Consider the following 112,598-nt stretch of genomic DNA (forward strand, 5'->3'; position numbering starts at 1 on the left):
TTCTGCCTGGTCATGCTGGGAGACGCGATCAACGAGAAGAAGAACAACGGCCAGGCCAAGGAGACGCTGGAGGTCGTGGACGTCGCCCAGCTCCTGATCACCTCGGTGAAGGGCGAGCGGGACCAGCACGGGCAGATGGGCGAGCCGGTCGGCGCCTGAGCGGTCCGTCCGGCGGGGCGTCAGAGCCGGGCCGGAACCGGCCGTCGCGGTGGAAAATCCGCGCCGGCCGGGCCCCGGCTCCGTCCCAAACCCACCTGCGAAAGTCAGAACCCGAAAACCTTTCTCCACATAACGGAGAAATCACGGTAACCTCAACGACGCGCGGCTCAATCGACGGGGAGGGGGCGCGGTGCGCGTTGTCGTTACCGATGCCGAGGTGACGATGGCCGATGTCCTCTCGCTCCGGCTCGCCATCGCCGAGCCGCTGGCCGACGGAACCCGGCTGGTCCTGCGGCAGAGAGGCGCCGGCACCGAGGCCCGGGTGGTGCTCGGCACGTCCGGCGCCGAGGTGCGCGAGGCGTCGGTCGCGGTGTCGCTCGCGCCGCTCGGCCTGTCGGCGGGCCGCTGGGACGCCTACCTCGAACATGACGAGCCCGATCCGCGCCAGGATGATCCGGGCGATCCGGGCGACGACGGGAAGCCCCCGGACGGCGAGGCGGCCCCGCGTCGTCCCTCGTGGGAACGGTCCGGGCGGCGGGTCAGGCGTACGCGGGTCCAGTGCGTGGACCCCGGTTTCTCGCTCGACCGGCTCGACGCCTACGCGCTCAGCCGGCGCACCTTCGCCTATCGCGCCTACCGTACGCGGGGCGGCCACCTCGCCATCAAGATCTCCGAGGTCGAGCCGGTGGCCGACGTCCGGGCGGTGTGGTTCCGCGAGGGCCGGTTCGAGGTCACCGGACTGCTGGCCTACACCGGCTTCGACGACGACGACTCCCACCACACCGCCCGCCTGGCCCTGCGCCGCTCGGCGGGGCCCGAGACCGCGGTGACGGCCACCGCGACCGTCAAGGGCGTGCGCTTCCACGCCGCCCTGTCGCTGGTGGACGTGCTCGCCGCGACGCCGGAGTACGAGGGGCTGTGGGAGCCGTCGCTGGAGGTCGACGGCCTGGACGTGCCGTTGCCGCTCGGCGCCCATATCGACGACGTGGACGGCAAGGGGCGCCGGGTCCAGTACCCCGACACCCGGGTGGACGGGGTGCCGGTCCGCCCGTGCTACACCTCCGACGACGAACTGCGCCTCGAGGTGGGCGGATGAAGATCTGCTTTCTCGTGCCCTCGGTGTACGGCATGCGCGGCGACACGCGGGCCGTGCTCAACCTGGCGGCGGCGCTGGCGTCCCGGCACGAGGTCGGGATCATCAGCGTCAGGCGGGTCCGCGAGAACCCGTTCTTCCCGGTGGACCGCCGGCTGTCGGTGCGCTTTCTGATCGACGCGCGGCCCGGCGTCCGGCACATCCTGCCCGGCGGGCAGATGCGCATCGAGATGGCCCTGTGGCGCGCCCTGCGGGGGATGCGCGCCGACCTGCTCGTCACGACCCGCGCGAGCCTCAGCGTCCAGGCGGCCCGGCACGTCCCGCGCGAGACCCTGCGCGTCGCGCGCGAGTGGAGCCGGCCGCCGGTCCCGGACCCGGTGCGCCGCTTCTACCCCAAGCTGGACGCCGTGGTCACCTCGACCGAGACGGCCAGGGACGACTTCGACCGCCTCTTCCAGGGCTCCGGCGGCCCGAGGCTGGAGGTCGTGCCGGACGCGCTGACGCAGGGCCCCTGGCCGCGCTCGCGCATGGACAACCGCATCGTGTCGGCGGGCGGCCGGTGGCTGGCGGGCAAGGCGTTCGACCAGCTCGTCCGCGCCTTCGCGATCGTGGCGGACAAGCGCCCTGACTGGCGGCTGCGGTTATACGGCGGCGGGCCGGAGGAGAAGCGGCTGCGCGCGCTGGTCGGCAGCCTGAACCTGCACAACAACGTGTACTTCATGGGCACGACGCCCGACCTGCCGGGCGAGTTCGCCAAGGCGTCGCTGGTCGCGGTCACCTCGCTGGCCGAGAGCCCGGGCATGACGGTGATCGAGGCGCTCGGCTGCGGTGTCCCCGTGGTCGGGTTCGAGGGGGCGCGCGGCGCGGGGGAGTTCGTCACTCCTGGCCATGACAGCGTGCTGGTGCCGAGGGGCGGGGACGAGGTCGAGGCGTTCGCGTGCGCGATGCTGGGCCTGATCGACGACGAGCGCCGGCGCATGGTGCTGTCGGCGGGGGCGCGTAAGTCGGCGGCCCGGTACGCCGCGCCGGTCGTCGCCGCGCGCTGGGAGGAACTGGCCGAGGATCTGCGCGGGCGCGGCGCGAAGGCGGCCGGGGCGCGCTGAGGCGGCGCTGAGGGGCGCGGGGGCGCTGGGCCGACCCCGGGTGCGGGACGCGCGCGCCGCTATGGTATACCCCGAACCGGTATTGTAGACGCTATGCATGGGTACAGCGGAGACAAGCAGGCTTATCTGACCAGGCTTCGTCGGATCGAGGGGCAGATCCGCGGCCTTCAGCGCATGGTCGAGGAAGACTCCTACTGCATCGACGTCCTCACGCAGGTGTCGGCGGCCACGCGCGCCCTGCAGGCCGTGGCGCTGGGGCTCCTGGAGGACCACATCGGTCACTGCGTCGCGGACGCGATCAACAACGGCGGTCCCGAGGCGGAGGCGAAGGTCAAGGAGGCCTCGGCGGCGATCGCGAGGCTAGTGCGCTCGTAGTCGTGTCCGGCCGTTTCACGGCCCGCTCGGACTAGTCACGCCGGGGGGTAAGCCGGAGGTAAGAGGCCTTTTCACAAAACCGTCCCGAACCCCCGAGGAGTCCGGGACCAGTTCTGCGACCTTCTTCAGTGACTCACCGAAGTACGCAATCCGAGCGCGTTGTCGAGCTCATCCAACGTGAGCTGTCGTTCGCTGACGGCGACGGCGCTGAGCACCTCCGCGTAGAGCGCGATCTCGTCCAACGCGACACGGTCATGGACTCTCAAGTCCAGGTTGTCGTGCCCCACCGCGTCGTCCTTCCTTTCGCAGCCCACACCCTCTTCGAGGTTACGGCCGGGTGGCTTTCGGCGACATGGCCCATCGGGACCATTCGCCTTGGCCGCCCGTGTACCCGTGGAACCATTTCCAGGATCGTAGATCACAATTCGGCCAAATCCCCAGATAGGGGGACCGGGAATGATATACGCGAGGTAAGTATGAAATGGCCTAATTTAACGTTTAGGTCACGGCGGGCCGGTCAGCTGTGGTGTATCCATTCATCTGAGGTGTCTGAGGCGTCCGGCAGCGGGTCGTCGCGCTCGCCGATCAGGCAGCTCACCGTCGCCGCGGACGAGGGGAACCCGCGCGCGGGCGGCGCCGTCCCGGTGAGCGCGCACCACGCCAGCCCCGTCGCGTACCCCGCCCCCAGCAGCGCCGCCGCCGAGGCCCGGTCGGGCGGGCGCAGGGCGTCCGGCGGCTCGCCGTCCCGGGGCCAGCAACCCCGCAGGGGATGGCCCGCGTCGGCCAGCACCGCGTAGTACGTCCGCCGCAGCTCCGGGTCCAGCAACGGGTACAGCCGCGCCGCCTCCCCGGGCGCCACCTCGTGGACGTCCGCGGCCAGCAGCGACGCCGCGACCGCCCGCGGATCGGCCCCATGGGACGCGACGAACGACAGCGCCTCCACCAGGTCGTACAGGCGATGCCGGAAGTGGTCCTCCGGCGAGGTCTCGGCCAGCACGGCGGCCCTCAGGGGGCGCGGGCAGCGCGCCAGCCAGGCGTCCCTGAGCGCCCGCGCGCCCCGGGCCCGGTGGTCCAGCCACGGACGCGCCAGCAACGGCTCCACCATCGCCAGCAGGGCCCCCGCGCGGGGAGAGAAACGCGGGTCGGGGGCCAGGACGCGGGCCGTCCCGGCCATCAGCCCGGCCAGGCGCAGCCCCTGCCCCTGGGCCCCGTGGTCCAACCGCTCGGCGTACAGGCCGGTCAGCGCCTCCAGCGGCGTCGGCGGCAGCCACCGCACCCAGTCGTCCCCGGGCAGCGGGCGCGCCAGGAACTCGCCGAACATCGACAGCAGGATCTCGTTGCCGTCGAACGCCGGGGCGTAGGCGCACCACATGATCGTGCCCCAGATCGCCGCGACCGCCGCCGTGACGTCCGCGTAGAACGTCTCGCGCAGCGGCCCCGACACCGGCGGGACGTCCTCCTTCGGCCGGCACGCCTCCACCAGCAGCTCGCGCGTCCGCTCGGTGGTCTCGCGGGTCACGTCCGGCCCCACGAACGCCTGGGTGGAGCCCCGGTCGTAGGACATGTCGGACGGGTCAGGCAGCAGTTCGTCCGGGATCGGCGGGGGCGGCTGGGGAGCGCGCGCGGCGGCCCGCACGCCCGGGTCGGCCGGGGGCGCGGACAGGTGCCACGAGCCGTCCGAGGCGTCGTGGCGGTACCAGCGGGCGTGCGCGCCGAACAGCCAGCACGCGCCGTCCTCGGTGCGCAGCAGGCGGGCGGCCATCGCCTGGCCCTGAGTGGGCGCGGGGACGTCCGCCCACCGCGGGTCCGCGACCATGGCGCGGACATCCCGCTCGATCGCCGCGAAGGGGTCCCACTGCACGGCGGCCATGCTACTGGTGACGCATATCACCGGTCCCGGCAGCGCGTCCCCGCCGGCCCCCGGCGAGGGCTCCGAGGGGTCAGGCGCCCGGCAGGGGCATGGCGGCGCGGTGGCGGGCGGCCTTGGCGATGTAGTTGTCCGCCTCGGGGTGGATGGACGGCGCGCCGGCGTCCAGCGCCGCGACGTACGGGGCGGGCAGCAGGGGCTCACTCATGTGACCGAGGATCTCATGCGGCCATGTACCGGTTTCCCCGCCTTACAGGGTGGTAGGCGCTATAAGACCGCATGAGGCCATGCGTTCGGGTTGCGGACTCCGGCAGATGGCAGGAAAGTCGTGTCCTGACGTGTCGCCACCCGATGCACGACCCCCACTCGAATCCAGACCCCCAGGGCTCAGCCATGACGAACCAGCATGAAAGCTTTCCCGACATGATGCACGAGGACCTCGGCTTCGAGGTCGTGATGCGCGGATACAGCCGCCGCCAGGTCCACGACCACATGGTCCGAACGCGCAATCAGATCCGTGACCTGGAGGAACGGCTGGCGCGGGCGATCGACCAGGCCGAGCAGGGCCGTATCGAGCTGGCGGAGGCCCGCCGCCGCCTGGCCGAAGCCCCCCAGGACTACGACGAGCTGGGCCAGCGGCTGAGCGCGATACTGAAGCTCGCCGAGGAGGAGGCCAAGTCCAAGCGCGAGGCCGCGGACGCCGACGCGGCCAAGACGCGCGAGGAGGCCAACGCCGAGTCCGAGCAGATCCTCTCGTCCGCCCAGGCCGAGGCCGAGCGCCGCGTCCACGAGGCGACCGCCGCCGCCGAGCGCCTGCTCGCCCAGGCCGGCTCGGACGCAGAGGAGACGCTGGGCACGGCCCGCGCCGAGTCGGAGGAGACGCTGCGCAACGCCCGCGCCGAGGCCGACCGCACGGTGAAGGCCGCCCAGCTGGAGGCCGAGCGCCTGGTCACCGAGGCCGACGCGCAGGCCGAGTCCACGCGCGAGGCCGCATCCGCCGAGGCCGAGGCGACGCTCAAGTCCGCGCGGGCCGAGGCCGCCGAGACGCTGTCCTCCGCCCAGCAGCGCGCCACGTCGCTGGACGACCACACCGGCCGCCGGGTGACGTTCCTCACCGACACCCACACCGAGGTCATGCGCCGCCTCAACGAGATGGGCTCGGTGCTGACCGACCTGCTCCAGCGGGAGAACGCCGCGGGCCCGCTGATCGACGAGGCCGCGGTGCTGCCGCCGCGTCCCGTCTTCACCCACGTGGACGAGCCGCGGGACGCCGCGGTGGCCGGCGAGCAAGACTCAATGCGGCAGGACTCAATGCGGCAGGACTCGGTGCGGGTCGTGCTCGGCGGCGCGGACGGCGACGCCGCGCATGGCGTGGACGACGCGGACGGTACGGACGACGGGCGGCGCGCGGAGGCCGACCGCGACGCCGAGCGGAACGCGGCCTTCGGGCCCGGCGCGGCGGTGGGCGGGCCGGCGACCGGCCTGGAGGGCGGCGCGCGCCCGGAGGGCCGCGACGAGGACGGCGAGGACCGCGAGGGTACGGTGCTTCCCGTGAGTGCCGCCGCCGCGCACGACGCCTCCGACGACCACGAGCAGTACGTCGAGTTCGAGCGGCACGACGGGGCCGGGCAGGGTCTCGCGGGCCGGCCGATCCGTCCCGACGACACCGTCGAGGTCGCCGGCGACGCCCGGCGGCAGGGGGCGAACGACGCGCACGGGGCCAACGACCACGAGGCTCCGGCGCAGGGGCACGTCCGCGGCTTCTTCGAGGCCACCGACGTCCACGTGCCGGCGTCCGGGAACCGCTCCGGCGAGGACGGCCTCTCGGCGCGCCGTCAGTAGCCCGCACCGCCCGAAGCCCGCACAGCCCGTAGCCCGCACGCCGACAGTAACCCGCGCGCCGGTGCTCGCCGGACGCGGAAACCTCCGCCCCCGATTGGGTCGGAGGTTTCCGCGCTTCCTGCCGCCGGCGTCGCGGGCGTCAGGTCTCGGGATCGGCCGGGGGCGGCGGTTCCCGCCACTCCGGCGGTTCGTTCGGGCCTTCGGCCGGAGGCAGCGGTTCCCGCTGTTCCAGCAGCCGTTCGCGCAGGCCCTTGGAATCGTCGGCGTCGACGGTCATGGCACCGCCCGCGTCCCGTTCCTCTTCGGTGAGCAGGCGGTGCCGGGTGGCCCACCAACGCCCGGCGTCGCTCCTCCAGATGGTCCAGTCGGGGAACTCCCGGGCGATTTCGGCGAGGTGCCGGTCGAACGACATCCCGTCCATCCTTCCCGCGAGGTGCGCCAGGTTTGTACCTTTCACCCTCACGGTGAGGGACATCTCTAGAGAAATCAATGTTCGGTGGGGACAGGTCAACCTAACGCTTGACGTGACTCTTGACTCATGCGTCGAAGTCGTACTGAAGTACGTACGAGGCGGCGTCAATGATCATCTTGTTGAGCTCGACCGCCGTGCCCCCCGCCGCGAAGGCCGACCGGCACACCTCGATCACGGGCGTCCCGGCGGGAAGCCGCAGCATGGCGGCCTCGTCGGGGGACGGCATGCGGGCGCGCACCTCCTCGGTGAAGTGCACGGGCGCGTGGCCGAGGTCGCCGAGGCGCGCGTAGACGCCGCCGGGGCCGGTGTCCGGCACCGTGATCGGCGTCCCCTCCACCAGGTCGGCCGGGAAGTGCGAGGCGGCGAGTTGCACGGGCCGTCCGTCCACGGAGTAGCGCCGCCGCCGCACCCACACCTCCTCGCAGCCGAGCACGCGGCCGACGTCCTCGGCGGCCGTCTCACGCGCGATGACGATGTCGTCCACCGTGAACGGGCGGCCGGTCACGTCCGAGTCCCAGATCGCCTTCCCCGTGCCCCACTGCTCGCGCGAGAGGCGGCGCGAGCCGTGGCGCCGGATCGGCCGGAAATGGCGTACGTACACACCAGACCCGCGCTTGGGCACGGCCACCCCTTCGTTGATGAGAACCGCCAGTGCCTGCCGCGCCGTCGCCCTGGCGATTCCGTACTCCGACATGAGGGCGTTCTCGCCCGGCAGCCGATCCCCATCCCGGAATTCGCCCGCGAGGATCGCCTGGCGCAGACGATCGGCGATCCGGCGATAGATCGGGGGTTCATGTGGTACCGGGGAAGATGCCATCACTCTCTATCACCCTCAGTCACCAACGCCGTCCGCGTCTTCAGAGAACTTGCCCCGCCTTGTCCACGATCGCACAGATACGGAGGTTGGTCCCGTGCTTCTTTTGTGCCAATCGTGTCTGTGTGGTGATCTCCGGGGTATTCTGGGGTCGCTATTGTGGACCGGTCCCGGCCGTCAAGGGTCGCGCGTGCCACCGCCGGGTGGCCAGGCTCGCGAGCGCGGCGCCCGCCGAATTGAGCAGAACATCGTCCACGGACGACACCCGGCCGAGGTGCAATCCATACTGCAACACCTCGACGGTGATCGACAGAAGGGCCGCGAGAAGGGCCACGCGCCACGTCCCGGCGAAGCGCGCCGACCGTACGGGCAGTAGCGCGCCGAGGGCCGCGAAGACGAGAAGGTTGCCTCCCACCTGCGCCAATACCGTCCCCGGTGGGGCCGTCGCGAGCTCGGCGAGATCGCTGAGGGGCAGCAGCGTGACGCCGGAGGCGGATCCCGGCGTCAAGATCATCCAGATCCACGGGATGGTCCCGGCGACGGCGAACACATCGGCGTACGCCGTACGGAATGGATGCGGATGGCTCCGATTGGAGCGCCAGGTGGCCAGTAAGTGTGCCGCGAGCACGGCCGCGGGGAGGGATAGAACTGTAGCTATAACGACATATCCCCAGAGGTGCCATTCGAGGCGCATGAGGGACATCTTTCCGGATAGCCACCGGCCCCGCGAAGAAATGCCCCCCGGTGCCGGACCGGGCCGAGTAATACAACCCTGCCCCCGGGGAAAGCCTTCGTCTCTCGCCGGCGCCACTTCATGACGACTACACCCTGTGCCCGTGAGGGCGGCTCGCGCGCGTATTGACAGGCGGCTCACCTGGGACGCAGTCTGTTGCGCATAGCGCGATGCGTTTCGCCATTCAGAACCCGAGGGGTAGTCGTGGTGACCTCCAGCCTGATCGCCACCCTGGCGGGCGGCCTCTACACCGACGAGTCCGTCTTCGCCCTCGAACAGGAGCGGATCTTCGAGTCGATGTGGTTCTGCGTGGCCAGGGCCGCCGACCTCGACGGTCCGGGAGCCTTCCGCACCGCGCAGGTCGGGCGCGAGAGCGTGATCATCAGCCGCGCCCGGGACGGCTCGGTGCGCGCGTTCCTCAACGTCTGCCGGCACCGCGGCGCCCGCCTGTGCACCGAGGAGTCCGGCCGGGTGCGCCGGGCCTTCACGTGCATGTACCACGCCTGGACGTACGACCTCGACGGCACGCTGATCGCCGCCCCGAACCTGGGCAAGATGCCCGACATCGACCGCACCGAGTACGGCCTGGTCACCGTGCACGTCCGCGAGTGGATCGGCTACGTCTGGGTCTGCCTCGCCGCCGACCCGCCGCCCTTCGAGCGGGACGTCCTCGGCGCCGTGACCACCCGGCTCGGCGACCTCGCCTCCATCGAGAACTACGGCATCGAGAACCTCAAGGTCGGCCGCAGGATCGTCTACGACGTCAAGGCCAACTGGAAGCTGATCGTCGAGAATTTCATGGAGTGCTACCACTGCGCGACGATCCACCCCGAGCTGACCGCGGTGCTCCCCGAGTTCGCCGAGGGGTACGCCGCGCAGTACTACGTCGGCCACGGCGCGGCCTTCGGCGACGAGATCGAAGGGTTCACGATCGACGGCTCGCCGGGCGTGAACCGCATTCCGGGCGTCAGCGACGACCAGGACCGGCGGTACTACGCGATCACCATCAGGCCGCAGGTCTTCGTCAACCTCGTCCCCGACCACGCGATCGTGCACCGCATGTTCCCGCTGGCCGCCGGCCGCACGATCGTGGAGTGCGACTGGCTGTTCCTGCCCGAGGTCGTGGACGGCGGCAGCGACCTCGGCCCGTCCGTCGAGCTGTTCCACCGGGTCAACGTGCAGGACTTCGAGGCGTGCGAGCGCTGCCAGCCCGCGATGGGCTCGCGCGCGTACGCGGCCGGGGGCGTGCTGGTGCCGAGCGAGCACCACATCGCCGACTTCCACGAGTGGGTCGCGGGCCGCCTCGGCATCGCCCGCTGACCGGCGCCGGCGGTCCGTCCCGGAATCGCCCGTTGCCTGGCTTCGGCGGGCCGCCGCGGCATCGCCGCCGGGTTCAGCCCGCGTAGCCCAGGCGGTGGCTGATGTCGGCCGCCCCGGCCATGAGGACGGGCACCAGCTCGTGCATGCGCGCCTCGGTGAAGCGGTACGCCGGTCCCGAGGCGCTCACGGCCGCCACGACCTCCCCGTCGTAGGCCCGCACCGGCGCGGCCATCGCGTTCAGGCCGATCTCGTACTCCTCCAGCGTCACGGCGTACCCCCGCGCGCGGGCCTCGTCGAGCTGCGGCAGGAGCTCGGCGGCGGTGGTGAGGGTCGCGGGCGTGAACCGGGGAAGGCCGGCGGCGGCCAGTAGTTGGTCGCGGTGCGCGTCGTCGAGGTGGGCGAGCAGCACCTTGCCGCTGGAGGTGGCGTGCAGGGGAGTGAGCTGGCCCACCCAGTTGTGCGCGGTGACGGCGGACGAGCCGCGCACCTGGTCGAGGTTCACCGCGTAGTGGGACCGGACGACGGCGATGTTGACGGTCTCGCCGACCTCCTCGGCGAGGCGGCGGCAGACGGGACGGCCCTGCTGGGTGAGGTCGAGGCGGGCGGAGACGCCGCCCGCGAGGCGGATCACGCCGAAGCTCAGCCGGTATTTCCCGCGGTCCTCGGCCTGCTCGACGAGGCTTCTCGCCTCCAGCGCGCCGAGCAGCCGGAAGGCCGTGGACTTGTGGACGCCGATCTCGGCCGCGATCTCGCTGACGCCGGCCTCCCCACGCTGGGAGAGGATCTCCAGCACGCTGATCGCCCGGTCGACCGACTGAACGCCGGCCGACGAATCGTTGCCCATAGCCCCGGACTGTAGGCGGTCGGCGATGGCCGCGTCCATTTGGGTATTCGTTACCTAATGGTTGCGTCTACCGCAACCTTGTGCGTCAATCGCTACAAAGCGAACGTCGATCTCCGTCCGCGCGAGCGCGACGACAGCGAGACGAGGGCAAGAATGTACGACTTCGTCATCGTCGGTGGTGGATCGGCCGGCTGCGTTCTGGCCAACCGACTGTCCGCCGACCCCTCCGTCCGGGTGCTGGTCCTGGAGGCAGGCCGCACGGACTTCCCCTGGGACGTCTTCATCCACATGCCCGCCGCGCTGATGTTCCCGATCGGCAGCCGGTTCTACGACTGGAAGTACGAGTCCGAGCCCGAGCCGCACATGAACGGCCGGCGCATCTACCACGCCCGCGGCAAGGTGCTCGGCGGGTCCAGCAGCATCAACGGGATGATCTTCCAGCGCGGTAACCCGCTGGACTACGAGCGCTGGGCCGCCGACCCCGGCATGGAGACCTGGGACTTCGCCCACTGCCTGCCGTACTTCCGGAAGATGGAGAACTGCACGGCCGACCCGGGTACCCCGTTCCGCGGCCACGACGGGCCGCTGGTGCTCGAACGCGGCCCGTCGTCCGGCCCGCTGTTCGACGCGTTCTTCCAGGCCGTCCAGCAAGCCGGGTACCCGCTGACCGACGACGTGAACGGCTTCCGTCAGGAGGGGTTCGCGGCGTTCGACCGGAACATCCGCCGGGGCCGCCGCCTGTCCGCCGCCCGCGCGTACCTGCACCCGGTGAAGGGCCGCCCGAACCTGGAGGTCAGGACGCGGGCGTACGTGACGAAGATCCTGTTCGAGGGGAAGCGGGCGGTCGGCGTCCAGTACGACGGCCGCACCGTACGGGCCGGCGAGGTGATCCTCTGCGGCGGGTCGATCAACACCCCGCAGCTCCTCCAGCTCTCCGGGGTCGGGAACGCCGCCGAGCTGGAGGCCGCCGGCGTCGCGCCCGTCCACGACCTTCCCGGGGTGGGGGAGAACCTGCAGGACCACCTGGAGGTGTACGTCCAGTACGGGTGCAGGCGGCCGGTGTCGATGCAGCCCGCGATGAAGTGGCGCCGGCGCCTGGACATCGGCGCGCGGTGGCTGTTCCTGCGGTCCGGACCCGGGGCGACCAACCACTTCGAGGCCGGCGGCTTCGCGCGCAGCAACGACGACGTCGCCTACCCGAACCTGATGTTCCACTTCCTGCCCCTCGCCGTGCGCTACGACGGCTCGGCGCCCGCCGGAGGGCACGGCTACCAGGTGCACATCGGCCCGATGTACTCCGACGCGCGCGGCTCGGTGAAGATCAAGGGCGCCGACCCGCGGGTCAAGCCCGCGCTGCGCTTCAACTACCTGTCCACCGAGCAGGACCGGCGTGAGTGGGTGGAGGCGGTCCGCGTCGCCCGCGCCATCCTGAACCAGCCGGCCATGGAGGACTTCAACGCGGGCGAGCTGAGCCCCGGGCCGTCCGTCCGGACCGACCAGGAGGTGCTCGACTGGGTGGCCCGCGACGGCGAGACCGCCCTGCACCCGTCCTGCACCGCCCGCATGGGCGTCGGCGACCACGACGTGCTGGACCCGGCGACGATGCGCGTCCACGGCCTGGACGGGCTGCGCGTGGTGGACGCCTCCGCCATGCGCTACATCACCAACGGCAACATCTACGCCCCGGTGATGATGCTCGCCGAGAAGTCCGCCGACCTCGTCCTCGGCAACACGCCCCTGCCCCCGGACCACACGGAGTTCTACCGCCGCTCGCCCGTCGGCACCGACTAGAGGTGGGGGCGCGGGTCGGCGGGTCTCACGAATGGGGTGGTGTCGTCGTGCGCGTTTCGGTCGGGAAGGGAAACCCGGCAAGCCTTGACGGGGCAGGCGTGAAGGTTGATTCTGTTCCTCATTAAGCATTCCGGTGCGCATTATGCAACCCGAGATGCGGTTTGGAATGGTCCTGGCAGGTCCATGTCCCGGTGGCGCGACCGGCCTTCACTCCCTCGACCCCCCGCGAGGTGACGATGACCGCGACGTCCCCGGCAGAAACCTCTCCGGCGCACGCGAGCGAACGACCGGCGATCCTCGACGTGCGCGGCCTGTGGAAGGTCTTCGGCCCGCGGGCGGCCGACGTCCCCGGCTCCCCGCTCGCCGAGTTGCCGCGCGCCGAGCTCAAGGAGCGCACCGGCTGCGTCGCCGCCGTCCGCGAGGCGTCGTTCTCGGTGCGGCGCGGCGAGGTGTTCGTCGTCATGGGCCTGTCGGGTTCGGGCAAGTCCACGCTGGTCCGCTGCCTGACCCGCCTGGTGGAGCCCACCGCGGGCGAGATCCTCCTGGACGGCGTGGACGTCCGCCAGGCGGCCGGCAAGCAGTTGCGCGAGCTGCGCCGTCACCGGTTCGCGATGGTCTTCCAGCACTTCGGCCTTCTGCCGCACCGCAGGGTGCTGGACAACATCGCCTACGGCCTGGAGATCCAGGGCGTGAAGAAGGCCCCGCGATACGCCCGCGCGACCGAGATGCTCGACCTCGTCGGCCTGACCGGGTACGCGGACTCCTACCCCGACCAGCTCTCCGGCGGCATGCAGCAGCGGGTGGGCCTGGCCCGCGCCCTCGCCGGAGACCCCGAGGTGCTGTTCTTCGACGAGCCGTTCTCTGCGCTCGACCCGCTGATCAGGCGGGACATGCAGAACGAGGTCATCCGGCTGCACCGCGAGGTCGGCAAGACGATGATCTTCATCACGCACGACCTCGGCGAGGCGCTGCGGCTCGGCGACCGCATCCTGGTCATGCGCGACGGCGCGCTCGTCCAGACCGGCACCCCGGACGAGGTGGTGGGCGCGCCCGCCGACGACTACGTGCGGGAGTTCGTCCGGGACGTCTCGCGCTCGCACGTCCTGACCCTGCGCTGGATCATGCGGCCACCCGAGCCCGGCGACGCGCTGGACGGGCCCGAGCTCGGGCCGGACGTCGTCATCAAGGAGGCCGTGCCCACCGTCCTGCGCGCAGACCGTCCCGTACGGGTCGTCGCGGGCGGCGAGCTGCTCGGCGTCGTCGGTGCCGCCGAGGTCCTGGAGGTGATCGCGGAGTGAGGCCGCGCCCCGGACCTCTCGCCGCGAGGCGGGCGTCATGGTGACGGCGACCGCGCCCGCCCGCCGTCCGATGTGGACGCGCCCGTACCTCCTCGCGGGCATCCTCGCCGCCTGGCTCGTCCTGTGGCTGGTCTTCCGGGGCCAGGCCACCCTGCCGCTCGGCGGCGCCGAGCTGACGCCCCTGCACGAGCGCATCGGCGAGGCGGCCGACGTCATCGACGACAGCAGGAACGAGAACCCGTTCTTCCTCTACTTCGTGAACTACATCCGCCTGTTCATCGACCAGTTCGTCACCTTCGTCCAGGCGCTGATCAGCACACCCTCGTTCGGCCGCCCCGTCCCGGCGGTCGGCTGGCTCGGCGTGACCGGCATCGCCACGGCCGTCGCCCTGCTGTACGGAAACCTGCGCGTCGCGCTGCTCACCGCCGCCGGGTTCGCCTCGTTCGGGCTGCTCGGCCTGTGGCGCGAGAGCATGGACACGCTGGCCCTGACGTTCGCCGCCGTCGTCCTGTCCCTGGTCATCGGCATCCCCCTCGGCGTGTGGGCCGGGCTGAGCGACCGGTTCGATCGGCTGGTGAGCCCCGTGCTCGACTTCATGCAGACCATGCCGACGTTCGTGTACCTCGCGCCGCTCACGCTCTTCTTCCTGATCGGCCCGGCCAGCGCCACCGTCGCGACGATGATCTACGCGGTCCCGCCCGCGATCCGCATCACGTCCCACGCCATCAGGGAGGTGCCCCCCGAGACCGTGGAGGCGGGCGCCTCGCTCGGCTCGACACCATGGCAACTGCTGACCAAAGTGCGGCTGCCGCTCGCCAAGCGGACCGTCATCGTCGGCGTCAACCAGACCATCATGGCCGCCCTGTCCATGGCGACGATCGCCGCGCTCATCGACGCGCCCGGCCTCGGCAAGACCGTCCTCAAGGCGCTGGAGACGCTCGACGTCGGCACGTCCTTCAACGCCGGCCTCGCCATCGTGATCATGGCGATCGTGCTCGACCGGGTGACCTCCGCCGCCGGTCGCCGCGTCGAGACCGCCCGACGCGCCGGGCGCGTCCGACGCCCGCTCTGGCGCCGCGTCCAGGTGACCGCCGTCCTCGCCGTCACCGCCGTGCTCGTGTACCTCTCCCACGTGTACGTGTGGGCGGCAGTCTTCCCGGGCGAGGCCGACCTCGGCGCCCACGTGCGCGGGGCCGCCGACGCGGCCGGCCAGTGGGCGCAGGCCAACCTGTACACCTACACCAACGCCCTGAAGAACGCCGTCACCTACGGCCTGCTGAACCCGTTCGAGGCCGTGCTGACCGGCTCGCCGTGGTGGCTCGTGCTGCTCGTCGTCACCGCGGCCGCCCTCGTGCTCACCACCGTGCGCGTCGCCGTCGTCTGCGCCGCCTGCCTGGCCCTGCTCGTCGCGCTCGGCCTCTGGCAGGACGGCATGGTGACGCTCGCCGCGACGCTCGTCGCCACCGTGCTCGTCATGGCGCTCGGCGTCGTGACCGGCGTGTGGATGGGACGGGACGGCCGCGCAGACCGGGTGATCCGTCCGATCCTCGACGCCGGGCAGACCATGCCCGCCTTCGTCTACCTCGTACCGATCCTCGGCCTGTTCGGCGCGACGCGCTTCACCGCGATCATCGCGGCCGTGGTGTACGCGGCCCCCGTGGCGATCAAACTCGTCGCCGACGGCATCCGAGGCGTGCCGGTGAGCGCCGTGGAGGCCGCCACGGCCGCCGGGTCGAGCCCATGGCAGGTCGTCTCCAAGGTGCAGCTCCCGATGGCGCGCCGGGCGGTCACCCTCGCCGCCAACCAGGGCCTGATCTACGTGCTGGCCATGGTCGTGGTCGGCGGCCTCGTGGGCGCGGGCGCGCTCGGGTACGACGTGGTGTCCGGCTTCTCCCAGCTCCAGCTCCGCGGCAAGGGCCTGGCCGCGGGCCTCGCGATCGTCGTGCTCGGCACCATGCTCGCCGCGCTCACCAAGGCCGCGGCCCGGCGCGCCGACGCCGCCGCCCACGGGCGGCACTGACACCCCCTCAGGAGGACCTGATGAAAATCTCCAGAGTCGCGCTCGCCGGAGCGGCCTGTCTTCTCGTATCCGCGTGCGCCGGGGCCAAGGTGGGCGAGACCACGGCGGCCCCGGCCGCGTCCGGCTCGGGCACGCCCCCGGCCGGGCAGGCGTGCGGCACGCTCAACCTCGCGATCAACCCCTGGGTCGGGTACGAGGCCAACGCGGCCGTGATCGCCTACGTCGCCGAGAAGCGGCTCGGCTGCGCGGTGACCAAGAAGGACCTCAAGGAGGAGGTCGCCTGGCAGGGCTTCGCCACCGGCGAGGTCGACGCGGTCGTGGAGAACTGGGGCCACGACGACCTGAAGAAGAAGTACATCGAGGACCAGAAGGTCGCCGTCGAGGCCGGCGCGACGGGCAACCAGGGCATCATCGGCTGGTACGTGCCGCCGTGGATGGCCGGGAAGTACCCCGACATCACCGACTACAAGAACCTCAACAAGTACGCCGACCTGTTCAAGACCTCGGAGTCCGGCGGCAAGGGGCAGCTGCTCGACGGCGACCCGTCCTTCGTGACCAACGACGCCGCGCTGGTGAAGAACCTGGGCCTGGACTACAAGGTGGTCTACGCCGGGAGCGAGGCGGCGCTGATCACCGGATTCCGGCAGGCCGAGGCGCAGAAGAAGCCGATGATCGGATACTTCTACGAGCCCCAGTGGTTCCTGTCCGAGGTCAAGCTGGTGAAGGTGAACCTGCCCACGTACACCGAGGGCTGCGACGCCGACGCCGCCAAGGTCGCGTGCGACTACCCGCCGTACGAGCTCGACAAGATCGTCAGTAAGAAGTTCGCCGACGCCGCCGGTCCCGCGTACCAGCTCGTCAAGAACTTCACCTGGACCAACGACGACCAGAACCTCGTCGCCAAGTACATCGCCGAGGACAAGATGACCCCCGAGGCCGCCGCCGAAAAGTGGGTCACCGCCAACCCCGACAAAGTAAAACCCTGGCTCCCGACGAACTGACCACACCCTGCCATTCCGGTGGATGGCCCGCGCTGTACCCGTAAATTGGCCTGACCTCCACGCTTTCTGCGGATACGGCGACAGGCTGAGCGTGGTAACCATGTACTTGGCTACCTAAGACTGCTGATAGGTGCACATGACTGGACACGGGTACATCCGGCGGCGGCCGTCATCGAAGAGGGTGATTCTCATTTCGTCCTGTGCGTTACTGCTGGCGGCATGCCGCCCTCCGCTAGGGGACGATCTTCCCCGGCCTGTCGGAGTCGGCCGCACGGGCGACGGTCAACTCAGATTCGTGGTTCCGTTGTGCGACGGTGAGACCATCTCCTCGTTCGAGGTGGCGGACTGGGAAACCGAACGACTCGTATGGAAGGTGTCAGAGCCCAACCGGCCAGACGAGCAGAAGGGAATGATCGTGCTGGGGGACGCGCGGGGTTTCTCGAAACAAGAGAACTCCTTGACGTCCCCCGTTCCGCCTCACCTTGACGTCGGAGTTCGACTTTCGAGCGAGCGTCCCACCGGCTCCGCATTCCTGCGGGACAAAGTGCCCGAGAATCTCGCCGACAGCACCCAGGTGGTCAACTGGATCGGAAAGGCGACTCCGCAATCAGAAGAGTCTTTCCGCCAGGAGGTCGACGCCGACTACTGCTGAGCCGGGAACGCGCATAATGCCGGTGATCGGCGACCCGATCGCCTGATCGAGCCCACTGGCCCGCCCGGACGATTCTCGGTCGTCCGGGCGGGCCAGTTCAGCGGTGATGATTCACCCTGGTCGGACGGCACGCAGACCGGCGTAGGGCGCGGCATGATCGCCTCCCTGTTACAGCACACCTCTAACGTCGGGGTTCGCGTCGAGGATCGCTTCCGCGACCTTCCAGAGGCGTGGGAGGAAGGTGAGGACGTCGGTCGCACGGCGGGTGAGGGCGGTCGGGGTTGGGATGTCGAGGTCCGTGCGGAGGGCGGCGAAGCCGGGGGTGAACGTCGCGTAGGTTTCCGGGGTGTCGTGGGCGAGGATCTTCAGGCAGCGGGCGTAGGTGGCGGCGGTCCAGAAGACGCCCTCGCGGTGGTCTCCTCGGTCGATCAGCGTCTGGCCGCCGTCCACGGCGATCGGGCGGGCCGCCGGGGTGATGTCGGAGGAGAAGGGGAACGGGGTCGCGGCGACGCGGGCGGCGGCGTCGAACGCGGCGGTCATAGCGCGCAGGTGCTCCCCGCCGCGGCGGCGGGTCATGTCCGCGCATCCGAGCAGGGCGAGAAGCTCCTCGTGGACGTCCGCGTGACCGTACTCCTCCAGCAGCGTCCGCGCGGCGAGGTAGCGCAGGCGGATCGTGGGGTTGCGCAGGCCCGCCGTGAGCAGGACGTGCGTGGTGACGCCGGTGGGGAACAGCCAGGCGGTCACCTGGTCGTGGGGCGGGTCGCCGACACGGAGGGCGCCAGGCCCGTCGGCGGTCCTCGCGCGCATGGTGCCGGGCCCCCTGGCCGTCCTCAGCGCGCCGAGCCCGTCGACGATCCTCGCGCGGGCGGCGGCGCAGCGCCGGAGCACCCACGGGCGCTCGGCGTACCGCGCGGCGCAGCGTTCGTGCAGGTCGGTGAGGCGGCCGGTGGGGTCGGCGAGGACGGTGTCCGTGCGGAAGCACCCCGCCAGGTGGTAGTCCGCCAGGACCGCCTCGGCGGAGGGGATCTCGTTCCAGGTCAGGTACGTGACCTCCAGCAGGACCCCGTCCCAGCAGAACTTCCCGAGCTTCGCCGGGGGCCGCGGGGCGGTGGTGACCACCATGACGTCAATGTCGGAGGCGGCGGGCAACTCGGCGTCCTCGGGCAGCCAGACGGACGAGCCGCTCAGGAACGCGCCGGCGAAATCCGGAGCCGTGGACGCGTGCTCCCTTACCCATCGGGCCGCCACCGCCCGTGCGTGCCGGACCTTCATCGCGGCCTGGGGAGGGTTCTGGTCATATTTCCCATCATCGCGTCCCGGCGGCGGTGCGCCTTGATCGCGCGGGGCGCGTCGTCCCTCGCCGGGCGTCAGGTTGTATGATTGACTTCCTTCCCACGCCTAAAGGCGGGGGAGTCCAACCTTCACAGGTCGGGGTTCCTGCTTCCCAGGCGACCGCACCCGGGCGGACCCGGAGTGTCTGACGTCACCTCCACAGGCGGACACGGCAAGACCTGCCGCCAGGATGTTCTTCGCCGCGTTGACGTCCCTGTCGTGCAAGGTGCGGCAGCCCGGGCACGTCCAGCGCCGGGTATCGAGGGACAGTACGGCGAGCAGATGCCCGCACGCGCTACAGGTCTTCGAGCTGGGGTACCAGCGGTCGATCACGACCAGGTGACGGCCGTGCTTGGCCGCCTTGTACTCCAGCATGCGGCGGAAGGTGCCCCATCCGGAGTCGGAGATCGCCTTGGCCAGGCTCCGGTTACGGACCATGTTCTTGACCGCGAGGTCTTCGATCACGATCACGTCGTGGTCGCGGACCAGCCGGGCGGAGGCCTTGTGCAGGAAGTCGGCGCGAGCCGCTTTCACCTTCCGGTGGGCGCGCGCCACCTTCGCCTTGGCCTTGGCCCGGTTGTTCGACCCGCGCTGTTTGCGGGCCATGCGCCGCTGGTAGCGGGCCAGGTTACGTTCCCGCTTCGCCAATACACGCGGATTGGCGATCTTCTCGCCGCCGGAGGTGACCGCGAAGTGCTTGACTCCGAGGTCCACGCCGGCCACGGCACCGGTCGCCGGGGCCTGCTCGGGGTCGTCCACGTCCACGGCGAAGGACACGTACCAGCGCCCGCACGGGTCACGGGACACGGTCACCGTGGTCGGGTCGATCGCCGCCGGGTCCACATCCGGCCAGGACCACACGAACTCCAGCGGCGCGTCCATCTTCGCCAGCGACAGCCGCCCGTCACGGTAGCGGAAACCCGACCGGGTGTACTCCGCGCTCTGCCGCCCGGTCCGGGACTTGTAACGCGGGTATCTGGCGCGTCCGGCGAAGAAGTTCGTGAACGCGACCTGCTGGTGGCGGATCGCCTGCTGCAACGGAACCGACGACACCTCGTTCAGCCACGCCGTCTGGTCGCCGGCTTTCATCGCCGTCAGGTGGGCGTTCGCCTGGACGAAGTTCGTCGTGACCCGCTCGCCGTGGTAGCGGGCGCGCCGCCAGGCCAGGGTACGGTTCCAGACGAAGCGTACGCAGCCGAACGTGCGGTTCAGCACCGCAGCTTGTCCGGGTGTCGGGTAAACCCGGCACTTGTACGCCGTCCGCATAGATCAACCTTAACAGAACGGCACGGTTCCTATACACACCGTGACCGTACCGTCCGGCTTTCCTCCCAAGGGCTAAAGCCCGAGGTCTCCAGCCTTCAGGGGAGTTTCGGTGAATGAGGCAGAAGGGCACAGCATACGGATCTGGGAGAGCGTGGCGTATGAACGCTGAGGAGCCGGAGGCGGAGGTGCTCGCCGTCACACGGCGGTCGCTGCACGCGGTCGCGGAGCTGGTCATGGCGGGGCCGCAGTACCGGACGAGCGGGACGATCCGGCTGAGGGTCGTGCCGGGGGGTTTCCGGACGGTCGCCGCGCCGGAGCTGCGGGTCGAGGGAGACGCGCTGGTGGCGGGCGGCGGCGTTCGGGTGCCGCTCGACGGGCGGACGCCCCGGGAGGTCGGCGCGGCGGCCGGGGTGGAGCCGGGCGCGCCGGAGAACCTGTACCACGACGGGTCGGGGGCGTTGGCGGACGACGTGCTGGGCGTGGATTCCACGGCCGCCGGGTATCTCACGCGGTGCCTGGTATCGGGGGATGAGGCGCTGCGCCGGCTCGCGCCCGAGGCCACGCCGGTGCTGTGGCCCGAGCACTTCGACCTGGGCATCACCGTGGACGAGATCAACTATGGGGTCTCGCTCGGCGACGGCTACCTCGGCGTGCCGTACGCCTACGTCGGCCCGTGGGAGGTGCGGACGGGCGAGTTCTGGAACGCGCCTTTCGGCGCTGCTCGTCCCTTGAGCGACCTTCATGACCTTCACGGCTTCTTCGCCGAAGGCCAGGAGCGCGCCGCCACGGACGGACGAAAATAGCGTCATGAACCAGTGGCAGGAGACGCGGGAGCGTCTGCGCGAATTCGCCCTCGGTTTCCCCGCGGCGCACGAGGAGTTCCCCTGGGGCGAGAGCGTGGTCAAGGTCAACAAGAAGATCTTCGTCTTCCTCGGTCTGGAGGAGCCGACCGAGAAGTGGGGTCCCAAGCTGTCCGTGAAGCTGGGCGAGTCGAACGGGCACGCGCTCAGCGTTCCCGGCGCGGCCCCGACCAGCCACGGCCTCGGCAGGTCCGGGTGGGTGACCGTCCCGTTCACCGATGACATGCCGGACTTCGACGTGCTGTGCGACTGGGTGGAGGAAAGCTACCGGATCGTCGCCCCCAAGCGCCTGGTCGCCGAACTGGACGCGCCGGAGGGCGGGCGATGAGCCCGGCCGCGGCAGGTGGTCGCCGCCCACGTCAGCCCGGCGTAGGCGGGTCGGTGGGCGAGGGGATCGAGGCTCTCCTGCTGACGGGAGGGCTCGGGTCGGGCAAGGCGACGGTCGCGATCGTTCAGTAGTCGGTCGCGGCGTCGATGATCCAGGTGGCCAGGTAGCGGGCGAAGGACGCTCGGACCAGGATCCAGAACTCGTCCTCCTCGCGCACCATCAGGACGACCTGGGCGCGGGCCAGCATGGTCTGGGCGCACTGGCCGGGGCCGAAGACGCTCGGGTGCAGGTCAAGGGCGCAGCCGTGGGCCAGCAGGTCCCGGGCACCGGGGCCGGCCACGCGCACGGTCGTCCGCTGAGCGGAGACGTCCGTCAGCAGGACGTTGTCAGCGGTGGTGTGCCGGCTCGGGGCGTCGTCAGCGGCGATGTTGTGCGGGCGCAGGGGGGCGAGGGGGTCTCTTGGCGCAGGGCCGAGGTCGCCGATGGCGAGCCACTCGTCGGGGCCGAGCCACAGGATGTCGGCCTCCCCGGAGTGCCGCCACGTCCCCGGTTCGATCGGCAGCCGGTCCGCCCACGCGGCCGGGAGCCGGGCGGGGTCGGCGCGTACGTTCGTCTGGCGCAGGAACGGGATCTCGCGGACATCGAGCTGCGCGTCGGACACGCTCGCGAAGCCCGCGAGGGGACTGATCCGCTTCAAATACAGGTCAGCCGTCACAGGGGGTCCCTTCGGTCATGAGCGGGTAGGCGGGGGGTGGCCGTCGCGGTGGGTTGCTTCGGGGTCGTAGAGGACGTGGTGGGTGACGGTCACCGGGATGAGGGTGTAGCCGGAGAAGACGTACAGGCGCTCGCCCAGGCGGTCCCTGCCGCCGCTGACCAGGGCGAGCGCGAAGGTGCGGCCGAGGGCGGCGCTGCGGTAGCTCGATGTCACGTGGCCGAGCATGGGGACGGGCGGCGGCGGGAGGTGGTCGAGCATGGGGACGGGCGGCGGTGGGAGGTGGTCGAGCGTCGGGACGGGCGGCGGGAGGTGGTCGGTGGATATGACCTGGCCGCCTTCGGGGAGGAGGACGTCCGGGTTCTCGGGCAGGAGGCCCACGAGGTGCCTGCGGTCCGGCCGGGCGGTGTCGGCGCGGGCGTGTGAGCGCTTGCCGACGAAGTCGGGCTTCTTCTTCGAGACGATCCAGTCCATGCCGAGGTCGGCGGGGGTGACGGTCCCGTCGGTGTCCTGGCCGATGATCGGGTACCCCTTCTCGGCGCGCAGCACGTGCATGGCCTCGGTCCCGTACGGCGTGACCGCGCCCGTCGCGAGGATGGCGTCCCACAGCGCCTGCCCGTACCACCAGCTCACGTTGATCTCGTAGGCCAGCTCGCCGGAGAAGCTGATCCGGCAGACCCTGGCCCCGATGCCCGCGACCTCGGTGTCCCTCCAGGTCATGAAGGGGAAGCTCTCGGCGTCCACGGCGAGCGAGGGCGCGAGCGCGGCGAGCACGGCGCGCGAGCCCGGCCCGGCCAGGGCGACCGTGGCCCATTGTTCGGTGACGGACGTGCAGCGGGCCCGCAGGTCAGGCCATTCCGTCTGCAGCCACTCCTCCATCCAGTCGAGGACGGCCGCTGCGTTGCCCGTCGTGGTGGTGACGAGGAAGTGGTCGGGGGCCAGGCGGATGACGGTGCCGTCGTCGAAGACCATGCCGTCTGCCCGGCACATCACGCCGTACCGGATGGAACCGACCTTCAGGGTGCTCATCATGTTGGTGTAGAGGCGGTCCAGCAGTTCGGCGGCGTCCGGCCCCCGGACGTCGATCTTGCCGAGTGTGGAGGCGTCCAGCGCGCCGGCGGCCTCACGTACGGCGCGGCACTCGCGCAGGACGGCGGCCTCCATGTCCTCAACTGGGTGCTCGCCGGGGGCCGGGTAGTACCGAGGCCGCTTCCACTGCCCGACGTTCTCGAACACGGCGCCCCGCTCGACGTGCCGGTCGTGCATCGCGGTGACGCGTACAGGGTCGTGCAGCGCGCCCCGGTCGCGCCCGGCGAGCGTGGCGAAGGACACCGGGACGTAGGGCGCGCGGAAGGTCGTGGTGCCGAGGGCTCCCACGTCCACGCCGAGCAGTCCGGCGACGACCGCGCCGGTGAGCGTGCCGGACGTCTTGCCCTGGTCGTGGGCCGTGCCGGCGGTGGTGTAGCGCTTGACGTGTTCGACGGACCGCAGCCCGGCCGAGGTGGCGCGCTGGAGGTCGGCCACGGTGACGTCCCGCTGGAGGTCGACGAAGTGGGTCGTGTAGTCGTCGTGGGGCACCAGCCAGAGCGGATACGCCCACGCTTCGCCCGACGAGTACGTCGGCCCTCCATCCGAGGAAGTAGCGGAGGCGGCGGCCATGCCGTCGGCGACGCAACCGGCCGTCGTGAACTCTCCGCGCGCCGCGCCGGCCACCTGGACGGACTGGCCGCCCTCGGGCGGGCGTCCCGGGACGAACGCGGCGATCCGCTCGTCGTATCGCAGGTCGCCCCCGGCCTGGCCGAACAGGTGGAGGACCGGGTTCCAGCCGCCGGAGACGAGCAGCAGGTCGGCCTCGATCTCGCGTGCCGGGCCTCCGGGCCGCCCGACCAGCACCGCGCGCACCTCGCCGTCGCCCCGCACGCCCGTGACCAGCAGGTCCTCCCGCGCGTCGGCGATCTCGGCGATCTCCACGCCCGCCGCGGCGAGGTCGCGGGCGGCGTCGTACGCGGCGTCGCCCGTGGTGAACACCACCGCGCGGCGGCCGGGCGGCACCCCGTACCGGTTGACGTAGGCCCGCGCGGCGGACGCCAGCATCACGCCGGGGAGGTCGTTGCCGGCGAAGGCGATCGGGCGTTCGTGGGCTCCGGTGGCCAGGATGACGCGGCCCGCGCGGATGCGCCAGACCCGTTCGCGGGTGACGGCATGCTCGCCCCGGCGTTCGACGGCCACGAGGTAGTTGTGGTCGTAGTAGCCGATCACGCTGGTCCGGGTGAGCAGCCGCGTGTCCGGGAGCCACAGGAAGGCGTCGGCCGCCGCGCGCGCCCATTCGCCGCCGGGGCGGCCCTCGACCGTCTGGCCGGTGTCCGGCAGGCTGCCGCCGATCTCGGGTCGGTCGTCGGCGAGGATGACCCGGTTCCCGGCGCGCGCGGCGTTCAGGGCCGCGGTCAGCCCGGCCGGGCCCGCCCCGACCACGAGGACGTCGCAGTGCGCGTGCGTGGCGTCGTACCGCGCGGGGTCGGCGGCGAGGGACAGCCTGCCACGGCCCGCGAGGCCGGAGGCGGCCAGCCCGTCGTACAGCGGGGTCGTGGTCGCCTGCACCATGGGCTCGGGGAACGGGTGCTCGATCTGCACGACGGCGGTCGGGTCCTCGGTCCAGGCGCCGAAGATGCCGCGCGGGCGGCCGAGCGTGACGCTGGTCCCCACGCGCCGCACGCCGTTGGCCAGCAGCGCGGCGGCGAGCGTGTCGCCCTGGCGTCCCTCGTACGGGCGTCCGTCGAAGGTGAACGACAGCACCTCGCGCTCGTCCCGGCTCATCGCGTGGTCTCCCGGGTGATGGCGTTGGTCATGGTGTCCCTGGTGACGGTGAACCAGCGGCGGCAGCCGGCGGTGTGGTTCCAGCGTTCGGCGAACGGGCCCATGGGGTTGTCGCGGAAGAACAGGTAGCGCGCCCATTCCTCGTCGGTGAGCGCGGCCGGGTCGGCGGGGTACGCGACGTGCGCCTGGCCGCCGTAGTGGAACTCGGCCTCGTCGCGCGCCCCGCACCACGGACAGGGGATCAGCAGCATGGCTCCTCCAGCGAGGCGATCTCGGCGGTGCTGTGCCTATGGCTCCGCCTCGAACAGGTCAGTGGGCGACGGCCGCCGCGCCGTGTTCGTCCACGAGCGCCCCGGTCGTGAAGCGGTCGAGGGTGAACGGCGCGTTCAGCGGGTGCGGCTCCCCGGTGGCGATCGTGTGCGCGTAGCACCAGCCGACGCCCGGCGTCGCCTTGAACCCGCCCGTCCCCCACCCGCAGTTGACGTACAGGCCGTCCACCGGGGTGAGCCCGACGATCGGCGAGGCGTCGGGGGACACGTCGACCACCCCGCCCCAGGTGCGCAGGACGTGCGCCCGCGCGAAGCAGGGGAAGAGTTCGAGCGCGGCGGCCATCTGCCGTTCGATGATGTGGAAGGCGCCGCGCCGCCGGTAGGAGTTGGCCGCGTCGATGCCCGCGCCCATGACCAGCTCGCCCTTGTGGGCCTGGCTGACGTAGACGTGCACCGCGTTGGACATGACGACGGTGGGGTGGACGGGTTCGAGCAGCTCGGAGACCAGCGCCTGGAGCGTGTGGCTCTGGACGGGCAGCCGTACGCCGGCCGTGCCCGCCACCACGGACGAGTGCCCGGCGGCGGACAGCGCGACGCGGCCGGCGGCGATGCGCCCTCGCGTGGTCTCGACCGCCCGCACCCGGCCGCCGGAGACCTCCAGGCCGGTGACCTCGCAGTGCTCGACGAAGTGGACGCCGAGCGCGGACGCGGCCCTGGCGTACCCCCAGGCGACGTAGTCGTGCTTGGCGATCCCGCCGCGCGGCTGGTAGGTGGCGCCGAGCACCGGGTAGCGGGTGCCGGGGTCGATCGAGATGATCGGGCAGACCTCTTTGACCTGCTCCGGGTCGAGCCATTCGGCGTCCACGCCGTTCAGCCGGTTGGCGTTGACGCGGCGGACGCCGTCGCGCACGTCCTGGAGGCTGTGGGCGAGGTTGAGGACGCCTCGCTGGCTGAACAGCAGGTCGTAGCCGAGTTCGTCCTCCAGCCCCTCCCACAGTTTCAGCGCGTGCTCGTAGATGCCCGCGCTCTCGTCCCACAGGTAGTTGGACCTGATGATCGTGGTGTTGCGGGCCATGTTGCCGCCGGCGAGCCAGCCCTTCTCGAGGACGGCCACGTTGGTGACGCCGTGGTTCTTCGCCAGGTAGTAGGCGGTGGCGATGCCGTGGCCGCCGCCTCCGACGATGACGACGTCGTAGGCGGCGTCGGGCTCGGGGCTGTTCCAGAGCCGGTCGCTCATCGCACGCGGGCCGTTCGTACGAGGGCCGTTCGCATGGGGCCCGGTCATGCGCGGAGCCGCTTCATGGCGGGGTCGAAGAGCGGTTCCTCGGCCACGACGGCGGGCACGCGCCGGTCGAAGTAGCCGATATGTACCGTCTGTCCGGGGACGGCCAGCCGCGCGGGCAGCCAGGCGTAGGCGATGGCCTTGCCGATGGTGTAGCCGTACGCGGCGCTGGTGACGTACCCAGCGCACGCGTCGCCGTCGAAGACCGGCTCCTTGCCCATCACCACGCCGGTGGGGTCGTCGATCGTCAGGCAGGTGAGGCGGCGGCCGACGGACGCCCGCCGCTCCTCCAGGGCGCTCTTGCCGAGGAAGTCGCCCTTGTCCATCTTCACGGCGAACCCGAGCCCGGCCTCGAACGGATCGTGCTCGTAGGTCATGTCGGTGCCGAACGCGCGGTACCCCTTCTCCAGGCGCAGGCTGGTGAACGCGCCACGCCCGCCCGCGATGATCCCGTACGGCCGCCCGGCCTCCCAGAGCGTGTCCCACAGCTTCAGACCCATGTCGGCCGTGGTGTACAGCTCCCAGCCCAGCTCGCCGATGTACGACAGCCGCAGCGCCGTGACCGGCACCGCGCCGATGTACGCCCGCTTGGCGCGGAAGTAACGGAACCCCTCGGCCGAGAAGTCGTCGCGGGTGAGCGGCGCGAGGACGTCCCGGGCGCGCGGACCCCAGACGCCGACGCAGCACGTGCCGGGGGTGATGTCCCTGATCGTCACCGACCCGTCGCGGGGACGGTGGCGGGCCAGCCAGTCGAGGTCCAGGTTGCCGTTGGCCCCCACCTGGAACAGTTCGCGGCCGAGGCGGGCGACGGTGATGTCGCTGCGGATGCCGCCGTCGGCGTCCAGGAGCAGGCAGTACGTCACCGAGCCGACCGGCCTGGCGACGTCGCCGGTCGACATACGGCCGAGGAACGCCTCGGCGCCGGGCCCGGACACCTCCAGCCGCTTCAGCGCCGTCATGTCGTACAGCGCGACGCCCTCGCGGGAGGCCAGCGCCTCGGCGCCGACGATCGGCGACCAGTACCGCGCGGCCCAGTCACCCGGCGCGGGAACGTCCAGACCCTCGGCGAGCCCGGCGTTCGCGCCGTACCACTGCGGGCGCTCCCAGCCGGACGCCTCCAGGAAACGGGCGTCCAGCTCGCGCTGCCGGACGTGGAAGGGACTGACGCGCAGCGGGCGCAGGTTCTCCGGCGGCTGGAGCGGGTGGATGATGTCGTAGACCTCGACGAAGTTCTGGCAGTCCCGCGTCAGCACGTACTCGGGGGCGAGCTGGTGCGGCTCGAAGCGGTTCACGTCGCATTCGTGCAGGTCGAAGGACGCGCAGTGCCCGTCGACCAGCCACTCGGCCATCGCCCGCGCCACGCCCGCCGAGTGCGTGACCCACACCGCCTCGGCCACCCAGAAGCCCTCGACCTCCGGGGACGGCCCGAGCAGCGGCATGTTGTCGGTGGTGAACGAGAACAGGCCGTTGATACCCTCCGCGATCTCGGCGTCCCGGGTCGCGGGGAGCAGGGCCCGGGTCTCCTTCCACGCGTCGGCGAAGTCGGCGGGGGTGAACGGCGTGACGGACGGCATCACCTCGGCGTCGCCCACGGGCAGGATGTCCTCGGGCCGGACGGGCATCGGCCGGTGGCCGTAGTAGCCGACGGCCAGCCGGTCGTACCGCTCCCGGTAGTACAGGTCGGCGTCCTGGTGGCGCAGGATCGGCCGGACCGCCTCCGCCGTCTGGCCGCGCAGCGCGGGGACGGGGCCGGTCCAGGCGAGCTGATGCGCGAGCGGGGTCAGCGGCAGAGGCGTCCCGGCCATGGCGGCGACCTTCGGTCCCCAGATGCCCGCGCAGCAGACCACGATGTCGGCGGGAATGTCTCCCTTGTCGGTGACGACGGCGGTGACGCGGCCTCCGCTCGTGCGGATGTCCAGCACCTCGTGGCGGTCCAGGACGCGCACCCCGCGCTCGCGGGCGATCGCGAGCTGGACCTCGACCGCGCGCACGGCCTTGGCGATGCCGTCCGTGGGGACGTGGAAGCCGCCGAGGACGCGGTCCGGGTCGAGCATGGAGTGAAGGGCGACCGTCTCGTCGGTGGTGAGCAGCCGCGCGTCCAGGCCACAGGCGGTGGCCCAGCCGTGCCGGCGGTGCAACTCGGTCAGCCGTTCGGGGGTGGTCGCGACCTCCAGTCCGCCGACCTGAAGGAAGCAGTCGAGGCGCGTCAGCTTCTCGACGGTGTAGCGGGCCAGCTCGGCCATCGTCTTGGACGGGTTCGTCTGGAACACCAGCCCGGGAGCGTGACTGGACGACCCGCCGGGCTTCGGGAGAGCCCCCTGGTCCACCACGGTGACGTCGTCCCAGCCTCGGGCCGACAACTCCTCGGCGAGCGCCGCGCCGACCACACCCGCTCCGATGACGACGACCCGGGGGCCTGCCATACGCCCACCTCCGTTGCGCATCATGAGTCGCGGTGCGCTTACCGCAACAAGCGTGACCGGCGGCGCTGGGGGTGTCAAGAGCGGCGTGGGCGGCAGGTGACCGTCTTCGCGGGAGGATGGTCTGGGCTTCACGGGAGGGCGATCCCTGCTTTCATCGAAGCGCGGTCTCGGCTTCGCCGGAGGGCGGGCTCGGGCGGAATCGGCTCCCAGCGGGACCGTCCCGCACTCGCTAGGATCAGGGGCAGACGCGCCTGTTTCTTATGGGGGATGGTGACCGAGCACACGCCTCCGGACGGCCGCCCGCGCAGTTCGTTCGTGGCGGCCGCGGCGGCGTTGTGCCGCCTGGGACGGTTGCGTGACGTTCCCGTCGTCCTCATGCTGGCGTGGGCCGGGTGGCTCGCCATCCCGTGGCCGCTCAGCGGCATCGCCCAGGCCCGCAGCACGTCCGACCAGGCCCTGAGTACGGGCGTCGCCCGGGGCGCGTCCGATCAAGCCGTGAGCACGGGCGTCGATCGCGGTGCGTCCGATCAGGGCCTGAGCACAGGCCTTCGGGCGAGCCCCCCGAGGAGCGGCGCCGAGGCTGCCTCACTTTGGTCGCCCGCTGACACCGCGCAGGCGTCGATCGGTGCGCGGGATCCGATCGCCTCTGAACGCGCGCGCATCGCGGCCGAGGTGCACGACGCCGCCGGGCACGGCCTCGCCGTCATCGCCATGCAGGCGGGGGTCGCCCTGCTCATGCTGGACGAGGATCCGGAGCAGGTCCGCGCGTCCCTGGAGGCGATCCGCTCGACCAGCATGCAGGCGCTCGGTCACCTCCGCTCCGCGCTCGACGGCATCGACCCCGCGACCCCGGACGAGGGCCTGGCCGGGCTCGTCGGCAGGGTGCGCGCGGCGGGGCTGCCCGTCGTCCTCGTACCGGCGGAACCGTCCGTGCCCGCACATCTCGCGGGCACGGTCCACCGCGTCGTGCGCGAGTCGCTGACCAACGTCCTGCGCCACGCGGGCCCGACCGAAGCCGTCGTGAACATCACCGGCGACGCGCGGGAGTTCGTCCTGGAGGTCACCGACCGGGGACGCGCGCTCTCCGCCTACGGAGAGGGACGCGGGCCGTCCACTCCGGCAGAGGGACGCGAACTCCCTGGGCCGGCAGAGGGAGCCGGGCTTTCCGGGCCGGTGGAGGGCCGGGGGCTGGCCGGAATGCGGGCCCAGGTGCGAGAAGTCGGCGGCACGTTCGGAGCCGGGCCTCGCGAGGGCGGCGGCTTCCGCGTCGTGGCGCGCTTCCCTCTGGAGACCGTGTGACCTCCCCTCGAAACCGCGTGACCGAGAGCCGGATGAGCGAACACGATGCCCCGCCCCGCGCGGGCGGTCCCACGACCTGGGCCGCGGCGTGACCGGCTCGCCCGGCCCGATTCGCGTGGCGCTCGCCGACGATCAGGCCGTCGTCCGCATGGGGCTCAAGGCGCTGATCGACCGCGAGCCCGACCTGGAGTTCGCCGGCGAGGCGGCCGACGGCGCCGAGGCCCTCCGGCTGCTGGCCGGCACCCGCCCCGACGTCCTCCTGCTGGACATCCGCATGTCGGGCATGGACGGCATCGAAACGCTACGGGCCATCGCCGCCGACCCCGCGCTCAACCCCACCCGGGTCATCGTCGTGACCACCTTCGAGCTCGACGAGTACGTCTTCGCCGCCCTGCGGGCCGGAGCCAGCGGGTTCGTCCTCAAGGACAGCGCCCCCGAGGAACTCGCCCACGCCATCAGGGTGGTCGCCTCGGGGGAGGCGCTGCTTTCCCCCGCCATCACGCGGAAGGTCATCGGCCGGTTCGGCCGGCACGACGTCGCCCCCGTGGAGGGGCTCGACACCCTCACCCCCAGGGAGCGTGAGATGGCCGCCTGGGTCGCCACCGGGCGGTCGAACGACGAGATCGCCAAGGAGCTCGTCATCAGCCCCGACACGGTCCGCACCCACGTCAGCCGGGCCATGGTCAAGCTGCACGCCCGCGACCGCGCACAGCTGGTCGTCTTCGCGGTGCGATCCGGGCTGACGATCCCCTGAGGAAGCCCTTGTAGGTGCGCTGCTCCACCTGCGCCTCGATCTGTTTCACCGTGTCCAGCCCCACCCCGACCATGATGATGAGGGTCGTCCCGCCGAACGGGAAGTTCTGCTGCGTCGACGGATCCCGCAGGATCACGAACGCGATGATCGGGATCAGCGACAGCGTGCCGAGGTAGATCGCTCCCGGCGCGGTGAGCCGTGACAGCACGAACCGCAGGTACTCCGCGGTGGGCCGCCCGGGACGGATGCCGGGCACGAACCCGCTGTACTGCTTCATGTTCTCGGCCACCTCCTCGGGGTTGAAGGTGATCGACACGTAGAAGTAGGTGAAAGCCGCGATGAGCAGCAGATATGCCGTTATGTACACCGGGTGGTCGCCCGAGACGAGGTAGCGCGCCAGCCATTCCGCGACCGGCCCTCTGCCGTCCAGCAACTGCGTCGCGAGCTGCGGGAGGTAGAGCAGGGACGAGGTGAAGATGACGGGGACGATCCCCGCCTGATTCACCTTCAGGGGAAGGTACGTCGAGGTCCCGCCGTACATCCTGCGCCCGACCACCCTCTTGGCGTACTGCACCGGGATCCGCCGCTGCGCCTGCTCCATGAACACCACCGCGGCCACCAGGAACACGCCCGCGACGAGCATCGCCGCGACCGCGAGCGGGCTGACGGCGAAGATGTTCGACACGTAGGAGGGGAACACGGCGATCACCTGCGTGAAGATCAGGATGGACATGCCGTTCCCGATCCCGCGTTCGGTGACCAGTTCGCCCAGCCACATGACCACGGACGTCCCCGCCACCATCGTCGCCACGATCACCACGACCGCGAGCGGGCTCTGATCGTGCAGCAGCGGGCGGGCGCAGTCGGGGAAGATCCGGCCCGCGCGGGCCAGCGACACGACCGTGGTGGCGTTCAGCACGGCCAGCGCCACCGTCAGATACCTCGTGTACTGCGTGATCTTCGCCTGCCCCTGCTGCCCCTCCTTCCTGAGCGCCTCCAGGCGCGGGATCATCGCGGTGAGCAGTTGGACCACGATGCTCGCGGTGATGTACGGCATGATCCCGAGGGCGAACACCGACAGCTTCAGCATCGCCCCGCCGCTGAACAGTTGCAGCAGGTCCTGGAAGCCGCCACGAGTACCGCTCAGGCACTCCCGCACCGCGACCACGTTCACCCCGGGCGCGGGCAGTACCTGCCCCAACCGGAACAGCACCATCACCGCCAGCGTGAAGAGCATCTTCTTCCGCAGTTCGGGCACGCGGAAGGCACGAACGAGAACGGTCAGCATGCGCCGAGTCTCGCCGCGCGGCCCCGTTGGGACATCCGCTCACCAGCGGCCTCACCATACGCAGATCCGCGTACCTCCGAGACCGGGACGGCGCCGTCTGAAAGCACTCCAGCAGCAGCAAGAGCGCGGCAGGGCCGTGTAGAGCGTGATCGATGAGGCTCAGGGCCACGGGATCGGGCACCCGCCCCAGTGGGTCGGTGCTGGTTCGCATGGTCTGGGCCAGGCCCGCGTCGTGCGCTGCCCGGTGGCGGGCATACTCGCGCAGCCGGAAGATCAGGCCATATGGCGGGACGCCAGGGCGGCGGTCAGGCTGGACTTGCCGGTCGCCGGCGGACCGAGCACGCTCACGGCCACAGGCCCCTGCCGAGCCGGTTGCCGGGTCACGAGTTCCTCACGCTTCTTCGGGCGCGTCTGCGGGAATCCGTGCCTGCGCGCCGCGGGTGCGGCATGATGCGGCGTGCCGATCCGATCTCCGTCTACATGGAGCCGATATGACCTCTCGCGCAGCCCGGCCGAACGGCCACACCCGGCGTTTCAGCATCGGTGGCGCCCAAGGCCACCTGATCACCTCTGCCCATGCGGACGGCTCGTTGGGGCACGTGGCGGTGCACTTGGGCAAGCACGGGTCCACGCTGCGCGGACTCACCGATGCCCTCTACACCATGATCAATGTGGCGCTCGATCACGGTGTTCCTCTCGTGAAGATCGTCAACGACCTGGTGGGCGTGGCGTACGAGCCGCGCGGCCTGACCAACGACCCCGACATCCGCATCGCGGCCTCGATCACCGACTACATCGGCCGCCGCCTCGCCCTGGACTACCTGCCACGCGACGAGCGCGCCGAGTTGGGCCTGCTGACCGTTGAGGAGCGGACCGCGCAGGCCGACGAGCAGAAGGCCGGTGCCGCTGTGCCCCAGCCGCGCAGCGACGCCCTGGTCACCGCGTAGCCGGCAGCCGCGCCCGGGCGAGGATCTGGCGCGCGCGCTCGCGCGGGTGGGTCCATCCATCCAGGACCTGCACCGTAATCCTGGCCGCGCGCCACTCGCCCGGGTCGGCGCCCCGGTACAGCGCCAAGTTCTGGCAGGTGGTGAAGGTGCATGACGGGTAGAGGGAGGCATCTGCGCGTAGGGGTGTGCTTGTCGTTGTCGGGCAGATATGGCCGGTTTGGCGGGCAGGCGCGGGCGGGGTTGGAGGTCTGGCGGGCCTGGGCCGGTGCGGTGGAGTTGGTGGTCGAGGACGATGAGAGTCGTCCAGACGTGCTGGAAAGCGGGCTGCTTCGGCTTGCGGAGCAGTGTGACATTCTGCTCGGGCCGTACTCGACGCAGCTCATGCGGCGGGCGGGGGATGTGGCCGCCCGTCTGGATCGGCTGATCTGGAACCACGGTGGGGCAGGCGATGATGTCGAGGCCGCCCATCCCGGCCACGTCGTCTCCGTGCCGACCCCGGCCAGCCGGTACGCCGAGCCGTTTCTCCACCACCTGGCCTCCGAGGCGGGCGGCGTGCCCCTATGGATCGCGCACGGGAAAGGGGCCTTCGGCCGGCAGGTGGCCGCCGGGGCCGAGGTGACGGCCCGTTCCCTCAGCATTCCCGCCGTCCGTGTCGCGACTGGACGGCTGTCGCCCCCGGCGGGCACGCGGCGATGGGCCCTGATGTGCGCGGGCTCTTTCGAGGAGGACGTGGAGACGGTCAGGAACGCGCTCGCGCTGGCGAATCCCCCTTCGAGGTTGTGCGCGGTGGCAGCCGGAGTACGCGAGTTCGGTCAGGTGGTCGGCGACCCTCGGGGGATCTACGGCGTGGGCCAGTGGTCCCCGGGCAGCGGAGGGAAGCCCGAGCTGGGCCCCGCCGAAGCCGACTTCGTTGCCGCATACACCGAACGGGCCGGTGTGCCGCCGGACTACCCGGCCGTCCAGGCGGCGGCCACGGCCGCCATCGCCGTCCACTGCGCACGCGCGACCGGCAGCACCTCACGCGACGCCCTGTGGTCGGCGGCCACGCGGTTGCAGACGACCACCATGTTCGGCGATTTCCGGATCGACCCGCTCACCGGAACCCAGACCGCCCACCGAACCGTACTCGTCCGGTGGGACGCGGACGGGCCGTCGCCGGTCCGATGACGACGACCCAGATGTCCGCTGCACGGTCGCGGGGAATCGGTTGCGCGGGGTTAGCCCTGAGACGCCAAGTCGGCCCCGGGGCCTTGCCCGGCGGCGCTGTTCGCGGCGGTGTGCAGATCAGGAAACCACTTCAGGTGATTTCTTACCGTTATGGGGCTTTTCCCGATCTGCTTGGCCGCCTGCGCGACGGACAGCCCGGCGGCCAGGAGCGGCGGCAGCCGAGGGTGCCAGGAGGTGTCGGGGGCCGGACCGTGCAGGCGGCGGGCGCGCCCGCGTCTGGCCCTGGCGTGGAAGGCATGGTCGGCCTGGAAGTGCTTGTTGAGGGTGGCAGGGCTCACGCCGAGCTTGCCGAGCGCCGCCTTGAAGGTCAGGCCGTCGTTCACCAAGCGGAGAAACTCCTCGTGCCATGTGGTGTCACGACGCCGCGCCATCACCGGGCACGTCCCAGCCAGATCAACTCCCACAGATCCGCCACCTGCACGTGCGGCATCCGGGCAGTCTGAACCGTCATCGGGCCGGAACCTGTCCGTTCAGCCGTCGTCAGATCGGGGCCTGTCCCTTGAACCGCACCCGCGCCGGGACCTCTTTGTTGAACGGCCGCTGGGCCGGGACCCGTCCGTTCGATGTAGCCCTGTCCACCGGCCGCGACCAGGTAGTACACCACAGGCCTGCACTCACACGTCCACCGCAGCACCCTCCGCCGGTCCTCGGCTTGAGTCGCGGCCTGCCACTGGACTTGTACGCAATCCGGCTGCGGCTCCAGCACATGAGGCCCGTGCCCGGCGCTGCCGTCCGTCGCGCTGAGCGTCACAGCACTTCACCCCGCCTCGCCCCACCGACCACCACGGCGCAGTCGCCGCACATCATCACGCCCGGCATCCAGATCACCCGCGACCCGGAGATGCCGGCCACCCTGACCTGAGCCGTGCACGCCGCAGTGGCCACCGCTCCGGGAACGGCAGACGACCAGGGCACGGCGTGCTCGGTCCTGGACGGGACGACGAACGCGACCGCGTACAACGGCCCGTCACCTCCCGTCGTGCAGGAGCCCGACAGTTCCCCCGGCCGCCCGGTGACGCGCGGGAAGTAGCCGCCCACCGAGATCCGCGCGTCCGGCCCCAATCCGTACGGGTCACGCCACCCGGCCTCGGACGCAGCGGCTTCGACGGGCTCGACGGACTCGACGGACTCCACAGACCGGACGCACTCCACAGACCGGACGGACTCGACGGGCTCGACGGCCTGGACAGGCGGGACGGACTCCACAGATCGGACCGACTCCAGAGAGTGGAGAGGCTCCCGAGAGCGGACGGATTCGACGGGCTCGCAGGCGTGCGTGCCGGAACCGCTCACGCCACCCACGCCCACGATCGCCCCAAACCCGCCATCGCCCCCAACTCGGCCTCACGCATCAGCTCGCGCAGTTCCTCGACCGAGCCCGCCTCGACCCTCAGCGGCTGCGGAGCCCGCCACGTCGCAATCGCAACGAACCGCCGACTCCCCACCCCGTACGACACGAACCACCCCGGCTCCATCTGGTCGACCTGCGAGGCCGCCGCCTTCTTGGCCGGATCCCAGCTCCGCGGCTCCACCCGCACCTGCGGCCCACCGACCCTGTGCCGCCCCGGTTCCCGCCCGCTCACGCTGCCGCTCCATGCCGGTACGGCTCAGATCGGAACGGCACGCGTTGGTAGGGCTCCGGTCGATATGGCGCGGGTTGGCAGGGCTCTCGTTGGTACGGCTCGCGCCGACTGGCCGTAGGTATGGCCGGGAAGCGGCCGCCGTCGGGCGAGGCGGCAGCCAGGACGGGCCGCACATGCCTGCCGGGCCGTGAACTGGCGGGCGACTCCGTGACCAGCGAACGTACGGGCGCGGCCGCCGGAAGGGAGGCGCACAGGCCCAGACGTCGCCGCGCGTCCAGCCGAGCGCGCGTCTGGGCGAGGGTCGGCTGCTCCCACTGGTGGTGACGGCGGTGCGGGAGGCTGGAGGCGTCGTGGGCGTACGGCGGATGTCCACACCAGCGGCACCCGAGCGGCAACGGCGGAGCATCCGCGCCCCAGCGGACGCGGATGACGCGAATGTCTCTAGTCATGGACATGGGTCAGGAGGACCTTCCCAATCAGGGGTGCCCGCCGGGCGTTCGTACCATCTCGGCGGCTTTCCGCTTCTTTGGCGGGGGCGAGGATTTCGCCTATGGCATTGCCATCATTAGGGCTGACCGGGAGTGCCTGAAGAGGTTTAATTCTGGAGAGTGACAACCCAGATACGCCCAGGAATCGGAGGCCCGCATGCCGCGTCGTGCTGAACCGGTAGACCCGGCGGCTTCCTCATGGCATCTGCTGGGCGCCACCCTGCGGCACTGGCGTGACGATATGGCCAAGCTCACTCAGCAGGAAACGGCGGCACGGGCTTTGTGCGATGGCGGTGACCTGTCCAAGTGGGAGCGTGGGCTGGCACGTCCGCAGGCGGACACCGTCGCCCGTCTCGACGCTCTCTTTGGCGCAGACGGACAACTCGTCGCACTGCATGCAAATGCTGTCGAGCTAGAACGACTACGGGCACGTACTCTCGAAAAGGAAGTCCCGGTCCGGGATGAGGAGGGCGATATGCACCGACGTACCGCAATGCGGCTAATCGCCGCTATCAGTGCCGGAGTGGCGATCCCACCCGGGACGCTCGAAGCCCTGACCTCTGGTGTGGAACGTGCCGCCGTTGATCATCAGCGCCTGGGTGTTGAAGATTGGGAAGAGATCGCTTGGGAGCACGCGCATAACTGGGTGGTCAGTTCTCCCGGCTCATTGATCGGCGCCGTGACGATGGACATTGCGGAGATCTCCCGCCTTCTCGAACGAAACCCGTCTCCGGTCATGCGCGACGGATTGCTACGCACGAGTGCCCAGCTCGGAACCATCCTCGCGGTGGAACTCGGCGACGTGGGAGAGAACAGCGGGAACTCGCTCACCATGTGGCGCATGGCCCGCCGTGCCGCCGACGCCTCCGGAGATCGCGGTCTGCGTGTCTGGGTGCGCGCGCGGGAAGCCTACTTCGGGGCCTTCGCGAACCGGCCCCTTGCGGTTGTCGACCGGCTTGCCGACGATGCCATACGGATCGCCGACGGCAAGCCCGGTGCCGGGCTCGTCAGGGCGACCAATGCGAAAGCTATGATCTCGGCCATGCTGGGTGACGCCGGTCGGACCCGTGCCGCGCTGGACGACCTCGACAAGGCGTTCGAGCTCCTGCCGGACGACGTCAACAGTGACCACACATCTCCCATCTGGGGCTACCCAGAACGTAACCATCACTGGCACCACGCATGCGTGTCGGCGCTCATCGGAGACACCCGGAAAGCATCTCAGGCGATAGAGCAGGCCCTCGCTCTTTTCCCCGCAGATCATCACGGTGACATCGCCAACGTTCACATGGCACGCGCCCTGACCCTCGTCCACGATCGAGACGTGGCGGACGGCCTTGACGATGCCCTTGTGGTAGCGCAGACCTACCCGCTCAGCGCGACCCGCCGCCGTATCGCGAACCAGATCGTCAATGCCCTGCCGGACAAGGCTCATAGCCTCCCCGCCGCCCAGGAACTACGCACCCTCACCGCGTGACCTTCCACAAGCGAAACGTCCAAGTGGCAGGGCACTGATCATTTCACCTAACGCCTGGTGGGACTTCCTCGCTGCCATCCGCTGAACGGCGTGGCTCCCCCCATCCGCGACGGAGCCACGCAATCATTTCCGCATGCCTCTCTGCTCACGTGCCTTCGCAAAGGAGCTTTTGGGAGCCCGGCTCGGCGGATAGTGCTGTGTGACATCGGCCACCCCCTGTCGGGTGCATCTGCCACGCCGGGGTTCGTGGAGGGGGAGCATCGGTGCGGATATGTATCTGCGGCATCCCCACTTCTGAAGAAGATGGAGACGCCGCAGTCACCCTGACCGGTTAGAGCCTATTTTGGCGCTTTCTTGCATAGGCGCGTTTCCCTGTCGCCGGGGGCGCACAAGGTCATGCCATGTGATATACGCAACGTGTAGAGCTGTGAGTTGCTGCGGTAATACATGACCACTCTGTCGCTAGAACCCGTCATCGAGGTTGTCCGCGCGATTTGCAAAACATACTCTGTTGCAGAGTCAGGCCCACAAACCTCGCTTACCGTCTTCACTATGGGTATGCGCTGACTGATCAGTGTCTGTCGCTGTCCTACGGGAATAATATCGCTCGGGTGATAGCGGAATGTGTAAGCGACAACGCTCAGACCGCCGCGCCCTCCTTCGAGGTCGATCTTCTCTACTGTTACGGTCCCCGGCCGGTCGAGACATACGGTGTCGGAACCGAATAGATAGGGGACGTTCTCCTTTGTATTATACAGTCCTATTCTGTCTTCTCCGGGCCCGCTTGCCAGTTTGGGCGGTGGCGACTGAGGGTTGTGGCGCGTTGAGCATGACAGAATGGAGATGCACAGTATCGATATGGTCACACATCGAAGGAGGATGCGAATGTTCACTTTTTCTCACGCAGGACGGGCATCGATGATGGAGGATTCTCTGACACTACGTCCGTTGCCGCAGATCTTGGTTCCAGGAAGACTAATGTCGAGCGTATATTTGGCATTAGCATTGAAGCCGTTTTGGGCCGATGCAGAGAAGCCTAGAATCTCCATTGCCCCGTTAACGGTCGCGCTACGGCCGTGTGACTTCTCGTAAGTGCCTTGCTCGCTATACAATATGCATTGTTTGCTGAAGTTGCGATGTGTCGCCCAGGATGTTAGGAGTATCGCATCGCCTATCGCGTATGGAACCAGCTTTCTCGTCGGATTGTTCTGGCAAGCCGACGCTTTCAGCGCTACGTGCACACCGCCAACCAGCCACTTATTGACAACACCCTTACGGGTGTCCTTGGCTTCTCCGCTCACGGTAATAGAGACTGAGCCGCTGGCGCTGTAATTTCCGCTTGCTGTACTCTTGTACCCTACGCTAATGGTGTGAGTTGATCCTAAATGCTGCTCTACGGTCGCCTTAGCGCCGAGGTAGTTATAGATTGGTGCGTAAACTTCCCCTTGGTTGTAATATTTTTTCAGTATCTTGGTCGCGTATCCGCAGTTCGGGCCAGGGTATCTTGCTGCGGCAAGCCGGCCGGCAGTTATCTCTGCGGTCGTAACTCCAGCGGATTGAATCGCATCGGCGGTAGCTTGGAACACGCTGCTCCGCGGTGCTGCCTCTACTGCCTTCGCCGCCAAGACTTCTGCTGCGCCGATCTCTGCGGAGACGGGCGGCATCACAGCGGGAGGGGGTTCGTCCTCGGAGGAAGCGGTCGGTCCTCGAGGTGCGTTGATCCACGACGCAGGATTATCGTTAGCGTCCTGAACTGTCGGGTGAGTGCCTAGATCGACTATGAGCTGAGCTGGCAGAGATGCGCCTGCTTGTTGTGCCTTAGCGCTCGACCAGGAAGGTATTACCGTCGCACCCTGGGCCGTTGCGACTACGACATTAAGTGGTTCGGTCTGATCTGCTGTGGTGCCCGCAACTATGTATACGGGATCTCCTAAGTCGCAGCCGTAGGTGACGTCTGGACCGCACAGTTCTTCACCGCCACCGACGGGTGTGGGGTATTGGGCGGGTAGTGCAGTGGTATCCCATCGTATTTCTTTTTGGTCGTCGGCGATAACGAGTTCGAGGTTGACTTCTCCGCCTGCGCCTATATATGCCGATGGCAGAGCAGTTCTGTCGACGTTGATCGAGAATCTGCCGACTGCGTTTGTGCTGGCAGCCGCCACAACCAAGGTGGGGAGGGTCCCGCCTTCGGGCGTACTCTCGATAGCTGCTGCATTGGAATGAGCTACAGCCACCACATCGGCGCCGGAGACGGCGGTGCCGTCCCGCCCGACCACGCCGCTTATCGCAGATTGCGTCGTCATGCCGATGTAGGGAAAGTTCACGGTGTCTGCCTGACTTGCCTGTGGAGGAATGATCACCCCACTTGCTAAGACCATTGCGCCGATAGTTGTGCGTAACCCTAGTTTCCTGCGCATCTCCATCTCCTTCCGTGGGTCGAATTGCAATTGGATGACATCAACTAGTAAATGTCAAGCAAGTCATCTGGAAAGTCGCAGTCCGCGTTTCTTTGGCAACTCCGCGTGATTTTTCTATCGGCATGTACGTGTTTTCCACGATGCACATCCGCAGACTCATCTGCTATCGCCGCCACGACGTAGACCAGAGGCACATGCCCTCCGAAATGCGGGCAGCGCAGGGGGCCGGTCGGTATTCGCCCGGATTGAACCCAAAGAACGATCATGGGCGTTGTGGCTCGACATGGTTTGGGTCCGTGTGTCTGAGTACGTGCTTAATGATCCGATTGTGCTCACTGTGGTGCCTGTTCGGCCGCACAAAGATCAGGAGCGGGTCTGGTGGTGTCGGAGGATGGCCTTCGCCAGGGCGGTGGGTGTGGCCCTGGTGGTGTCCAGCGTCAGGTCGTACGTGGTTACGTGGGTGTGGACGGTGCGGAGGTGGCCGCGGGCGAGGCCGGGTTCGGTGCCGCGTGCCGCCTCTCGTTGTTCGGCCACTTCCAGGGGGCAGGTCACGGCTACGAGCAGTACGTCCAGGTCGGCCAGCGCGTCCATCCATACCGGCAGCAGGTCAGGGGTCGGGAGCATTTCGTCGATGACGAGGTCGTCGCCGGCGCTGCAGCATGCGAGGCGTCTTCTCGGTGAGTACCCTGACAGGAGAGGTGACGAGGCCGGCCGCGTGCGAGCGCCGCTCGTTCGGCTGAGGCGAGCTGTCTGGCTGGCGATGAGCACCAGGATGGATGACATGAGCGCCCTCGCAACTTCGCGGCGCCTCCTCGCGCGCGATGTCCTTCGCGCGGCCGTGACGACTGGGCTCACGGTCGTGCTCGTCATGCTGGGGGCGTTCTCGCTGTCCGGGTCGGGCGACCGGGTGACCGACGTGCTCGCATCGTGGTGGCCTGTGCTCCTCCTCCTCGTGCTGCAGGGCGTCGCGCTGGTCTGGTCGACGAGGGCGCCCGCGGTCGTACTCGTGATCGTGGCCGTGACACCGTTCTGCACCGCGTTCCTCGACGTCGCACAGATCTCCACCGTGACGACGATTCCGATCATGGTGGCCGCGTACCTGGCCGGCACACGGAGCGATGGGGCACCGCTGCGAAGCGGCGTTCTCGCCGCGGCGGTCGCCGTGACCGCGAAGGCGCTCATCGGCGCCCTGCAGTCGATGCCGCCGTTGTTCGCCGTGCTCACCTCGATCGCGCAGCTTCTCCTCGTGCTCGGCGTGCCCCTGGTGATCGCGTTCGTCGTCGTCGCGCGCCGGCGCCTGGTGATCGCGCTCCGTGCCGAGAAGGAGGCGCTCGAGCGGATGCAAGAGGCCCTTCTGCAGACCGCGATCGCTCAGGAGCGCGCCGGGATCGCACGGGAGTTGCACGACATCGCCGCGCATCACATGTCAGGGATCGCGATCATGTGCGCCGCCGTCGAGCGCCAGGTCGACACCGAGCCCGATGCGGCCAAGGCCGGCCTGCGGCAGATCAGAACGCAGAGTCGGCTTGTGCTCGGTGACCTCCGGCAGGTGGTCGGCCTGCTTCGCGGGGGCGCTGAGCGCGGCGTCGAAACCCACCGGATCGACGCCGTCCGAGACCTCGTCGCCACCAGCGCGGCGGACGGTGAATCGGTGGATCTTCACGTCACGACGCGATCCAAGCACTCAGCTGTCGGAGACGATCTCGGCCCGCTCGCCCACCTCGCGGGCTACCGCATGGTGCAGGAGTCGCTCGCGAACGCCGCGCGTCACGCGCCCGGCGCCCGGCGCGAGGTGCATGTCGATGACACCGCACCGGCGTCGCTGCTGATCACCGTGGGTAACGGCCCCGCAGCGCATGCCCCCGACCCTGAACCGACCGAGGGCTTCGGCCTGCGAGGTGAAATCCCACCTGGCGCGCATGCTCCCCAAGATCGGGGTGCGCTCACGGCTCCAGGCGGTCGTGTGGGCGTATCAGAACCGCATCGTCCGGGTGCCCGACAGTGATAACCCCGCACCTGCATCGAAAGACGCAATGCCGTGATTTCGTCCTAAAGCCGCTCGTCTCGGTGAGATGCGATTTCTAGCATCGACGGCGGTGGGAGACGCCCACTGTTCGAACATGTGGAGATCGTGATGTCCGACCGCATCGGCGTAAGGCACCAGGACGCCGTATATCGGGACGCGCCCCAGTTCACCGCCGAGAGCGACCCGCGCGAGTTGCCGGCGTCCGCCCGCTCGATGCCGCGCAGACAGCAGATCACGGGTATCGCGCTGTACTGCCTCATCGCCTTCGGGCTCTGCTGGCTGGTCTGCCTACCGCTCTGGACAGGCCCTGGTCTCTCCGACCCGGCTCTCTTAACGATCTGCGGAGGGATCGCCATGTTCACGCCGGCGCTCTCCGCCATTCTGATCGTCCGTTTGGTCGAGCGTCGCTCGTGGCGTCGCAGGAAGTCGCAGATCTCGCGTCCCGACGGTCACGCTCCGGAGCGCGACACGGTGCTCGCGAGTCTCGGCTTGGGGATGAACGGCGGCTTGGTCCGACTTCTCGGCGCGCTCGCCATCGGCATTATCGCACCCGTCATCCTGCTGGTGGCGTCCCAGCTGCTCGCGGGTGTTCTCGGCACCTTCGATCTCGACCTCACCTTGCGGCAGGCCGCAGCCGATCTGGGACTCCCGGCAGGCACCTCACTTCCGCAGATCTGGCTAGCCTTCGGTGGCAAGCTGCTGACGGCGATGGTGCTCGGCGGCGCGATCAACCTGATCCTCGCTCTCGGCGAGGAGCTCGGGTGGCGCGGCTACCTCATGCCGCGGATTGAGCAGCTGTGGGGACTTCCGGCCGCCATCGTCGCCGGGGGCGTGCTGTGGGGGCTCTGGCATGCACCGTTGATTCTTCTTGGCTACAACTACCCCGATGCGGTGCCGTGGGCCGGGCAACTCGCGATGATCGCAGCATGCATCGGGGTAGGAGGCTTCCTCTACTGGCTGACCGTGCGCTTCGGCTCCCTGTGGCCGGCGGCGCTCGCCCACGGGGTGAACAACGCTACATCCGCGCTGATCATGACCTCGCTGCCGGCCCCCGGCGCGACGATCGACACCGTGAACGGCTCAGCCATGGGCTGGCCTGGATGGATCGTCTACGGCACGGTGGTCCTCGTCGGGTTCGCGCTCATCCGCCGTCGACGTCGTGCCCTCGTCACCGGTCACTGACCCCGAACCCCAGCCGGTGCTTCTCGGAGTCTTTGGATCGAGCCGCTTGACCATGCCCTGGGGGCAGGGACCAGACAACCGGGTTGTCTTGCCCGAACTCGACGTCCCGTTGAGGAAGATGACCCGTCCGGCGTGTGCGGCGTTCGGCATGCCGGCCACTGTATCCACGACGGCACTCACCTGCCTTGAGACAGGTGGCGGTACCTCCTTGCCTCTACCTCGGGATCCTTCTGGCCCCTGGAGAGGACGGCTGACGATCCGGGCGGGCAGTCGTTCAAGTGTTTCGCCCAGTAGATCCCCAGTCATATGCAAGTGGGCGTTTCTAGGTTTCTCATGCAGCCGCCGGGCCGTTGGAGAGCCTGCGGCGCCGGTCCTCTGAGGGAGGGCCGGGGAGTGAGGCCGCGATCACGCGGCGGGGAGGAACGATCATGTCGAAGATCACTATTGACGACCTGCCTTTCGAGGGTGCGGAGCTCGGCGACGCCGAGCTGGTTCAGGTGGCGGGCGGCGCGAGGCCGGAGAAGCACTGGGAGGCCAGCGCCTGGACCCTGAACGACGTGCCCTACGAGTGGTGGCTGGTCTGATCTAGCCGGCGGGCATCCGGATGCCATGGCGTGGTGGGACGCGAAAAGCGTTCCACCGCGCCGTCAGGGTGGGCTGGGTAGTGGGGTTTCGAGGCGGGGCCGAGAAGTGATAATGATCATGAGTTCGCGCGGGGACGGGGCCGCCGAGAGGGTCCTGGGGGCACTGCGCCGGCGTGGGGCCTATCTGGTGGGTTCGGACGAGCCCTCGGGCGGCGGGGCGCCGGGTTCGAAGGCCGGCGGGGCGCCGGGTTCCAAGGCCGGCGGGACGCCGGGTTCCAAGGCCGGCGGGACGCCGGTGCTGTGGTGGGACAACGGCGACTACCCCGCGCGCAGCCGGATCACCGCGTCGTTCACCGGCGGCGAGCGTCGGCTGCTCCTGGACACCGATACGGGCACCATCGACCTGTCCCAGATCACCGCGGTGTGGCGCAGCAGGCCGAGCGGCCCGCAGGCGGCCGACACCATCACCGAGCCGAGCCGGCGCGCGCACGTCAAGCTCCAGGCGGAGGTCATGCTGACGGGGTGTGGAGCCTGCTGAACGCCCGCTGGCTCCCCGGGCGCCGCGCGGACGAGCTGCGCGCCCACAACAAGATCTTCCACCTGGCCCGCGCGATCGACCTGGGCTTCTCCGTACCCGACACGACGTACACCAACGACCCCGCACACCTCGCGGACGCGTACGAGTCGGCGGCCGGGCGGCTGGTCGCCAAGCAGATCGCCTCCGACCGGTTCCAGATCGACGGCGCCCAGCACCGCGCGTACACGACCGTGGTCACCCGCCGTCACCTGACCTCCCGGCACCGGCTGCGGCACGAGCCGGTCATCCTGCAGCCGTACGTCCCGAAGGCCGTCGAACTGCGGGTGATCGTCGTGGGGGGGCGGGTGCTCGCCGCGGAGATCGACGCGTCGGCCTCCAGGGCGGCCAGGGACGACTGGCGGCACTACGACAACGACCGCGTCCGGTACAGCCCGCACGACCTGCCCGCCGAGGTGGCGCTGCGCTGCGCCCGGCTGGTCGCCGACGTCGGCCTCACCTACGCCGCCCTCGACTTCATCGTGACGCCCGGCGGCGAGTACGTCTTCCTGGAACTGAACTCCAACGGTGCGTGGGGGTTCGTCGAGCTCTGGGCAGGGCTGCCGGTCAGCGACGCGATCGCCGACCGGCTCATGGACGGAGAGAAGCCGTGACCGATTTCGCCGAGGCCCTGGAATCCGGGGCCGACCTGCTGCTCTCGCTGCCCCGCCGCCGGGCCGGCGTCGCCGCCGCACGCCGCGCGGCGGACGAGTGGGCCGCGCGGCACCCGCGGACCCGGGCGCGGCTGCTCGTCGACCAGCGCCCGGGAACGCCCGTGGTGGACTATGACCTGCTGCTCGACCATCCGGGCGGCGGCACGGTCGCGCTGACCGCTCCGCCCGAGGACGGGGTGCCCTGGCTGATCGACCACTCGACGCACTGGGCCGCCGGGTACCTGGTCAGCGTGGACGACGTGCACGTGTCGGTGCCCCAGGCGCTGACCATGCTGCGCTCGCTGTCCCGGCGGGACGCCTCGCCGTACGAGGACATCGTCGACCAGTGCCTGCTGTCCGCGGCCGCGTCCGAGGACGGCGCGCCGGTGAGCGCGGCGGAACTACAGGCGACGGCGGACGAGTTCCGCCGCGGCCGTGGCCTTCGCGACCGCGCGTCGACGCTGGCCTGGATGGCCGAGGCGGGTATGTCCGGCGAGCATTTCGAGGCGTACATCGCGGGGATCGCCCGCCGCCGCCGGTTCCGCCGTGACAAGGAGGCCGAGCTGGCGCCGGGCCATCTGGCCGCGCACCCGGGAGATTTCGCCCGCGTCAAGGCCGTCTGGGTCACCGGCGCGAACAAGACGATCGCCGACACCGTGGACGAACTGCTGACGAGCCTCGCGCCGGGCGGGCTTCTCACCGGCCCCGTGTCGGACGCGCCGCTCTCCGGCCCCGTGTCGGACGCGCCGCTCTCCGGCCCCGCCTCGTTCGGTGAGGCGGTGGTGACCGTCGCGACCCGCTGGGAGAAGGATCTGCCCGAGGCCCTGCGCGGGACGCAGCCCGGCCAGGTCGTCGGGCCGGAGAAGCTGCCCAGCGGCGGGTTCCTGACCGGCGCCGTCCTGTCCAGGACCCCCGCCGCCGGGGACCCCGAGACGCTTGACGCCGCCGGGCGCGCCGCGTTCGCCGTGTGGCTGGGGGAGCGCCGCACCGCGGCCACGGTCGAATGGCACTGGTCGTGACCGGCACCGACCACCCGCGCCCGATCCCACGGCCACGTCCCCCACAGGCGGCACCGGTCGCGGGGAGGAGCGGCGTGTACCGGGAGGAGGCGCTGCGCAGCCGGGCGGCCTCCCGCGCCGCGGCCCCGGTGCCCGTGGTGATCAGCAGCCCCTCGTTCCTCGCGTTGTGGCTGGTGGTGGCCGCCGTCGTCGCGGGCGGGGCCGTGCTGACCGCCCTGGCGCTGAGGGCGGTTTCCTGATGATGCGCCGCCCCCCGGTCCTGTTGCAGAACACCGACACCGAGTGCGGCGCCGCCTGCCTGGCCATGGTGCTCTGCCACCATGGTCACCGCACGACCCTGCACCAGGTGGCCGAACGGCTCCAGGTCGGCAGAGACGGGCTGAGCGCCAAGGCCATCGTGGACGGCGCCCGTGACCACGGCCTCAAGGCGCGGGCCTTCTCCCTCGCGCCCGAGGACCTGGCGCGCGTGCCGCTTCCCGCGGTCGCGCACTGGGAGTTCAACCACTTCGTGGTGGTCGAACGCTGGTCGCCCGACCGGGTGGACATCGTCGACCCGGCGCGGGGCCGCCGCAGGCTCACCGCGGAGGAGTTCAGCGCCGGGTTCACCGGCGTGCTGCTGGTCTTCGAGCCCGGTGAGGGATTCCGGCGCGGCACGTCCTCGATGGCGAGCGCCTGGCGCCGCGAGTTCGTCCGCACCCTGTTCCGGCGCCGGCGCGGCCTGCTCGCGCAGGTGATCGCGGCCTCGCTGCTGCTGCAACTGCTCGGGCTCGCCCTTCCGCTGTTCTCCGAGCTGCTGATCGACACCATCGTCCCGTCCCGGGCGGCCGAAGTGCTGTCCTTGCTGGGCGGGGCCGTGCTGCTGGCGGGGGCGGCGCAGTTCGTGATCGGTTACCTGAGGGCGGCGCTGCTGGTGGCGGTGCGGGCCCGGGCCGACCAGGAGCTCACCGAGAGCGTGGTCGGTCATCTGGTCGCTCTGCCGTACCGCTACTTCACCCGGCGCGGCAAGGGCGACCTGGTGACGCGCGCCGCGAGCGTCTCGACGCTGGGCGACATCCTGACCGGCCAGGTCGTGGCGGCACTGCTGGACGGGCCGCTCGCCCTGGGGTACATCGTGCTCGTCTACCTCTACGACCCCGTCTTCGGGCTGGCGCTGACCGGTCTGGCCCTCCTCCAGACGCTCCTGCTGCTGGCCACCACCAGCCGGATGGCCGCGCTCACCCAGCAGGAACTCACCGCACTGTCCGCGTCGCAGGGCAGCCTCATCCAGACGATCACCGGTATCGAGACGCTGAAGGCGTCGGGGGCCGAGCGGCGGGCGGTCGAGCAGTGGGCGGCCCACTTCGCCCGGCATCTCAACGCCGACGTGCGCACCGGCCTCACCCGGGGGCTCCTGGACTCCGCGTTGTCGGCGATCCGGGTGGTGGCCCCGCTCGGGCTGCTGTGGCTCGGCGCCTGGCGGGTACTGGACGGTCAGCTCACCGTGGGCACGCTGATCGCGCTGAACGCCATCGCCGTCGGCGCCCTGACCCCGCTCGGCTCGTTGATGACCGGCCTGCAGAGCCTGCAGCAGGCGGGCGCGCACTTCGACCGGCTGTCGGACATCCTGGCCTCCGAGCCGGAACCGAGTGACGGCATCGAGGTGCTGCGGCTGCGCGGCGCGGTGGAACTGCGGGAGGTGGGGTTCCGGCACGACCCCCGCGGTCCGTGGACGGTGAGGGACGTCTCGGTCTCCGTCCGTCCGGGGCAGAAGGTCGCCCTGGTGGGTCCCTCGGGGTCGGGCAAGAGCACGCTGGCCAGGCTGCTGCTGGCGCTGCACACCCCGGTCACGGGCGAGATCCGCTACGACGGCGTCCCGGCGTCCGAGCTCGACCTGCGCACCCTGCGCCGCCAGTTCGGCGTGGTCACCCAGGATCCCGCCCTGTTCAACGGCTCGATCAGGGAGAACATCTCGCTGAACGACCCGGGTGCCTCCTTGGACCGGGTGGTCGCCGCGGCGCGGCTCGCCGCGCTCCACGACGAGATCGTGGACATGCCGATGGGGTACGAGACCATGCTCACCGACGGCGGCGGCCTGTCCGGCGGCCAGCGGCAGCGGCTCGCCCTCGCCCGCGCCGTCCTGTCACGGCCGAAGGTGCTGCTGCTCGACGAGGCGACCAGCAACCTCGACAGCGCCACCGAGGCGGTCATCGAGGCCAACCTGAGCCGGCTCGTCCAGACCCGGATCGTCATCGCCCACCGGCTCAGCACGATCAGGGACGCCGACCTGATCCTCGTGGTCGACTCCGGCCGCATCGTCCAGCGCGGCACCCACGACGAACTGATGGCCATGGGCGGCACGTACGCCCGGCTCGTCGCCGCTCAGACCGTTCCGTCCGCGTGAGCCGCCGCGTTCGTCCCCATTGTCACCGGCTTCGAGGAGCGCCTCTGGGCGTGACCGCGGCCCCCGGCGGCGTGCGCGATGCCCGAAAGGGGGGCACAGGGGTGGGCCTTCAGTCCTTGCCGGTCGGCTTGTTCGCTCCCCGCAGCCGCCTGCGAGTCCACCGGACGGCGCGCTGGGCCACCGGGCCCGCGAGGCTGATCTCCGCGGTCGCCTTCCGCAGCGACGCCGTGGCCGACTTCGACTCGGCGACCGCCTGCTTGAGCTCCGCCGACGTGCGCTTGAGTTCGGCGCTCAGCTTGCGCAGCGTGGCCGCGTCCACCGGGGGATCGGCCGGCTTCTTCACCTCGTTGACGCGGAGCAGGTCCCGGTCGCTGAGCGGGTCGATGGTGAACCACAGTTCGGGCGTCTTCTCCAGCCACAGCCGCATGCGCTCGCGCAGCGGCCCGGGGTCGCCCCACGTCCCGTACAGCTTCTGGGTGCTGATGGCGACCGGCTCCAGCCCGAGGTTCACCACCGCCTCCCAGACCGCCATGGCGACCCCGGGCGTGTGCACGCTGCGGTAGTCGTCGAACACGACGACCCCGTCCGGCCTCAGCACCCGGCGCGCCGCCAGAATGTCGTCCTTCACGTGCACATAGAGGTGGGACGCGTCCACGTGGACGAACCTGCATGAATTCGGCGCCACATGATCGAGAATTACAGAGGTCGGCCCGTGAACGATCTTCGGAAGCCTCTCGTGGAATGTCAGGTAGTTCTGCTCGAACTTCTCCCGCGTCAACGAGGAGTACGAGCGGCTGGTCTCGGCGTTGTTCGCCTCTTCGGGGGCGTCGGACTCGAAAAGATCGCAGACGGTCAGCGTCTCACCGGCGCGCAGATGACTGCCGATCAGTATCGCGCTCTTACCGAGGTAGGTCCCGAGTTCGAGAAGATCTCCCGGGGGTTCGCCGACGGCCTTCTCCGACAGGATCCAGCTGAATAGCCGCTGGTCCGTCGCCCAGAACCAGCCGGGGATCCGGTCGAGATCCTTAGGAGTCAATGCTTCCCTAGCCGCCATTGGCGCAGCCTAACAGGGCGAACTCCCTGATCAACACGGGTACGGCTGAGCCGGTCGGCGAGCCGGTAGGGATCGCCTTCCACCTTCAGCAGTCGGTCGACGCCGCGTTGCAGGCGTAGCCGCATGGCGTTGAAGAGCGCGCCCGTGGCCAGCGCCGCGGCCGGCCCGGCGGACGGGTCCTCACCGTCCCGGCCACCGAACCAGGCGCCGAACAGCCAGGTCAGCCCGAAGTGAATCCCGCCGGTGAGCACCGTCAGCGACCCGTAGACGAGGACGCGGTTGACGACGACGTCCGCGCCGGGGAACCGGTGCCCGAGCGCCGCGGCGATGACCGCGCGCCGGTTGACGACCATCAGCGTGCCTCAGCGAAGCCGGGGCCGGCCAGCCCGCGCGGGAAGCCCCGATCCGCAGGCGCGGACCGGTGCGCGCTGGGAGGTCCCCTCCGCTGTCGGGTAGGTCCGCTTCGTTATCCCAACCGTGCCGCGCCTGGTCATCGGAGTGGAGCACGCAGATCGTCGCCGTCTTCACCCGTCCCGCAGCCGTCGAGGAGTCACCCATGTTCCTGCGTGTCGCGATCACCCTGCAGACCTTGGCCCTCTTCGCCGTGCCGATCACCACCGCACTGTTGCCGTCCACGGCCACCGGTGATCCTTGCTCGACGCGCGCAGTTCCGCCGGCCTGATCGTCCCGTCTGTCGTCGTCCGACCCGTCAGGCGAAGGCCCCGCCGGGCGACCGGCGGGGCCTTCGGTGGCCGACCTGCGGGGAGAACCCTCAGTTGAAGGGGTTGTCGTAGAACGCGGAATTAGTGTGGTACGTGCTGTTCGGGGGGTTGAAACGCACCCCGTCCACAGTGAGCGTCACGTTGTCGACGGTGCCGCCGGGCGTCACCTCGCCACCGATGAGGTAGGCCGTGTACGGGCACTGGGGGATGCTCACCGGGGTGCCGCCACCCGCGTACAACGTGGTTCGCGCGCCGCCGTTGACGGACGCGAACAGGCTGGGCCGGGTGTAGCTGGACTGCTGGCACATCGCGATCGAGTAGCGGTACTTGGCGTTGCCGTCGTCGAACGCGATCGACCCGTACGCCCCGGACAGCTTGACGCCTTGCCCCCACACCTCGATGTTCACCGTCCGGTCGGGCCCATACGTGGCATGCGCCGGGGCGACCGCCACCACGAGCGCGGCGACCGTCATCAGAGCGATCGTGAGAACCCTTGAAAAACGTGCCACCAATTTCTCAGCCTCTCTTCGGCGGATGTCACTTGGACGCGATTATTTTGGTGGGCTTTCGGGCTGTCCAGTGGCCAAATATTGAAGAAAATGTAACTTCTATGGATTCAGGATGTTTCGGGTAGAACGCGTTTCGCGACGTCCGCGAACTCCGAGAGGCGGCCCATCGGGTGGGTGGCCCCTGGTGGAGTTGCAGACACGGCTGGACACCGAGCGCGCCCAGCGCCGCGAGCTGGAGGACACCCTGGCGCGCGAACGCCGGGCGCTGGAAGACCGGGTCAGCGCCCAGGGGAAGCACATGATCCATTCGTCTACGTAACGCCTAGACATTCTCAATGTTACGGACGTAACTTGGCCTCGTGACGATCGATACGAGCAGCGGCTGGATGCTGATCAGCGTGACGACCGCAGGAGCGGCCGGGACGTTGCGCGTGCAGGTATGGAGGAAGCTGCGCTCGCTGGGCGCCCTGTACCTGCAGCAGTCGGCCTGCCTGCTGCCCATCCGGCCAGAGGTGGAGCGCGAGGTGCGCCGGCTTGCCGATCGGGTGCGCCATCACGGTGGCAGCAGCCGGGTGCTGCGCATACAGCTCACCGAACAGGCCGAGGAGGATCAGGTGATCGCGGAGTTCAACGCGGCCCGGGATGCCGAGTACGCCGAGGTGCTGGAACGCCTGCCCGCCTTCCGGGAGGAGTTGGCGCGGGAGCGCGAGCGTGGCCGGACCAGCTATGCCGAGGTGGAGGAGTCGGAAGCCGACCTTGAACGATTTCGCTCCTGGTTGGGAAAGATCGCAGCCCGGGACTACTTCGCCGCACCGACCGGCGCGGCAGCGCGGGCCGCGGTCGCGGAGTCGGCTGCGGACCTGGCCGCCTTCGAGCAGGCCGCGCTGTCGGCCGAGATGCCGGCCAGGACCGGCTCTGCGACGACCGGCGCGGAAGAAAGTGGGCGGCTGTGACCGGCTGGTGGGGATGGGACCTGTTGATCGGGGTCGCAATCGCGCTGCTGGTCGCCTGGGGCGTACTGATCGCGGCGCTGGCGATCCTCCGTCCGCGTGGCGGGTTGCTACGCGAAGCGCTGCGTCTGCTGCCCGACGTGCTGCGCCTGGTACGCCGCCTTGCCGCCGACCGCACGCTGCCGCGAGGGGTACGCGTGCGGCTCGGGCTACTGCTGATCTACCTGGCTACACCGTTCGATGTGGTGCCGGACTTCATCCCGGTCCTGGGGTACGCCGACGACGCCATCGTCGTCACCGCGGTGCTGCGTTCGGTGGTGCGCCGGTCCGGCCTGGAGGCCGTACGGCGGCATTGGCCCGGCACCGAGGACGGCTTCGCTGTGCTGTGTCGTCTCACCGGCCTGAGGTGACCTCGAAACCGCCTCACCTGCCCCGCTGCGTCGGCCAGGCGTGCGGCATCGCCCGCGGGTCCCCGTGGTTCTCCCTTGATCACCGCGGCATCGGGCACGCAACGCCGCACTGGAGATCGCGGCATAACCCCCGAAGGACTTACAAACGCGACCACTTAGCGATCTGCTGGTTGGTCGCTTGTGCTCAACCCTTGACGACTTAGGGTGATCAGCCTGTCCCCGGTGAGCCAGGGTGAGGAACGAATCCTGGATCTTCGACGGCCCCTGACCGCGCGCGGTGGCCGGCCGCAGGATGGCGATCGTCGCGTTGCATGTGTGCGGCGGCGCGTCCCCTGGTCGGCGGGTACGCGCGGTCTGTTCTGAACGGCTCTGTACCACCCTGAACTGCAACCCAAACTGCAACCCGGATGCCCGACGACCGCCACCCTTCGTGCCTGGTTGGCATCGCATCGCGGCGCACAAAGATGCATGCGTACGGTAATTGATAAACTACTGTCCGTTGTGGCATGGTGCTTGAGTCTTGATCAACTCTTCTGGGAGGCAACCATGCTTGCTCGCCGTCTGCTGGCCGCCGCCGTCATCTCCGCCGCCATGGGCGCGGTCACCCCTCTGCCTGCGCTGGCCTCTGATCACGAGCCCACCCGCACCACCCTGGTCAATACCCCGATGTGCGTCGACGTCAGCAACAACCGTGGCAACGGCACCCTGATGTACCAGTGGCAGTGCGATAGCAACAACACCAACCAGAAGTTCGTCATCGAGGACGGCCTTATCAAGGTGGAGGACACCATCGGCAAGAGCCAGGTGATGTGTCTGGACTCCTCCAACGGCCGAACCAACGGCACCCGGGTCTACCAGTGGCAGTGCGTGAGTAACGCTAATCAGCTCTGGGTCATCAAGAGAAACCTGATCATCCTCAAGTCCACCCTTAACTCAGCCAACCAGCTATGCCTGGACGCCACCAACGGCCGCGGCAACGGCACCCAGGTGTACTTGTGGCAGTGCGACCCCAACAACACCAACCAGAAGTTCGTGATCAAAGACGGCCAGATCGTGATCAAGGACACCCTGTCCTGATCTCTGGCCACACCCGGCACCTTCCCGATCTACCGCAGGGCATCAGCGGCAGGCAGGACAGCAACCCGGTTACCCGGTGGGCCGGGACTGAGGAACGAAGTCCCGGCCCACCGACCGCCCCAACCCCGTGTGATGGCCGGCCACAGCATGGCGATCGTCGTGCTGCATCTGTGCGGCGGCGCGTCCCTGGTCGGCGGGTGCGGCTTGGTACGGCGGGTGCTGCGTGGGGTGGACGGGCTGAGCGCTCATGGTGCCCAGTCGCCGCCACCCTGCTTTGCCGCCGCCGCGCCTCTGCTCCTCAGGTGCTGTCCCCCCCCGGACCTGGCCTCGCTCTACGGGCGGTCCTCGATCAGCACGGGCTCTTCCGTCACGGTGATGGTGTCCCCCGGCCTGACCTGCACGGTGGCGCCGTCCAGCCGTCGAACGACGTGAGCATTCGGGCCCGCGGTGGTGTCGGCCGTCCCGGAGATCGCCCACCGGATCGTCGCGGTGTACTCCCGGTCGGGCTCGATCACGGTGAACTCGCACTGCCACACGTTCTCGGGGAGATTGATCGCCAGGCCGCGTCCGCACGATCGACTGTGGGCGTGAGCGAGCCACCGCTGCAGTTGCTCGACGGCCAGCGCGGCACGGGTCGGAGCGCCTCCCTCGGCCTGAAGGACGATCGGGATCTTGGTGCCGCCCCAGTTGTAGAAGTACATGCGCTCGAGGTTGACGTTCCGCGCCCACAGCCCGGTGAGGAAGAAGCGCACCGCGTAGTTTCGCGCCCTGGTCTCGTCCAGCGGTCGTTCCAGGGGGATCGAGTAGGTCGTGCCCGTGCTCCACAGGCGCGGCTGTATCCCTACCTCGTGCATCGTCCGATCGACCATGGTCGCGAGCTCCAGCATGCTCTCGGGCGGATCGGACGCGGTGCGTTGGTGCAGCTTGATCCCCGCGACGTCGCAGTGGTCGTACCCTCCCAGCTCGGCGAACCGCCGCAGCACACTTCGCCCCTCAGGCGTCCATAACTGCCCCATCCCCGGACAGACCACCGTGGCCTTGGGGTCGGCCTTTCTGATGATCATGCTGGCCCGTCGCGTCATCTCGACCAGCGTCTCGACGGTGCCGGCGTAGAAGCGGCGGTCGTTGCCGAGCACCCACAGCTCGTACGCCGCGATACGCCCGCGGTAACGCCCGACCAGGGCGCGCACGAACGCGTCCCAGTCGGCGAGGTCGTCGGGCGGTGCGGCCTTGGACCCGTCCGGGTACGGCGCCGCGGGCCCTCCGGGGCTCGCCCACGCGGGTGTCCCGCCGAGCACGAACAGCACGGGCAGCCCGGCGTGGTGGGCGCCCGTGGCGAGACGGTCGAGGACCGACCAGTCGTACTCGCCGCGCTCGGGCTGGATCTGGGCCCAGCGGGTCTCGCTGTCCCACAGCCGCACGGCGCCGACCCGGAAGGCGGGCATGGTGCCGGTGGAACTGTTCATGGTGACGCCGAACAACGTGCGCGGCACAGGGGCTGGAGGCCTGGTCCAGGCGGGCCCGGTGATCCACTGCGGCTGCGCGGCCGGACGCGTGGGCGGGGGCGGTGTGCTGGCCGTGAGCACCGCCAAGCACACGATCGCGACCATCGTGCTCAGGAACGCGAGCCCTTGACGCGCCCCCGCCCACTTCGGCCACCGGGGCGCGGCGCCCGAACCGCCGACCTCGGTGACCCCCCAGCCGGGGCCGGGACCGATCTCGACGGTCTCGCCCCCATCGGTAACCGCCGTCTCCCCCACCGGAGGGGGCACGGAGACGACGAGCGTCTCCTCCGCGCGGGGCACCGCAGAGGTGATGGGGGCTTCTCCGCGGCGGACACCAGCGAGGTGACGGCAGGATCCCGCGTGACGGTCGCCGGTGCCGCGACCGCGCCGCCTTCACCGGCCGCGCCGCCCTCGCTCGATACGCCGCCCGGGCCGGTCGCGCCATCCTCGCCCGACGCACTGCCCTGGCCGGATGCGTCGCTCACCGCGGGCGAGCCGGATGTCACGGCTTCGGCGCTCGGGGGCGCGGCCGCCTGGGCCCACAGCCGGTACAGCTCGTCCAGCTCCGCCTTGTCCGCGCCGCACGCCCTCGCGATGCGCTCGAGCGGGCCGTAGCTGTCAGGGACGATCTCGCCGCGGCAGTAGCGGTGGACCGTGGACCGGCTCATTCCGGTACGGCGCCCCAGAGCCTCGTACGTGCGCCCGCTACGCAGCTTCAACTCGGACAGCAACTCGGCCAGCCGCTCCGCTGACACTTGCCACCTCATCTCGCATCGGCCCGGAATGCGTGGAGTATCCCAGGACGACATGAACGGCACACGTCAAAGCCTTGATCATTTCTCGCTGTCCCTGGACTGTCCTGACCCATTGCCGGAGCAGCACGCGTGTTGCCACTCTGTCTGGAGTCCGTCCGGGCCACGCCGCCGAAAGCCCTGGCGCAACGTGATCTCCGGCGACACCAGATGGCACAACCCCGACAGCCAGAAAGGCAGAAGGATGACCATCAGAAGACGCGTGATCCCTCCGCGCTCCTCGTCGGTCCTACCTCGAGGTGTTGATCTCGTAGGTGAGTTTGGTGCTGGGGCTTCGACCTGAAGGGTCGCTGTCTGTGCTCGGAGCACGCCGGTCAGAGGGCCGCGAGGCGGCGCGGAGTGCACCACCTGGCGCCGGACCGGCGCCCGGGAGGAGACGCACCGCAGACGCCCCTGGCATCCGTCATGCTCTGGCTCCGCCGCTTTGCATCGTCAGGCGGACATCAGGGGGACCGGTCGCCCGGGAGCGGGGGAAACGAGCAGGTGGTCGAGGCCGGCTTCGAAGAAGGCGGTGTGCACGTCGGCCTGGTTCTCGGTGAAGTGGCTCCAGCCCTCGACATGGAGCGGCACGACGTGCCGGGCTTTCAGCAGGCGCGCGGCGATCACCATCTCGGCGGCGTTCAAGGTGAGCCGCTCGTCGATCATGGGGACGCGAACGGCACCGCCGAACAGCAGCGCGACGTCGATGGCCGGGAACCGCCCGGCGATGAGCTCCACGTACTCCAGCGAAGCGTTGTCCCCGCTGACGTAGATGGTGGGCGACCCGGCGCCGGTGAGCATGAAGCCGGTGACCTGACCGACGATGGGCTCGCATCCCGGCGGGCCGTGCAGGGCGGGAACGGCGGTGACGCGAACCGGGCCGACGTCGTGGTGTTCCCAGGGGCACAGGGAAGTGACGCCGGTATTCGCGGCGGCCGCGGGTGTGCTCAGGGTCAGCGGCGCGGCGGCCATCGCCTCGCGGCCCAGCTTGTCCAGGTTGTCGGGATGCTGGTCGTGGCTGAGCAACACCAGGTCCACCCGGCCGATGTCGGCGGAGGAGAGGGCCGGGCCGATGGTCTTGGTGAGCGTGAGCGGCCCGACGGGGTGATCTCCCGGCGGATCGAAGGTCGGATCGGTGAGGATGCGCAGCCCGCCGAGTTCCAGGAGGGCCGTCGGGCCGCCGATCACGGTGATGGTGGTCGTCATGAGCACTCCGTTTGCCGCGCGCCGTCGGGCATCGTGCGAACCACGTTAACCGAACGGGACGCGGGCCGTCTCCGGCTTGTCATGGCCGCCGCCGGGCGGCGGCCATGACAAGCCGTCTTCACCACACCGCGCTCGCCGGCCTCGGGGACCGTCAGACGGGCAGTACCCGCAGGGCGGGATAGTTGACCGAGTTCAGGTACAACTTGTCGGTGCCGTGTTCCTTCTCCAGCTCCAGGACGAACCGATAGCGGTAGACCCCCGGCTTGGCGTCGCTCATCACCGCCCCGGCCCAGTAGTAGTAGACGGCGGTGTACTGGTCGCGCATCCGGTCGGGAGCGCCGTAGACCTTGAGTTCGGTCATGATCCGGCGCTCGGCGACATCGTCCTCGTCGCCCTTCTCGATGTCGAGGAAGACCAGGTTGTTGATCTTCGGCATCGGGGGCCAGGTGCCGTCCGGACGGCGGTGCATGTCGATCGGGCGGACGATCCAGTTGATCACCTGCCCCTGCTTGCAGATGGTCTCCAGATGGTCGCTGCCCTGCCCGACCCCGCCGACGCTGTTGTCCATGATGTAGAGGCAGCCGTCCAGGGACTTCGTCGCGGCGGCCTTCTCCATGTCGACGAGGGTCACCACGTTCAGCTGGACGGAGTTGAGCTGGCCACGATCGGCGAAGTCCGTGGCCGTGTACGCCTGGGTCATCGGCCTTCCTTTCCTTCGTCGGCGGGACCGGTCAGGGCCGGCCGGGCGGTGGAGGTGAACGGCGTGCCGACGGTGCCGAGCAGGAAGGAGAGCCGGTACGGTACCGGTTTGGTGAGGTCCTGCTTGACCTCGGCGGTCCAGAACACGATGTCGGTGCCGGGATACACCTTCCGCGTGGGCTCGGCGATCTGCGGGTCGATCTCGATGTCGGCGAGGGCCACGTAGGTCTCGCATTCCAGCGGGATCACGTTCCACAGCAGCGTGTCGCCCTTGCGTACCCGGCTGTGCAGCTCGGGAGTGCCGAAACCGGAGGACCCGGCGGCCTTGTTGGTGTCGTAGAGGTAGAGGTTGTCGTCCAGGTTCTCCGACGCCAGCGCGGCCACGGGGTCGACCACCGCGGTGATCGTCACAGGCCGTGCGGGCCGGTGTTCGGACTGTCGGTTCCTCGGGGGCATGTGGCTCCTCTGTTCGAAGATGCTCCGGTTCGGGCCGGGTCAGCCGGCGGGAGGGACGGCAGGGAGGGGGAGGACGCCCAGTCCGGCGCCGGTGAACGCGTTGCGCTTCGGGTCGTTGGTGATCTTGAGGCTGGACTCGCAGGTCAGATCCACGGACTGCCAGACCAGCTCGTTGTTCTGCTCGACCAGTTCGTGCAGCTGGACGTGCACCGTGTACGGGTAGACTCCCGGCCGGCTCGTGTCCACGGTCGCGGCCCAGTACCAGCCGTCGTAGATCATGTCGGGCGACCCGTACTGGGCCGGGTACATGATCTTCTCGCTGACGGCCTGGCCGGTGATATCGGTGATCACCGGAGCCGGATAGTTGTATGCGGCGGCGCTGTTCGTGGTCTTCCCGGTGACGTCCAGCAGCTTGGCCGCGGTGAGGCCACGCCCGCCGGCCTGCTTGCGGGGACGCTTACCGACCCGCTGCCGCAGCCGCGTGAGCTCGGCGCTGCTCGCCTCGCCCTCGCCGCTGAGCGCGGCCAACTGCTCCAGCGTGCGCCGGTCGTGGGCGCGTTCCTGCTCGGCCAGGTAGTTGCGCGGCACCGTCGGGGGGATCGCCCCCAGCGCCGCGGGCAGCCAGTTCAGCACCTGCTCGGTCGCCTGCGACCCGTCGAGGAAATAGGTGCCGGGCACGATCGTCACCAGTTGCCCGGTGCCCTCCCCGACCGAGCCGAGGAACTTCATGTTGTCGAACCAGTATGTGTTGCCGTCGAGCGACCGCGTCCGAAGCGCGTTCTCGACGTCGAACAGCACGATGATCCCGTGTTGCTGTGCCATGAAACCGCCTTTCGCAGAACGTGGCTCACACGCGCAGCAGCGCGGGCGAGTCGATGTGCAGCACGCTGTTGGGTCCTTCGTGGAGCTTGAGCGAGAGCCGGTACCGGTACGGGACACCGGGCACCATGGAGTAGGGCACGACGCCCTCCCACACCAGCAGGTCGTGGTTCTCGTGCCCGTCGGAACCCGTGGCGTCGGGTGCCGGAACGGCAGGGGGCTCCACCGGGTATGGCGGCACGCCCGGGTCGTCCGAGGGCGGGACGGCCGCGCCGGGCAGGAACTCGATGGCCTGGATCTCGACCGGAGTCTGCACGTCCACGTGGATGGGCGTCCACTGGACGACCTGTCCCGGGACCACCGCCGTGATGAGGTCGGGGGTCCCCTGGTGCCGGCTCCCCGCCGAGCTGTCGTCGACCAGCGAGATGTTGCCGTTGTGCAGCGTCCGGTCGGACAACGCCCCGACGGCGTCGACCATCACGACGATGCTGACCTTTTCTTTCATCGATCCTCCTTGTCGGATTTCATGGGCTCACAGGCCGGCAGGTGCTCAGCCCCGGTCCCTGACCAGCGGCGTCTTCCCGACGGCGGTCCGCTCGATCTGCGGCGAGGAGGGGGGTACGAACACCAGCCGGAACTCGTATCCGGTCTGTTCGATGGCCACCGCGTTCGCCTCCCGGTCGTTGAAGAGCGACAGGGAGCTCGGCAGCGCCTGCGTGAACAGCCGCCGCGTCCCGCTCGGGCCGAGGGCGTGCTCGACGGCCGCGGCCGTGCCCTCGGCGTCGTCCACCGCCGCCAGCAGGGTGAGGGTCCGGTCCTCTCGGTGGTTGTGGAACTGGGCCTCGTGCGCGACCAGGTCCAGGTCGACGCCGGACGCCGAGCGCAGCCGCCCGCGCAGGGCGGCGTAGGCCAGCGTCGCCGAGTACTGGCTGTCGTTGAGGTGCAGTACATCGGCGGTGCGCCCGGCGAACTCGAATCGCTCGGTGCGTAACCCGGGCCCGTCCAGCGCGGGGCGGCGGATCATCCGATCGCCGAGCTTGAGCCGGAGCAGCGGCGTCTCGTCGGCGTGCAGCCGGGTGACGACCAGCTCGCCCTCCTCGCCTTCGGCGACGGCACGGCCGTGCTCGTCCACGATCTCCACCAGGTGCAGCCCCGGCACGGCGGAGAGCGCCGGCGAGGTGTGGTCGAGCTGGAGCCCGACGCATTCGGCCTGGGTCGCGGCGAAGTAGCTGAGGATCGACACGTTGGGGAAGAACGCCTGCAGTTCGTCTCGCTTGCGCTGCGGCAGGGAGCCGCTGCCGTACATGGCGACCCGGAAGCTCGCCCTGGCCTGCGGCGCCAGGCCCGCACCGAGCTCGGGCAGGAGCGCGATGCTGGCGGTGATGCCCATCAGCGCCTTGTGGCCGGGGTAGGAGAACATGTGCTCCAGCACCGGTGCGCTCACCGGTCCCGCGCCGATGTAGTTGACTCCCGGGACCTGGGCCAGAACGCCGCCGACCATGGTCCCGCTGCTCCACATCTGGTAGTCGGCCAGGGTGGTGAACAGCCAGCGCGGCGCGGGGCCATTCAGGTAGCGGCCGAGCTGGTAGGCGCCCATGAACGCCCCGGCGATGCGGTAGGTGTCGCGCAGTTCCCGCAGGGAGTACACGATCTCCAAGGGCATGCCGTCACCGGTGCCGCCGCTGGCCACCACCTCGAACCCGCCGCGGTCGAGCGGCACGACCATCCCGGCTCGCGCGCCCATGAACATGTCCCGCTGCACGGTCTTGTCCGAGAGAGGGATCCGTTCCCACTCGGACATGTCGGCGGGGGCACTGCGAATCCCGAAGTAGTGCAGCCGCTCGCGCCACAGCGGGTTGAGCAGCGCGATGCCGACGAGTTGCTGAAGCCGGCGGAACACCAGCGCGTTCTGGAGGCCGAGCGGGGACTCGCAGTACGGAATTCCGGTGAGCCGCCCGCACTCCTCCAGCTTCTCGCTGAACGATGGCAGCCGGGTGACGTCGTCCACGGAGCGGGGCCGCAGCTCCTCCTCCGGGATCAGTCGTGCCGCCAGGTCCGCCGAGGCGGTGATGTCCAGATCCGTCATGGTCATGAATGACTCCCGTCGCGCTGGTCGTGCCGGGCCGTGGCGCTCGCGCGCAGCACTCGTTGCCCGATGTCTCTGATTTCGGCGATGAGCATGGCCAGGTGGTCGGCGTCGATCAGGTGGTTCATCACCACCACGCGCAGTGCCGCCACCCCGTCGATGTCGACCTTGGAGATGAAGAAACGCCCGCCGTCCCGAATCCGGTTACGGATCTCCAGCTGCAGCCGGTGCACGGTCGCCGGGTCCAGGCCGTCCGGCTGGTACCGGAAGCACAGGATGTTGGACTCCGGTTCGTGCGCTACGGCGAAGTCCGGCTCGGCGGCGACCATCTGGTACGCCTGGCGGGCCACCGCGCACAGCCGGTCGATCTTCTGCGCGAACAGCGCCGGGCCGTAGACCGACCAGACCGTCCAGAGCGGCATGATCATCGGACGCTTCGTGCACTCGAAGTTCTTGTCCGCGCTGTCGTAGGCGCTGTAGACGTCCGGTTCCTCGTCGAAGACGTAGCTGGCACGCTGCCGGAACGCGCCGCGCGCCGCCGTCTTGTCGCGGTAGAAGAGCAACGTGCACGGCGCCGGCATGAACAGCATCTTGTGGGCGTCCCAGGTCAGCGAGTCGGCCTGCTCGATGCCGCGCAGCTTGTGCCGGTGCCGGTCCGACAGCAGCAGGCTCGCCCCGTGCGCCCCGTCCACATGGAGCCAGAGCCCATACCGGCGCGCCAAGGCCGCGAGCTCCTCCAGCGGGTCGAACGCGCCCATCGACGTGGTCCCGGCCGAGGCCACCAGGCAGAACAGACGCAGGCCACGCCGGTGCGCCTCGTCCAGTACCGGGGCGGCCAGATCGGGGCGTATCCGCCCGGCCCGATCGACGGGGAGCCGGACGATCTGCCGTTCTCCGATGCCTAGCACGCCCGCCGCTCGCGTCACGCTGTAGTGAGCCTCCTCGCTGACCGCGATGGCGGGGCGACCCGGCGTGCCGCCGGCGCCGGCCGTCCAGATCTGCGGGAAGGCGCGGTTGCGGGCGGCGAGCAGCGCGGTCAGGTTGGCCAGGGAGCCCCCCGAGGTCGTCACCATGGCGAACCGGTCGGGATCCCAGCCGATGAACCGGTTGAGTTCCTCGGCCATGAGCCGCTCGGCGACGTTCGGGAGCTGCCCGGCCTCATAGAAGGAGGAAGGCTGGTTGACCACCGAGCCGACCAGGTCGATAAGACTGGCCAGTGGCACCACGCCGGAGAACTGTCGGCCCATGTAGCCGGGTGAGTAGACCGGGATACCGGTCTCCGTGTACAGGTCGACGATCTGGTTCACCCGATCGGCGTCGAAGTCGGCGATGCCCTGCCGTTCGTGGGTCATCAGCTCCCGCGCGGCCTTCAGCAGCGCTTCCGGATGCAGGAGGTCGAGTCCTCGGACCGACCGGTCGCCCAGATACGTCGTCAGGTGTCTGACGATGTTCACGGCGCCGTCGTGGAAACGTCCGGGGTCGAAGGCCGCGGTGAGGCCCGGCGTGGGTGACTGGGAGCTTTCACCGGTCGCCGGCTTCGGAAATGAACTCTGGACATCGGAAAGCGAACTCGTCACGGAGGGGACTCCAAATGATCCGGAGTCGAGAAACGCTCATATGGTCGCGTTCGGCTGGGAATTTGGGCATGGTGAACTGAATTCCCGTGCGATCACATGAAGTATCTCGCGAATAAATGATGATCTGCGGTGAAACGTCGAGAGGGGAAGAGGTCCTCGGTGTCCGGGACGCGAGGTGGCATTCGTGCCCTTGCTGACCTGGCTTGACTGGTTGAATCGGTCCAATACCTGGGCGGCAGGCCGATCGATGACAGTGGCAGGTCGCGCGAGGGGACTCTTAACTCTCGGGTAGCGCTACGTTCAAGCAGCTCGAGCCGGTTCGGCGGCGATGTCGTCGACGATCATGAGCTGGTGGAGGTCCATCGTGGCTGAAACACGGTGAATCCAACCTTACTCTCACCTTTCGCAAGCGGCGGCATGCTTGTCATGTAGACGACCTAATCATCGATGACAGGGCTGACGCAAGGCCTCAGATGGAGATGGAATGGCAGATTCGTGCCACGGTTACTCACGGTGATGGAGGTGTGGAAATGTTCTGTTAGTCCTGGTTTATCAGAGCTTATGGGTTTTTCTCGCGAACCTGGATCAAGCTCGGCGTTCGAGGTCATCGGCTCGGCGGGTGATCGCACAAAAGGGACGCTCTTGGCGTGTCTGGTTGTACGTGCCAGAATGTGGTAAATCGCCCGACGTGGTGATGTATCTGGCTTTTAGGGCGTGTCTACGCCAAAGGGGGCACGTCAGGCGCTCTCGGGCGGGCCTCTCGCTCTCGCCGCTCTTCTGGGAGAGAATTCAGCGCTGTCTAGCCAGGAACCTCGGGTGTTCACACCCAAGAGGAATGGCTTCCCTGCTTGTGGCTTCGGTGTTACTCTCGGTGATGCGGTGACGGGATTGAACGCACCCGGTTCGCTGGGGAACGGCTCTCTGATCCGTTATCGGCACTGCGACACGCGGCATGGCTTGCCATGCCGGGCAGTGAGTCACGCTGCCGTACGCGGCCCGAACTGTCGACGCCATCGACGGCGAGGAGCTCCAAGCTCGGTCGTTCACGACCGAGAAGCTGACTCATGGCTTCCCCGCACTGGCGCTGATGTTCATCCTCGCCGGCTTCGAATCGACGGCGGTTTCCGAGACGAGGCTAAGGACCTCGGATGCACCATCCCGCGGGCCACCTACACCGCAGTCATCGTGGTCGCGCTCTTCCACACCTTCACCGGCCGGGCGTTCGCGATGACCTCGCTGTTCGTCTCGGTGCGCGCGTTCCACAACGTGCTCACCCGTTACATGCACTCGATGTCCGGGGCCGAGGTGCTGCCCGCGGCGTTCGGCCGGATCCATCCCGTCCGCGGCTCCTCGTACGTCGCATCACTGGCACAGACCGCGCTTCCGGCACTGCCGGCCGTGATCTTCCTGGTCCGGTCTGTCGGTCGTGGTCTATCTGGCGGTGCGCCGGACCGTGGTCCCCTCCTGGAACCGCTGGATCGCCCCAGGCCTCGGGCTGCTCGGCCTGGTGCTGGTCGGCGTGCTGATGGTGATGAACTTCCCGCTGCTACTGGCCGAGGTCGATCCGGACAGCGGCGACCAGACGTTCAGCGGCAAGGTCTTCTTCTACGCGCTCATCGCCGCCTTGCCCGTATGGGGGGCGGCTCAGGCTGCCCATGGCCTACGCGACGGTCGTCGAGAGCGTCGAGTCGAGCGGCTCGACGCGGCCCCACCCGAGAGAGGATCCCATGACCACCCTGACCACCCCGGTTTCCAGCCTCACCGCGACCGAGATCGAGCGGACCGCCGCCCTGGTACGCGAGGCCGGCCTGGCCGGCGAAAGCGTCCGCTTCGTCTACGTCGGCCTGCTCGAGCCGCACAAGCAGGAGGTACTCGCGTTCCAGGCCGGAACCGGGCCAAGGCCAGACCGCCGGGCGCGGGTGCTGCTGCTCGACACCGCGACCGGCGACGCCCGGGACGTGACCGTCGATCTCACCGCCGGCGCGGTGGCCGCGATCGTCGACGTCGACGGCTCCCACGGCGGGATGCCGATCCTGGTCGAGGAGTTCATGTCGGTCGATGGGATCCTCGCCCAGGAGCCGGCCTGGGTCGACGCGCTGGCCAAGCGCGGCCTGACCACGGAGCAGGTGGTATGCGCACCGCTCTCCGCCGGCGCCTTCGACCTGCCCGGCGAGGAGGGCAGGCGGATCATCCGGGTGCTCTGCTTCGCCACGTCCGACCCCGACGGTCACGTCTGGGCGCACCCGGTGGACGGGCTGAGCGCCTACGTCGACCTGGTCGAGAGGAAGGCGACCGAGGTCCTCGACATCGGTGTCTTCCCGCTGCCGGAGGAGCTGAGCAAGTTCCACCTCCCGGAGGGGCGCCCGGCAGCGTTGGAGACCTTGAGACCCATCGAGATCATCCAGCCCGACGGGCCGTCGTTCCAGGTCGAGGGCGACCGGATCACCTGGGCGAACTGGTCCTTCCACTTCGGATTCGACGCCCGCGAGGGCCTGGTGCTCCACCACCTGGCCTACGCCGACCCCGACCACGACGGCGAACTCCGGCCGGTTGTGTACCGTGCCTCCATCGCCGAGATGGTGGTGCCGTACGGAGATCCGGCGCCGGTCCGGTTCTGGCAGAACTACTTCGACACCGGCGAATACCTCTTCGGCCGGTTCGCGAACTCGCTCACCCTGGGCTGCGACTGCCTCGGCGAGATCCACTACGTCGATGTCGACCTGGCCGACGAGGTCGGCAACGTGCGGCGGATCCCCAACGCGATCTGCCTGCACGAGGAGGACTACGGCACGCTCTGGAAGCACACCGACATCTACACCCCGAACTCGGCCGAGGTCCGCCGCCAGCGCCGTCTGGTGATCTCGTTCTTCACCACGATCGGCAACTACGACTACGGCTTCTACTGGTATCTCTACCTCGACGGCAGGATCGAGTGCGAGGCCAAGCTCACCGGCATCCTCTTCACCTCGGCCTACCGCGGGCTGCGAGAATGGCCCTACGCCAGCGAGGTGGCCCCGGGCCTGGGCGCCCCGTTCCACCAGCACCTGTTCAGCGCTCGCCTCGACATGATGGTCAACGGCCTCCGGAACGCGGTCGACGAGGTCGACGCGGTCCGGGTGCCGGTCTCGCCGGAGAACCCGTACGGCAACGCCTTCAGCTACGCCCGGACCCGGATCGCGAGCGAGGCCGAGGGGGTGCGCAGTGCGGACGCCTCGGTCGGGCGGACCTGGCACGTGGTGAGCACCGAGCGCACCAACCGGCTCGGTCAGCCGACCGGCTACGTACTGCGCGCCGAGCAGAACCCGACTCTGCTGGCAGACCCGTCCTCGTCGATCGCCGCGCGGGCGGCGTTCACCACCCGGGATCTGTGGATCACCCGGTACGCGCCTGAGGAGCGGTACCCGGCCGGCGAGTTCGTCAACCAGAACCCGGGCGGCGACGGTCTGCCGGCGTACGTCGCGGGTGACCGGCGTCTGGACGGCGAGGACGTCGTGCTGTGGCACACCTTCGGCGTGACCCACTTCCCGCGGCCCGAGGACTGGCCGGTGATGCCGGTCGACCATGCCGGATTCTCGTTGACGCCGTACGGGTTCTTCGATCGCAACCCCACGCTGAACGTGCCCGCCAACGAGGCCAAGCACTGCGGCGGACACCGTCACCACGGCGACTGAGAGCCTGCGCGCTCGCGCACGCCCCGCCCGGCCTGATCGTCCCGTCTGCCGTCGTCCCGCCCGTCGGGGGAGCGCCCCTGGCCCCTGGTCTGCTCGGCTTCTCCGGGACGACGGTGGGCGTGACGATCGGGCTCACCTCGGCCGGCTACGGCCTCCAGGAGACGACCAATGATCATCCCGGAGCCGGAAAGCACCCGCCGGAGACATCTCGACTTCGCACTCGTGCCTTGCCCCGCTCATCACATTCGGACAAATAACAGATAGGGGATTTGGCGCCTCAAACTTATATAATGCAGCCAATTTCCGCGTTTGGGAAACCCTGGAAGATCTCTAGAAAATCTCCCAAGAACCACATATCCTTCGCTATGGCGCGTTCCAAGGGGGGGTGCGTCGTCCCCAAATGGGGAGAAATGAAGGGAGTCGACATGCCGGATATTGACCTCGGGCTGGCCAGTGACTGGGAGGAAGGCGACACTCACGGCCGAGTCAAGCTGGTCCAGAACCGGACCTACCCGAACTCTCCGAAGCGGGACGTGCTCGTCAGCTCACCGGTGAGCATCGAGCTTTCGGTGAACACAAACTTTTCCAGCTCCCAAGAGTCTGACAAGATCTACTTCACGACCCACCACGGGTCGACGAAGAAGATCATCGGGATCCTGGACTCCAATGGGGACCTCTACATCGCCGGCCGGGTGATAACGGACCAAAAGAACCTGTCCTACTAGTAGCGCCATACCTCGTGGCGCGTGGGCACTGGTTCGTCGGCTGGCACAGCCCCGACCGGGCGACGACCAGCGCGGCCGATAACGTCCGCCAGGACGACAAAATGCTCGCGGTCGGCAGCGACGCACCAGTGCCTGTGCGCGACACCTGATCGGGGTCGGCGGAGTTCCCGTCGGCCTCGATCAGTAGAGGGAAATGACTACCTCTGCTCGGATAGGGCTCGCACCGCCTCGAAGAGGTGTGTTGTGTCCATCGTAAGACGTCGAGCAGTTGCCGACGCGGAAGATGATTGCGCTCCGAATTCTCATGCCGGCAAGATGGCGGTGGATTCGCGCCATCGGCGTAAAAGTCCATCGAAATGGTCAAGCTAATTGGGTGGTACGTCCGCTTCTTTAGCCTCCTGAGGGATCTCCCGGGTCGTTCCCGCTGAAGTTGTCGAAATCGACGTCTCCGCTAGCCATTCGGAAGTTGTCGCTCAGCCCATCCGTTGCCATCTCGAAGGCGGGCACAGTCGCATGCGGGAACGTTCATCGCGTTCACGCCTACCGTTAGCGCATCGAAGCATGTGGCGCCCCGCGCGAGGGGTTCGTGCTGGAGACGGTGTACTGGGACGCCGGGGCCGCCCGACTGCTGCCCCGGCTGATCAAGGGCCGTACCCGCGGGCCGGTGTTCGTCGGGGACAGCCGGAATATGGGAGAAAGAGATCGTGCCCCGGGATAGCCGCTGGTCAGCGTCGTGAGAGTCCTGCGAGGGGCAGTCGATAGGCCTCGACCGGGGCGGCGAGGAGCTGCAGGACCTGCCGGGCTGCTTCTGCGTCTCCGCGAGCGGCTGAGAACAGATGATCGGGAGAGCGCTGTCCAGGCCGCATGCTCGACAGCGCTCCTCTCACTGCGCGGGGAGGGCGGCGGCGTTTCCTCCAGGGCGGTTGAGCGCAGCGCTCCGCCTGCGGCGGACCAACATCCGATGCACGATGAAGTACTCTGCTACAACCGCGTTGACCAGCACGGACGCCCACACACTCGCGGTGTAGAGGTCATTGAAGCTCAGCGTCGGAACGGCCTGCTGTACCAGCAGCCCGATGGCGAGGAAGAGACGCAGGCTCACCGCGGCGAACGTCAGCGCATAGTTGCGGATCATCCAGACCCGGTGCACCTGCACATCCCCGCGCCGGATGGCACGGTAGCCCTGGTAGAGGCTGTACAGCCAGGCCGCCGACAGCAGGTAGAACGCGACCTGGACGGGGAAGCCGCTGATCGAGACGGTGGCCGCGAACAGTGCGGCGGCGGCTGCCAGCACGATGCTGACCATGTAGACGCGCCCGGCGATGCGGTGGGCCTTGGGGTAGCGGGCGCGCAGCCGCTTGTGGAACTGGAAGGGCCCGATGATCAACGCGAGGCCGGCGGGGGCCGCGTGGATCACGATCGACAGATAGTGCAGCGCGACGTCCGCGTTGAGTGGGATCTTGCTGAGCGAGGTGTCGCCCGTCAGGTAGGGCGGTACGGCGAAGCCGGCGATGCCGACGGCGAGCAGGGCTAACAGGGTCCAGAGGATCTGCGGCCGGCGGCGCCGGATGGTGCTTGCAGTCATCTTGCACTCCTTTGTAGTGAGTGGTCACTATCAAATGCCGAAAAGAAAACGCTCAGCCCGAGGCCAGAAAACGGTCGGCCCACGGCTCCCGCTCAGCCCGGCCCGGCAGATCCATCGCCGCGGAGACCATGTACAACATGCCCTCGGCGATGAAGGAATGCGCCTGGTCGGCGTCGAAGCCCGGCATGGCCTCGACCTTCTCGAAGATCTCCCGGGTCGAGCGGGCCATCAGATCGCGAATGTCGGGATCCTCGCAGGCCGCATACCCCTGAAGCATCATGAGCATCATTTCGCGATCCGCCATGAGACCAAACCAGGCGTCCATCATCACGGGCATGGAGTCGGCCCCGGCGTCACTGCCGCGCCGGAGCATCTCACGATCGATCGTCTCGAACAGGCGGACAAGAACGGCTAGGAAGAGCTCCTTCTTGGTGGAAAAGAGCCGAAACAGGTTCGGATGCGAGATGCCGACCTGCTGGGCGATCGTCACCGTGGACCCGCCGTGCAGCCCCCTCTGGCTGAACTCGGCCAGCGCGGCTTCGAGGATCTGCTCGCGCCGCCGACTCGCGTCCACTCGGGGACGCCGCCCTTCCATCACACTTGATAGTAAACAGTCACTATCAAGAGTCCGTCAATACAGCGACCACGAGACCGCAGCCGCCGAACCGATCCGAGCACTCCTGTCAGAGCTCGCCGAGCGCCCCGGGCGAATGCGCAGGGCTTCGGAACGTTCTACGCGAGACCCTCCAGAACTCCGACCCCCCATACCCAGACCTCCCGCGGCCATGGTGCGGGCGTCCAGGATCACCGGGTGTCGGCGATCAGGCTGTTCTGGGATTCGGCGTATGTGAGCCGTCTCCCCGCCCGAAGCTGCGACGTGCGGAAACGGGCTTGCGAGACGCATCGGAACGGAAAGTCACAGTCGTATCGACCCGGGTGACGACTGGGACGAATGGAAGGGACTCCTAAGGGCCGCCGGGTCGAGAAGGACGCCCGCGTTCACGACGCCCGGCACACGGCCGCGACTCTGCTTCTGGAGCAGGGCGTGGACATCAGCGTCGTGCAGGAGATCCTTGGACACTCCCAGCTCACCACGACCAAGCGGTACACGCACGTCACGTCCAAGCTGGCGAGCGATGCGGCGGCGCGGATGGGCCGGGCGCTGTGGGATGACTGAGGCCGGCGACTGCAACCCGCTGCCGACAACTGCAACCCGAACTGCAACCCTGGGCAGGCTTCCCGATCATGAGATCTGGGAGTCTGCCCAGGTCATGTGACCCTGCGCCGCGGTGTCGGCCTGGGCCTGGTGCTGACCGCGGTCGCCGGGCTCGTCCACATGTTCCACGGCACCCCCACGCCGGCCTCGCCCCAGGCCTGGGACCGCATCGCCGAGGCCGGCGGGCTGCTGGGCCTGGTGGTCTCCTGGCCAGGGCCGGCGCTGCGCATCCCCGCCTTCCTGCTGGTCCTGCTCACCATCTGCATGATCGGGTACGGTGCGGCGCTGGTGACCGGACGCGGCCTCCCCGGCCTGCCGCAGGACACCGACGCCGAGGACGACCTCGAGCTTCAGGACGACCCGGAGCCCGAAGACGACCCCGACCCCGAGGACGACGAACCCGAGCCGCGCGAGCAGCGCCGGGAGCCCCGCGAGGCGCCGGCCGCCCCGCCCCGGACCTCCACGACCCCCCGCCCTGAGCAGCCCGGCGGCCATGACCCCGTCCCGCCATCCCCGGACGACGATGCCGGCGGCTACACCCTGCCCGAGCTGTCCTGCCTGAAGGCCGGGCCCGGGCTCAAGGCGAGCGCCAAGGGCACCGACGCCGTCATCGCGTCGATCAACAAGACGCTGGCGGACTTCGAGATCAACGCGCAGGTGCGGGGACACGTCCGCGGACCGCAGGTGACCCAGTACTTGATCAAACCCGGGCGCGGCGTCCCCGTCGCCAAGATCGTCGCCAGGAAGGCCGATCTCGCGCTGGCCACCCGATGCGAGCACGTCCGGATCCTGGCCCCGGCCCCCGGCAAGGCCGCGGTCGGCCTGGAGGTGCCTAACGTCGACCGTGACATCGTCCGCCTGGGCGACATCCTGCGCTCACCGGCGGCGCAGGCCGACCCTCACCCGCTGATCGCGGGCCTGGGCACCGACGTTGAGGGACGGCCGGTCGTCATCAACCTGGCGCAGATGCCGCACCTGCTCATCGCCGGCGCCACCGGCGCGGGCAAGTCGATCTGTGTCAACGGCATGATCTGCTCGGTGCTGACCCGCGCCACCCCCGACCAGGTCGGTGCTGACCCGCGCCACCCCCGACCAGGTCGGTGCTGACCCGCGCCACCCCCGACCAGGTACGCATGGTCCTCATCGACCCCAAGCGGGTCGAGCTCAGCACCTACGCGGGCATCCCGCACCTGCTCATGCCGATCATCACCCAGCCCAGCAAGGCCGCCGACGCCCTGGCCTGGGTGGTCGGTGAGATGGACCGCCGCTACGACACCTTGGCCGAGACCGGCTTCAAGCACATCGACGACTACAACGCGGCGCTGCGCGCAGGCACGCTTGCGCCCCCGGCGGGCAGCCGGCGCGGCTACCGGCCCTACCCCTACCTGCTGGCCATCATCGACGAGCTAGCCGACCTGATGATGGCCGCGCCCCGCGACGTGGAGGACTCGATCGTCCGTATCACCCAGCTCGCCCGTGCCGCCGGTATCCATCTCGTGATCGCCACCCAGCGGCCCTCGGTGGACGTGGTCACCGGCCTGATCAAGGCCAACTTGCCCTCCCGGCTGGCCTTCGCCGTCTCCAGCAACACCGACAGCCGCGTGATCCTCGACGCCGTCGGCGCCAAGGAGCTGATCGGCAAGGGCGACGCCCTGCTGCTCACCACCGACACCACCGGACTCACCCGGCTGCAGAACGCCTACGTCACCGAGGGCGAGATCCACGCGATCGTCGCCCACTGCAAACGGCAACCCGCAGCGGACCGGCCCGCGCCCGCCCCGGCCGCCCCGGGCGATCCTGGCGGTCCTGGCGTCGATGACCTCGGCGAGGATCTCGACCTGTTCACCCGCGCCGCCGAGCTGGTCGTGTCCACGCGGTTCGCCTCGGTCCCCATGCTGCAGCGCAAGCTGCGCATCCCCGCGGCCAAGGCCCATCGGCTGATGGACCTTCTGGAACGCTCGGGCGTCGTCGGCCCCGCCGGCGCCAAGGGCCGCGAGGTCCTCGCCGACCAGGACGCGCTGGAGGAGATCCTCCAGGACCTGGCCGAGAGGGCCTGGAGGTCCGGGACAATCGGCGAACATGCAGAAAGTGACCGTCCGGGCGCTTAGAGTGCTCGCCCGTCCTCCTGGCGGACGGGCGAGCGCCCGGAGCGCCTGGCCGGGCCGCCTCCACCACCGATCGAGAAGAAGACCATGAAGAAGGCCGAACTCATCGCCAACGCCGCCGCAGAGTCCAAAACCCTGGCTGAAGCCGCTGCCAAGGAGGGGCTCACCCGCAGCCAGATCGACCTCGCGCTCAGGTCGCTCACCTCCGCCCTGCAGGAGGCCGTCGCCGCTGGCGAGCGCGTGGACCTGCCGGGGCTCGGCGTGTTCGAGCGCAAGACCCGGGCGGCCCGCACCGCCCGCAACCCGCAGACCGGCGGCGAGATCCCGGTTGCCGCCAAGAATGTGCCCGTCGTACGGCTGGCCAAGGCGTTCAAGGACGCCGTCGCGGACACCAGCGCCTGAGGCCGGCATCGAACACCGACCCGACACCACGGCCCTGCCGGACCTGCGCGCAGTGCCGCTCGGCCAGCTCGCCGCGCTGGCTGGACCGCGACGGCCGGACGCTGTCCGGGCCGGACAGCGGCGCGCAGTTCAACTCCAGCATCTGACAATCGCGTGACCCCGCCGCGCCTCCGCAGGCGGCGGGGCCGCGGGGCTGCCGGCCTGCGGTACTTCACCTCACCGGTGTGACTTCGTCGGCTCAGGTGGCGCGTTGCTGGTGCCAGCGCTGCAGGAGGGCGGGCAGTTCGCCGAGCAGGAAGGTGTAGAAGTCGCGCATGTCGCCCAAGCGGCGATGGGCGGGCCCGCCAGGAGTGGTGGCGGCGATGCCGGTTTCTGCGGCCTGCAGCATGGCCTGCACGACGGTGTTTTGGCCGGTGAACAGGATCGCCCAGGCGTCGTCGCGGAGCCGGTAGTGCTCGCGGCGGCCGGGGGTGGGAAGTCGTTCGATGAGGCCGACGGTCAGTAGCGCTTTGATGGCGCCGGAAACCGAGCCAACGCTGGCCCCGAGGTGTTCGGCGATCTCGCCCATGGTGATGGTCTCGGTGTTGGTGAACAGGAACACCGCCAGCGTGCGGGCGGCCATGCGCTGCAGCCCGCCCTCCGTCAGTACCAGCGCCAGCCGTTCTGCGGCCTGCCATCGCTCCTGCTCGCTCACCCGCCACCTCCGACAGCAGAATAGCCGGAAGCGCGGAGACTTCAGAAATTTCTGAACTTTGGCTATATTGCTGATATTCGGCCCGCCAGCGGGTCGACGGTGTGCCGGGAAGCCTGGTCGGCGAGCACAGACGAAATCTCCTCGTCCCCTCCGACAAGGAACGCCGATGAAGGTTCTCATCCTCACCCACGGCACCCGCGGCGACGTGCAGCCGTATGCGGCCCTCGCGCTGGCCCTGCAGCAGGCCGGGCACGACGTGGTGCTGGGCGCGCCGGCGGCGATGGCCGCCCTGGCCGAGCCGTACGGCATCGCCTTCGCACCGCTGGACGACGGGCCTAACAAGCTCATCGACGATCCACAGATCCGCGAGGCCATCGAGACCAACTACCGGGGCCTGCGTGGCAAGAAGATCGCCCTGCAGGTCGTGCGGCGCACCAAGCCGCTCATGGCGCAGGTCCTGGCCGACATGGCGGCGGTCGCCGAGCACGGAGCCGATCTGGTCGTCCACCCGGCGGGCATCCCTGCTCACCACATCGCCGAGAAACTCGGTGTGCCCGCCGTTCCGGTCGCCCTGCAACCGGTCTGGGTGCCGACCGCGTCCTTCCCCAACCCGATGCTGCCTGTCCCGCTGCCGCGTGCTCTCAACCGGGCCAGCTACCTGCCGATCAAGCTGCTGCTGCGCTCGTTTGCCGGAATTTCCGACCGGCTGCGCCGTGACACCCTCGGCCTGCCTCGCCGCCGGGGCCGGCACGATGCCCTGCGCCTGCCCGACGGCGGGACGGCCATGGTGCTGCAGGCTTTCAGCCCTCGTCTGCTGCCCGGCACCTCGGACTATCCGCGGCAGGTGCACACCACCGGCTTTTGGTATCTGCCCGCAGCCACCGGTTGGCGGCCGCCGACCGAGCTGGCCGAGTTCCTGGCCGCCGGCCCGCCACCCGTCTACATCGGCTTCGGCAGCATGGCCGGCACTGACCCGGCACGGGTCGGCCGCGTCGTGGCCGAGGCCGTACGGCAAGCGGGCGTGCGGGCCGTTCTGATGGCCGGATGGGGCGGCATGCGCGTGGACGACCTGCCCGACGGCGTGCTGCAACTGGATCAGGCGCCGCACGACTGGCTGTTCGCGCGCGTCGCGGCGGTCGTGCACCACGGCGGCAGCGGCACCACTGGTGCCGCGCTGGCCTCCGGCCGGCCGCAGGTGATCTGCCCGTTCGTGGCCGACCAGCCGTTCTGGGCCGCTCGCGCGCACGCGCTCGGGGTCGCGACCGAGCCTCAGCCGCAGCGACGGCTGACAGCAGAAGGGCTGGCCGCCGCCATCGCCCAAGCCTGCACCGACGCGGCCATGGCCACGGCAGCCGACGAGCTCGGCCAGCGCATCCGCGCCGAGGACGGCGCCACCCGCGCGGCCGAGATCCTGCAAGGGCTGGAAAGAGCCTCGACCCGAACCTGGCGCTGAGCTGCGTGGGCCACCGCCACCGAATCGTGATCCCACATCCAGCCCTGCACGCTGTTGTTCTGAACGGAGATTGTCATGGAGTCTGCTGGGCGCACAGGCTTCCCCGAGCGTGCCACTCTCCTGGCGCACCTGAGCGCCGGACCGATGGAATACCGACTGCAGAGCGGGGGATCCGCCACGGTCCTGGTCTTCCACGGCGGCCACATGCGGGCGGGACTCGCGCAAGGCGTGGAGGTCTTCACCGACGCGGGTTTCACGGTGCTGGCGCCCTCGCGCCCGGGCTATGGGCGGACGCCGCTGACCACCGGCACCACCCCGGCGGGCTTCGCTGACGCCACCGCAGAGTTGTGCGCGGCCCTGGGGATCAGCCGCCTGGCCGCAGTGGTGGGCGTCTCGGCTGGCGGACGCACCGCGCTGACGCTGGCTGCCCGCCACCCGCACCTGGTCGAGCGGGTCATCTTGGAAAGCGCGGTTGGGTTCCTGCCCTGGCCGAGCCGGCTGATCCGGTTGGGCGGCCGGGTGGTGTTCCACGGCCGGGTGGAGGCCGGCACCTGGGCGATCATGCGGTCTCTGCTCCAGGTCGCTCCATCGTTGGGGCTGCGGTTGCTGTTGCGGGAGTTGTCGGTGCTGCCCGCCCACCAGGTCCTGGCGGCACTGTCGGCCGCCGAGCGGGCCACGCTGGCCGGTTTGTTCACCGTGATGCGCTCGGGGTACGGCTTCGTCGCCGACATGCTCCCGGTGCCCGATTGCGCCGCACAGGTCAGCCAGCCGGCGCTGGTCATCGCCACCCGCCGTGACCGGTCGGTGTCCTTCGCCCACGCCGAGTCGCTGGCCGCGGCGCTGCCGAACGCCGAATTGGTGGACAGCCGGGCCGACAGCCACATGATCTGGTTCGGCCCTGACTACCCCCGCATCGTCGCGAAGATTCGCGCTTTCCTTGCCACCGAGGACGTGCTCGACGCTGACACCGGCCCGGGCAGGTAGTGGGCGGTCGCCCTACCGAGCCACATCCAGGACTGGAATCCGGCCCGGCGCACCGGCCCCGAGTTCGCCGACCCGGCGCGCGGCGGCTACCTCATCGAGCAGATCCCGCTGAACCGGGCCGCGTCGATCAGGCGGTATCCCTGGTTGGTGGCCGAGCTGATCGCGCAGCACGGCCGGGCACTGTTCGATCTGCCCGACCTGCGCACGCGCGCTCTGCCCGATCTCCCGCCGCCCCAGCTCCTCGAGGAGACGTTGGCCGCCCTGGAGCCCTACCGCCGCACGTCCAGCCTCTGCTGCAGGCCGCCGCGGCGGCCAAGGACGCCGAACGGTAGCCGTAGTACAAGACCGCGCTCCACCTCCACATGGAGGTGGGGCGCGTGCATGCTCGGCCCCGGATACCGCGGGGCCCGTGTGTTCGCCCAGCAAGAGCCCGCGGAGCCCTGCTCGCGGGGGCCTATGGGCAGGCATCGTCGTTGATTGCGGACTGCGATGGTGGTGAAATCCCCGGTAGGCCTGGAAGTGCGCGCGCGGCAGCTGTGAAGTCGCGGGGGTGGGGTGGACCGTGCAGCGTGGAGGTCAGGGCCGGGGAGGCTGGTAGAGGTCGGGAATGCCGTCGTGGTCGGTGTCGGCGGTCTCGGCCTGGTGGATACGCCGGTAGGTGCGGGCGCGCAGCCGCAGGATCACCGTGGCCGCAAGTGCGGCGCCCAGGGATCCGGTCAGGACGGCGACTTTGACCGTGGCGTCGGTGTCGCTGCCGGCTCCGAAGGCCAGCTCTCCGATCAGGAGGGACACGGTGAACCCGATCCCGGCCAGGACGGCCAGCCCGGCCATGTCGATCCAGGCCAGGCCTTCGTCCAGGGTGGCACGGGTGAAGCGGGCCACTCCCCAGGTCGCGGCCAGGATGCCGATCGGCTTGCCGGCCAGCAGTCCGGCCGCGACACCGAGCGCGACCGGGTCGGTGAGCGTCTTGGCGAGGCCGTCGAGCCCGCCGACGCTCACTCCGGCGGCGAAGAAGGCGAAGAGGGGGACGGCAAGTCCGGCGGATATCGGCCGGAATCGGTGCTCGAAGTGCTCGGCCGGCCCGGGCCCGGCCTCGGGGTAACCCGCTCGCTCGCTGCGCAGCACCGGGACGGTCAGGGCCAGCAGTACGCCGGCCACGGTGGCGTGGACGCCCGAGGCGTGCACCAGCGCCCAGGTGGCGAACGCGAGTGGCAGCAGCAGCCACCACGAGCGCACCCGCCGCCGTACCAGCAGCGCGAAGACCGCCAGTGGCACGCAAGCCCCCAGCAGGGGCGGCACCGACAGGTGGGTGGTGTAGAAAACGGCGATGATGACGATGGCGATCAGGTCGTCCACCACCGCCAAGGTCAGCAGGAACGTGCGCAGCGCGGCGGGCAGGCAGCGGCCGACCACCGCAAGGACCGCGAGGGCGAAGGCGATGTCGGTGGCGGTGGGAATCGCCCACCCGCGCGCGGCGCCATCACCGGCCCCGCCGGCCATCGTCAGGTACACCAGCGCGGGCACGGCCACTCCGCCGAAGGCGGCGGCCACCGGAACCGCCGCCCGCCGCACATCACGCAGGTCCCCGGCGACGAACTCGCGTTTGAGCTCCAGCCCGGCGACGAAGAAGAAGATCGCCAGCAGCCCGTCGGCGGCCCAGGTAGCCAGGTCGAGGTCCAGGTGCAGCACGGCCGGGCCGACCTTGAACGCGCGCAGGTCCTCATACGCCTGAGCCCACGGAGAATTGGCCCATACCAGCGCGGCGAGCGCGGCCGCCAAGAGCAACGCCCCGCCGACGGTCTCCTTGCGCAGAATGCTGGCGATCCGCCGCGCTTCGGGCCACGTGCCCCGGCCGAGCAGACGGGGTGTGCGGTCGAAGGTGGTGCCGGGCATGGAACTCCGCTCTCTGGCAGGGGTCGGGTCGAACGTGCCGACCAGACTTCCCGGCGCACCTGTCAATAACGTATCAAGATGCGCGTATCAAGTGGGGCCGCCGAGCGGCGCCGTACAACAAGAACGCGCCCCCACCTCCATTGTGGAGGTGGGGGCGCGTGCATGATCGGCACCGGATACCACGGGGCTGGTGTATTCGCCCAGCAAGAGCCCTCGCGGAGCTGGACGACGCGAACGTGCGGCTGCTGAAGGCCTGGCGCAAGGTACAGGCCGCCGACCAGCTCGCGGCAGGTGAGGACTGGGTGGACTCCGGGCGCGTGTTCACCGACCGCCTGGGCCGGCCGCTGGACTTGAACGCGCTCACCGACCACACCGAGTGGCTCGTGAAGAGATCCGGCCTGCCGCCGGTCCGGCTGCACGACACGCGACACGCCGCGGCCACCATCATGCTCGCGGCCGGCGTCGACATGAAGGTGGTCAGCGCGACTCTGGGGCACCGCCAGTACTGGTTCACCGCCGACACCTACACCAGTGTCGTCCCGGAACTGGCCGAGGCGGCCGCCAAGGCGACGGTGGAGATGATCCCGCGCGCCCGGGCGGTGGCCGATGGGGGATGATCGTCTGCGGGATGGTCTGGCAATGGTCCGGCAGGAGATCAAAAGGCCCCTCACGGGGGACCGCTGATCAAGGGATCTGCTGGTGGGCCGCCAGGGACTCGAACCCTGAACCTACGGATTAAAAGTCCGCAGCTCTGCCATTGAGCTAGCGGCCCATATGGATTGCAGGGTACCGAGAGTACCGTGCCTTACGCGACTGGTTAGACGGTTGCCGGGTCGATGGTTGTGGTGTACCTCCGGTGGCCGGGTTCGTGTTTCGTCATGTCCCATGTCATGGATGTCATGGATTCGTTGCCCTCGGCACGTCAGGAGTCCGGAGGTGTCGTCCCGCTCGGTGGAGGGCCGTCCCTGGTCCTCGTTCCCTGAGAGGGGAGGGTCCAAGCCTGGCGGGAAGGCGTTGGGGCTTCAGGGCGTCACCAGGGTAGGGCCAGGGGGAATCCCGATGTGCGAAGAGAGCCCCCGAGGGCAGTCTTGAGACATGAACGAGATGAACCTCCACGGCCACTCCACAGTCAAGGAACTGCGTCGCACCCGCCAGGGCAGGATCGTCGCCGGTGTCTGCTCCGGCGCCGCCGAGTTCATCGGCATCGACGCCAACATCCTCCGCATCGGGCTCGCCATCGCCACCTTCTTCGGTGGCCTCGGGGTGGGCATCTACGCCGTCGCGTGGCTGCTGATCCCCGAAGAGAGCAAGCAGACCTCGATCGTCCAGGACCTGATCGGCAAGCAGAAGAGCGACCCGGGGTCGACCTGGCACCAGGCCGCGTCGTACTGGGAGCAGGGCGTGAACAAGGCCCGTAAGGAGTGGGGTCCGCGGGACCAGGCCCCGTCCTACCCCGCTCCGGCTCCGGCTCCGCAGCAGCCGGCCGCTCGCCCCGCCTCCCCGGTGGACGAGCCCCCCACGACCGTCTAACTCACCTGGGTGCGGACCCTGGTGATTATCTCGGCACGAGACTCGGTCCAGAGCATGGCCACTAGCGCGGCGACCGTGAGCCCGGAGGCTCCGGCGAGCGCGACCACCGGCTCTGGGCCGAGTGCTTGGGCGGCGGCGCCCCCGATGAGGATTCCGATTCCCTGGGCGGCCAGCAGGCCCGACTGCACCAGCCCGAAGGCCTGCCCCCGCCGGTTCGCCGGCACGCACTGGACGAAGGCGGCGTTCGCCGCGAGCTGGTAGGCCCCGCCCATCCCGGCGAGGACCCACAGGGCGAGGACGACGGCCAGGGGCGGCCGTAGCGCGCATCCGATGAGCGGGGCGCAGCTCAGCATCGCCATCCATCCCATGACGCGCAGGCGCCCCGTAGGTGTCACCATGCGGCTGAAGATGAAGGCCCCGAGCACCGTCCCGGTCGGCATGGCGGCCATGAGCAGGCCGCTGATCAGCGTGACGTCCCGTGGATCGTCGCCCAGCGTGGCGGCGTACGGCACGGCGATGCCCTCGGGGAGCACGTAGAAGCCGCAGAGCCACGCGAACATCACGAGCGTCCTGAGACGCCTGTCACCGAAGACGAGGCGGGCACCGGCCTTGGTGGAGCTCCATATGGAGGCGTGGGCGCCGTCCTCGGGGTCGGGCGCGGGACGACTGCGTACGCCGACCGCGAGGATCAGGGCGGAGATCAGGAAGGTGAGCGCGTTCAGGGCCAGGCCGCGGTGCGCGCCGATCGTCGCGATCACCCCGGCCCCGGCGGCGAACCCGAGCATCTGCACCGCCTGGTTGGTCATGTTCTGCAGGGCGGAGCCCGCGACGTAGCGGTCGCCCTCCAGGATGTCGGGCAGCAGCGCCGCCCGCGCGGCCGTGAACGGCGAACTGAGCAGGACCACGCAGAAGACCAGGGCGCAGAGCACCGGGAACGGCATGCTCGGCACGGCCATGAGGCCGACCAGCCCGGCCCGCACGAGATCGCAAATGATCATGACGCGGCGGCGCGCGAAACGGTCTGCCAGCCCCGCGAGCAGGGGGCCGCCGAGGATCGGCGGCAGGTAGGTCAGGGCGTAGACGGCGGCGGTGGCGAGCGCGGAGTGCGTCCTCTCGTAGACGAGGATGGCCAGGGCAACTTGGGCGAGTTGGTCACCGAGGAGAGAAAGGCACTGACCGCCCCATAGTGAACGGAACTCGCCAATGGCGATGACCTCGCTGTACGTGGCCTGGCTTTCGGATTCGCGGCGGTGCCGCCCCGGCAGCCGACCTGGCCTCGTCGCCGCCATATGTCTCCGCTGGGCTCGCTGGGCCGTACTGACACACCGTGTTCAGTATGTCACCAAGGGTGCCCGGTCCGCTCGCGGTTGGCCAACCCGGAAGGCATGAAGAATTACGCGGCCGTTCCGTTCTAGCCTGCTATTTCGTGAAAAATCAGGACTCTGGACGGCGGCTCGCGCCGACGCCGGCGACGAATTCTGGAGCCCTGAGCTCGCGCGGGATCGGACTCACCAGCCGAGCTCGTGCAGACGGTCATCATCAATGCCGAAATGATGCGCTATCTCATGGATTACGGTGATTTGCACCTCTTCGACGACGTCCTCTTCCGTCTCGCAGATCTCGCAGATCGAGTTGCGGTAGATCTCGATCCTGTCCGGCAGGACCCCGGAGTACCACCCGCCACGCTCGGTCAGCGGGATACCCGTGTACAGCCCCAGAAGCCCCGGCTCGGGCGGATCGTCCACCACCACCATCACCACGTTCTGCATGACCTCGGCGAGCTCGGGCGGGACCGTGTCCAGCGCCTCGGCCACAAGCTCCTCGAACTTCTCCCGCGAAACCTCGATCACCGGTCAATCGTGTCACCGCCACACGACAGCGCGCGAACCGGCTGCGTGGATGCCTCGTGGATCACGTCCCGGCCGGCCCGGACGCGTCCTGACTGTGCGCGACACTCCCGATGACTCTTGCGAGCTATGAGAGTTTCCGCAATTTCGGGTAGGCATGACGACGATGAACGTCACGCGCTTGAGGAATACTGCTAGGCGGCTGAGCGAACGACGCGCCGTGCGCCGGACCGGCAGTGTCCTGGTGATCGGCCTGGTAGCCCTGGCCGGAGCCTGGCTCGGGATCGCGCTCGGCGCCAACGTCAGCACCGCCGTGGGCCCCGCGCAGATCGGGATGAGCTTGCAGCCGTCCTGGGGCGGCCAGACGGTGCTCGACATCCGCCCGCTCGGCACCCTCAGATTCGACTCCCACCACGGGCCGATCCGGCTGGGCCTGAGCCTCGACGGCATCCACGCCGACGTGGCCCAGCAGCTCCTGGAAAGCCCGCGCTGGGCCGAGACCCTCCCGGACCTCATCGAGGCCGACCTTCAGGCCGGGCTGCGCGAACTGCTCGTCAGAGCGGCCGTGTGCGCCGTGGCCGGAGGCTTCCTGACCGGGCTGATCGTCTTCCGCCGGTGGCGGCGGGCCCTGTGGACGTCCCTGGGGAGCCTCCTGACGGTGGGTACGGTCGCGGCAGTGTCCGTCATGACCTTCAACCCCGCGTCCATCTCGGAGCCGCGCTACACGGGGCTGCTCACCGGCGTGCCCTCGCTGATCGGCAGCGCCGAGTCGATCGTGACGCGCTTCTCCGAGTACCGGAACCAGCTCGCCAAGCTGGTGACCAACGTCTCCCAGCTCTACCACGCGGGGACGACGCTGCCGGTGTACTCGCCGGACCCGAACACCCTCCGGGTCCTGCACGTGTCGGACATTCACCTCAACCCCCTCGCGTGGAACACGATCCGCTCCCTGAAGGAGCAGTTCAAGATCAATATGGTGATCGACACCGGGGACATCGCCGACCACGGGACCAAGGCCGAGAACAAGTTCGTCGAAGAGATCGGCAAGCTCGGCGTCCCGTACGTCTACGTGCGCGGCAACCACGATTCCATCGGCACCGAGCGCGCCGTCGCCCGCGAGAAGAACGCCATCGTGCTGGACGGCACCGCGAAGACCGTAGAGGGCCTGCGCATCTACGGGGTGGGCGACCCCAGGTTCACGCCCGACAAGACGGTCGACGTCAAGTCCGACGCCGAGATGCTGGCCGAGCTCGGACGAACCCATGCCAATCGCCTGACCGCCGACCCGGTCCCGCGTAAGGCGGCGTCCTCGAAGGGCTCGCGCAAGTCCATGCAAACCCCTGCGCCGGGGGCCTCCAAGACCCCGGGGGAATCCACGCCCGGCCCCACACCTTCTTCCGCGACGCCCGGCCCGGCCGCTCAGAAGATCGTCGTCGATCTCGTCGCCGTCCACGACCCCACGGTCGGACGGGGGTTCGCCGGGGCCACCCCCCTCGTCCTGGCCGGCCACGTCCACCAGCGGTCCACCGAGATGCTCGCAGAGGGCACGCGGCTGATGATCCAGGGATCCACCGGCGGCGCGGGCCTGCGCGGCCTCGAACATGACGAACCCACGCCCATCCAGGCGTCCGTGCTCTACTTCGACAGGGCCACCCACCGGCTCCAGGCATGGGACGACGTCACGCTCGGGGGCCTCGGCGAGCAATGGGTACAGATACAGCGTCGCCTGGAAGCCGAACCAGGTCGTACAATTTCTCCGGAGCCGGTTCCCAGCCCGTCACCAACGGGAGAGAGCGGCGCCACCGCGACACCGTCCAGAAGATGACCGCTTTGGCATCGGGGTACGAAGTCCCCTATGCTTCAGAAGTCCCCGACGGAAGGCGTCACGGATCCAGGGCGAGAGTCCTGAGCCCCCATCGTCTAGCGGCCTAGGACACCGCCCTTTCAAGGCGGCGGCACGGGTTCGAATCCCGTTGGGGGCACGTGCGAGCGAAGGCTCACCGGCACGACGGAAGGTCAAAGACCTCCGGAGAACTGGTAGGCTAAGCGAGCGCAAAGAGCCCGGGGCAACGCCCTGGGGGATGAGCAAGGTCCTGTAGAGCAGTTTGGAGTGCTCGCCACCCTGTCAAGGTGGAGGTCGCGGGTTCAAGTCCCGTCAGGACCGCTCTGGTAGGTGTCATCTCACCGCCGGGTCAGGTAGCTCAGTTGGTACGAGCGTCCGCCTGAAAAGCGGAAGGTCGGCGGTTCGACCCCGCCCCTGACCACCTTTTGACCAGCGAAAACCCCGAACCATGATCACGGTTCGGGGTTTTTACATCAACCGGTACATCAACCCGCTAGCTGATCCCTTTTCCTAGACGCTTGAGTGCCTTCGTTTTTTCTTCCAATGACGCATGCGCGTACACGTCCATTGTGACCTCTATGGCGCTGTGACCGACGATTTCGCGTACCACGTGCGGAGGTACGCCCAGGTCCAGGAGGAGTGAAACCGGTTTGAGTCGATGTGGAACACCGTCAGCCGGGAGTTCAAAGGGTGATCTCAGAACCTGCCCACGTCCATCGCCTGCTCGCCGACGTCAAACACGTCCTGTTCGACTTCGACGGCCCCATATGCGACATCTTCGCGGGACTACCGGCACCCACCATCGCCGCCACCCTGCGCGCCTACCTCGCACCTCTCGCCCTCGACCTGCCCCCAGACATACGCGCCCAGGCCGACCCTCTGGAGATCCTGCGCTACGCCCCCACGGCCGGCCCACTGGTCGCTGAAACCGTCGAAGCCGGGCTACGCGGCCTTGAACTCCAAGCCGCCCTCACCGCCACCCCCACCCCCGGCACAGCCAACGTCATCAAGCAGCTCCGCACCTCAGGCCGACGACTGGCAGTAGTCAGCAACAACTCCGACGCCGCCATCAAGACCTACACCGAGAACCACGGCCTACTCGGCTACTTCGACCACATCTCAGCCCGCGCCCTCTTCCAAGACCCCGCCCTGCTCAAACCCCACCCGTACCTGATCACCCAGGCCCTCAACGCCCTCGGCGCAGACCCCGCCCTAACCGCCCTGATCGGCGACTCGGTCACCGACATCCAAAGCGCCAAGACCGCCGGAATCCTCAGCATCGGCTACGCCAACACCCCCGGCAAAGACCATCGCCTCCACGAGGCCGGAGCAGACGCCATCATCAACGACATGGCTCAGCTCACTCCGCCCAGCACCTGACAGGCGACGCCGCCCAAGCGCGGTGATCTGCCGAATTGTTCTTGTGAGTATCAAGGGGCGGCGGCGCTGCGCGCCGTCGCCCGGCCCTGCGCCTGCCAGCGCACGCCGGGCGTGCGGCCTGGGGGCCGATCCCGGCGGCGCGCAGGACTCCGGGCCGTCACCGCACACCCGCCGCGCCGCACCCACGCCACCCGCTGGCCTCTGGTCGCGCCGCCGCCCCAATGCAGCACGACGATCGCCACGGGGTGGCCGATGTTCCGCCGTGGTCGGGGGCGATCGCAGATCCGGGGTTCGTTCCTCACCCCGGCTCACCGTGCAGTGCGGTTGGCAATCGTCGAAACCTCATGGAGGCGGCTCCGGACGCGAACAACCTTCAAGGCCGCACTGCCGAGCTGTGGAAACGGGCGAAGCACTCAGTACTCGAGAACACCATGGGCGACCACGACGTCACTTGACGCGTTCGGCCGCACCTCGGTGATGCGCTCGGCCAGCAGCAGCGCAGCGGCAAGCCCGCCCTCCGACTCGTCGCCAACCAGCCCCAGCTCCTCCCGGTGGGCCAGGAAGTCCTCCGGGATGCCGTCCTCGTCGCCGGGAAACAGCGGATCGAAGGACAGGATCCTACGGCCGTCGGCGTAATGGTCGAAGGACGCGAGCCTGTTCACGTTGACGAAGACGCTCGCCGCGACCGTCCCGGCCGACAAGGATCGCAGCACCTCGTCCAGCCTGCCGGCGTAGCCGTTCTCTTCGCTCAGAATGGTGCCGCCCTCGGCTGACCGGGCAGAGATGAGGCCCTCATCGATATCGCCTTCCTCGTCATCGCCGTCGAACACGTCAATGCCAAGGCGGGCCAGCGCCTCGTGCGGGGTAAGGCCGCGGACGAAGGTCGCGCAGAATGCCTCGTCATCGAGCCAGTCGTAGCCGCTCATGGGAATCCTGTTCTCTCGGGATGGATCATGGAGATCCTGGCATGAGAGCCCGACGAAAAGTCGGTACGACCTTGAGAAGCGGCAGCGGGCTCATCCTCGCGTGCCGACGTCCTGAGCACGGCCCCCATGGGCAGCCTGACCTGGTCGGCTCGTTGGCCTAGCCAGCAGTACTCGCGATCTCCAGCGTGCCACACACGTGCCAGATCTAGCGGTGATCAAGGGAGCAACAGGGAAACAAGGCCGACAACGAAGAGAGCCCCTGACCGGCATTTCTGCTGGTCAGGGGCTCTCTTGCCCTGCTGTGGCGGGTGATGGGTTCGAACCATCGTAGGCTGAGCCGACGGTTTTACAGATGTCCTTGCCCTTCACTTGCCTCACCTGAAGCGCGGCTCACTGACCTTGGCCGCCGCCACTCCCGGATTAAGCCGCGGGCCAAGTGCTGGAAGAGCAGCGCCCCCAAAGCGAAGATTACGACGCGCCCCCAGAGGGGATCGTCACCGGACACTGCCCGAATCATCGCGCCGAGACCCCAGAGAAGTCCCAAGACAGTTCCCACGAACGCAAGAGCACGCCCGACGGCTGTATGCATGAGCCGAGTTTCGCAGCATTCCTCGGCCTCGTCACCTACGGACTTGGTTCCTCGGCCCCGGCCCACCGGCGAACTGGGGCCTGCCTGTTGCTGATGCTTCTGGTACATCAACCGCCACATCAACCCGGGCCCACACCAGCCCACGTACCCACATGTCAGCGATCACCTGGAGCCGAGGTCGGGCCGCCGAGGTGGGCGATCATGGTGCCTACTCCTGAAAAGCGGAAGGTCGGCGGTTCGACCCCGCCCCTGACCACAAACAGGCTCTGAACTGCATATATAGCATAGCTCGGCGGTGTACCGTCCGGGCTATGTCGCTTAATGAGCGGAAAACTTTCAAACCGCGTTCCCCGAAAATCCTCGACGCCGGCCCCTTCCAGCTCCTCATCGACTCCTTCGAGCTGCACTTGGCCGCCGAGAAGAAATCCCCCAAAACGATCCGCACCTACGTCGAGGCAGCGCAGTGGTTCGCCGGCGCCCACCTGCTCCCTGAACCGGACGAGGACACCGGGCTCGGCTGCGGCAAGACCCGGTGGGGCGAGGTGGTCGCCAACGACGTCCTGGTGTAGGTGGTGGCCGTGCTCGGCTCTTACAGCGACTTCTACGCCAACAACCAGTTCCGCGCACTCCAGCAGTTCTTCAAGTGGTACGCCGAAGAGGACCCCGACGAGCCGAAGCCCAACATCATGCTCGGCATGTCCCCGCCCAAGGTGGACGAGAAGCTCGTCCCGGTGTTCACCCCTGAAGAGCTGGACGCGCTGCTCAAGACCTGCAAGGGCGGAGGTTTCCAGGCCCGGCGCGATGCGGCGATCCTCAGCCTGTTCCGCGACGCTGCATTATCGCTCCCACCGGGCACTCCCGTGGTGGAGCTCAAGCGCACCACCTTCGAGGCGACCGGTCGCGCCGTCGAAGTGATGTGCGCGGTGATCGCAGCTGACATGTCGACCTTCGACTACCGCTTCCCCATCCCCGACTGAGGAACTACGTGCACATCACCTACTCCACAGAGCCGGCCCCGATTCCCGGACGCCGCAACGAGGACTACGTCATCGCCGGGCCCGACTGGATTGCCGTCCTGGACGGGGCAACTGCTCCGGCGGGAGTCGACTCCGGGTGCATCCACGACGTGCCGTGGCTCGTCGCGCAACTAGGCGGCGCGCTGGGACACGGCCTGGCGACCAGGCCGGGGGCCGCACTGGTGGGTATCCTCGCCGACGGCATCCGCGCAGTGATGGCAGCCCACGAGGACACCTGTGATCTGACCAATGTCGACTCGCCGAGTTCAACGGTCGCGGCGGTCCGCCGCCGTGGTGAGCTGGTGGACTATCTGGTGTTGTGCGACTCGCCGATCGCTCTCGTCGGCGCCAATGGAGCCCTGACGATGATCGACGACGACCGTACGGACCACCTGCCAGGCGGTCGTCCCTACAGCCTGGAGCTCGTGCAGTCGCTACGAAATCAGCCCGGCGGATTCTGGGTGGCCAGCACGAAACCGGAGGCGGCGTACGCGCTCCGTGGCTCCGTGTCGGCCGAGACCTTGAGTGGCATCCTCATGGTCACCGACGGCGTCACTCGGCTCATCGAGTGGTATGGGCATACCTGGGAGCAGCTTATGGAAACCGTGGCCAAGGCGGGCCCTGGGCAGTTGATCGCTCAGGTCCGTAGCGCGGAATTGGATCACGGTCCGATGAACGGTGGAAGGCGGCACGACGATGCCACGGCAGCCTGTCCTGGGTCTCCATGACGCCCTGACTCAACCCCCTGGGACGGCGGTCCGCCGTCCCAGGGGTGGCCGTGCCAGTCACCCGGTGCCGGAAGGCGCCGATAGCCGGGACGGACGACACGCGCCGCCCTATCCTTGGCGCATGGCCTTCATCGAGGAGCGCGTCGACACCGTCGAGAGCGACATCGCCGAGATCAACGGTCGTCTCGGACGCATCGAGGACAACCAGACCCTGCATGGCGAGGTGCTGGCCCGCCACACTGAGCAGCTCGCCGCGATACGCGCCACGCTGGAGGACCTCCGTTCGGGGCTCAACGTCCTGCTTGGCGAGGTCGACGCACAGAAGGCGTGGCGCGAAGAGTTCTCCTCCAAGGTCGCACGGCTGATCGCCAAGTCCGAAGACGTCGACGCGTAGCCCATGGGCTCTATCCAGGAGACCTGTGCGCGGATCGACCAGCATTGCGAGGTGATCCTCCGATGCCTCGCCGAACTCAAGGCCGGCCAAGTCGAGATCCGCGGCCTCCTCGCGCGCGTCGTTGCGCGGCTCGAAGGCGTCCAGCCGGAGAACTCTGCGGCAGCGGGGTAAACCACTCCGCTCCCGCTCCCTGCCGCATCTTTGGTGTGCCGGATCCCGACGCCGGAGATTATCGCCCCGCGCGTGGCCCTGCGCACGCGCGGGGCGCCTCCGTATCTTGGGGCTCGCCTCAGGGTACGGGCGCCAGAGGTTCTGCTGTTATGGCTGACTGATGATCCATTCGCCGGGCGCGTTACCGAAAACGCTGTCCCACGCCATCTGAAACTTCGCTGGCTTGGCCGTCTCGGGCATCTCGTACACCAGCACGCCTTTGCGGGAATCCCCGGGGGTGATCGTGACGTCGCGCAGATTGACGCCCTCCTTGACGTCTTGGAAGGTGTCGTCGTACTGCTGACCTTCGGCGTCGATCAAGTGGGAGTCGTTGCCGGGGTACTCGTCGTAGATCGCCTGGCCGGAGTTGGTGATCCGTAGTTCCACGGCTATCCACCTATGGCCAGCTTTGGGGTGCGAGTAGTCGTTCGCGGGGTTGGCCGCGATGAAGACGTTGGTGACGGCGACGTCGATCTGGGCGCCCGCGCCGTAGCCGCGCAGGGTGAGTGAGGAGCCGACATTCGTGGAGGTGGGCTGCGGGGGAGGAGCTTCCTGGGATGGTGGCGCCGGAGGCGAGGTGGTGGCGGTCGCGACGGGCGGCACAGACTCCGGCGGCGGGGGTGGCGCCGTAGTGGCTGGCGCGGTGGCGAGAGGCTGCTGCTGGACCGTCTGCGGTGGCGGCGCAACCGTGGTCACTGGAGCGGTGGCCCTGGGGAGTGGGTCGTAGGCATCTGCGGAGATATCGGGATTGGCGCACCCGGATAACAGCAGGATGGCGGCTAAGCCGGCGAGAGCGCGGGAGCGCATGGTGACTCCTGGGGGTGAGGCCGGTGAGACAGATGGTTGACGACTCGCTGGCTGAATGGGGTTACCTCCGGCGCCGATCATTCAGCGAACGGTGATCGCCGCGTTACCCTTCTCACGGATCACGCCGTCTACCTGCGGCTTTGAACAGCTTCCGCCTATGCGCATGTCGCTCATGTACGACGTGCGTTGATGCAGGTGGCTACGTCGCTCACAGCCGTAGACCTGAAAAGCGGAAGGTCGGCGGTTCGACCCCGCCCCTGACCACATCACCTGAACAGCCAAAACGCCCCGAGCAACCAAGCTCCGGGGCGTTTGATCTTTAATGACAGCAACCGCCGCCTCCGCTGCTGGGTCGTTCATGGCAGGCTGATGCTCGTGTGGTTACTCCCTTGGCCTGTGGCGAAGGATCCGGGTCAGGGCACATCAAAACCCGGCGCAGCTCATTCAGGTCAGCCGGTGCCGCCGGGAGAGATCAGGCCGGTCTCGTAGGCGACGACCACGGCTTGGGCACGGTCACGCAGGCCGAGCTTGGACAGGATGCGCGTGACATGGGTCTTCACCGTGGCCACGCTGAGGGTCAGCCGGTCGGCGAGTTCGGCGTTGCTCAGGCCGGTGGCGAGCAGGCGCAGCACGTCCAGTTCCCGAGGTGTCAGCTCGGACAGATCGCGGTGGAGGGTGGGCTTCACGTTGTCGCGGCGGGCGAAACGTTCGACCAGGCGGCGGGTGATGGTGGGCGCGAGTAGGGCGTCGCCGGAGCGCACCAGGCGTACCGCGGCCACCAGGTGTTCGGGGGTGACGTCCTTGAGCAGGAACCCGCTTGCCCCCGCGGCGAGCGCGGCGTACACGTAGTGGTCGAGGTCGTAGGTGGTCAGGATCAGCACGCGGGTGTCCTCGGCGCCGCCCGCGAGGATCCGCCGGGTGGCTTCGAGGCCGTCCATCTGCGGCATCCGGATGTCCATGAGCACGACGTCGGGCCTGGTACGGCGGACCGCGGCGACGGCTTCGTCCCCGTTGGCGGCCTCGGCCGCCACTTCGATGCCGTCGGCGGCGAGGATCATGCGGAATCCCGTGCGTACCAGTGCCTGGTCGTCGGCGATGACGGCGCGCAGCCGCTCGGTCATGTCGTCCTCCATGGGACGCGGGCCTTGATCCGGAATCCGCCCCCGGCAGTCCGTCCGGCGTCCAGAGTCCCGCCGTAGACACCGAGCCGCTCGCGCAACCCGATCAGCCCCCTGCCATCGCCGGTCCGTGGCCCGGCGCTCCGTGCCCCGCCGGTGTCGGTCACCTCGATCTCCAGCCAGTCGCCGTCATGACCGATCGTCACGAACGCAGCGGCCCCGGCTGCGTGCTTGATCGTGTTGGTGAGGGCCTCCTGCACGACGCGGTAGGCGGCGAGGTCCACTCCGGGGGGCAACGGCCCCGGCGGCGACACCTCGACACGCACCGGCACGCCGGCGGCGCGGACCCGTTCCACCAGGGCGTCGAGTTGGTCGAGCCCGGGTTGGGGTTCGAGGCCGTCGGAAGGCCCGTCGAGACGCTCGCCGCCCGGGCCGGCGAGCAGGCCCATGACATGGCGCAGTTCGGCCATGGCGGCCCGGCCGCCGGACTCGATTGCGAGGAGAGCCTGCTTCGACTGCTCCGGCTCCACGTCCATGACCTTGCGGGCCGCTCCGGCCTGGATCACCATCACGCTGACATTGTGGGTCACCACATCGTGGAGTTCGGCGGCGATCCGCGAGCGCTCCTCCGCGACAGCCCTGAGCATGGCGTCTGCCTGCGCCTGCTGCAACTCGGCGAGCCGATGCCGGCTGGCTCCCAGCTGTCGCCGCCAGAAACGGACGAAGCTCCCGAAGACGCCGACGCTCAGCAGGACGACGAACGGCCCCATCCAATTCGGCAGCGCAGGCGCGACGTCCCGGAAGGCGCCACCGGCGAGCCCGGCCGCGAATACGAGGCCACCCATTGCCAGGAACCTGTTACGGCTGTAGGCGACGGCACCGTACGCGGCGACAGCGCAGGTCAGCACGGTGATCCAGGTGGCACCCGCGTGGGTGGCCAGCGCCGCGGCCAGCACCACCCCGAAGGTGGTGAGCGGGTACCGGCGTCGCGCCGCCAGCGGCAACGCCGTGAGCGCCACAAGGAACGCGGGCGGGTCGTAGGGCTGAGGCTGGGCAGGCGCGTTGCCGGATGGGTCGCCAGGGGGTGGGAGTGGGTCGTTGGACAGGACGCCAGGAGGTGGTGGGTAGCCGGCCGGGGAATCAGGAGCCGGCGGGCGATCGGGAACCGGCGGGCGATCAGCAACCGGCGGTGGGGGTGGGTGGGCAGGTCGGAGCCGCAAGTACTCGATCACTTCGGGCTGATTCGCGACAGGGCCGCTCACCGGATATTTCACCGATACGGTCACCACGATGACCGTCAGGACGATCGCGACCACCACGTCGGCGGCGAGTGCTCTGCGAGACGGCCTTGGAGGTCCTTCGCCACTCAGGCCCAGTGTGTCCCGGACGCCGCGCCGGTCCGGATAATCCTCATCCGGTCGGCTGTCCAGGTCGAGCACATGCCGCCACCACGGCAGTCGTTCACCGGTTTCCACCGGCACATTGTCACCGCCTGCCTGTCCGTCACGCATCGGCCGTTGTGACGGGGCTCACGGTCTTGGGGAGTACATCGCAGGGATGACCTGACGGCCCTTCGTTCTCAGGAGGTACGCGATCTCGGCATGACGGCTGACGCGCACCGGCAAGGGCAGTGCCTAGTTTCGTTCTCGCCATCACGCCGCTCTGACGCCACATCCTCGACCTCGCCGAAAGCGTCGAGGCGCTGTTCATGCCCGCCTTTCGGACCACCTCTCAGGAGGACACAGCGTGACTTCTGTTCTGCAGGCCCAAGCACTGGGCAAGAGGTACGGCAAGCGCTGGGCGCTGCGCGAGTGCACCATCGACATCCCGGCAGGCCACGTCGTCGGGTTGGTGGGTCCCAACGGAGCCGGCAAGACCACGCTGCTGAAGCTGGCCGGCGGCCAGTTGGAGCCCACGACGGGTGACATCACGGTGCTCGGCGGGCGGCCTGGGAGCACGCATGCGCAGCTGGCCAGGGTCGGGTTCGTCGCCCAGGACACCCCCCTCTACGCGGCACTGACCGTTGCCGAACACCTGCGATTGGGCGCCCGGCTTAACCCCCGCTGGGACGCTGCGCTCGCGCGGGAGCGCATCGGACAGCTCGGCCTTGTCCCCCCGCATCGGGCGGGCAAGCTGTCGGGCGGCCAGCGCGCCCAACTCGCCCTCACCCTGGGCCTGGCCAAACGGCCCGAACTGCTGATCATGGACGAGCCGGTGGCCTCGCTCGACCCGCTCGCCCGCCGCGAGTTCCTGCAGGTGCTGACGGAGGCCACCGCCGAGCACAAGCTGAGCGTGGTGCTCTCCTCCCACCTGGTCTCCGACCTGGAAAAGGTCTGCGACTACCTGATCGTCCTCGTCGACTCCCGCGTCCGGATGGCCGGGAAGGTCGACCGGTTACTGGCCACCCACCACCGCCTCACCGGCCCGCGCCGCGATCCCGACCGGCTCCCCGCCGACCAGCACGTGATCTCCGCCGGCCACACCGACCGGCAGAGCACCATCGTCGTCCGTACCGACGCCCCGATCCACGACCCCGCCTGGACGGTCAGCCGGCTCACCCTGGAAGACCTCGTCCTCGCCTACATGGACAAGCCCGCCGAGAACCGGCGGGCCGCCGTGGAGGTGCAGCGATGATCTGGCTCACCTGGCGCCAGTTCCGCGGCTCGGCCGTGATGATGGCCGCCGTACTCGTGGTTCTCGCCGCCGCCCTGGCCCTGACCGGCCCGAATCTGGCCTCCGGCTACGCCGCCGGGATCGCCGGCTGCACTCCGGACGACACCTGCGACCAGTTCTTCGACCAGTTCTTCGACGGATATCAACTCCCCTTCGTCGCCGTCAGCTTCGTCGTGCTGGCCCTGCCCGCTCTGGTCGGGCTCTTCTGGGGAGCACCGTTGATCACCCGCGAGCTGGAGGTGGGCACGCACCTGCTGGTGTGGAACCAGAGCATCGCCCGCGGCCGCTGGCTGGCGGTCAAGCTCGGGCTCGTCGGTCTGGCAGCCATGGCTGCCGCCTGCGTATGCGGTCTCGCGGTGACCTGGTGGTCCGATCCTCTGGACAAGTCGGCCGTTCTGGACCTGGCTCTGATGGCTCCTCTGGTGTTCGGCGCGCGTGGCATCGCCCCGATGGGGTATGCGGCCTTCGCCTTTGTCCTCGGCGTGACCATGGGCATGCTCGTACGCCGCACGCTGCCCGCCATGGCCCTCACCCTGGTCGTCTTCACCGCGGTCCAGTTCGCCATGCCGCTGCTGGTCCGGCCCCACCTGATGCCCCCGGTCACCGCGACCTTCGAGCTCAGCCACGTGAACGGGGGCGGCATCCACTTGCAGGGGCAGGGAGGCGGACCCGTGTACATATCCATGCGGCCGGGCGTTCCCGGCCGCGCGGGCGCCTGGGTCCTGTCCAGCGACCTGCTCGATTCGTCCGCACGTACGATCGCCGGCATGGGCGAAGAAGCGCCCCTCCCCATATCCGCGACGTCGGGACCCTGCGCACCGTCAGGGGGACCACCGAGCTTGGACCCGTGCTGGGTCGAGATCAACCGCCTCGGCTACCGGCAGCAGGCGACCTACCATCCCCTGGAGCGCTTCTGGCCCTTCCAGTGGATCGAGACCGGGATCTACACCTTGCTCACGCTCGGTCTCACATGGTTCTCCTTCTGGTGGATCCGGAGACGCCTGTCATGACCACCATCAGGACTGCGGCCGCCGTACTCGCCCTCCTCCTGGCGGCGGCCTGCACGGCGCCGACGCCACCGCGCACCCAGGCGAGCACGGCGGGCGCAACGGCCTGCGCGCGTCCCCAGGGACGGCTCGGGGCCGAGACGGCCACCACGATCGACGTCATCGAGCAGGCGTACTTCTGCATCCTCGGCAACTACTACAGCGGCCCGACGCTTGACGCCCGCTCGCTGCTGACCGCCGGATTTCTCGCCCTGACCCAGGAGATCAACCGCGACGGGCGCGACGTGCCCGACGCGACCATGCCGTCACTGACCGGCGACCGGGAAGCCGACTGGGCCGCCTTCGAGGCCGTCTACCGTAAGATCACCGATCAGGTGCCCGACCTGCGCGACAAGCCGGCCGTCGTCACCCTCGAAGCCATCGTGGCCGCCCTCGGCGACAACCACGCCCGCTGGACGCACGACGTCAACGTGCCGCCCGACCACTACGACGGAGACGGCTACGGTCTGGGTCTCCAGGCGAACGTCAGCAGCTCGCAGATGGACGGCAGCGCTTCCCGCGTGGCCCTTGCCCCGCTGTTCGTCACCACCGTGCTCGGCGGCGCGGCGCAGGCCGCCCGGCTGCGTCCCGGCGACGTCATTGAAGCGGTCAACGGGTCGGCACCGTTCATCGACGGCGACGCCACCCCGGCGATTGCCGCGCTCTATCCGGAGTATCCCAAGGCGCGCCCGGTCGAGTTGCGGCTCCTGCGACAGACCACCGGCCGCCGCTGGACGGTCACGCTCAAGCCCGGCCTCTACCCGCGTGATCCGGCCAACCTGCGGGTGGTGAGTTCGAAGCTGCTGGACGACGTCGCCTATGTCCGGATGACCGGATTCGTATCCGCCTCGTCGAACAGGGTGCTCAAGGCGATCTCCAGGCTGCGAACCGGCCGGACGCTGTCCGGTGTCGTGCTGGATCTGCGCGGCAACGGCGGCGGCAGCCCCGTGGAGGCGACCCGGCTGGTGAGCGCGTTCGTCCACGGCAAGATCACCGCCTACCAATGCACCGTGGACAACAGATGCGCGACCGCGCGGACCGACGACACCGTCGAACTGCTCCACCTGCCGCTGGTCGTGCTCATCGACCACGGCTGCGTCTCGGCCTGCGAGCACTTCAGCGCCGCGGTCAAAGACCTGCACCTGGGCCAGTTGGTGGGCACCAGAACCGCCGGCGTGATCTCCGGCCCGGCGCAGTCCTACCTGCTCGCCAACAACACCGTCCTGAGCTTCCCCGACAGGCACCACCTGGGGCCCGACCGCGAGGTGATCGACCGGATCGGCGTGCCGCCCGACCACTACGTGCCCCTGACCCCGCAGGACGCCGCCGCCGGGCGCGACCCCGCGCCGGCCAAGGCCCTGACCTTGCTGCACAAGTGAACGGACCTCTCCATGAGACAGACCCTGGCAGTCGCCGCGGGACTGGTCGTCCTGGCCGCATCCGCCTGCTCCGCACCCACCCCGCCCCGCTCCGACGCCCCGCCGGCCACGTCGGCCGGCCCCGCCACCCTGCCCGCCCCTACCGGCCCCCACCCGGTCGGCACCACCGCCCTGTACCTCAAGGACACCTCCCGCCCCGACCCCTGGGACCCCGACGCCGACGCCAGGGAGCTCAAGGTCACCCTGTGGTATCCGGCCGAGCAGCGCGACGGGCAGCGCTCGCCCTACATGACGCCGAAGGAGTCGGAGCTGCTCCGGAAAGGCTCGGGGATCGCGAGCACGCCGTACGACACGCTGAGCCAGACACGAACGAACGCCGTCAAGGACGCAGACCCGTCCGGGCGCAAGCTTCCGCTGGTGGTGCTCTCACCCGGCTTCACCAAACCGATGGGCACACTCACGTCCCTGGCGGAGGACCTGGGCAGCCGAGGCTACGTCGTGGCCGGCATCGACCACACCTACGAAAGCTACGCCACCACCCTGTCCGACGGCCGGGTCGCCGAATGCCTCGCCTGCGACAGCAACAGCGACCCGGGCTTCGGCGCCGGACTGGTCCAGGGCCGGGCCGCCGACGTGTCCTTCGTCCTCGACCAGCTGATCTCCAAATGGAAGCATTCCGACCTGATCGACCACAAAAGGATCGCGATGGTAGGCCAGTCGATCGGCGGGGCCGGCACCGTGGCGGCCATGGTCAAAGACCCACGCATACGCGCCGGAATCGACATGGACGGCACCACCTACGCTCGGATCCCCAAGAGCGGCCTCTCCCGGCCGTTCATGTTCCTGGGTGCGCAAGAGCATGTCCCGGGCGGCCACGACAATTCGTGGGACCGTGACTGGAAGCTGCTGACCGGGTGGAAGCGCTGGCTCGTGCTGTCGGACGCCGAACACCAGTCCTTCACCGACATCCCGCTGGTGGCAGACGTCCTCGGCCTCGAACCTCTCCCCGGCATGCTGCCCGCGGCCCGTGGCGCAGAGCTCACCCGCACCTACGTGGCCGCCTTCCTCGACCAGCACCTGAAGTCGCGGCGGCAGTCCCTCCTGGACAAGCCGTCATCACGCTACCCCGAGGTCAAGTTCTGCCCTGCGACCTGCGGTCAATCCTGAGACCCTGCGAAAAAAACCAGGAGCCGTATGGCGCTGGGCCTGCACCGTCGTGGCGGTGCAGGCCCAGCGCGGTGGTGTCACTTAGGTGATGCCAGGGTCAGTTCACTTGATGACTGCGAGGGCGTCGACGACACCAGCGCCGAAGAAGCCGTTGTCGTCGACGGTGCCGGTGCAGGCCGTAGTGTTCTGCGGGCACGACTTGAATTCGGCCCGCGCCTTGAGTTCGCTGATCATCTTGGCCGGCGACCATGACGGGTGCGCCGACTTCATCTGCGCCATGACGCCGGCGACGTGCGGGCTCGCCATCGACGTACCGCTCTTGGTGCCGTAGCCGTCGGCCCCCGTCCGGGTGTTCCACGTCGTCGAGTAGATCGACGAGCCGGGAGCCGCAACGTCGATCTTGCCGAGGCCGTAGTTGGAGAAGGACGACCGGACGCTGTCCAGCGTGGTGCCCACGCGCTGCAGGGACGCGACCGTCACGACACCGTCGAACTCAGCCGGGATGTCGTTGCAGTGGTTGTTGATCGTGCGCACGGTCGGTGTCGGCGCGTCGTTGGGGCTGCCCCTGTCCACGGTCTTGTTGGCCAAGTCGTAGTTGGAGTTGCCCGCCGCGGCGACGTGGACGACGCCCTGCTTGGTGGCCCACTCCACGGCGCGCCGGACGGCCTCCTTGCTGGCGGCCTGGTCGGGCTGGTCGTCACACCAGAACTCGAACGGGTCGATGTAGTAGGAGTTGTTCGTGACGTCCATGTGCTTCAGGCCCGACCACATGAAGCCGCAGACGGCGTACTCCGGGTAGATGTAGCCGTCGTTGTTGACGACCTTGACGGACGCCATGCGCACGCTCGGCGCGACACCGACGATGCCGATGTTGTTGCGGGCGGCGGCGATGGTGCCGGCGACGTGCGTACCGTGGTCGCTCGTCGTCGGGCGCCAAGCCAACGGCGTCTGATCCGGACGGCCGACGTTAGTGCAGTTGACCGAGTTCGCGACGTCGATATTGGCCTTGAGGTCCGGGTGTGTCGGCGAGATGCCGCTGTCGAGCACCCCGACGAGGACGTTGCGGTTGCCGTCGGAGATCGCCTGCGCCTGCGGGGCCTTGATCATTCGCATGTCCCACTGGACGCCCTCGTTGGGGTCGAGGCTCTCGCCAGGCTGCGGGTCGGACGGGATGTCGCCGTTGACCGGCTTCTTGGCACCCTTCTTGTACCCGCTGGCGCCGGGGCCCCACGGCGGGGCCAGGTCGGCCGGCGTCCCCTCGGAGACCCCGGCCGTGCGGGTGGCGCCGACGGAGGCGACCGCGTTGCCACCCTCGGCGGTGACGTTCGCGCGGAAGGCCGCGCGGTCGGAGTGGGCGACGACCACGCCGATCTCGGGCCAGGACTGGACGACAACACCTCCGGCGGCCTCGACCGCGCGCTCGACGAGACGAGTTTGGCCGGGGTTGGCGATCCGGGCGTTGACGACGTAGCTCATGAGCATCCCGTCGGGGATGTCCACGTTGACCGGTGTCGACGTCGGCTCTTCGGTGGTGGCCGCGCTGGCCGAGTCGATCGCGCCTCCAAGGAAGGCGGCACCCACCATGGCGAACGCTACGGCGGTGGCCGCGAGGCGTCGCTTGGGCAGGGCATGCTGCATGCGTTGCTCCTTGAACGGTGAGGCCGCGGCACCCATCGCCGCGGTCTGGCTGGCCCCGATTCCGAAAGCCCGAAATCGCCCCGAATCCGGCCTTTAGAATTGATTCGTGACGGTAACAGCTCGGTCATAAGTCGTTCAAGAGTTCACCGCTGCGGAAGGCCGACCGGACCAACCTGCTGGCCGGCGATCAAGCGCACAAGATGGTCATCTTCCGAATGGCGCTCCCGGGCTTCGTGTGCGTAGCGGTAGGGGTGATCAAGCGCCGGGGCGCAGGATCGGGGTAGCGCGACACGGAGCTGTACCAGCACCTGCTGGGCTGCGATCAAGGCCGGGCAGGTGCTTCACACGCCCTTCTGGGGCGCTGCGCGCGCGCGGGAGACCGGCTGTGACACCCGGGGGCAGCGTCCCCGGTGTTGCGGCAAGTTTGCCCCCGGACGGTCCGCAGTGTGACGAGACGCGGTTTGCTGCTCGTCGTGGCGTAGTGACGCATGGTCGGAATGCGTGTCAAGACGCTGAGGATGTTGCCAAGTCGCCCTGTTATGGCGACCTTGAGTGCTCTTGTCACGCTCCAATGCAGGCGTTTGGATCTAGGGGTGATCTTCTGCGGTTCGTCACAACCGGCGGGGTGCGGATGTGTCACCCGTATCGCTGCCTGTCCCACCCAGTTCGGTCCTGTCTGGGCGCGTCGGTCATCAGCCTGCGCCGTCCTCCAAGAGAAGGGGTCGCGACCTTGACCATGCTGACCTACACCCTCATCACCGACCCGGCACCCCTTGCGGCGTCAGAGGCCGGGCGGCAGTCCAAGTCCACGGGGACGGTGTACCTGCTGGTCACGAACACCGGGCAGACGGCGTACTCCAAGATCACGGTGACGGTTCCCGTCGGCACTGGCGCCGGCCACCTCACCCAGGACTTCACCACGATCACCCCCAAAGGCGAGTACACCGACATCAAGTCAGGCCTCACCCGTTCGGTGACCGTCCAGGCGCAGGGCTTCGCTTTCCAGGTCACCGACCAGGGCGGTAGCGCAATCAGTTTCGGCCCCGGTGACTACATGGTGCTGACGCTGGAGAACGTCACTGTCGCCCCCAAACCCGGGCTGGCCGTGCTGCGGGTGACCGAGGCCGCCAGCAGGAACAAGGGTGGGGTCCTGCGCAACAGTGACACGGCGGTGGCGCTGGTGAAGACCGCGCCAAAGGAGATACCGGCGCCGCGCGGCTTCCTCGCGGACAACGCCGTAGTGGACGCCGGAACAAAGGTCACGCTGAGCTGGGAGGGATCCGACGACTTCACATACGAGATCCTGTTCCCGGGCGGCCGGAAGCCCGTTCCCAAGGTCAAGCACACCGGGTCGCATGGCCCGTACTCCTTGGTCCTGGACGCCAACGACGCCCCGAAGCGCGACACCACCTACACCCTCATCGCCAGTTCCGGCACCCAGCGGCACACCTTCACCACGACCGTTCAGGTGCGCAATCCCATCGTGGAAACCCTCACCGCCGTCAATGGCGTCACCACCCCGTGGGTACAAGGGTCGACCAAGGGCGACGGAGCCCTCACCTTCTCCAAGGGCGCGATGCACGTGAGGCGCGAATTCGGCTCCCAGGAAGGCGCGGCCTTGTACGCCGGCGAGGCCACTGTCAGCGGTGTCGCCACCGAGTACGTGAAGGGGCTTAAGAGCGGCGACGGAGATATCACCTTCCTCCCCGGCGGGGTGAAAGTCTGGAGCACACGCGGTTCCAATGACGCGGGCACCCTGTACGCCGACAAGGCCGACCTCAACGGCGTCAACACCGAATGGGTGCAGGGAAGAAGCACCGACGACGGATGGATCAGCTTCCTCAAGTATGGGCTGCAGGTATACCAGGGCGGGAGGGACACCACCACCCATGGTGTTGTGTACGCCGACTCCATACGCGCGAAGGATGCCCCCTACGGGCAGGGTGGCGGGTGGATCAACCTCCACGACGAAGGGATAACCGTTTACCTGTCAAAGGACGGGAGTAATGGGCTTGGGAGCGTGACGGCCCGCGCCTACAACCGCTGACTGCACCACCGCTCAAGAAACAACCCCTACACACGAAATGGCCCCCGAGGATGCTCCGGGGCCATTTCGTGTGTAGGGGTTGGAGAGCAGAGAGAGAAAGGGGCCTCGACCCCGAGGTCGTCCTGCGGTCGGATGGCGGCGTGGCGCGTGCCCGCCACACGGTCGTGATCACCGGGGCCCGCGCGGTGGCCGGTCAGGCGCTCACGTTCGGACGGCTCTCGCCGTTCGCGCGGCCCGTGCTGGTCAACGGCGCCGCAGGTGTGGTCGTGGCCGCCGAGGGTCGGCCGTTGTCCGTCATGGCCTTCACCGTGACGAACGGGAAGATCGTCGGCGTCGACGTGCTGGCCGATCCGAGCGCCTGACCCGGCTCGACCTGGGCGAGATCTAGGCAACTAAGTCTTTCTTGACAAGTTAATTTTTCGGAAGCTAGTCTTCCGGCATGCAGGACATCGCCGTGATCGAGGACCCGGCCGCCGCCGAGGTCTCGCTGGACCCCATCCGGGCTCGGCTCCTCGCCGAGCTCAGCGAGCCCGGCTCCGCCACCATGCTGGCCGCCAAGGTCGGCCTGCCCCGGCAGAAGGTCAACTACCACCTGAAGACGCTCGAGGCGCACGGGCTCGTCGAGATGATCGAGGAGCGGCGCAAGGGCAACGTCAACGAGCGCATCATGCGCGCCACCGCGGCCTCCTACGTGATCTCGCCGACCGCGCTGGCGTCGGTCGAGCCCGACCCGGCCCGGTCCCCGGACCAACTGTCGGCGAGCTGGCTGCTGGCCGTCGCGGCCCGGCTGGTCCGCGACGTCGGGGCGCTGATCACCGGCGCCGCCCGGGCGCGCAAGCGTCTGGCGACCTTTGCCATCGACGGCGAGGTGCGCTTCGCCTCGGCCGCCGACCGGGCCGCGTTCGCCCAGGAGCTCGCCGGGGCGGTCACGGCGCTGGTGTCCAAGTACCACGACGAGTCCGCCGAACAGGGCCGCGACCATCGCATCGTCGTCGCCCTCCACCCGAGCAACCCCAAGCAATAAGGAAGCCTGATGACACACCCGTTCGAGCTGAGCCTGGAGATCGAGCTCGAGGCCACCCCCGAGCAGGTCTGGGACGCGATCGCCACCGGGCCGGGGGTCGACTCCTGGTTCATGGGACGGAACGAGTTCGGCAGGTCCGTCGGTGGCGACGTCGCCCTGACGATGCTGGGCCATACGGAGCGCGCCACGATCACCGCCTACGAGCCGGGCGCCCGCCTCGCCACCCGTACGCCGGAGGCCCCCGACGGCCGGTTCTCGACGTTCGAGTACCTCATCGAGGGGCGTGAGGGCGGGACGGCCGTGCTGCGGCTCGTGCAGAGCGGCATGCTCGGCGACGACTGGGAGACCGAGTTCGAGGCGATGAAGGTCGGCTGGCCCATCTACCTGGAGACCCTCAAGCAGTACCTCGCGCACTTCACCGGCCGCACGCCGTCCGTCACGACGGTGTTCCGGCCCGGCGCGGGCGGCTCGGACGCCGTCTGGAAGGTCGTCACGGACTCGCTGGGCGTCACGCCGGACGTCGGCGCGGGCGCTGCGGTCCGGCTCCCGGACGGCTCCGCGGGGGTCGTCTACTTCGCGAACCTGCCCGTCAACCTGGGCGTCCGGACCGGCCAGGGCCTGTACCGGTTCATCTACTCCGGCGACGACCGCGGCGACGTCCTCGTGCTCGGCCACCAGAACTTCGCGGGCCGCGATGAGCAGGCCGCGTGGGACGCCTGGATGGCCGAACGCTTCGGCTGACCGGCCCGTCCCTCTCAGCGCGGTCCGTCGTACGCACTGACGGACCTTGGGCCGCGCCACACGATCACCCCCCTGGCACCACGGGCGGATTCGTGGTGCCCGAAATCACTCACGCAACCCCGACAGGAGACATCCCATGCGCATCGTGACCGTGAGCTTCATCAGCCTGGACGGCGTCGTGCAGGCGCCGGGCGGCCCGGACGAGGACACCGACGGCGGCTTCGCCCACGGCGGCTGGTCGTTCCCGTTCTTCGACCCGGAGATCGTCGGCGGCGCCTTCGACGACGCGATCAGCAAGGCCGGCGCGCTGCTGTACGGCCGCCGCACGTGGACAGGCATGGCCGCGGCGTGGCCCCAGCAGGCCGGCGACCCGTTCGCCGACCGGATGAACTCCATCGCCAAGTACGTCGTGTCCGACACGCTGGCCGACAACGAGCTGACGTGGAACAACACCACGCGCATTCCCGGCCGTGAGGCCGTCGACCGCATCCGGGAGCTGCACAAGGCAGACGGCGGCGACCTGCTCGTCATGGGAAGCCCCACGCTCGTGCGCACCCTCCTGAGCGAGGGGCTGGTCGACGAGCTGCGGCTCATCACCACGCCGGTGATCCTCGGCGGCGGCAAGAGCATCTTCCCCGGCGACGGCACGCTGCGCACGCTGGAGCTGGTCTCCACGGTCACCAACGACAAGGGCGTGAACGTGTCCACGTACCGGACGGTCGCCGAGAAGTGACCCCATCACGGGACGTCGATGACCTCGATCGTCCAGGGGCATGACGCCGTGATCTCCAGGTGGAACGTCCCGGCGCGGTACTGCGGGGTGGCCTTGTCCGCGGACTTGCCCGTCTCGTTCGCGGCCAGGTCGACCAGGGACGTTCCCTCGGTGATGTGCGCCGAGAAGATCCCCGTGCCGATCCCGTCGCCCGAGCAGTTGTAGGTGTAGTGCAGTTCCCATGACGCATCCACGGTGAACTGGGCGGTGTTCTTGGTGCCGTTCCCGTTGTCGGTGAGCAGCGTCCTGCGCGCGCCGGGCTGCGACGCCGGGTCCTGAGACGGCTGCGTGGCCGGCGGGGGCTGCGTCGCGGGATCGGTGGGGGCCGTGGGGACGGTCGCCGGTTCGCTCGCGGCGGGCTGCGACGGCGGCTGGGCGGCGGTGGAAGGCCGCTGAGCGGCCGGTAATCGATCGGCGGGCTCGAGCGAACCCGTCGCGCCGACGGTCACCAGGGCCGCCGTACAACTGAACAGCACCACCACGGGCAGGCCCACGGCGAACAGCCAGAACAGCGGCCCGCGGCCCGGCCGGGGCGGTGGGGGCGGCGGCGGGTAGCCGTAGCCAGGAGGCGGGCCGTACGGGGGCTGGCCGGGGCCGTGCTGGTATGCCATCTGTGACTCCGGGGACGACGGACGTTTCTCTCGTGGACGGGCGGCGTTCCCCGGAGGGTTACCGGCAGATCCGAGCAGAGATCGGATCGTTAGTCCCGCGCGGCACCTCGGCGGGCGGTACGGAATGATGTGCGGCGGTGGGTGATGGAACGACCGCACAGGAGACCACGATGACCGACCAGGCCGATCAGACGATCAAAGTGTTGCGCGCCGGGCTCGACGAGTTCGCCGCGCTGGTGAACGGCTTCACCGAAGAGGACCTCGCCCGCGTCTCGGGCGCCTCGGAGTGGGACGTCTCGCAGGTGCTGAGCCACCTGGGCAGCGGCGCGGAGATCAGCCTCGCCGCCCTCGACCGGGCCCTGAGCGGCGAGGGTACGCCGCAGATGGACTTCATCCGCGGCGTGTGGGCGCGATGGGATGGGATGTCGCGCGCCGAGCGTGCCGCGGAGGTCGTCGGCGTCAACGAGGCGCTGGTGAGCCGGTTCGAAGGGCTGGACGAGGCGGCGCGGCGGGACCTGCGCGTCGAGCTGTGGTTCCCGGTCCCCGCGCCGGACGTGGCCGGGTTCGCCGGGATGCGGCTCAGCGAGTTCGCGTATCACACCTGGGACGTCAAGGTCGCGTTCGACCCGGCCGCGACGCTGAGCCCGGAGGCCACCGAGCTGATGGCCGACGGCATCGCGAGCTTGATCGGTTTCGCCGGCAAGGCCGACCGGCTCGGCGGGCGCGAGGCGGCCGTCGAGGTGCGCACGACCGCGCCGGAGCGGTCCTTCGGCCTGGAGATCCGCGACGCGGTGCGCATCGCGGACGTTCCCGGCGCGCCGGACGCCGTCCTCGCCGCTCCCGCCGAGTGGTGGCTGCGCCTGGTCTCCGGCCGCCACGCCCCCGAGCACACCCCGGACGGGGTGCGGCTGACCGGGGACGCTCTCACCCTGGACGACCTGCGCGCGGTCTTCCCCGGCTTCTAATGGGAGCTACCGGGTCGGTCTGATCAGGCAGACTCGGTGCCTGGTAGCACCGCCGGTGAATGAGCACTCTCCGCTTCTGGGCCGTTTGAGCCCTTGGGTCGGACCGTGCGCACGCTGATCGTTTTGGCGGCGCCGGACTGGTCCGCCAGGCGTTCGAAGGTGAGGGTGAGTTCGGCGCCGGTCGTGGCGGCGGTCAGGTGGGGATCGCGCAGGAGGACCGCTGCCACGGGACGGTGCCAGGTGACGGTCAGCTCGTCGAGGGTGCGGCGGGGGTCGGACACGGTGAGCGTCGCGGTTCCGTCGCCCTGCTCCCGGACGAGCACCGCGCACGGGGCCGACGCGGTCAGCGCCCCTGCGCCGCCGCCGTCCCGGCCGGACGGGTCGTCGTTCTCACCCCAGGCGCCGGCGTCCCCACCAGAGGCGCCGTTGTTCCGGGCGGAGGGGCCGTCGTTCCCGTCTGAGAGGTCGCCGTCCCCGTTGGTCCGGCCAGAGGTGCCGGTGGAGGTGCCGGCGTGCCAGAAGTTGACGGCCGTGATCCCGAGGGAGGGGACGTGGACGCCCTGCCGCCGGGCGGTGTTGTCCAGCACGCGCACCCACCCGGCGGCGGTCGCGCGGGCCCGGGTCCCGGCGCGCCCGGCGCCCGGTAGCAGGACGTACGCGTAACTCGCGGACACCGGGTCGGTGCCGTGGTCCAGCCAGAGGGTGGCGTAGCTCCGGGTGACGCGCCCCGGGCCGGCGCGCTCCTCGCGGAGGGCGCGCAGGCGGGGACACGCGAGCAGGACATATCCGCCATGCCCATCCAGATGCGCCCAGCCCTCGCGCTCGTCCACGGTGAGCAGCGCGTCGGTCCGGCGGTTGTCCACGATCGTCTCGACGGGCACGCCGTCCGCGCCGGTGATCCCCGCGCCCAGGCAGACCACCGCGTCGTCCAGGAAGAACCACGACTTGTAGGCCTCCATCGTGCTTTCGAGGCCGTTCAGGTGCTGGCCGACGGCCGCGTACACGCCGTCGGTCGCGCCGCCGACCCAGCGGCCGGGCGGGCACGTGTCCCCCCACCCCTCCCCGGCGCCGTCGGGCAACCGCAGGGTGGAGACGGTCGTGCCGGGCAGGCGGTACGGGTCGACGGTGGTCCAGAAGGAGTCGGAGTACTGGGCGCCGTGCCCCCCGGTCCACCAGTAGAGCATCCCCGAGCCGGTGTGCCAGCCGCGCAGGTTCTCGCCGTTGCCGTGCTCGTAGTGGCCGACCCGGTGTGACGCCATGCTCAGCGCCGCACACCAGCCCGGCCGGCGGTGGACGGCGCGGGCGCTCATCGTCATCAGCCGGTGCCCCGGCGGTTCGGCGGACGCGGGGACGGCGTCGTCGTCCAGGATCGCGGCCAGACGGGCGTGGAACGCCAGGTCGGAGGACTCGGCGGCCGTCAGCATGGGCCGCTCGGTGTCCCGCAGCGCCCACCCCTTGACCATGCCCCGCCAGCGGGCCCGCTCCTCGCCGGAGGCCGACTCCCCGAGCAGCAGCACCGCGGCGGCGATCTCGCGTCCGCGCTCGTGGTCGCCGTACGGGGTCCGGGCGACTCCCCGGCCGCGCACGAGGTCCATGCAGAAGCCGTCGTGGACGAACGGGGCGAACGACCGCTCGACGGCGTCGAAGACGACCTGCCGGTTCGGGTCGGCGACCTCCCAGGGCGTGCCGCGCAGCACCGCGAGCAGCGTCGCGACGCCCGACAGCAGCGACACGCCGTACGCGCCCTGGTAGGGGACGGTCGTGTGCTGGATGAACGAGCCGTCCCGGTAGAACCCGTCGCCCTCGGTGACGTACGGGAAGACGGGGGAGAGCGCGGCGACGGCCCGCGCGGCCCTGCCGGGGTCGGAGGTGAGCATGGCGCGCAGCAGCGTCACCACGCACAGATCCACGCGGTTGGCTCCGGTGCTCTTGTCGCTGTAGTGGTCCAGCACGCTTTCCGGGACGAAGTGGTCGACCGCGTCCCGTAGCGCCCCGCGCCGCGCGTCCCCCAGGTGCGGGCCGATCAGTAGGGTCGCGTCGAGCAGCTTGCCGGGGACGCCTATCCGCCAGTGCCACCAGTTCCCGTACGGCTCCGCGCCGGCCGCGTACACCAGCCGCCGGTAGTGGTCGACGCCGGCCGCCACCGCCGCGGCCAGCCCCGCGTCCCCGGTCACCCCGGTCCCCGGCAGGACGTACGCCCGCGCCATGGCCCGCAACCGCCCCGGCGTGGCGACGAACGACGGGAACGGCTGGTCACGCCAGAGGGACCCGGCCGCCGGCTCCATGGCGTCCCGGTACGCCACCGCCTTGGCCCCGAACTCCGCGAGCCTGTTCCGATACGGCTCCCGAGCCGCGTCGAACCCCGCCCCCGCACTGACGTCCCGCCACCGCCGCCGCAACACCTCGAACGCGCCCTCGGGAGCGGCCCCCACGGCCCGTGCCCCGGCCGAGGACCGCCCCGACAGCAGCGCCCCCACAGCCGCAACCCCACCAGCCTGGAGGAACAACCGCCTGGAGTACCAGCCCACCGGCAGATTATGACCCAGACGATCACTCCCCGCTCCGGATCCCACGCCGTGTCCCTCGCGCGGTGACTACCGTGGACGGGTTCTCCGACGCGGGAGGGATCCATGGCAGGCACGTACGACGACACGGGCACGGACGGCGAGGAGGCGCTGGCCGGGGATGGCGTCACCCAGGGCATCGTGCGCGTGGCGGGCACCGTCCGCCGCCCGGTCCGGCCCTTCACGGCCACCGTCCAGGCGTACCTGGCGCACCTGCGCGCGGCGGGCTTCACGGACGCCCCCACGCCGCTCGGCTACGACGACCAGGGGCGCGAGGTGCTCTCGTTCGTGCCCGGGGACGTCCCCGGCGAGCCCCTCCCGGCGGACACCGCGCGCGAGGAGGTCCTGGTCGAGCTCGCGCGGCTCGTCCGCCGGCTCCACGACGCCGCGCAGGGCTGGACGCCACCCGAGGACGCGGTCTGGGGAGGACTGCCCGGGAGGCGCAACACCGACGCCACCTCCGACGGCGAACCCCAGGTGGTCGGGCACCGCGACTACTGCCCCGGCAACGTCGTCTTCCGCGACGGACTGCCCGCGGCGCTGATCGACTTCGACCTCGCCAAGCCGACGAGCAGGGTCGACGACCTCGCCAACGCCCTGTACTACTGGGCGCCGCTGCTCGACCCGCGGGACAGATCGCCCGCGTACGCCGATCTCGACGTCCCCCGCCGCGTCGCCCTGTTCGCCGGCGCCTATGGCATGACCGGGCGGCAGCGGGAGGTCCTGGTCCCGGCGGCGGCTCGTATGATCGGCCGGTTCCACGTGAACATGCGGGCCGCGGCCGAGGTCGACCCGGTCTTCCGGCGGTTCTGGGACGAGGGCGCGAGGGACCGGCTGCCGAGGGCCGAGTCGTGGGTCCGCGAGCACGGGCCCGCCATCACCGCGCGGCTCCTCGCCTGACGCCGGACGTCCGGCGGGACGCGACGGGGAGGCTTGCCTAGGCTGGGGAATGACCGATCATGCGTTCCCGTGACTCGGGGGTCTTCGACGGGGTGTATCTGGTCCCCGTGTCCCGGTACCGGGAGGTGGCCGCACGCCTGGAACTCCTGGTCACCTGATGGATCTCCCTCGGCGTTCCGCCCTGGGACCCACCAGCGTGGGCGCCATGTTTGAAATGTCATGATGCGTAGTTGATTGAGAGGGCGGGTTTCAATGGACAAGCGTGTTCTCGGTGACGGCGGGCCCGAACTGTCGGTGGTCGGCATCGGGTGCAACAACTTCGGGTCGATCATCGACGCGGACGCCGCCGCCGCGGTCGTGCACGCGGCCCTGGACGCCGGCATCACCCACTTCGACACCGCCGAGATGTACGGCGGCGGCAGGTCGGAGGAGTACCTCGGCGCCGCGCTCGGCTCCCGCCGTGACGACGTGGTGATCGCCACCAAGTTCGTCCCCCGGGAGGGCGCGTACCGGCCGGGGGCGCTCGCGGACCACATCCGCAGGTCGGCGGAGGGCAGCCTGCGCCGCCTCGGCACCGACCGCATCGACCTCTACTATCAGCACTTCCCCGACCCGGACGCGCCGATCGAGGAGGTGCTGGAGACGCTGGACGAGCTGGTGCGCGCGGGCAAGGTCCTGCACGTCGCGTCCTCTAACTTCTCGGCCGGGCAGATCGAGCGGGCGCAGGACGTGGCCACCGGCAAGGGATGGGCGCGGTTCACCGGTACGCAGATCGACTGGAGCCTGCTGTCCCGCGACGTCGAGGAGTCCATCGTGCCGGCGGCCACGGCGGCCGGCGTCGGGATCGTCCCCTACTTCCCGCTGGCCTCGGGGATGCTGACCGGCAAGTACCGCCGCGGCGAGGAACTCCCGGCCGGCAGCCGCCTCGCGGGCAACGCCGACCGTGCGGCCCGCCTCGCAACCGGCGAGAACTTCACCAAGGTCGAGGCCTTGGAGGCGTTCGCCGCCGAGCGCGGGCACACGGTCGTCGAGCTGGCGATCGGCTGGCTGCTGGCCCAGCCGTCCGTGGCCTCGGTCATCGCGGGCGCCACCCGGCCGGAGCAGGTCGCCGTCAACGCGGGCAGGGTGTGGACGATGACCCCCGAGGAGGCCGCCGCCATCGCGTCCCTCGCCCACTGACGCCCCCGGCGCGGCCACGGCGGTGCGGGCCCGCGTCGAGCGGCGGTTCCGGTCGCGTCGTTCCGCGCCGGTCCGCGTCTCAGCCGCGCGGCGCGTACATGATGACGAGGACGCCGAGCACGCAGACGGCCGCTCCGATGACGTCCCAGCGGTCGGGCCGGAACCCGTCCACGACCACGCCCCAGATGAGCGACCCCGCGACGAAGACCCCGCCGTAGGCGGCGAGGATGCGCCCGAAGTGGGCATCCGGCTGAAAGGTGGCCACCAGCCCGTACAGCCCGAGTGCGACGAACCCGGCCCCTGCCCACAACAGCCCGCGATGCTCACGCACCCCCTGCCAGACCAGCCATGCCCCACCGATCTCGGCAACGGCGGCCACCAGGAACAACAGAAGCGAACGCGCGACGGTCACCCGGCAGAGTCTAAAGAATGAGTCCGAAGAGGGTTGTCCCGGCCGGCCGAGCGCCGTCCGGGGCCCGCGTGGGCGAGCCCTGGCCAACGAAGCGTCTCTGATTGGCTTAGCGATCCTGTGCGTTACACAGAATCAAGGCACAACGAGCTGCCCGGTATTCACCAATCGTCTTCGTGCCCTGGTGCCGACAAATGGAGCCGCCGGCCCGTTGAGCACGTCCCTCCGGACGCCGACCGGCCAGGCGTGCACAGCCCGACCGGGGAGGGTGCCCGACGTCGCCTGGGCGCCGGGCGTGTCGGTAACAGTATGCCACGACCTAACTACGATTCGCTAATCGAATCAGAAAGCCTACGTAGGGATGCCCGGGATCATGGGACCCCCCTACGTCATCCAGATGGCGGTCGTGAGAACTCCGCCCAGGACCGCGGCTCCGATGGCGCGGATGTACATGCGTTTCTCCTCGTTGGACGTGGACACATCTTCGTGCCCGTGATCACCCTAGAGGTTTGGCGTGATGAACCATGACATCTAGGGATCTCGCCACTACCGCCGAATTCCGCCTCAGGGTGCGCATATTGATAGCGCGTGAACATGGACAACACTCGTCGCATCCATAGGGAGTTGTGCCGCCATCCGATATCCGTGTTCGGCCCGTCCGGTCGGAACATCGGCCGGCATTCGCCGGAGTCGCCGCGTTGATTCCCATAAGTCCGTGGGATGGAATGTGCCGGTATGGCAGGGGCCTTGACGAGGGCTTCCAGCAGAGGCAAGCATGTAGAGGCCCTGTCGGTCGCTTATTCGATCCATTCGGCAATGGTCTCCTGAGTGTGCGGGCGCGCTCATGACTAGCGCGGGACGGTGAATGCCGGGTAGCGGGAAGAAGGAGAAAGCCGAGGGCCACGTCAATGAACTGAGCGGGACCGTCCACGGGCCCGTCGTTCAGGCGCGAGACGTCCACGGCGGAATTCATCTGCACCACGCGTCCGTCCCGTTGCCGAAGCCGGGGCAACTGCCCCCGGCCGGTGCGCTGGTCGGCCGGGCCGCGGTGCTCGCCCGGCTGGACGCGATGCGCGCGCGCCAGAGCGAGGCGGGCGTCCCCATGGTGGTGGTGGTCAGCGGGCCTCCGGGGATCGGCAAGACGGCGGTGGCGCTGCACTGGTCCCAGAGGCGGCGGGGCGGCTTTCCGGACGGCCAGCTCTTCGCCGACCTGCAGGGACACGCCACTGCCGACGCCCCGGTGCAGCCCACCGAGGTGCTCGGACGGTTCATCCGCGCCTTCGGGATCGCGCCCGAGCGCATTCCCGCCGGGCTGGCGGAACGTTCCGCGCTCTACCAGTCGCTGGTGGCCGAACGCCGCCTCGTCGTCGTGCTGGACGACGCCTTGTCGGCGGCCCAGGTCGGCCCGCTGTTGCCGGCCTCGGTGAACAGCGTCGCGGTCGTGACGAGCCGGTGGCGGCTGGCCGGGCTCCTGGCACGTGGTGCGCGGGCGGTGCACCTCGACCGGCTGGCGACGGACGCGTCGCTGGAACTGCTGGAGAGAACCGTGGGCGAGGACCGGGTGCGGGAGGACCCGCGGGCCGCCCGTGAGCTGGCGGAGTTGTGCGCGCGGCTGCCGCTCGCCCTGTGCGTGGCCGCCGCCCGGCTGGCCGCCCGGCCGCACTGGCCCCTGGCGGGGATGGTCGAGGCGCTGGCCAACGAGCGGCAGCGCCTCACCGCGTTGTCGGTGGAGGACGACATGACGATCCGCGCCGCGCTCACGATCTCCTACCAAGGGCTCGCCCTGCCCGAGGCCGCGCGCCTTTACAGGCTGCTCGGCCTGTTCCCGGCGGTGACGTTCGACGGCAGGGCCGCCGCCGCCATGGCAGGGCTCCCGTTCGCCGAGGTCCGGCTGCTGCTGGAGGTGCTGCTGGACGCCAACCTGCTGGAGGACGTGCCGGGCGGAGGCTACCGCTTCCACGACCTGACCCGGCTGCACGCGGGGGAGCTGGCCGAGCGGGAGGACCCGCCCGCCGCGCGCGACGAGGCCGTGCGCAGGGCACTCGACTGGTTCCTGGACGGCGCCGCCGCGGCGAACCGGACGGCGATGCCGTACCGTCGCGTCCGTCGCGACGCGGTGATCTTCGACCACGCAGAGCCTCTCACGTTCGCCGACGCCGCCGAGGCGCTCGACTGGCTGGAGCGGGAGTTCCACAACCTGCGGGCCGCCGCGCGCACGGCCTTTGAGCGTGGCCTGTTCCCTCTCGCGTGGCAGCTCGTGGACGGAATGTGGCCGTTGTTCCTCCACCGGGGACACCACGCCGAGCGCCTGGAGGTGGACCTGCTGGGCCTGGCGGCGGCACGCGCCGCGTCCGACTCCCACGCCGAGGCCAAGATGCTGAACCGGGCCGGAATGGCCCTGCGCACACTGGGCCGGCTGGACGAGGCCGCCGACCACTTCGGCCGGGCGCTGGAGATCTGGCGCCGTGACGGGAACGCCCAGCGGGTGTCGGGCGCCCTGCGCCGGCTGGGGTTCGTGGAACGCGACCGGGGGCGTACCGGCCAGGCCGTCGCCCTGTTCGAGGAGGCCCTGGAGGGCTACCGGGCGGAGGGAGTACCGCGCAAGATCGCCCTGGCGTTATGCGACCTCGGCGACGCGCTGATCGGCCAGGGCCGCCAGGAGGAGGCCGTCGCACGTCTCACGGAGGCACGACGGCTCCTCGCGTCCGAACCCGACGAGTACAACCGGGCCCGGGTCCTCATCCTGCTCGGCAGGGCCCGCCTCGGCGAGCCCGCCGGCGCGTCCGGCCTCCTGGAGGAGGCGCTGGGTGACATGCGGCGGATCGGCTCGGACACCGGCGAGGCCCAGGCCCACCAGGCACTCGGCGACCTCGCCGTCCGCCAGGGACGCCCCCGCGACGCGCGCGCCCACTACGAGCGCGCACGCGACCTGCTCCTGCGCCGCGGCGCCGACGTCACCCAGCTGACCGGCCTGCTGGAGGGCCTCGCCGGCGCCTGACGGTCACGTGCCCCACCGCCCGATGACCGTGGGCGGCATGGACGCGTTCTTCAGGGCCGAAAGCTCCTCGCAGGTCAGGGACGCGGATACCGGCGCGCGGTGCCCGATCTTCCAGCCCGCGTGCACGACTGCTGCCTGTAACGCGCGGATCGGATCCTCCGTGGCGGCCCAGACATGAAGGAACGTGCCGAACAGCGCGTCGCCCGCCCCCAAGGTGTTGACGACCTCCCTCGGGGTGACGGCCTCCACCCGGATCAGGGTGCCCTCCCGGGTGGCGGCCAGCGCGCCCTGTCCGCCGAGCCCGACGCCCGCCACCCGGCAGCGGGGGTACCGGTCGAAGAGCCTCTCGACCCACAGCGAGGGCGAGACCGGCAGGCATTCGTGGCTGCAGAAGATGATCTCCGCGCTCTCCAGCCACGGGAGGTTGTAGGCGTCGCCGAGATCGGTGATCAGATGGACGTCCACGGCGATGGGGACGCCGAGCCGCGCCGCCGGCCGGACCAGATCGCGGACGAACTTCGCGTTCGTCATGACCAGCAGGTCCGCCTCCTGGGCCTGTGACGCGAAGAGGTCCCATGGGTAGGTGACGCCGTTGACCGGCGCCAGATGGGGGAAGCCCATGCGGCGGCCGTCGGGCGTCACGAGCGTCACGCCCGACGACGACGTGCTTCCCTCGACGATCCCCGGGCCGAGAAGGCGCTCGCGGCCGAGTTCGGCGGTGATCGCGGCGCCCGCCGCGTCCCGGCCGACCACGCTGCACAGGCGGACGTCGTCGCCCAGCGCCCTCAGGACCCGCGCGATGTGGCCCGCCGCCCCGGACACCCCGGTCGCGAGCCAGCGCGGCGCCCACGTGGGGGCGTACCGCACCGGGAACTCCTGTATCCCCACCTGCGTGTAGAAGCTGACGGCCCCGGCCACGACGATCCTCCGGCTCACGCGG

107 protein-coding genes, 5 tRNA genes and 1 pseudogene (1 of these 113 running past the window's edge) are annotated in these 112,598 nt (G+C 69.4%); 64 read left to right on the top strand and 49 right to left on the bottom strand.

Translation table 11 applies throughout. The features are described 5' to 3' along the window. The first annotated feature begins 349 nt into the window (after nt 1–349). From AB0M95_RS09555 to AB0M95_RS09565, 3 genes are all read left to right on the top strand, one after another. Nucleotides 350–1,255 carry a hypothetical protein gene (locus AB0M95_RS09555; RefSeq protein WP_363761586.1) on the top strand — a complete coding sequence of 302 codons (906 nt, stop codon included), beginning with the start codon at nt 350–352 and terminating at the stop codon, nt 1,253–1,255. Continuing rightward, nucleotides 1,252–2,355 (top strand): glycosyltransferase, encoded by a 1,104-nt coding sequence (locus AB0M95_RS09560; RefSeq protein WP_363761588.1) that lies wholly within the window; start codon nt 1,252–1,254, stop codon nt 2,353–2,355. Before AB0M95_RS09555 ends, AB0M95_RS09560 begins: the two co-directional genes overlap by 4 nt. A gap of 93 nt (nt 2,356–2,448) precedes the next feature. Beyond that, nucleotides 2,449–2,730, top strand: a complete 282-nt coding sequence (locus AB0M95_RS09565) for a metal-sensitive transcriptional regulator (RefSeq protein WP_358527195.1) — start codon at nt 2,449–2,451, stop codon at nt 2,728–2,730. A 125-nt stretch (nt 2,731–2,855) separates the two neighbouring features. Here AB0M95_RS09565 and AB0M95_RS09570 read toward each other — a convergent pair whose 3' ends face one another. The 3 genes from AB0M95_RS09570 to AB0M95_RS09580 all read right to left on the bottom strand — a co-directional run bounded on the left by AB0M95_RS09570 (nt 2,856) and on the right by AB0M95_RS09580 (nt 4,805). Continuing rightward, a complete protein-coding gene (locus AB0M95_RS09570) occupies nt 2,856–3,044 on the bottom strand; it encodes a hypothetical protein (RefSeq protein ID WP_363761909.1) in 189 nt (62 codons plus the stop codon). A gap of 203 nt (nt 3,045–3,247) precedes the next feature. Further along, on the bottom strand, nt 3,248–4,600 hold the full coding sequence (locus AB0M95_RS09575) for a hypothetical protein (protein WP_363761590.1): 1,353 nt from the start codon (nt 4,598–4,600) through the stop codon (nt 3,248–3,250). Nucleotides 4,601–4,670: 70 nt separating this feature from the next. Next, nucleotides 4,671–4,805, bottom strand: coding sequence for a hypothetical protein (locus AB0M95_RS09580; RefSeq protein ID WP_363761592.1), 135 nt, complete (start codon nt 4,803–4,805; stop codon nt 4,671–4,673). 185 nt (nt 4,806–4,990) lie between these two features. Between AB0M95_RS09580 and AB0M95_RS09585 the strand changes: the two genes are divergently transcribed. Continuing rightward, nucleotides 4,991–6,439: a hypothetical protein gene (locus tag AB0M95_RS09585; protein WP_363761594.1), complete on the top strand. Its 1,449-nt coding sequence runs from the start codon at nt 4,991–4,993 to the stop codon at nt 6,437–6,439. Nucleotides 6,440–6,578: 139 nt separating this feature from the next. On the opposite strand, the gene AB0M95_RS09590 is transcribed toward AB0M95_RS09585, so the two are convergent. From AB0M95_RS09590 to AB0M95_RS09600, 3 genes are all read right to left on the bottom strand, one after another. Beyond that, nucleotides 6,579–6,851 carry a hypothetical protein gene (locus AB0M95_RS09590; protein ID WP_363761596.1) on the bottom strand — a complete coding sequence of 91 codons (273 nt, stop codon included), beginning with the start codon at nt 6,849–6,851 and terminating at the stop codon, nt 6,579–6,581. Nucleotides 6,852–6,975: 124 nt separating this feature from the next. Continuing rightward, a complete protein-coding gene (locus AB0M95_RS09595; protein WP_358527205.1) occupies nt 6,976–7,728 on the bottom strand; it encodes a GntR family transcriptional regulator in 753 nt (250 codons plus the stop codon). A gap of 151 nt (nt 7,729–7,879) precedes the next feature. Further along, the gene (locus tag AB0M95_RS09600) at nt 7,880–8,239 is read right to left on the bottom strand and encodes a VanZ family protein (RefSeq protein ID WP_358527207.1); all 360 of its coding nucleotides are present in this window, start codon (nt 8,237–8,239) and stop codon (nt 7,880–7,882) included. A 423-nt stretch (nt 8,240–8,662) separates the two neighbouring features. On the opposite strand from AB0M95_RS09600, the gene AB0M95_RS09605 reads away from it, so the two are divergent. Next, entirely contained in the window at nt 8,663–9,778 is a 1,116-nt protein-coding gene (locus AB0M95_RS09605) for an aromatic ring-hydroxylating dioxygenase subunit alpha (RefSeq protein WP_363761597.1), read from the top strand. Between the two features lie 73 nt (nt 9,779–9,851). On the opposite strand, the gene AB0M95_RS09610 is transcribed toward AB0M95_RS09605, so the two are convergent. After that, the gene (locus AB0M95_RS09610; protein WP_358527211.1) at nt 9,852–10,622 is read right to left on the bottom strand and encodes an IclR family transcriptional regulator; all 771 of its coding nucleotides are present in this window, start codon (nt 10,620–10,622) and stop codon (nt 9,852–9,854) included. A 153-nt stretch (nt 10,623–10,775) separates the two neighbouring features. Between AB0M95_RS09610 and betA the strand changes: the two genes are divergently transcribed. The 5 genes from betA (at nt 10,776) to AB0M95_RS09635 (ending at nt 17,384) form a co-directional block, all read left to right on the top strand. After that, nucleotides 10,776–12,413: a choline dehydrogenase gene (betA, locus tag AB0M95_RS09615; RefSeq protein WP_363761598.1), complete on the top strand. Its 1,638-nt coding sequence runs from the start codon at nt 10,776–10,778 to the stop codon at nt 12,411–12,413. 236 nt (nt 12,414–12,649) lie between these two features. Continuing rightward, nucleotides 12,650–13,711 (top strand): glycine betaine/L-proline ABC transporter ATP-binding protein, encoded by a 1,062-nt coding sequence (locus AB0M95_RS09620; RefSeq protein ID WP_363761599.1) that lies wholly within the window; start codon nt 12,650–12,652, stop codon nt 13,709–13,711. Between the two features lie 37 nt (nt 13,712–13,748). Further along, on the top strand, nt 13,749–15,731 hold the full coding sequence (locus tag AB0M95_RS09625) for an ABC transporter permease subunit (protein WP_363761600.1): 1,983 nt from the start codon (nt 13,749–13,751) through the stop codon (nt 15,729–15,731). A gap of 20 nt (nt 15,732–15,751) precedes the next feature. Beyond that, nucleotides 15,752–16,732, top strand: a complete 981-nt coding sequence (locus AB0M95_RS09630; protein WP_363761601.1) for an ABC transporter substrate-binding protein — start codon at nt 15,752–15,754, stop codon at nt 16,730–16,732. A gap of 295 nt (nt 16,733–17,027) precedes the next feature. Beyond that, nucleotides 17,028–17,384: a hypothetical protein gene (locus AB0M95_RS09635; RefSeq protein ID WP_363761602.1), complete on the top strand. Its 357-nt coding sequence runs from the start codon at nt 17,028–17,030 to the stop codon at nt 17,382–17,384. Nucleotides 17,385–17,552: 168 nt separating this feature from the next. Here AB0M95_RS09635 and AB0M95_RS09640 read toward each other — a convergent pair whose 3' ends face one another. Both AB0M95_RS09640 and AB0M95_RS09645 read right to left on the bottom strand, forming a co-directional pair. Then, a complete protein-coding gene (locus tag AB0M95_RS09640; RefSeq protein ID WP_363761603.1) occupies nt 17,553–18,656 on the bottom strand; it encodes a hypothetical protein in 1,104 nt (367 codons plus the stop codon). 126 nt (nt 18,657–18,782) lie between these two features. Further along, on the bottom strand, nt 18,783–19,982 hold the full coding sequence (locus tag AB0M95_RS09645) for an RNA-guided endonuclease TnpB family protein (RefSeq protein ID WP_363761604.1): 1,200 nt from the start codon (nt 19,980–19,982) through the stop codon (nt 18,783–18,785). 158 nt (nt 19,983–20,140) lie between these two features. On the opposite strand from AB0M95_RS09645, the gene AB0M95_RS09650 reads away from it, so the two are divergent. Beyond that, on the top strand, nt 20,141–20,785 hold the full coding sequence (locus AB0M95_RS09650) for a hypothetical protein (RefSeq protein ID WP_363761605.1): 645 nt from the start codon (nt 20,141–20,143) through the stop codon (nt 20,783–20,785). A gap of 4 nt (nt 20,786–20,789) precedes the next feature. Then, nucleotides 20,790–21,170, top strand: coding sequence for an MmcQ/YjbR family DNA-binding protein (locus AB0M95_RS09655; RefSeq protein ID WP_363761606.1), 381 nt, complete (start codon nt 20,790–20,792; stop codon nt 21,168–21,170). A 124-nt stretch (nt 21,171–21,294) separates the two neighbouring features. On the opposite strand, the gene AB0M95_RS09660 is transcribed toward AB0M95_RS09655, so the two are convergent. Genes AB0M95_RS09660 through AB0M95_RS09680 form a run of 5 tightly spaced genes read right to left on the bottom strand, consistent with a single transcriptional unit; the run spans nt 21,295 to nt 28,670 of the window. Then, a complete protein-coding gene (locus AB0M95_RS09660) occupies nt 21,295–21,885 on the bottom strand; it encodes a sarcosine oxidase subunit gamma family protein (RefSeq protein ID WP_363761607.1) in 591 nt (196 codons plus the stop codon). A 15-nt stretch (nt 21,886–21,900) separates the two neighbouring features. Next, complete coding sequence (locus tag AB0M95_RS09665) at nt 21,901–24,696, bottom strand: 2Fe-2S iron-sulfur cluster-binding protein (RefSeq protein WP_363761608.1); 2,796 nt, start codon at nt 24,694–24,696, stop codon at nt 21,901–21,903. Continuing rightward, nucleotides 24,693–24,947 carry a sarcosine oxidase subunit delta gene (locus AB0M95_RS09670; protein ID WP_363761609.1) on the bottom strand — a complete coding sequence of 85 codons (255 nt, stop codon included), beginning with the start codon at nt 24,945–24,947 and terminating at the stop codon, nt 24,693–24,695. The genes AB0M95_RS09665 and AB0M95_RS09670 overlap by 4 nt, the downstream gene beginning before the upstream one ends. Before the next feature lie 58 nt (nt 24,948–25,005). Further along, nucleotides 25,006–26,202, bottom strand: coding sequence for a sarcosine oxidase subunit beta family protein (locus tag AB0M95_RS09675; RefSeq protein WP_363761901.1), 1,197 nt, complete (start codon nt 26,200–26,202; stop codon nt 25,006–25,008). Between the two features lie 44 nt (nt 26,203–26,246). Further along, nucleotides 26,247–28,670 (bottom strand): FAD-dependent oxidoreductase, encoded by a 2,424-nt coding sequence (locus AB0M95_RS09680; protein ID WP_363761610.1) that lies wholly within the window; start codon nt 28,668–28,670, stop codon nt 26,247–26,249. A 267-nt stretch (nt 28,671–28,937) separates the two neighbouring features. Between AB0M95_RS09680 and AB0M95_RS09685 the strand changes: the two genes are divergently transcribed. Together AB0M95_RS09685 and AB0M95_RS09690 are read left to right on the top strand one after the other, a co-directional pair. After that, the gene (locus AB0M95_RS09685; RefSeq protein ID WP_363761611.1) at nt 28,938–29,969 is read left to right on the top strand and encodes a histidine kinase; all 1,032 of its coding nucleotides are present in this window, start codon (nt 28,938–28,940) and stop codon (nt 29,967–29,969) included. 88 nt (nt 29,970–30,057) lie between these two features. After that, nucleotides 30,058–30,723 (top strand): response regulator transcription factor, encoded by a 666-nt coding sequence (locus tag AB0M95_RS09690; RefSeq protein ID WP_363761612.1) that lies wholly within the window; start codon nt 30,058–30,060, stop codon nt 30,721–30,723. Here AB0M95_RS09690 and secY read toward each other — a convergent pair. Beyond that, a complete protein-coding gene (gene secY, locus AB0M95_RS09695; RefSeq protein WP_363761613.1) occupies nt 30,653–32,011 on the bottom strand; it encodes a preprotein translocase subunit SecY in 1,359 nt (452 codons plus the stop codon). The genes AB0M95_RS09690 and secY overlap by 71 nt on opposite strands. A 491-nt stretch (nt 32,012–32,502) precedes the next feature. On the opposite strand from secY, the gene AB0M95_RS09700 reads away from it, so the two are divergent. Together AB0M95_RS09700 and AB0M95_RS09705 are read left to right on the top strand one after the other, a co-directional pair. Continuing rightward, entirely contained in the window at nt 32,503–32,958 is a 456-nt protein-coding gene (locus AB0M95_RS09700; protein ID WP_363761614.1) for a hypothetical protein, read from the top strand. A gap of 150 nt (nt 32,959–33,108) precedes the next feature. Next, nucleotides 33,109–34,125 carry an ABC transporter substrate-binding protein gene (locus AB0M95_RS09705; protein WP_363761615.1) on the top strand — a complete coding sequence of 339 codons (1,017 nt, stop codon included), beginning with the start codon at nt 33,109–33,111 and terminating at the stop codon, nt 34,123–34,125. A 50-nt stretch (nt 34,126–34,175) separates the two neighbouring features. On the opposite strand, the gene AB0M95_RS09710 is transcribed toward AB0M95_RS09705, so the two are convergent. The 3 genes from AB0M95_RS09710 to AB0M95_RS09720 all read right to left on the bottom strand — a co-directional run bounded on the left by AB0M95_RS09710 (nt 34,176) and on the right by AB0M95_RS09720 (nt 35,768). Next, nucleotides 34,176–34,508, bottom strand: a complete 333-nt coding sequence (locus tag AB0M95_RS09710; protein ID WP_363761616.1) for a hypothetical protein — start codon at nt 34,506–34,508, stop codon at nt 34,176–34,178. A 424-nt stretch (nt 34,509–34,932) separates the two neighbouring features. Beyond that, a complete protein-coding gene (locus AB0M95_RS09715) occupies nt 34,933–35,391 on the bottom strand; it encodes a hypothetical protein (protein ID WP_363761617.1) in 459 nt (152 codons plus the stop codon). Nucleotides 35,392–35,474: 83 nt separating this feature from the next. After that, nucleotides 35,475–35,768 (bottom strand): hypothetical protein, encoded by a 294-nt coding sequence (locus tag AB0M95_RS09720; protein ID WP_363761618.1) that lies wholly within the window; start codon nt 35,766–35,768, stop codon nt 35,475–35,477. A gap of 645 nt (nt 35,769–36,413) precedes the next feature. Between AB0M95_RS09720 and AB0M95_RS09725 the strand changes: the two genes are divergently transcribed. Further along, on the top strand, nt 36,414–37,733 hold the full coding sequence (locus AB0M95_RS09725) for a helix-turn-helix transcriptional regulator (RefSeq protein WP_363761619.1): 1,320 nt from the start codon (nt 36,414–36,416) through the stop codon (nt 37,731–37,733). 899 nt (nt 37,734–38,632) lie between these two features. On the opposite strand, the gene AB0M95_RS09730 is transcribed toward AB0M95_RS09725, so the two are convergent. After that, on the bottom strand, nt 38,633–40,156 hold the full coding sequence (locus AB0M95_RS09730) for a hypothetical protein (protein ID WP_363761620.1): 1,524 nt from the start codon (nt 40,154–40,156) through the stop codon (nt 38,633–38,635). A gap of 357 nt (nt 40,157–40,513) precedes the next feature. Next, nucleotides 40,514–41,020, bottom strand: a complete 507-nt coding sequence (locus tag AB0M95_RS09735) for a hypothetical protein (protein ID WP_363761621.1) — start codon at nt 41,018–41,020, stop codon at nt 40,514–40,516. On the opposite strand from AB0M95_RS09735, the gene AB0M95_RS09740 reads away from it, so the two are divergent. The 8 genes from AB0M95_RS09740 (at nt 40,932) to AB0M95_RS09775 (ending at nt 48,568) form a co-directional block, all read left to right on the top strand. Next, complete coding sequence (locus tag AB0M95_RS09740) at nt 40,932–42,155, top strand: histidine kinase (RefSeq protein ID WP_363761623.1); 1,224 nt, start codon at nt 40,932–40,934, stop codon at nt 42,153–42,155. The genes AB0M95_RS09735 and AB0M95_RS09740 overlap by 89 nt on opposite strands. A gap of 117 nt (nt 42,156–42,272) precedes the next feature. Next, nucleotides 42,273–43,358 (top strand): CPBP family intramembrane glutamic endopeptidase, encoded by a 1,086-nt coding sequence (locus tag AB0M95_RS09745; protein ID WP_363761625.1) that lies wholly within the window; start codon nt 42,273–42,275, stop codon nt 43,356–43,358. A gap of 428 nt (nt 43,359–43,786) precedes the next feature. Then, nucleotides 43,787–43,942 carry a putative ATP-grasp target RiPP gene (locus AB0M95_RS09750; protein WP_363761627.1) on the top strand — a complete coding sequence of 52 codons (156 nt, stop codon included), beginning with the start codon at nt 43,787–43,789 and terminating at the stop codon, nt 43,940–43,942. Nucleotides 43,943–44,060: 118 nt separating this feature from the next. Continuing rightward, complete coding sequence (locus AB0M95_RS09755; protein ID WP_363761629.1) at nt 44,061–44,480, top strand: MvdC/MvdD family ATP grasp protein; 420 nt, start codon at nt 44,061–44,063, stop codon at nt 44,478–44,480. Continuing rightward, on the top strand, nt 44,465–45,130 hold the full coding sequence (locus tag AB0M95_RS09760) for a hypothetical protein (protein WP_363761631.1): 666 nt from the start codon (nt 44,465–44,467) through the stop codon (nt 45,128–45,130). The genes AB0M95_RS09755 and AB0M95_RS09760 overlap by 16 nt, the downstream gene beginning before the upstream one ends. Next, on the top strand, nt 45,127–46,188 hold the full coding sequence (locus AB0M95_RS09765; RefSeq protein ID WP_363761633.1) for a TIGR04500 family putative peptide maturation system protein: 1,062 nt from the start codon (nt 45,127–45,129) through the stop codon (nt 46,186–46,188). Before AB0M95_RS09760 ends, AB0M95_RS09765 begins: the two co-directional genes overlap by 4 nt. A 74-nt stretch (nt 46,189–46,262) precedes the next feature. Then, nucleotides 46,263–46,427, top strand: coding sequence for a hypothetical protein (locus tag AB0M95_RS09770; protein ID WP_358525346.1), 165 nt, complete (start codon nt 46,263–46,265; stop codon nt 46,425–46,427). Beyond that, nucleotides 46,427–48,568: a peptidase domain-containing ABC transporter gene (locus AB0M95_RS09775; RefSeq protein ID WP_363761635.1), complete on the top strand. Its 2,142-nt coding sequence runs from the start codon at nt 46,427–46,429 to the stop codon at nt 48,566–48,568. Before AB0M95_RS09770 ends, AB0M95_RS09775 begins: the two co-directional genes overlap by 1 nt. A gap of 109 nt (nt 48,569–48,677) precedes the next feature. Here AB0M95_RS09775 and AB0M95_RS09780 read toward each other — a convergent pair whose 3' ends face one another. After that, nucleotides 48,678–49,622, bottom strand: coding sequence for a class I SAM-dependent methyltransferase (locus AB0M95_RS09780; protein ID WP_363761637.1), 945 nt, complete (start codon nt 49,620–49,622; stop codon nt 48,678–48,680). Further along, entirely contained in the window at nt 49,601–49,975 is a 375-nt protein-coding gene (locus AB0M95_RS09785) for a hypothetical protein (RefSeq protein ID WP_363761639.1), read from the bottom strand. The genes AB0M95_RS09780 and AB0M95_RS09785 overlap by 22 nt, the downstream gene beginning before the upstream one ends. A gap of 203 nt (nt 49,976–50,178) precedes the next feature. Between AB0M95_RS09785 and AB0M95_RS09790 the strand changes: the two genes are divergently transcribed. Further along, a complete protein-coding gene (locus AB0M95_RS09790) occupies nt 50,179–50,304 on the top strand; it encodes a hypothetical protein (RefSeq protein WP_363761641.1) in 126 nt (41 codons plus the stop codon). 90 nt (nt 50,305–50,394) lie between these two features. Here the strand turns inward: AB0M95_RS09790 and AB0M95_RS09795 are convergent, their stop codons facing one another. Then, complete coding sequence (locus tag AB0M95_RS09795) at nt 50,395–50,817, bottom strand: hypothetical protein (RefSeq protein WP_358525354.1); 423 nt, start codon at nt 50,815–50,817, stop codon at nt 50,395–50,397. A 220-nt stretch (nt 50,818–51,037) separates the two neighbouring features. On the opposite strand from AB0M95_RS09795, the gene AB0M95_RS09800 reads away from it, so the two are divergent. The 4 genes from AB0M95_RS09800 to AB0M95_RS09815 all read left to right on the top strand — a co-directional run bounded on the left by AB0M95_RS09800 (nt 51,038) and on the right by AB0M95_RS09815 (nt 53,290). Then, on the top strand, nt 51,038–51,172 hold the full coding sequence (locus AB0M95_RS09800; protein ID WP_363761643.1) for a hypothetical protein: 135 nt from the start codon (nt 51,038–51,040) through the stop codon (nt 51,170–51,172). Nucleotides 51,173–51,212: 40 nt separating this feature from the next. Further along, complete coding sequence (locus AB0M95_RS09805) at nt 51,213–51,806, top strand: Chromate resistance protein ChrB (RefSeq protein ID WP_363761645.1); 594 nt, start codon at nt 51,213–51,215, stop codon at nt 51,804–51,806. Nucleotides 51,807–51,829: 23 nt separating this feature from the next. Beyond that, complete coding sequence (locus AB0M95_RS09810; protein ID WP_363761647.1) at nt 51,830–52,213, top strand: YkvA family protein; 384 nt, start codon at nt 51,830–51,832, stop codon at nt 52,211–52,213. A gap of 546 nt (nt 52,214–52,759) precedes the next feature. Further along, nucleotides 52,760–53,290 carry an RICIN domain-containing protein gene (locus AB0M95_RS09815; RefSeq protein ID WP_363761649.1) on the top strand — a complete coding sequence of 177 codons (531 nt, stop codon included), beginning with the start codon at nt 52,760–52,762 and terminating at the stop codon, nt 53,288–53,290. Between the two features lie 332 nt (nt 53,291–53,622). Here AB0M95_RS09815 and AB0M95_RS09820 read toward each other — a convergent pair whose 3' ends face one another. The 9 genes and pseudogenes from AB0M95_RS09820 to AB0M95_RS09860 all read right to left on the bottom strand — a co-directional run bounded on the left by AB0M95_RS09820 (nt 53,623) and on the right by AB0M95_RS09860 (nt 62,306). Continuing rightward, nucleotides 53,623–55,095, bottom strand: coding sequence for a beta-galactosidase (locus AB0M95_RS09820; protein ID WP_363761651.1), 1,473 nt, complete (start codon nt 55,093–55,095; stop codon nt 53,623–53,625). A gap of 263 nt (nt 55,096–55,358) precedes the next feature. Continuing rightward, nucleotides 55,359–55,604, bottom strand: a pseudogene (locus AB0M95_RS09825) (helix-turn-helix transcriptional regulator); the annotation flags it as partial. 435 nt (nt 55,605–56,039) lie between these two features. Beyond that, the gene (locus AB0M95_RS09830; protein ID WP_363761653.1) at nt 56,040–56,792 is read right to left on the bottom strand and encodes an MBL fold metallo-hydrolase; all 753 of its coding nucleotides are present in this window, start codon (nt 56,790–56,792) and stop codon (nt 56,040–56,042) included. Between the two features lie 151 nt (nt 56,793–56,943). Beyond that, nucleotides 56,944–57,492, bottom strand: coding sequence for a hypothetical protein (locus tag AB0M95_RS09835; protein ID WP_363761655.1), 549 nt, complete (start codon nt 57,490–57,492; stop codon nt 56,944–56,946). After that, on the bottom strand, nt 57,489–57,887 hold the full coding sequence (locus AB0M95_RS09840; RefSeq protein ID WP_363761657.1) for a hypothetical protein: 399 nt from the start codon (nt 57,885–57,887) through the stop codon (nt 57,489–57,491). Before AB0M95_RS09840 ends, AB0M95_RS09835 begins: the two co-directional genes overlap by 4 nt. A 99-nt stretch (nt 57,888–57,986) precedes the next feature. Next, nucleotides 57,987–58,769 carry a hypothetical protein gene (locus AB0M95_RS09845; protein ID WP_363761659.1) on the bottom strand — a complete coding sequence of 261 codons (783 nt, stop codon included), beginning with the start codon at nt 58,767–58,769 and terminating at the stop codon, nt 57,987–57,989. A 25-nt stretch (nt 58,770–58,794) separates the two neighbouring features. Continuing rightward, nucleotides 58,795–59,271: a hypothetical protein gene (locus AB0M95_RS09850; protein ID WP_358525392.1), complete on the bottom strand. Its 477-nt coding sequence runs from the start codon at nt 59,269–59,271 to the stop codon at nt 58,795–58,797. 45 nt (nt 59,272–59,316) lie between these two features. Further along, nucleotides 59,317–60,858 (bottom strand): hypothetical protein, encoded by a 1,542-nt coding sequence (locus tag AB0M95_RS09855; protein WP_363761662.1) that lies wholly within the window; start codon nt 60,856–60,858, stop codon nt 59,317–59,319. Next, nucleotides 60,855–62,306, bottom strand: a complete 1,452-nt coding sequence (locus AB0M95_RS09860) for a pyridoxal-dependent decarboxylase (RefSeq protein WP_363761664.1) — start codon at nt 62,304–62,306, stop codon at nt 60,855–60,857. The genes AB0M95_RS09855 and AB0M95_RS09860 overlap by 4 nt, the downstream gene beginning before the upstream one ends. Nucleotides 62,307–64,156: 1,850 nt before the next feature. On the opposite strand from AB0M95_RS09860, the gene AB0M95_RS09865 reads away from it, so the two are divergent. Together AB0M95_RS09865 and AB0M95_RS09870 are read left to right on the top strand one after the other, a co-directional pair. Further along, a complete protein-coding gene (locus AB0M95_RS09865) occupies nt 64,157–66,100 on the top strand; it encodes a primary-amine oxidase (RefSeq protein WP_363761666.1) in 1,944 nt (647 codons plus the stop codon). A 425-nt stretch (nt 66,101–66,525) separates the two neighbouring features. Continuing rightward, the gene (locus AB0M95_RS09870; protein ID WP_363761668.1) at nt 66,526–66,825 is read left to right on the top strand and encodes a DUF6342 family protein; all 300 of its coding nucleotides are present in this window, start codon (nt 66,526–66,528) and stop codon (nt 66,823–66,825) included. 883 nt (nt 66,826–67,708) lie between these two features. Here AB0M95_RS09870 and AB0M95_RS09875 read toward each other — a convergent pair. Further along, a complete protein-coding gene (locus AB0M95_RS09875; RefSeq protein WP_363761670.1) occupies nt 67,709–68,410 on the bottom strand; it encodes a DUF2306 domain-containing protein in 702 nt (233 codons plus the stop codon). Between the two features lie 52 nt (nt 68,411–68,462). Further along, a complete protein-coding gene (locus AB0M95_RS09880) occupies nt 68,463–69,005 on the bottom strand; it encodes a helix-turn-helix domain-containing protein (protein ID WP_363761672.1) in 543 nt (180 codons plus the stop codon). A gap of 357 nt (nt 69,006–69,362) precedes the next feature. Between AB0M95_RS09880 and AB0M95_RS09885 the strand changes: the two genes are divergently transcribed. From AB0M95_RS09885 to AB0M95_RS09900, 4 genes are all read left to right on the top strand, one after another. Beyond that, nucleotides 69,363–69,587, top strand: coding sequence for a tyrosine-type recombinase/integrase (locus AB0M95_RS09885; RefSeq protein ID WP_363761674.1), 225 nt, complete (start codon nt 69,363–69,365; stop codon nt 69,585–69,587). A 96-nt stretch (nt 69,588–69,683) separates the two neighbouring features. Then, nucleotides 69,684–70,733, top strand: coding sequence for a DNA translocase FtsK (locus AB0M95_RS09890; RefSeq protein ID WP_363761676.1), 1,050 nt, complete (start codon nt 69,684–69,686; stop codon nt 70,731–70,733). Further along, nucleotides 70,727–71,734, top strand: coding sequence for an FtsK/SpoIIIE domain-containing protein (locus AB0M95_RS09895; protein WP_363761678.1), 1,008 nt, complete (start codon nt 70,727–70,729; stop codon nt 71,732–71,734). The genes AB0M95_RS09890 and AB0M95_RS09895 overlap by 7 nt, the downstream gene beginning before the upstream one ends. 84 nt (nt 71,735–71,818) lie before the next feature. After that, nucleotides 71,819–72,133, top strand: coding sequence for an HU family DNA-binding protein (locus AB0M95_RS09900; RefSeq protein WP_363761680.1), 315 nt, complete (start codon nt 71,819–71,821; stop codon nt 72,131–72,133). A gap of 238 nt (nt 72,134–72,371) precedes the next feature. Here AB0M95_RS09900 and AB0M95_RS09905 read toward each other — a convergent pair whose 3' ends face one another. After that, nucleotides 72,372–72,827, bottom strand: coding sequence for a MarR family transcriptional regulator (locus AB0M95_RS09905; protein WP_363761682.1), 456 nt, complete (start codon nt 72,825–72,827; stop codon nt 72,372–72,374). 166 nt (nt 72,828–72,993) lie between these two features. Between AB0M95_RS09905 and AB0M95_RS09910 the strand changes: the two genes are divergently transcribed. Both AB0M95_RS09910 and AB0M95_RS09915 read left to right on the top strand, forming a co-directional pair. After that, nucleotides 72,994–74,280, top strand: coding sequence for a glycosyltransferase (locus AB0M95_RS09910; protein WP_363761684.1), 1,287 nt, complete (start codon nt 72,994–72,996; stop codon nt 74,278–74,280). A 75-nt stretch (nt 74,281–74,355) separates the two neighbouring features. After that, nucleotides 74,356–75,264: an alpha/beta hydrolase gene (locus AB0M95_RS09915; protein ID WP_363761686.1), complete on the top strand. Its 909-nt coding sequence runs from the start codon at nt 74,356–74,358 to the stop codon at nt 75,262–75,264. A 576-nt stretch (nt 75,265–75,840) separates the two neighbouring features. Here the strand turns inward: AB0M95_RS09915 and nhaA are convergent. Next, nucleotides 75,841–77,157, bottom strand: a complete 1,317-nt coding sequence (gene nhaA / locus AB0M95_RS09920) for a Na+/H+ antiporter NhaA (RefSeq protein WP_363761688.1) — start codon at nt 77,155–77,157, stop codon at nt 75,841–75,843. Nucleotides 77,158–77,393: 236 nt separating this feature from the next. Here nhaA and AB0M95_RS09925 point away from each other — a divergent pair, with 236 nt between their 5' ends. Continuing rightward, a complete protein-coding gene (locus tag AB0M95_RS09925; RefSeq protein ID WP_363761690.1) occupies nt 77,394–77,774 on the top strand; it encodes a tyrosine-type recombinase/integrase in 381 nt (126 codons plus the stop codon). 80 nt (nt 77,775–77,854) lie between these two features. Here AB0M95_RS09925 and AB0M95_RS09930 read toward each other — a convergent pair. Next, nucleotides 77,855–77,929: transfer RNA gene (locus AB0M95_RS09930), tRNA-Lys, on the bottom strand. Nucleotides 77,930–78,252: 323 nt separating this feature from the next. On the opposite strand from AB0M95_RS09930, the gene AB0M95_RS09935 reads away from it, so the two are divergent. Next, nucleotides 78,253–78,687, top strand: coding sequence for a PspC domain-containing protein (locus tag AB0M95_RS09935; RefSeq protein ID WP_358525415.1), 435 nt, complete (start codon nt 78,253–78,255; stop codon nt 78,685–78,687). Here the strand turns inward: AB0M95_RS09935 and AB0M95_RS09940 are convergent. Both AB0M95_RS09940 and AB0M95_RS09945 read right to left on the bottom strand, forming a co-directional pair. Beyond that, nucleotides 78,684–79,976: an MFS transporter gene (locus tag AB0M95_RS09940; RefSeq protein ID WP_363761692.1), complete on the bottom strand. Its 1,293-nt coding sequence runs from the start codon at nt 79,974–79,976 to the stop codon at nt 78,684–78,686. The genes AB0M95_RS09935 and AB0M95_RS09940 overlap by 4 nt on opposite strands. Before the next feature lie 219 nt (nt 79,977–80,195). Further along, complete coding sequence (locus AB0M95_RS09945) at nt 80,196–80,537, bottom strand: metallopeptidase family protein (RefSeq protein ID WP_358525419.1); 342 nt, start codon at nt 80,535–80,537, stop codon at nt 80,196–80,198. Between the two features lie 163 nt (nt 80,538–80,700). Between AB0M95_RS09945 and AB0M95_RS09950 the strand changes: the two genes are divergently transcribed. The 5 genes from AB0M95_RS09950 (at nt 80,701) to AB0M95_RS09970 (ending at nt 83,757) form a co-directional block, all read left to right on the top strand. After that, on the top strand, nt 80,701–82,359 hold the full coding sequence (locus AB0M95_RS09950) for a metallophosphoesterase (RefSeq protein ID WP_363761694.1): 1,659 nt from the start codon (nt 80,701–80,703) through the stop codon (nt 82,357–82,359). An 84-nt stretch (nt 82,360–82,443) separates the two neighbouring features. Continuing rightward, a tRNA-Glu gene (locus AB0M95_RS09955) sits at nt 82,444–82,516 on the top strand. A 107-nt stretch (nt 82,517–82,623) separates the two neighbouring features. After that, nucleotides 82,624–82,698, top strand: a tRNA-Asp gene (locus tag AB0M95_RS09960). 26 nt (nt 82,699–82,724) lie between these two features. Further along, nucleotides 82,725–82,798 (top strand) — tRNA-Phe (locus AB0M95_RS09965). Between the two features lie 269 nt (nt 82,799–83,067). Next, nucleotides 83,068–83,757 carry an HAD family hydrolase gene (locus tag AB0M95_RS09970; protein ID WP_363761696.1) on the top strand — a complete coding sequence of 230 codons (690 nt, stop codon included), beginning with the start codon at nt 83,068–83,070 and terminating at the stop codon, nt 83,755–83,757. Nucleotides 83,758–84,170: 413 nt separating this feature from the next. Here AB0M95_RS09970 and AB0M95_RS09975 read toward each other — a convergent pair whose 3' ends face one another. Beyond that, on the bottom strand, nt 84,171–84,683 hold the full coding sequence (locus tag AB0M95_RS09975) for a DUF6461 domain-containing protein (RefSeq protein ID WP_363761698.1): 513 nt from the start codon (nt 84,681–84,683) through the stop codon (nt 84,171–84,173). A gap of 765 nt (nt 84,684–85,448) precedes the next feature. On the opposite strand from AB0M95_RS09975, the gene AB0M95_RS09980 reads away from it, so the two are divergent. From AB0M95_RS09980 to AB0M95_RS10005, 6 genes are all read left to right on the top strand, one after another. After that, a tRNA-Phe gene (locus tag AB0M95_RS09980) sits at nt 85,449–85,528 on the top strand. A gap of 55 nt (nt 85,529–85,583) precedes the next feature. Continuing rightward, nucleotides 85,584–85,841: a hypothetical protein gene (locus AB0M95_RS09985; RefSeq protein WP_363761700.1), complete on the top strand. Its 258-nt coding sequence runs from the start codon at nt 85,584–85,586 to the stop codon at nt 85,839–85,841. Between the two features lie 9 nt (nt 85,842–85,850). After that, the gene (locus AB0M95_RS09990; RefSeq protein ID WP_363761702.1) at nt 85,851–86,249 is read left to right on the top strand and encodes a hypothetical protein; all 399 of its coding nucleotides are present in this window, start codon (nt 85,851–85,853) and stop codon (nt 86,247–86,249) included. 8 nt (nt 86,250–86,257) lie between these two features. Next, a complete protein-coding gene (locus AB0M95_RS09995; RefSeq protein ID WP_363761704.1) occupies nt 86,258–87,016 on the top strand; it encodes a protein phosphatase 2C domain-containing protein in 759 nt (252 codons plus the stop codon). Nucleotides 87,017–87,137: 121 nt separating this feature from the next. Then, the gene (locus tag AB0M95_RS10000; protein ID WP_363761706.1) at nt 87,138–87,410 is read left to right on the top strand and encodes a hypothetical protein; all 273 of its coding nucleotides are present in this window, start codon (nt 87,138–87,140) and stop codon (nt 87,408–87,410) included. Nucleotides 87,411–87,413: 3 nt separating this feature from the next. After that, on the top strand, nt 87,414–87,581 hold the full coding sequence (locus tag AB0M95_RS10005) for a hypothetical protein (RefSeq protein WP_363761708.1): 168 nt from the start codon (nt 87,414–87,416) through the stop codon (nt 87,579–87,581). Nucleotides 87,582–87,728: 147 nt separating this feature from the next. Here AB0M95_RS10005 and AB0M95_RS10010 read toward each other — a convergent pair whose 3' ends face one another. The 3 genes from AB0M95_RS10010 to AB0M95_RS10020 form a co-directional block, all read right to left on the bottom strand. Further along, entirely contained in the window at nt 87,729–88,223 is a 495-nt protein-coding gene (locus tag AB0M95_RS10010; protein ID WP_363761710.1) for a DUF4352 domain-containing protein, read from the bottom strand. 653 nt (nt 88,224–88,876) lie between these two features. Then, the gene (locus AB0M95_RS10015) at nt 88,877–89,548 is read right to left on the bottom strand and encodes a response regulator transcription factor (protein WP_363761712.1); all 672 of its coding nucleotides are present in this window, start codon (nt 89,546–89,548) and stop codon (nt 88,877–88,879) included. Beyond that, nucleotides 89,545–90,564 carry a histidine kinase gene (locus tag AB0M95_RS10020; RefSeq protein ID WP_363761714.1) on the bottom strand — a complete coding sequence of 340 codons (1,020 nt, stop codon included), beginning with the start codon at nt 90,562–90,564 and terminating at the stop codon, nt 89,545–89,547. The genes AB0M95_RS10015 and AB0M95_RS10020 overlap by 4 nt, the downstream gene beginning before the upstream one ends. A 727-nt stretch (nt 90,565–91,291) precedes the next feature. Here AB0M95_RS10020 and AB0M95_RS10025 point away from each other — a divergent pair. From AB0M95_RS10025 to AB0M95_RS10040, 4 genes are read left to right on the top strand one after another with little or no spacing between them, the layout of a single operon-like run. Next, on the top strand, nt 91,292–92,179 hold the full coding sequence (locus tag AB0M95_RS10025) for an ABC transporter ATP-binding protein (RefSeq protein WP_363761716.1): 888 nt from the start codon (nt 91,292–91,294) through the stop codon (nt 92,177–92,179). Beyond that, nucleotides 92,176–93,228 carry an ABC transporter permease gene (locus AB0M95_RS10030; protein WP_363761718.1) on the top strand — a complete coding sequence of 351 codons (1,053 nt, stop codon included), beginning with the start codon at nt 92,176–92,178 and terminating at the stop codon, nt 93,226–93,228. The genes AB0M95_RS10025 and AB0M95_RS10030 overlap by 4 nt, the downstream gene beginning before the upstream one ends. Further along, nucleotides 93,225–94,643 carry a S41 family peptidase gene (locus tag AB0M95_RS10035; protein ID WP_363761720.1) on the top strand — a complete coding sequence of 473 codons (1,419 nt, stop codon included), beginning with the start codon at nt 93,225–93,227 and terminating at the stop codon, nt 94,641–94,643. The genes AB0M95_RS10030 and AB0M95_RS10035 overlap by 4 nt, the downstream gene beginning before the upstream one ends. 12 nt (nt 94,644–94,655) lie before the next feature. Then, a complete protein-coding gene (locus AB0M95_RS10040) occupies nt 94,656–95,810 on the top strand; it encodes an alpha/beta hydrolase (RefSeq protein ID WP_363761722.1) in 1,155 nt (384 codons plus the stop codon). Nucleotides 95,811–95,912: 102 nt separating this feature from the next. On the opposite strand, the gene AB0M95_RS10045 is transcribed toward AB0M95_RS10040, so the two are convergent. Then, nucleotides 95,913–97,448 carry a S8 family serine peptidase gene (locus AB0M95_RS10045; RefSeq protein WP_363761724.1) on the bottom strand — a complete coding sequence of 512 codons (1,536 nt, stop codon included), beginning with the start codon at nt 97,446–97,448 and terminating at the stop codon, nt 95,913–95,915. Between the two features lie 730 nt (nt 97,449–98,178). Between AB0M95_RS10045 and AB0M95_RS10050 the strand changes: the two genes are divergently transcribed. From AB0M95_RS10050 to AB0M95_RS10070, 5 genes are all read left to right on the top strand, one after another. Then, entirely contained in the window at nt 98,179–99,495 is a 1,317-nt protein-coding gene (locus AB0M95_RS10050) for a hypothetical protein (protein ID WP_363761726.1), read from the top strand. A 140-nt stretch (nt 99,496–99,635) separates the two neighbouring features. Beyond that, entirely contained in the window at nt 99,636–99,857 is a 222-nt protein-coding gene (locus AB0M95_RS10055) for a hypothetical protein (RefSeq protein ID WP_363761728.1), read from the top strand. 77 nt (nt 99,858–99,934) lie between these two features. Continuing rightward, nucleotides 99,935–100,519, top strand: a complete 585-nt coding sequence (locus AB0M95_RS10060; RefSeq protein WP_363761730.1) for a helix-turn-helix domain-containing protein — start codon at nt 99,935–99,937, stop codon at nt 100,517–100,519. A gap of 9 nt (nt 100,520–100,528) precedes the next feature. Beyond that, nucleotides 100,529–101,260: an SRPBCC domain-containing protein gene (locus AB0M95_RS10065; RefSeq protein WP_363761732.1), complete on the top strand. Its 732-nt coding sequence runs from the start codon at nt 100,529–100,531 to the stop codon at nt 101,258–101,260. A 136-nt stretch (nt 101,261–101,396) separates the two neighbouring features. Further along, nucleotides 101,397–101,993, top strand: coding sequence for a dihydrofolate reductase family protein (locus AB0M95_RS10070; protein ID WP_363761734.1), 597 nt, complete (start codon nt 101,397–101,399; stop codon nt 101,991–101,993). Between the two features lie 5 nt (nt 101,994–101,998). Here AB0M95_RS10070 and AB0M95_RS10075 read toward each other — a convergent pair whose 3' ends face one another. Continuing rightward, nucleotides 101,999–102,643 (bottom strand): hypothetical protein, encoded by a 645-nt coding sequence (locus tag AB0M95_RS10075; protein ID WP_363761736.1) that lies wholly within the window; start codon nt 102,641–102,643, stop codon nt 101,999–102,001. 170 nt (nt 102,644–102,813) lie between these two features. On the opposite strand from AB0M95_RS10075, the gene AB0M95_RS10080 reads away from it, so the two are divergent. Continuing rightward, nucleotides 102,814–103,608, top strand: a complete 795-nt coding sequence (locus AB0M95_RS10080; protein WP_363761738.1) for a maleylpyruvate isomerase family mycothiol-dependent enzyme — start codon at nt 102,814–102,816, stop codon at nt 103,606–103,608. Nucleotides 103,609–103,631: 23 nt separating this feature from the next. Here the strand turns inward: AB0M95_RS10080 and AB0M95_RS10085 are convergent, their stop codons facing one another. After that, the gene (locus AB0M95_RS10085; RefSeq protein ID WP_363761740.1) at nt 103,632–106,136 is read right to left on the bottom strand and encodes a polysaccharide lyase 8 family protein; all 2,505 of its coding nucleotides are present in this window, start codon (nt 106,134–106,136) and stop codon (nt 103,632–103,634) included. Nucleotides 106,137–106,238: 102 nt separating this feature from the next. On the opposite strand from AB0M95_RS10085, the gene AB0M95_RS10090 reads away from it, so the two are divergent. Together AB0M95_RS10090 and AB0M95_RS10095 are read left to right on the top strand one after the other, a co-directional pair. Next, on the top strand, nt 106,239–107,072 hold the full coding sequence (locus AB0M95_RS10090) for an aminoglycoside phosphotransferase family protein (RefSeq protein WP_363761742.1): 834 nt from the start codon (nt 106,239–106,241) through the stop codon (nt 107,070–107,072). Nucleotides 107,073–107,324: 252 nt separating this feature from the next. Continuing rightward, nucleotides 107,325–108,251: an aldo/keto reductase gene (locus AB0M95_RS10095; RefSeq protein WP_363761744.1), complete on the top strand. Its 927-nt coding sequence runs from the start codon at nt 107,325–107,327 to the stop codon at nt 108,249–108,251. Between the two features lie 79 nt (nt 108,252–108,330). Here the strand turns inward: AB0M95_RS10095 and AB0M95_RS10100 are convergent, their stop codons facing one another. Beyond that, on the bottom strand, nt 108,331–108,663 hold the full coding sequence (locus AB0M95_RS10100; protein ID WP_358525455.1) for a YnfA family protein: 333 nt from the start codon (nt 108,661–108,663) through the stop codon (nt 108,331–108,333). 862 nt (nt 108,664–109,525) lie between these two features. Here AB0M95_RS10100 and AB0M95_RS10105 point away from each other — a divergent pair. Next, complete coding sequence (locus tag AB0M95_RS10105; RefSeq protein WP_363761746.1) at nt 109,526–111,658, top strand: tetratricopeptide repeat protein; 2,133 nt, start codon at nt 109,526–109,528, stop codon at nt 111,656–111,658. 3 nt (nt 111,659–111,661) lie between these two features. Here the strand turns inward: AB0M95_RS10105 and AB0M95_RS10110 are convergent, their stop codons facing one another. Next, the gene (locus tag AB0M95_RS10110) at nt 111,662–112,594 is read right to left on the bottom strand and encodes a carbohydrate kinase family protein (RefSeq protein ID WP_363761748.1); all 933 of its coding nucleotides are present in this window, start codon (nt 112,592–112,594) and stop codon (nt 111,662–111,664) included. After that, nucleotides 112,591–112,598, bottom strand: partial view of a hypothetical protein gene (locus tag AB0M95_RS10115; protein ID WP_363761750.1) — the final stretch only. Its footprint extends 718 nt past the window's final position; the window shows 8 of its 726 coding nt (coding positions 719–726); its start codon lies off the right edge, out of view; it ends in the stop codon at nt 112,591–112,593. The genes AB0M95_RS10110 and AB0M95_RS10115 overlap by 4 nt, the downstream gene beginning before the upstream one ends.

Source organism: Sphaerisporangium sp. NPDC051017 (genome assembly GCF_040683095.1).
Classification (GTDB): domain Bacteria; phylum Actinomycetota; class Actinomycetes; order Streptosporangiales; family Streptosporangiaceae; genus Sphaerisporangium.

Bases quoted from the DNA above. Each gene is read 5' to 3' on its own strand.
- AB0M95_RS10065 (WP_363761732.1), top strand. From the start codon at position 100,529: ATGACACACCCGTTCGAGCTGAGCCTGGAGATCGAGCTCGAGGCCACC.
- AB0M95_RS09985 (WP_363761700.1), top strand. From the start codon at position 85,584: ATGTCGCTTAATGAGCGGAAAACTTTCAAACCGCGTTCCCCGAAAATC.
- AB0M95_RS10095 (WP_363761744.1), top strand. From the start codon at position 107,325: ATGGACAAGCGTGTTCTCGGTGACGGCGGGCCCGAACTGTCGGTGGTC.
- AB0M95_RS09580 (WP_363761592.1), bottom strand. From the start codon at position 4,805: ATGAGTGAGCCCCTGCTGCCCGCCCCGTACGTCGCGGCGCTGGACGCC.
- AB0M95_RS09700 (WP_363761614.1), top strand. From the start codon at position 32,503: ATGACCTCTCGCGCAGCCCGGCCGAACGGCCACACCCGGCGTTTCAGC.
- AB0M95_RS09725 (WP_363761619.1), top strand. From the start codon at position 36,414: ATGCCGCGTCGTGCTGAACCGGTAGACCCGGCGGCTTCCTCATGGCAT.
- AB0M95_RS09565 (WP_358527195.1), top strand. From the start codon at position 2,449: ATGCATGGGTACAGCGGAGACAAGCAGGCTTATCTGACCAGGCTTCGT.
- AB0M95_RS09835 (WP_363761655.1), bottom strand. From the start codon at position 57,492: ATGACCCAGGCGTACACGGCCACGGACTTCGCCGATCGTGGCCAGCTC.
- AB0M95_RS09655 (WP_363761606.1), top strand. From the start codon at position 20,790: ATGAACCAGTGGCAGGAGACGCGGGAGCGTCTGCGCGAATTCGCCCTC.
- AB0M95_RS10060 (WP_363761730.1), top strand. From the start codon at position 99,935: ATGCAGGACATCGCCGTGATCGAGGACCCGGCCGCCGCCGAGGTCTCG.
- AB0M95_RS09675 (WP_363761901.1), bottom strand. From the start codon at position 26,202: ATGAGCGACCGGCTCTGGAACAGCCCCGAGCCCGACGCCGCCTACGAC.
- AB0M95_RS10045 (WP_363761724.1), bottom strand. From the start codon at position 97,448: ATGCAGCATGCCCTGCCCAAGCGACGCCTCGCGGCCACCGCCGTAGCG.
- betA (WP_363761598.1), top strand. From the start codon at position 10,776: ATGTACGACTTCGTCATCGTCGGTGGTGGATCGGCCGGCTGCGTTCTG.
- AB0M95_RS09590 (WP_363761596.1), bottom strand. From the start codon at position 6,851: ATGTCGTTCGACCGGCACCTCGCCGAAATCGCCCGGGAGTTCCCCGAC.
- AB0M95_RS09780 (WP_363761637.1), bottom strand. From the start codon at position 49,622: ATGGCGGCTAGGGAAGCATTGACTCCTAAGGATCTCGACCGGATCCCC.
- AB0M95_RS09575 (WP_363761590.1), bottom strand. From the start codon at position 4,600: ATGGCCGCCGTGCAGTGGGACCCCTTCGCGGCGATCGAGCGGGATGTC.
- AB0M95_RS10000 (WP_363761706.1), top strand. From the start codon at position 87,138: ATGGCCTTCATCGAGGAGCGCGTCGACACCGTCGAGAGCGACATCGCC.
- AB0M95_RS09935 (WP_358525415.1), top strand. From the start codon at position 78,253: ATGAACGAGATGAACCTCCACGGCCACTCCACAGTCAAGGAACTGCGT.
- AB0M95_RS09845 (WP_363761659.1), bottom strand. From the start codon at position 58,769: ATGGCACAGCAACACGGGATCATCGTGCTGTTCGACGTCGAGAACGCG.
- AB0M95_RS09665 (WP_363761608.1), bottom strand. From the start codon at position 24,696: ATGAGCCGGGACGAGCGCGAGGTGCTGTCGTTCACCTTCGACGGACGC.
- AB0M95_RS10040 (WP_363761722.1), top strand. From the start codon at position 94,656: ATGAGACAGACCCTGGCAGTCGCCGCGGGACTGGTCGTCCTGGCCGCA.
- AB0M95_RS09650 (WP_363761605.1), top strand. From the start codon at position 20,141: ATGAACGCTGAGGAGCCGGAGGCGGAGGTGCTCGCCGTCACACGGCGG.
- AB0M95_RS09640 (WP_363761603.1), bottom strand. From the start codon at position 18,656: ATGAAGGTCCGGCACGCACGGGCGGTGGCGGCCCGATGGGTAAGGGAG.
- AB0M95_RS09940 (WP_363761692.1), bottom strand. From the start codon at position 79,976: ATGGCGGCGACGAGGCCAGGTCGGCTGCCGGGGCGGCACCGCCGCGAA.
- AB0M95_RS09880 (WP_363761672.1), bottom strand. From the start codon at position 69,005: ATGGAAGGGCGGCGTCCCCGAGTGGACGCGAGTCGGCGGCGCGAGCAG.
- AB0M95_RS09875 (WP_363761670.1), bottom strand. From the start codon at position 68,410: ATGACTGCAAGCACCATCCGGCGCCGCCGGCCGCAGATCCTCTGGACC.
- AB0M95_RS09740 (WP_363761623.1), top strand. From the start codon at position 40,932: ATGAGCGCCCTCGCAACTTCGCGGCGCCTCCTCGCGCGCGATGTCCTT.
- AB0M95_RS09645 (WP_363761604.1), bottom strand. From the start codon at position 19,982: ATGCGGACGGCGTACAAGTGCCGGGTTTACCCGACACCCGGACAAGCT.
- AB0M95_RS09870 (WP_363761668.1), top strand. From the start codon at position 66,526: ATGCCGGATATTGACCTCGGGCTGGCCAGTGACTGGGAGGAAGGCGAC.
- AB0M95_RS09705 (WP_363761615.1), top strand. From the start codon at position 33,109: ATGACGGGTAGAGGGAGGCATCTGCGCGTAGGGGTGTGCTTGTCGTTG.
- AB0M95_RS09900 (WP_363761680.1), top strand. From the start codon at position 71,819: ATGAAGAAGGCCGAACTCATCGCCAACGCCGCCGCAGAGTCCAAAACC.
- AB0M95_RS09815 (WP_363761649.1), top strand. From the start codon at position 52,760: ATGCTTGCTCGCCGTCTGCTGGCCGCCGCCGTCATCTCCGCCGCCATG.
- AB0M95_RS10005 (WP_363761708.1), top strand. From the start codon at position 87,414: ATGGGCTCTATCCAGGAGACCTGTGCGCGGATCGACCAGCATTGCGAG.
- AB0M95_RS09830 (WP_363761653.1), bottom strand. From the start codon at position 56,792: ATGACGACCACCATCACCGTGATCGGCGGCCCGACGGCCCTCCTGGAA.
- AB0M95_RS10080 (WP_363761738.1), top strand. From the start codon at position 102,814: ATGACCGACCAGGCCGATCAGACGATCAAAGTGTTGCGCGCCGGGCTC.
- AB0M95_RS09775 (WP_363761635.1), top strand. From the start codon at position 46,427: ATGATGCGCCGCCCCCCGGTCCTGTTGCAGAACACCGACACCGAGTGC.
- AB0M95_RS10090 (WP_363761742.1), top strand. From the start codon at position 106,239: ATGGCAGGCACGTACGACGACACGGGCACGGACGGCGAGGAGGCGCTG.
- AB0M95_RS09625 (WP_363761600.1), top strand. From the start codon at position 13,749: ATGGTGACGGCGACCGCGCCCGCCCGCCGTCCGATGTGGACGCGCCCG.
- AB0M95_RS10035 (WP_363761720.1), top strand. From the start codon at position 93,225: ATGACCACCATCAGGACTGCGGCCGCCGTACTCGCCCTCCTCCTGGCG.
- AB0M95_RS09560 (WP_363761588.1), top strand. From the start codon at position 1,252: ATGAAGATCTGCTTTCTCGTGCCCTCGGTGTACGGCATGCGCGGCGAC.
- AB0M95_RS09910 (WP_363761684.1), top strand. From the start codon at position 72,994: ATGAAGGTTCTCATCCTCACCCACGGCACCCGCGGCGACGTGCAGCCG.
- AB0M95_RS09730 (WP_363761620.1), bottom strand. From the start codon at position 40,156: ATGGAGATGCGCAGGAAACTAGGGTTACGCACAACTATCGGCGCAATG.
- AB0M95_RS09785 (WP_363761639.1), bottom strand. From the start codon at position 49,975: ATGGTCGTCAACCGGCGCGCGGTCATCGCCGCGGCGCTCGGGCACCGG.
- AB0M95_RS09610 (WP_358527211.1), bottom strand. From the start codon at position 10,622: ATGGGCAACGATTCGTCGGCCGGCGTTCAGTCGGTCGACCGGGCGATC.
- AB0M95_RS09915 (WP_363761686.1), top strand. From the start codon at position 74,356: ATGGAGTCTGCTGGGCGCACAGGCTTCCCCGAGCGTGCCACTCTCCTG.
- AB0M95_RS10070 (WP_363761734.1), top strand. From the start codon at position 101,397: ATGCGCATCGTGACCGTGAGCTTCATCAGCCTGGACGGCGTCGTGCAG.
- AB0M95_RS09755 (WP_363761629.1), top strand. From the start codon at position 44,061: ATGAGTTCGCGCGGGGACGGGGCCGCCGAGAGGGTCCTGGGGGCACTG.
- AB0M95_RS09855 (WP_363761662.1), bottom strand. From the start codon at position 60,858: ATGACCATGACGGATCTGGACATCACCGCCTCGGCGGACCTGGCGGCA.
- AB0M95_RS09975 (WP_363761698.1), bottom strand. From the start codon at position 84,683: ATGAGCGGCTACGACTGGCTCGATGACGAGGCATTCTGCGCGACCTTC.
- secY (WP_363761613.1), bottom strand. From the start codon at position 32,011: ATGCTGACCGTTCTCGTTCGTGCCTTCCGCGTGCCCGAACTGCGGAAG.
- AB0M95_RS09630 (WP_363761601.1), top strand. From the start codon at position 15,752: ATGAAAATCTCCAGAGTCGCGCTCGCCGGAGCGGCCTGTCTTCTCGTA.
- AB0M95_RS09790 (WP_363761641.1), top strand. From the start codon at position 50,179: ATGTTCCTGCGTGTCGCGATCACCCTGCAGACCTTGGCCCTCTTCGCC.
- AB0M95_RS09750 (WP_363761627.1), top strand. From the start codon at position 43,787: ATGTCGAAGATCACTATTGACGACCTGCCTTTCGAGGGTGCGGAGCTC.
- AB0M95_RS09670 (WP_363761609.1), bottom strand. From the start codon at position 24,947: ATGCTGCTGATCCCCTGTCCGTGGTGCGGGGCGCGCGACGAGGCCGAG.
- AB0M95_RS09950 (WP_363761694.1), top strand. From the start codon at position 80,701: ATGAACGTCACGCGCTTGAGGAATACTGCTAGGCGGCTGAGCGAACGA.
- AB0M95_RS09685 (WP_363761611.1), top strand. From the start codon at position 28,938: ATGGTGACCGAGCACACGCCTCCGGACGGCCGCCCGCGCAGTTCGTTC.
- AB0M95_RS09595 (WP_358527205.1), bottom strand. From the start codon at position 7,728: ATGGCATCTTCCCCGGTACCACATGAACCCCCGATCTATCGCCGGATC.
- AB0M95_RS09885 (WP_363761674.1), top strand. From the start codon at position 69,363: ATGGAAGGGACTCCTAAGGGCCGCCGGGTCGAGAAGGACGCCCGCGTT.
- AB0M95_RS10105 (WP_363761746.1), top strand. From the start codon at position 109,526: ATGCCGGGTAGCGGGAAGAAGGAGAAAGCCGAGGGCCACGTCAATGAA.
- AB0M95_RS10075 (WP_363761736.1), bottom strand. From the start codon at position 102,643: ATGGCATACCAGCACGGCCCCGGCCAGCCCCCGTACGGCCCGCCTCCT.
- nhaA (WP_363761688.1), bottom strand. From the start codon at position 77,157: ATGCCCGGCACCACCTTCGACCGCACACCCCGTCTGCTCGGCCGGGGC.
- AB0M95_RS09585 (WP_363761594.1), top strand. From the start codon at position 4,991: ATGACGAACCAGCATGAAAGCTTTCCCGACATGATGCACGAGGACCTC.
- AB0M95_RS09795 (WP_358525354.1), bottom strand. From the start codon at position 50,817: ATGACGGTCGCCGCGCTCGTGGTGGCGGTCGCCCCGGCGCATGCCACG.
- AB0M95_RS09600 (WP_358527207.1), bottom strand. From the start codon at position 8,239: ATGATCTTGACGCCGGGATCCGCCTCCGGCGTCACGCTGCTGCCCCTC.
- AB0M95_RS09735 (WP_363761621.1), bottom strand. From the start codon at position 41,020: ATGACGAGCACGACCGTGAGCCCAGTCGTCACGGCCGCGCGAAGGACA.
- AB0M95_RS10030 (WP_363761718.1), top strand. From the start codon at position 92,176: ATGATCTGGCTCACCTGGCGCCAGTTCCGCGGCTCGGCCGTGATGATG.
- AB0M95_RS09680 (WP_363761610.1), bottom strand. From the start codon at position 28,670: ATGGCAGGCCCCCGGGTCGTCGTCATCGGAGCGGGTGTGGTCGGCGCG.
- AB0M95_RS09620 (WP_363761599.1), top strand. From the start codon at position 12,650: ATGACCGCGACGTCCCCGGCAGAAACCTCTCCGGCGCACGCGAGCGAA.
- AB0M95_RS09865 (WP_363761666.1), top strand. From the start codon at position 64,157: ATGACCACCCTGACCACCCCGGTTTCCAGCCTCACCGCGACCGAGATC.
- AB0M95_RS10015 (WP_363761712.1), bottom strand. From the start codon at position 89,548: ATGACCGAGCGGCTGCGCGCCGTCATCGCCGACGACCAGGCACTGGTA.
- AB0M95_RS09850 (WP_358525392.1), bottom strand. From the start codon at position 59,271: ATGAAAGAAAAGGTCAGCATCGTCGTGATGGTCGACGCCGTCGGGGCG.